Source organism: Streptomyces sp. NPDC001663 (assembly GCF_042893105.1).
In the GTDB taxonomy this organism is placed as follows: domain Bacteria; phylum Actinomycetota; class Actinomycetes; order Streptomycetales; family Streptomycetaceae; genus Streptomyces.
On the sequence record NZ_JBIAUR010000016.1, the window covers coordinates 112,826 to 223,570 of the forward strand.

Below are 110,745 nucleotides of genomic sequence, written 5' to 3' on the forward strand. Positions count from 1 at the left end.
CGTCTGGTACGGCGGCCCGAACGGCCCCGACCCGGCCCAGACGCCGACCGTCATCAACCAGGACACGGCGGGCGTCCCCGGCTCCGGCGAGACCGAGGACCGCTTCGGCTTCTCGCTGGCCGTCGGCGACATCAACGGCGACAAGTACGCCGACGTGGCGGTGGGCGCCTTCGACGAGGACAACGGCACGGCCAAGGACTCGGGTTCGGTGACGATCCTGTTCGGCTCCGCCACCGGCCTCACGGGATCGGGCGCCAAGTCGTACACGCAGAACACCACGGGCGTCCCCGGCAGCAGCGAGACGGACGACGAGTTCGGCACCTCGGTCCGCCTGGTCGACCTCGACAAGAACGGCAAGGCCGATCTCGTCGTCGGCACCGGCCGCGAGAACGGCTACGGCGCCGTCACCGTCCTGCGCGGCACCTCCACCGGCCTCACCACCACCGGCGCCAAGTCCTTCACCGCCCGCGACTTCTCCCTCAAGGGCGACGCCGGCTTCGGCTGGGTGATCGCCCAGTGACGTACCGCCGGCTGGCCGTCCTGCTCGCGGCCTCCCTCACCCCGCTCGCCCTGACCGCCCCCGCCGCGCACGCGGCGACGCCCGCGAAGCCGTACGACTTCAACGGCGACGGGCGGGCCGACCTCGCGATCGGCGCACCGGCCGCCACGGTCGGCGGCAAGGCGAAGGCGGGCGCCGTGTCCGTCGTCTACGGCACCGCGTCCGGCCTCAACAGCACGAAGCACACGCTGATCACGCAGAACTCGGCCGGCATCCCCGGCACCGCCGAGACCGACGACGCCTTCGGCTCCTCCCTCGCCTCCGCCGACCTGGACCGCGACGGCTACGCCGACCTGGTCGTCGGCGCCCCCGGCGAGGACGTCGACGGCGACACCAACGACGGCACGATCGTCATCGTCTGGGGCGCCAAGTCCGGCCTGAGCAGCGGCCGTACGCTCGTCAACCACAACGACCGCGACAACGACCGCTACGGCAAGGCGGTGGCCGCGGGCGACTTCACCGGCGACGGGATGCCCGAGGTCGCCACCGGCTCGACCGGCACCTTCGGCCTCAACTTCGTCTCCGGCCCCTTCACCAGGACCGGCGCCTTCAACGGCGGCAACGGCGGCTCCTTCTCGTACCTCTCCCGCCCGTACTCGGAGTCGTACGGCATCGAGTACCTCTCCACCGGTGACGTCACCGGCCGCGGCTTCGCCGGCCTGGTCGCGCACGGCCGCGAGCAGGGCACCGACGACGCGGTCACCACCCTCGTGGACGGCAGCATCGGCAACTTCACCGACTGGCTGGTGACCATGCCCAGCGGCTATGTCTCCTCGGTCGGCGACATCGACGGCGACGGCTACGCGGACGTGGCGGTCGGCAACCACCGCGAGACCTCCGCCGACCCGGCCGGTGCGAAGGGCGGCAGGGTCACCATCCGCTACGGCGGCCCGGACGGCGCGGACACCTCCCGCGCGCCGTTCACCGTCACCCAGGACACGACGGGCGTGCCCGGCACCGCCGAGACCGGCGACGCCTTCGGCTCCGGCGTCTCGCTCGCCGACGTCAACGGCGACGGCTACGCCGACCTCGCGATCGGCGCGCCCGGCGAGGACTCCGGCGCGGGCGCGGTCACCCTCCTGTACGGCTCGGCCTCCGGCCTGAAGACCAGCGGCGGCAAGACCTTCACGCAGAACACCGCGGGCGTGCCCGGCAGTTCGGAGAAGGGCGACCGGTTCGGCGCCCGCGTCCTGCTGACCAGGGCCACGGGCCTCACGATCGCGGCACCGGGCGAGAACTCCGGCGACGGCGCGGTCTGGTCCCTGCCGAGCGCCTCGACGACCGGCGCGATCAGCTTCGGCCCGTCGGCCACCGGCGTCCCGACGGCGAGCACCCCCGGCTACGGCTCGGTCCTCGCCGGCTGACCCCCTCCAGACAACCCGAAGGAACCCATGCGCAAGCGCACCCTCCTGCTGGCCGCGACGCTCACCACCGGCCTCCTCACCACCCTCCCCGCCACGCTCGCCTCCGCCGCCCCCTCGGGCCTCGCCGGCGACTTCAACGGCGACGGCTACCGCGACGTCGTCGTCTCCGCGTCCACCGCGAAGGTGTCCGGCAGGACGGGCGCCGGCTACATCGCCGTCGTCTACGGCACCAAGAGCGGCCTCGACACGGCCAAGCGCCAGATCATCAGCCAGGCCACCACCGGCATCCCGGGCACCCCGGAGTCCGGCGACTACTTCGGTGACCGCGTGACCACCGGCGACCTGGACGGCGACGGCTACAGCGACGTCGTGGTCGGCGTGCACAGCGACCAGATCGGCTCGACCGACTCCTCCGGCGCCCTGACCGTGCTGTGGGGCGGCGCGGACGGCATCAAGTCCGGTACGGACATCTCCGCGCCGCTGCCCGAGTACCGCAACGAGCTGGGCTGGTCCCTGGCCGCGGGCGACTTCGACGGCGACGGCCACACCGACCTGGCGGCCGGCAACAACTCCACGCCCGACCTGAACATCTTCCGGGGCCCCATCTCCCGTACCGGCAAGGCGAGTTCACTCGTCGGCATCGACACGATCGAGCAGACCACCATCTACGCCGACAAGCTCGTCGCAGGCGACGTCAACGGCGACGGCAAGGCGGACCTCCTGGTCATGGGCCAGGAGGAGATCAACGGCGGCGACGCGTACCGCACCCGCAGCGTCCTCTACACCGGCGACGCCACCTCGACGGTCAAGGTCGGCAAGAAGCTCGCGGGCGGCTACGACGGCGTCATCGCCGACGTGAACAAGGACGGCTACGGCGACATCGTCACCGGCAACTTCATGGAGAAGTCGACCACCGAGCCGAACGGCGGCCTCGGTGGCGCGGTGACGGTGACGTACGGCGCGTCCGGCGGCCTGTCCACTCGCACCCCGGTCCGCATCACGCAGGACACGGCGGGCGTGCCGGGCACGGGTGAGAAGAACGACTCCTTCGGCTGGAGCCTCTCGGCCGGCGACGTCAACGGCGACGGCTACCCGGACATCGCGGTCGGCGCCGCCGACGAGGCCCTCGGTTCGGCGAAGCGGGCGGGCACGGTGACGATCCTGCGCGGCTCGGCGAGCGGCCTGACCGGCACCGGCGCCAAGTCCTTCTCGCAGGACACGGCGGGCGTGCCCGGCTCCGCGGAGAGCTACGACAACTTCGGCTGGGCCGTCCTGCTCGCGGACGCGAATGGAGACGGCCGCTCCGAGCTGGTCGCCTCCGCACCGGCCGAGAACACCGGGGACGGCGCGGCCTGGCTGCTGAAGTCCACCACGTCCGGCATCACGGCGACCGGCTCGAAGTCGTTCAACGGCACCACGCTGGGCGGGCCCGCGGCCGACGCGTCCTTCGGCGACGTCCTCACGGGCTGACGGCCGGACGACGGTCGGCTGACGCTCCCTAAGGGGCCACCCCACCGTCCCCTTAGGGGATGTCACAGGTCGGCCGCAAAGCCGGGCCCGAACCGCCGGGCCCGGCACGTCACTCTCCGGGACCAGGTACGTTCGAAGGCGTGGCTGGATTCAGGATCGGACGGGGCGGCCGGAACAACGGCGCTCCGCAAACGCGACCGCAACACCCCCCGCACGGGCAGCAGGCGCCGCAGGGACAGTCGTACGGCTACCCGCAGGCGCCGCAGCAGCCGTACCCGTACCAGGGGCAGCAGCAGTACGGCGGCGGATACGGCGGCCAGGACGAGCCGGAGTACTTCGGCGACGGCGGCGGATACGCACCGCAGGGCAACCCGGACCCGTACGCGGCCAACAACCCGGGCCACACCCAGGCGTTCTCGGTCGGCGAGGACCCGTACAACCAGGGCGGCACCTACCGCGCGGGCTCGGCCGCGGCGGCCCCGGTCGGGCCGCGCCTCCACTGGAAGGACCTGCTGAGGGGCATCATTCTGTCCCCCACCCAGACCTTCCTCCAGATGCGCGACTACACGATGTGGGGCCCGGCCCTCATCGTGACCTTCCTCTACGGCCTCCTCGCGGTCTTCGGCTTCGACGGCGCCCGCTCGGACGCGATCAGCGCCACCCTCGCCAACGCCGTCCCGATCGTCCTGACGACCGCCGTGGCGATGGTGCTGTCCTCCTTCATCCTGGGCGTGGTCACCCACACCCTGGCCCGCCAGCTCGGCGGCGACGGCGCCTGGCAGCCCACGGTCGGCCTCTCCATGTTGATCATGTCCCTCACGGACGCCCCCCGCCTGGTCTTCGCCATGTTCTTCGGCGGCGACGCGACGTTCGTCCAGGCCCTGGGCTGGGCGACCTGGGTGGCGGCCGGCGCCCTGCTGACGATGATGGTCTCCCGCTCCCACGACCTCCCCTGGCCGAAGGCCCTGGGCGCCTCGGCGATCCAGCTGATCGCCCTGCTGTCGATCGTGAAACTGGGCACGTTCTAGCCGCTCGTGCGGCACGACGAGAAGGGCCCCCGGCACATGGCGCCGGGGGCCCTTACTCATGGCGCCACATGGCATCACGTGGCGCCGGGTGACACCATCCGGCGCCAATCGGCGCCATATGGCGCCATTAGGTGCCCTGAAAGGTTGCATGTGGCACCACGGCGATGCCATGATGGCGCTATGGACCTCACCCCGTATGTCGACACCCTCCGCCGCGAACTCGCGGTGGCCGCCGAAGCCGGCGGCGACGAAGCGCGCGAGCTGGCCGAACGGCTCACCGCTCCCCTGGAGTCGGCGACCCGGCTGATCATGCTCAACGTGCTCTCCGCCGCGATGGACGAGATCACACGCGAACTCGCCCCCGGCTCGGTCGACGTACGGCTGCGCGGGCTCGACCCCGACTTCGTGGTGACACCGCCGCCCGGCGGAGGCTTCGCGGAAGCGGACGACGCGCCCGTCGAACCGGTCAGCGCACCGGCACCCGCCGACGGCGACGAGGGAGGCACCGCCCGCGTCAACCTGCGTCTGCCGGCCCATCTCAAGGCGCGTGCCGAGGAGGCCGCGAGCCGCGAGGGCCTGTCGGTCAACGCATGGCTGGTGCGAGCCGTGTCGGCTGCGGTCGACGGCGGCGCACAGCAGCGCACTCCGCAGCGGACCCGCACCGTCGGACAGAGCTTCACGGGCTGGGTGCGCTAGCCGCACCCGTCCCCGAACAGCACTTCGCACTTCACCCACACCGCGCCCCACCTGCGGGGACGGCTCAAGGACTCATGAGGACGGGACAGCCATGCCTTCTTTCGACACTCCCGAACAGATTTCGGTCACCGCCCACGTGGGCGCCGGCTCCATCCGCTTCTCCGCGGCCGACCGTCTCGACACCGTCGTGGAGGCGCGGCCCCGCGACCCGAAGAGGGACAAGGACGTGCGGGCCGCCGAGCAGACCGAGATCGCCTACGCGAGCGGCGTGCTGACCGTCCGGACGAAGGAGCGACGCATGATCGGGCCCAGCGGAATCGTCGACGTGACGGTCGAACTGCCCACGGGATCGGACATCGACATGACCGGCCCCTGGGCCCAGGTGCTCGGTGAGGGCCGGCTCGGCGAGGTCCGGGTGAAGACCTCGGTCGGCGACGTCCGCCTCGACGCGACCGGGCCGCTGAAGCTGACCGTGTCGCACGGTTCGATCGTCGTGGACCGGGTCGACGGGGCGGCCGAGATCAGCACCAGCTCCGGCAACGTGCGCGTCGGCGTCGTCGACGGCCCCGCCGTCCTGAAGAACTCGAACGGCACTACGACCGTCGGCGCCGTGACCGGCGAGCTGCGGGTGAGCGGGACCAACGGCGGCATCGACATCACGCGCGCCGGGGCATCGGTCACCGGCACCTCGACCAACGGCTCCCTCCGGATCGCCGAAGTCGCGCGCGGCGAGATCCAGTTGGAGACCTCCAACGGCCCCATCGAGATCGGCATCCGCGAGGGCACCGCCGCCTGGCTCGACGTCAGCTCCAACCGCGGGCAGGTCCGCAACATGCTCGCCGCGTCCGAGGCCCCTGAGCAGACCGAGGACACCGTCAAGGTCCGCGCACGGACCAACTGGGGCAACATCGACATCCTCCGCGCCAAGGCCTGAGCGCCACCTCCTCAACCGGCCACCTCCTCAAGCGGCCACCTGCTCAACAGGCCTCATCCTTCACTCACTTCAGCCTTCGATCGGAGGGCTCCATGCCTTCTCCTGTCATGCCCACGTCCAGGCGAGCAGACGGTCACACGTCGCCGGCCGCCGTCTCCGCCGCCGGTCTGCGCAAGTCGTACGGCGACAAGACCGTGCTCGACGGCATCGATCTGCACATCCCGGCCGGATCCGTGTTCGCACTGCTCGGCCCGAACGGCGCCGGCAAGACCACCACCGTGCAGATCCTGTCCACGCTCATCACCGCCGACGGCGGGCAGGCCCAGGTCGCGGGCCACGACCTCGCCGCCGACCCGCAGGCGGTCCGTGCCGCGATCGGTGTCACCGGGCAGTTCTCCGCCGTCGACGGCCTGATCACCGGCGAGGAGAACATGCTCCTCATGGCCGACCTGCACCACCTCACCCGCGCGGAGGGACGGCGGATCACCACCGAACTGCTGGCCCGCTTCGACCTGCTGGACGCCGCACAGAAACCCGCCTCCACCTACTCCGGCGGCATGAAACGCCGCCTGGACATCGCCATGACCCTGGTCGGCCACCCGCGGATCATCTTCCTCGACGAACCCACCACCGGCCTCGACCCCCGCTCCCGCCACAACATGTGGCAGATCATCCGCGAGCTGGTCACCGGCGGCACCACCGTCTTCCTCACCACCCAGTACCTGGAGGAGGCCGACCAACTCGCCGACCGCATCGGAGTGTTGAACAACGGCAGGATCGCCGCCGAGGGCACCGCCGAGGAGCTCAAGCGGCTCATCCCCGGCGGACACATCCGGCTCCGCTTCACCGACCCCGCCGCCTACCGGTCCGCCGCCTCGGCACTGCGCGAGACCACCCGGGACGACGAGGCGCTGGCCCTGCACATCCCCAGCGACGGCAGCCAGCGCGAACTGCGCTCCCTCCTCGACTGGCTGGACGCCGCAGGCATCGAGGCCGACGAACTGACCGTGCACACCCCCGACCTCGACGACGTGTTCTTCGCCCTCACCGGGCCCGGCAACGTCCCCAACCAGCCCAAGGAGTCTGCCCGATGAGCGCCCTGTCCCTCGCCGTACGCGACTCGAAGACGATGCTGCGGCGCAACCTGCTGCACGCCCGCCGCTACCCCTCGCTCACCCTGAACCTGCTGCTCACCCCGGTCATGCTGTTGCTGCTGTTCGTCTACATCTTCGGCGACGCGATGAGCGCGGGCATCGGCGGCACCGACCGCTCCGACTACATCGCCTACCTCGTCCCGGGCATCCTGATGATGACCATCGGCGGCACCGTGATCGGGGCCGCGGTGTCCGTCGCCACCGACATGAACGAGGGCATCATCGCCCGCTTCCGCACCATGGCCATCCACCGCGGCTCCGTACTCATCGGACACGTCGTCGGCAGCGTGCTGCAGTGCGTGATGAGCGTGGTCCTCGTCGGCGCCGTCGCCGTGGCCATCGGCTTCCGCTCCACCGACGCCACCGCCCTGGAATGGCTGGCCGCGTTCGGGCTGCTCGCACTCTTCGCCCTGGCGCTCACCTGGATCGCCGTCGGCATGGGCCTGGCCAGCCCGAACGCCGAAGCAGCCGCCAACAGTGCCCAGCCGCTGATCCTCCTGCCGCTCATCTCCAGCGCCTTCATCCCGGCCGACGCGATGCCGGGCTGGTTCCGGCCGATCGCCGAGTACCAGCCGTTCACCCCGGCCATCGAGACCCTGCGCGGCCTGCTGCTCGGCACCGAGATCGGCCACAACGGCTGGCTCGCCATCGCCTGGTGCCTGGGCCTCGCGGTGCTCGGCTACTTCTGGTCGGCCGCGAAGTTCAACAGCGACCCGAAATAACGGCAGCGGTCAGACCGCTTCCTTGTTCTCCTTGGGTGCCTCTCCCGACCTGTGCACCGGAGGCAGGACACTCCACGGGAAGTTGATCCAGTCGTCGGTCCGCTTCCACACGTACTCGCATTTCACGAGTGACTGCGACTTCTCGTAGATGACGGCCGACCGCACCTCGGCGACGGTGTCGAGGCAGAAGTCCCGTACGAGCTTCAGCGTCTTGCCCGTGTCGGCGACGTCGTCGGTGATGAGGACCTTCTTCTCGGAGAAGTCGATGACGTTGGGAACGGGAGCGAGCATGACCGGCATCTCGAGCGTGGTGCCCACACCCGTGTAGAACTCCACATTCACGAGGTGGAGGTTCTTGCAGTCGAGGGCGTAGGCGAGCCCGCCGGCGACGAAGACGCCGCCGCGAGCGATGCTGAGCACGATGTCGGGCTCGTACCCGTCGTCGGCGATGGCTTGCGCGAGCTCGCGCACGGCGGTGCCGAAGCGCTCGTAGGTCAGGTTCTCCCGCACGTCACTCATGCTCATGCCACTGCCGCCCTCACACCTGCGTCCGATGGAAGTTGAGGTAGGAGCGGGAGGCGGTGGGCCCGCGCTGCCCCTGGTACCGGGAGCCGTACCGCTCACTGCCGTACGGGAACTCGGCCGGCGAGCTGAGGCGGAACATGCACAGCTGCCCGATCTTCATGCCGGGCCACAACTTGATGGGCAGGGTGGCGAGGTTGGACAGCTCGAGGGTCACGTGCCCGGAGAAACCGGGGTCGATGAACCCGGCGGTGGAGTGGGTCACCAGCCCGAGCCGCCCGAGGGAACTCTTGCCCTCGAGCCTCGACGCAAGATCATCGGGGAGCGTGATGACCTCGTACGTACTGGCCAGGACGAACTCCCCGGGGTGGAGGATGAACGGCTCGTCCCCCTCCGGCTCCACGAGCCGCGTCAGATCCGTCTGCTCGATGGAGGGGTCGATGTGCGGGTACCGGTGGTTCTCGAACACCCGGAAATACCGGTCCAGCCGTACGTCGACACTCGACGGCTGCACCATGGATGGGTCATAGGGATCGATCACCACCCGACCGGCGTCGATCTCGGCCCGGATGTCCTTGTCTGAGAGAAGCACGCCCCGAGGATACGCAAGGCGCGTGGGCCGACGACAACCACGTCGTCCCACGCGCCAGCGACCACTGCCTCTACTGCTGTACTGCCGTACCGCTTCTGCCGCCTCTACCGCTTCTCAAGGCTGACCGGCACCACACTGCGGAGCCGGGCACAGCGTGGACACCGAACGAGCCGGCCGGGGCCGAGGCGCTCGGCCTGCTGCATCGGGAACGAAGCGGTGCTGAACACGTGCCCATCGGCACAACGGACGACGGTGCGCTCCATCAAGTCCTAGAGTCCCTTCCCCAAGAGCCGCGTCTGGCTACTGCCCACCAGACGACAAATGCCACATTACGGGATCAAAGGAACGACTCTCCAGGGGGCACTCCGACCTCCCCCGGACCCTCACCCACCCCACCACGGTACGCCCCAACTCCCGCCCCCCGCAGCTCCGTCACCCCCCGCAAACGCACTCGGACCCCACGGCTTCAGCGCCTGGGGCCCGGCATGAGGTAAGGTGACCATGCGTTCCGACACCGGTTCCGACCGGCGTCTTACGCGGGTGTAGTTTAATGGTAGAACATCAGCTTCCCAAGCTGAGAGCGCGAGTTCGATTCTCGTCACCCGCTCCATGATTAAGGCCCAGGTCAGAGACCCGGGCCTTTTTGTTGTGTGGGGTGATCAGCGGTCGCGTTTCCAGTACATGCCGTACCCCTCGCACAGGATGCCCAGGGCGAGGGTGTCGGAGATGCCGGCGGTCACGGGTGGGGTCCAGGATGGTGGGCTTCTCGTTGGGCGGCCAGGTGGTCCGCAAGCGCATCGGACTGCCTTGCCGGGTCGGGATCTCGCTGCCGTCCCGCACCTTCCCCGACCAGCCATCAGGCGTTCGCCGCCGCCGGCGTCAGGCGTGCCGTGCTCCGCGGCGAACGGGAAGCGGTCAAGGCGAAAAAAACTGTGGATCTTCGCGGCAACCTTTTCGGCCTCTCGGACCACTAAGCGTTGTCCGGCCAAGTGGTCCGGTCAGATGCAACGGCTGAAAGAGAGCACAGGCATGTCCCTGGAACGAGAGCACAGACATGTCCCCGGCCCACCCACGTCATCGGTGGCGTCCCGCGTCAGCGGCCACCGTGCCGACGGCGGCGCGCGCGGTGATCGCCCGAAGCATCGGGGCCGTCGGTTGCTCGCGCGTCGGGGTCTGTGGGCGGGTCTCGCCGTGGTGGTCGTGGCCGGCTCGGCCGTTGTGGTCAACCAGGCTTCGGCGCAGCAAAAAAGCCTGGATCTGAAGAAGTGGTACGTGCTGGTCAACCGCAACAGCGGCAAGGTGCTGGACGACCGCGCCTCCGCCAAGAACGACGGCGCGGCGGTGGTGCAGTGGAGCCGTCATGGCGGCGCCAACCAGCAGTGGCGGTTCATCGACTCGGGTGACGGGTACTACCGGCTGCAGAACCGGAACTCCGGCAAGGTGCTGGACGACCTCGGCTGGTCGAAGACCGCCGGCTCCGCCATCGTGCAGTGGAAAGACCTGAACGGCACCAACCAGCAGTTCAAACTGGCCAAGTCGCCGGACGGCTACGTGCGTTTGGTCAATCGCTTCAGTGGCATGGCCGTCGATGTCCACAACGCCGCCAAAGCCAACGGGAGCGGTGTCGTCCAGAACCGCGACCGGGGCGGCGCCGACCAGCAGTGGAAACTCGTCCCCGCCGGGAGCGTCGGCAGCTCCGGTACGCCCACCCCGCCGAGCGGCAGCGTTCCCACCAGCCCGGCTCCGAGCAGCTCGCACCCGTCGTCGACGCCGTCTCCCGTGGCCGGTGGCGGCAGCTCGACGAAGCGTTTCATGGGCAGCAGCACGGTGCTCATCGGCGGCTCGATGTCCGACGCCTCGGCGGCCGCCGCGCCGTTCGACGTGCGGTACGCCTATGTGCACAGCCAGCCCGCGCCCTCGTCGGACTACTACACGGCAGCGAAGTGCCACGACGACTGGTCGGGTTGGTGGGGCTGCTGGAACGGCAGCACCACGGCGCCCGGCACGTACGTGACCTGGCGGGACGACGTGGTGTCCCAGGCGACGTACAAGGGCAGCTCGCGTCCGCAGAAGATGCTGTGGACCTGGTACTCGTTGCGCGACCTCGGCGATGCGGCGGGCGAGGGCGACGGTCCGGGTGAGGTCAAGGCCATCAACCGGACCGACCTGCTCACCCGCTACCTGAACGACTACCGCTTCTTCCTCCAGAAGATCGGCAAGACGCAGGCCGCGATCGACCTCGAGCCCGACTTCTGGGGCTACGTCCGCTCGCTCGGCGATCCGCACCAGGTTCCCGCACAGGTGAAGAGCGCCAATCCGACGGACTGCGGATCGCAGGAGAACAGCGCCACCGGGCTCGCCCAGTGCCTGATCTCGATGGCGCACAAGTACGCGCCGAACGCCGAGGCGGGGATGCACCTCTCCTGCTTCGACTGGCAGACCAACACGCAGGCCTGCGTCAAGTCCTACGAGAGCTTCGGGGCGAAGAACGCCGACTTCCTGGCCACCGATGTCTCGGACCGCGACGCGGGCTGGTACGCACAGCCGGCCCACGGCGGCAGTGACCACTTCTGGAACGACCAGAAGGCCGCCGCCGCGCTGCAGTTCTACAAGACGATGTCCGAGTCTGTGGGCAAGCCGGTCGTCCTGTGGCAGATCCCCGTGGGCAACATGGCGCAGAACAACACCCTCAACCATTACAAGGACGACAAGGTCGACTGGTTCTTCGCACACATGGACCAGGTGGCGAACGCCCATGTCGCCGGCCTGTTCTTCGGTCCAGGGCAGCAGGAACAGACCTCGGTCGAGACCGACGGCGGAAACCTGATCAACAAGACGATCGCGTACCACAACTCGGGCGGCACGCCGCTCAAGTAGGCGAAGCCGACGAATGCGCCCCCATCTCTTCGATGGGGGCGCATTTCGTCGTCTTCGCGGGGCTGCGGACTTCTCCGGCCGGCGCCCACGCCCACCCGCGCAGGACCAGGAGCCCACCCATCAGCCCGACAGGCCTCGCCGAGCCTCCGTCCGGTCCCCAAACGACGGGAACCCCAGCCGGCGTACGGCTGGGGTTCCTCGACGAGGCGGTGAGCAGCGGTCAGCGCTGCAGGGTGAGGACGCCCGGCCGCCACGGCAGTTGGTCGTAAGGGCCGGTCGCGGTGGGGGACTTGCCCTGGTAGAGGAACTGCAGGTGGCAGGGGTCGATGGTCATGGTCTGGTCGGGGTTGTTGCGGACCAGGTCGCCGTGGCTGATGTCGTTGGTCCAGGTGGCACCGCTGTTGGCCTTGCCCGCGAAGGGGTTGCTCTCGCCGGCGGCCTGCGGGGTCCAGGAACCACTCAGGCTGGAGGCGGTGAACGAGCGGAAGTAGCGCTGCTCGTTCGCACCCCGAGCCTCGACGATCATGAGGTACTGGTTCTGGCCCTGGACCTTGTAGACCTGCGGCGCCTCGAACAGGTTCTTCGTCGAATCGCTCATGACCGTCGTGTACGACGAGCCGAAGTTGCCCGGGAAGTTCCCGATCGGCATGCTCGCCCGGTAGATCTTGCCGTTGTCGCCGGCGAAGAACAGGTACATGTTCTGGCCGTCGGCGATCAGGGTCTGGTCGATCGGGCCGGTGGCGGATTCGGTGCGGGGGATGCTGCCGGTGAACAGCGGCTGCGGCGCGGACCAGCCGTTGGGGTTGGTGGGGTCGCTCGACGTGCGGTAGACGAAGGGCGACGCGCCCCACTGGGACGCCAGCACCCAGATGTTCTTGGGCGCGAAGTAGAACAGTGTGGGCGCCACCGCTTTCTGGCTCATGCCGGTCTGGCCGGCCGACACCATGTCCGCCCAGTTCGTGAAGGGCTTGAACATCATCGAGCCGTACGACGATCCCGACACGCTCGACGCGTAGACCAGGTGCTTGCCGTTGTACGTCACGGTGGTGAAGTCTTTCACCGCGTCCCACCCGTTCGCCGGCTGCGCCAGCGGATCGGTCGAGCTCCACCGGTACGTCGACGGAAGAGCACACGTGGCGCCCGTCCGCGTGGGCGTTGTCGGGGCCGACGTCGACGTCCTGAAGTTCCAGCGCTGGTTGGCGCCGCCGCCGTTGGAGTCCCAGATCTGGACGGGGGTGCCGTTGGCGGTCTTGCCGCCGGGGGTCTCCAGGGCTCGGCCGCTGGCGACGTTGGTCAGGGTGTAGGAGCCGTCGCTGTTCCGGGCGGCCTTCCAGTGCTGGTTGGCGCCGCCGTTGGAGTCCCAGACCTGCGTGTTCGTACCGTTGCCGGTCTGGTTGCCCGGCTCGTCCAGGACCCGGCCGCTGGCGATGTTGGTCAGCGTGTAGGAGCCGTCGCCGTTCTTGGTGGCCCGCCACTGCTGGTTGGCGGCACCGCTGGCGTCCCACACCTGGAGCGGGGTGCCGTTGCCGTTGTATCCCGCGGGCTCGTCGAGAACGCGTCCGGCGGCCGCGTTGGAGAGCGTGTAGACGGTGCCGGAGGTGATGTCCCCGGCCGTCGTACCGCCGCCCGCCGTGCCCCCGCCGCTGCTGCCGCCCAGGGTGGTGAGTACCGCGTCGTAGGCGGGCTTCTTGTTACCACTGTTGTCGAACAGCAGCGGGTTCTCACCGGTGCGCCAGGAGTCGCTGTCGCGGATGCCCCACACCGTGATGCCGGTGCAGCGAGCGACGTTGAGGCAGTCCTGCACGGTGTTGGCGTACGCGGTGGCGGACGCCTGGGCGATGTCGAGTTCGGTGATCTGTACGTCCACGCCGAGCGCGGCGAACTTGGACAGTGTGGTCTGGAACCCGGCCGGCGGGCCGCCGGCGCCGAAGTGGCTCTGGAAGCCGACGCAGTCGATGGGCACACCGCGGGACTTGAAGTCCTTGACCATCGCGTAGACGCCCTGCGTCTTGGCGTCGGTCCAGTTCTCGATGTTGTAGTCGTTGTAGCAGAGCTTGGCGGAGGGGTCGGCGTTCCGGGCCGTGCGGAAGGCTTCCTCGATGAAGCCGTTGCCCAGCACGTCCTGGAAGACCGAGCTGCGGTGCTGACCGCTGCCGCCGTCGGCGAACGCCTCGTTGACCACGTCCCAGGCGTAGATCTTGCCCTTGTAGTGGGTCATCTCGGTGGTGATGTGGTTGTCCATCACACTGCGCAGGGTGTTGGCGTCGGTGATGGACTTGACCCAGCCGGGCAGTTGGGAGTGCCAGACCAGGGTGTGGCCGCGCATGCGCTGGCCGTGCGCGGCGGCGTGGCCCACGATCGCGTCGGCCGGGCTGAAGTTGAAGTTCCCGCGGGAGGGTTCGACGGTGTCCCACTTCATCTCGTTCTCCGGGGTGATCATGTTGAACTCCCGGTCGAGAATGGTGGAGTACGTCGAGTCGCCGAGCCTGCCCGAGGACACTGCCGTGCCGAAGTAGCGGCCGCGGCCGGTCGCCGCGGCGGCCAGGGTCGGTGTGCGGGCCTCCGGCGTGCGTGCGGCCAGCGCGACCAGCGGTACGGCGGCACCCGCGGCAGCGAGGACCACGGCGGCGGCGAGCACGCGGCGGGTAGCCGGACGGCGGCGATGAGAGCGGTTCTGATCTGACAACGGCATGTCCTTCTGGCACAGCGGGCCTTGATCCGGACCCGGTTACCTGCCAGTTGCCGCCACGCACACAAAGGTTGCCGCGATCGGGGGAAGAGTCTTCACGGCAGCTGTCACCGTCCCCACCCAGTTCCACGGCGACCCGCCGGCCACCATGGAGGCCACCTACGCCGACGGGACCGACGTCGGCCCGGCCGACTGGACCCCGTACCAGCAGTGCGGGTACTTGTTCTCCCATCGAGCTGTGCGGCAAGGGGACTCGTCCCCTTGCCGCACAGCGGCGTTCACCGGGTCGGGACGAACCCTCCCCGGACCGACGCGGAGCCGCCCGAACCCTGCGCGTCGACGCGGTAGCCGTCGCCTGAGGCACGGCGCACGCCGGTGCCGTTGTTGAACTGGGCGGCAAACTCATAGCTCGCGGCCGGCACGGTCAGGCCCGGCTTGAGGACCCAGCGGTAGACCAGCGCGCCGCCGGCCTCCTGGACGGTGACGGTGAAGTCACCACTCGGCAGGGTCTGCCAGGTGCCGGTGTTCTTCACCCCGCCGGTCTGCGCGATCCGGATCTCGACCGTGAGCGAGGTGAGGGGCCGGGTCGTCTTGAGGGCGAGGTTGCTCTGCGTCCAGTAGACGGTGCTGCCCGGGTCCAACGAGCCGGCCGACCACAGCGGCCCGTTCTGGCTCTCGCCGGCGGTCGGCGATGGACTGGTGGCCGGCGGAGTAGGGCGCGCGCTGCCCGGGGTGGTGGCCGGGGCCGGCGCGACGGGGGTGGGGCGGCCCGATGTCGGGTGCGGGGAGCTGACGGTCGGGGACGGGGCGGCAGGCGTGGTCACGGTGGCCGACTGCGACGAGTGCGCGACGATGGCGGCGACGGCGAGGCCGCCGGTCGCCAGGATGCCGGTGGCGGCGAGCCCGGCGAGCGCGACCCTGGTCCCGGACCTCGCGAACGGCCGCGCGCGGTGACGGACGGCGGGGCCGGCCATGCCGCGTTGCACCCGGGCCAGCATCCGCGCGCGGTCGGGCCGGTGCGCCTCGGCGGCCTCGCGCAGCTGACGGGCGATCTCGTCGTTCACCGGTTCCTCCTCCCTGCCACCAGGTCCCCGGCCGCTCGTGCGCCCAGTATCCTTTCCAGCTCGGCCATTCCCTTCGAGGTCTGGCTCTTCACCGTGCCGACCGATATGCCCAGCGCTGCCGCCGTGTCCTTCTCCGACAGGTCGAAGGCGTGCCGCAGCACCACGCAGGCACGCTTGCGGAAAGGCAGCCGGGCGAGCGCCGCGCGGACGTCCAGTACGGCCGCCATGTCCGGCCCCTCCACCTTCTCGGGGCTGCGGGACCAGATCAGCGTGATCCGGCGTCGCTCGCGCACCGCGCTGCGGATCCGTCCGCGCGCCAGGTTGGCCACCACACCGCGGGCGTAGGCGAGCGGGTGGTCGGCCTGCCGCATCCGGTCCCAGCGCTGCCACAGGGCGACCAGGGCATCCGCCGCGAGGTCGTCCGCCGCGTCGGTCTCGCCGGTCAGGAGGTGTGCCAGACGGGCGAGTTCGGCATAGTGGCGTTCGAAGAATTCGTGGAACTCCGCGGACGCGTCGTCGAGAAGCATCCCTCCGTCGCCCTCTCCTGGCGATGATGTGCGCGTTAGTTGCATGTTTAACAACAGGGGGCGCAGCCTAACAGTGCCCGGCCCGTGATTCGAACGGCGGTCGTGCTCGGTTGCGGACCGGTGAAGGCTGTCCGGCGGGCTGGTCAATGCCGGGCGAACTGGACGCCCGTCGGCTGCGCGACGTCCGGCTGCACGGCGGTGCCGTCGACGGTCAGCCCCTCCCCGTAGATGTCGGTGATCCTGACACCGGTCCCGCTCCCGGGGGGGGACGGCACGCCAGCACCCGACGACCAGCAGCGCCAAGGGAATGCCCGTGACCAGTCCGCGCCTACGGTTGCGGCGCGGCGTGCTTCGTTGGCCCTCATGCCCGTCCATCCGGTAGTTCGACCCGGCCTTCCGGCTCCCAGTTGCCGGCCGCTTGCGCTTGTGCTCTCCCGCAGTTGGCGATCGCTGCGACATGGTGATCGGCCGTGCTGCTGCGACTGGCACCGTTTCGGCGTCACGAACGCGTTCGCCACGCTGCGTCTGTCGGCGATGAGCGACAGGGACAAGGACGTCGAGATCCTCGTCCTGCGCCATCAGATCACCGTCCTGGACCGCCGACTCGGCAAGAAGAGGGTGCGGTTCCACCCGGGTGATCGGGCATTCATGGCGGCGCCGCTGCACCAGCTCCCGAAGGACGTGCCGCCCAGGCTGCGGTTGCTGATGCGTCCGGACACGGTGCTGCGGTGGCACCGCGACCTGCTCGCGCGCCGCCACGCCGCCGCCTCCCAGCCGCCTCATGGGGCTTATCGGGTCGTGAGTGAGACTCGATGAGTGGCCGCCAGCAGGTGAGCACTCCTGATCAGTCCCGAACCCCCAGACGAACAATCTGGACAGCGTGTTGAGGGTTGCCCCTTGCCGCCGAGGCGTCCGCGACGGAGCGTCATGCGCGGGATTGAGTGCACGGCCCGCATGTTGCTGACCAGGGAAAACAACATCAGATAGCACCGACGAGCGCACCCGGCAAGGATTCGATCCCACTCCCAAAGCGGGTGTCGTCGCACGGCGGAAGTGTGACAGCACCGAGCTTGTCCCCGAGGGTGAAATCCTTGGCTTCCGCGCCCGAGTACGTGTGGTTTTGGTATTCGACCCGGTACGCGCAGGATGCCGCGGACCCGCCGCCACCACTGTCGCTGGACGAGGAGCAGGCGACGGACGTAGTGACCAGGACTGCCGCCGGCAGCGTCCACGCGGTTCCGGTCCTGCCGATCGGGGGTATGGCTTTCATCGGTACACCGCCACTCTGGGAGCGTCTGCTCCGGATCAGTGGATACCGCGCAGGCCGAGCACATCACCCTTGCCGAGCGTCCTGGCCCTCGTCGAGCACAAGATCGAGTTGCCGTACATGGTGAGGTTGTCGTGGGCTCCGTGGATGTCCTTCAGCCCGAAGACCTGTCCGGCCTCATGAGTACCGACGCTGCGGATGTCACATTTGTTCGAGCAGCTGGCGGTCGGCTTGTTCGTGAAGTCGAAGTCGTGAGTGTTGAACCGGACGTCAGCCTTGCGCGGTGCCGTGACCAAGAGCGGCACGATTTCGCTCGAAGTCTCGGGCAACGGCGAGTACTCGGCCTGGGCGATCCCCGCAAAGGCCAAGACCACGATCTCCCTCAAGGTCGCTGGCAGCGTGTCCGTCACCACTGGTCACACCCATAGCCAAGACATCCCCAGGATCAAGTACGGTCACATGCAGTACGGCTCCTGGGGCTACGAGGCGAGCTGGAAGAGGTACCGAACCAGCAGCGACGGCTGCGGTGAGGTCGAGATCGGCCACGGCACAACTACGCTGCCCACGAACGAAGTGGGCTGGAAGTATTGGGTGACCTCGTCATGACCTCCTTGAACCCGCGGGCCTGGCTCGGCGGGTGTGCGGTGGCGGCATCCGTGCTTCTGCTCACGTCCTGCACCTCTGGCAGCGGGAAGGACACGGCCGGAGACGCGACGCACTCACCTGCGCCAAGCAACTCGGCAGCGACAACCGGTCCGTCCGAGAAGAAGGTCATCGAGCAGGCCCAAGCAGCCCTTACGGCTGTGCAGAGCGGCAAGTTCTTCGCAGCCGGCGCGGAGCGTGTGACCGACGGCGTCCACACGGAGACCATCCTGAGTAAGGGCAAGAACTACAAGCTCAACCTGGTGTGTTTCGGGAGTGGCAGCGCGCAACTGTCGTTCACACCAGCGAGCACCGGCTCGAAGGCCACGGTCCCGTGCGATCAGTCGTTGACCCAGCAGCGGATCACAGGGGACAGGTCGGTCCGCATTGACGTTGACGCTGCCAAGGGAGCTACTGGCGTAGTCGCGTGGCAGATCGACGCCATCTGACCTGCGCGCACTTTGAGCGTCCTCCGGCATGGCCGCTGAGGGCGCTCACTGCGTGTACTGCCGCCCAGCGTCAGCTGGGACCAGACAATCCCCACGCGGCCGACTGAGTTACAACTTTCTCTACTGGTTCAAGGCGACTCGCTCCGCTCGCCGCGCGCAGCCCGATGAAGAGCGGTCGGACGGGCTAAAGGTCGCGCCCGGAGTTGTGAGGGGACTCAGCTCTGCGTAGTGCCGTCGATGAGCTCGCGGATGACGTCCGCGTGGCCGTTGTGTTGGGCGTATTCCCTGATCATGTGCATCATGATGCAACGCACGTCGAGATCCCCAAATCGGTGGTGCGTGCAAACATCATCCAGTGAAACCCCGGCGAAGATCTCACGGCTGCGCGCGCAGGCGGCCAGGTAGCGCGCGACGTCCTCAGTCAGAGTCGCGCCGTCGTCCAACAGGAAGTCACCGTCCCTGCGCTTCGGCCAACCGAAGGGCACGGGTTCGTCGCTCTGCTTGATGACGTTCATGAACCAGACAAACTCAACCTTGGTGAGGTGTCGCACCAATCCGTGCAAGGTGGTGAGGGACGGAACGACACGCCGGGCTGCCTGTTCCTCGGTCAACCCATCGAGCTTCCTCAGCAACTCGGCGCGATGGTAGTCGAGCCACCCGGCCAAGGCCTCACGTTCAGGCGCGATGGTGCGCAGGTCGACGGGTTTGAGCGGCGAAGCGAAGGCCCGCGGCCCAGAGGCGTCATTCATGGGTGCATTGTCGCAGGCGAGGTCAACGCCCGGTCCTGATAGGGACATCCCGCTGCACAGCAGAGAAGCACAGCAACCGACCATGACCCACAGCAACCCTCAGGAGCCGAACGACTGCCTGTATGACCTCCGTTGACCGACCTCTGTAGAGCTACGGATCAGCAGGTTGTGAGGGGGGTGGGTGCGGAGCCATTCGGCGTCCCGGGACCCAGTAGTCCGGGGACCCCTATCCGGCCACCCCCCTTGGCCGCCGTGTTCTTCGGCAAGAACCTCGAACCGGCTCATCTCCGTCACCGAAGCTAACAGCCCACACCGACAACGCCCTTGTCCTTGTAGTCGGCACCACCGGCAGACGCTGCGGAAGTCAGGCGCCGACACGGTACTGACGCAGGCGACGCCCTCCGATACGGTCCCGAGCCATGGCGGACAGCAGCGGTGTGCCGGAGAAGGTGGCGTGGATCCTGGTTCGGGACGACCGGGTATTGGTGACGCGTAGTCACGGCAGAGATCGCTTCTACTTCCCGGGCGGTCATCGTGAGCCGGGTGAGTCCGATGTCGAGACCCTGGTGCGGGAGATCGACGAGGAACTGCAGGCGGCGATCGACCCCGGTTCGTTGGTGCACTTCGGCACTTTTGAGATCGGCGACGACAATCCGGATCACGGCCCCTTCCGAATGATCTGTTACACCGCCGATCACCGCGGTGAGCTGACTCCGTCAAGGGAGATCGCCCAGAAGGCGTGGTTCCGTTACGCCGATAGGGACCGAGTCTCGGCCGTCGACGAGATGGCCTTCGACGCGCTTCACGAGGCCGGGCGGCTTCCTTGATTCCGTCACCGCGGCCTTTACGATCGCTGACGGTCTGGAGGCCCTGCTCCTCGTAGTAGCGCAGGGCGCGCGTGCTGACTCCGGCCACGCCACCGCGCGACGCCCGGACAGGACGTCACGTTGCTGATCAACAATGCCGGTATCGCGACCGGGGCCGGCCTCGTGACCGGCGACCTGGACATGATCCGGGAGGACCTGGAAACCCACCTATTCGGCACGCTCCGGGTCATCCGCGCCTTCGCCCCGGCTCTCGCCGCGAGCGGCGGAGGAGCGGTCGTGAACATCCTCTCCGTGCTGTCGTGGGTCGCCACCGAAGGGACAGGGTCCTACGCCGTGGCCAAGGCCGCGGAGTGGAACATGACCAACGGCGTACGCCTTGAGCTTGCCGGTCAGCGGACCCTCGTCCAGGGCGTGCACCTGGGCGCCGCGGACACCGACATGATGGCGGGACGCGACGCTCCCATGATCGACCCGGCCGACGTCGCACGGGCCGGCCTCGACGGCGTACAGGCCGAGGCCATCGAGGTACTGGTCGACGACCCCAGCCGCTTCGTCAAAGCGGCCCTCTCGGGCGACCCCGCGCAGCTCTACAGCCCTCCGTCCGGGAACTGACCCTTCGAGACCAAGGGGCAGCGGCCGGGGTCGCGGTCGGCGGTCGGACCAGATCTGCGCACCCGCTCCATTTGGGTGTCGGTACCCGGCGCGAACTTCACCCCAGCGCTGACTCCACCAGGGAGGCCGCGGCCTTCATGCCGGCCTCGTTCGGGTGGTACGTGGTCCGTCCCGAGGCCGGCTTGTACTTCTCCACCCAAGGGTCGGCCGCGCAGGCGTCGTGGCCGTGGCTGGCGGTGGCGAAGCGGACCAGGGTCGCGCCTGTGCGGTTCGCCGTGTCGATGTAGGCCTGCGCGAGGCGGGTGGCGACGGTGCGCTCGAAGATCCGCTGGTCGGCGGTGAGCGGTACGCCGGTGCAGCCGCCGGTGTCGGGCAGGAGGGTGGAGTAGCTCACCAGGAGGATGCGTGCCTGTGGGGCCCTGGCCTTGACGGCGTCCACGACATTCTCGATCTTCTGGCCCACCGTGCCGAGGGCCGTGTTGATCGCGCCCTGGTCCACGGTGCCGCAGTTCGTGCCGCCGCTGTTCTGGCAGGAGTACGTGACCATGCTGCCCAGGTAGTTGACGTCGTTGCCACCGATGGTGACCGTGACCAGGTCGGTCCCGCTGTTCACGGCGTTGATCTGCGGCGGCTGCGAACCCTGGTTGGTGGTGAGGATGTTCGCCGTCGTGGCGCCGCTGCAGGTGACGTCCGTCAGGTTCGCCCCGGTGTCACGGGCCACGATGCTCGCGTAGTTGTTGGCCGACCGGCTGCAAGCCGCCGCCCCGCTGCTCGACTGCAGCGACGGGATGCTCGGTCCGGCGGCGAACGAACTGCCCAACGCGACGTAATCGAGACCGGCCGCCGTGGTCGAGGCGGTCCCCGCCTGAGCGGTCTTCGTGGTGACCGAGTCGGCGGTCAGGGCCAGTTGGGCCTTCGACTGCCGGCTGGAGCCGTCCGCCGTGGCGCCGCCGCCGCAGGCCGTGAGGGTGAGGGCACCGATGACCAGGGCCGCACAGGCCATCAGGGCGTTTCGTCGGGGTGTGTCCGTTGCCACGAGGTGCTCCTGTCTTCATGGTTCATGAGGTGTGGTCCGCTCCGGTGCTGTCAGAGGAGAGCACGCAGTGCCGCATGTGGTTACTGGTGAGACCACGTGATGGCTGTCGCGTGACAGAACCAGGACATCCGGGGGGCTGGTGGTCGCCCGCTGTGTCACGCGCGCAACTCACCGTCGGCGATGGGGAGTTCAGACCGCGTGGCCGCGGCGGAGGACCCCCGCCTCCGCCGCCGCGTGGCCCGTGGTGCCCAGAACGATGACCTGGAAGGCCGCACCGAAGTAGGCGGTTACGAAGCGGGAGATCCTGCGGGTGCTGCTGCGCATGCTGGGTTGCCTGCCTTCCGGGTCGGTGAGGTGCTGTTCGTCGAACGGGCGCTCAGATGTCACCAGTTGGTGGCGTCGCTCATCGACTGCTGCCAGTACGTGACCTTGATCGAGTCGTCGATGTAGGCGCCCTTGGCGGGCAGCGGCGGGTGGGCGGCGGCGCCGACGTTCCCGCTCATGGAGCGGCCGTAGAAGTAGACGGTCAGGGACTTCGCGGTACGGCCGTTCGTGCTGCTGCCGTCGGTGGCGGACAGGCTGATGGCCGCGTAACCGGACTGGCCCGGCTCGAGCGTGACGACTGCCTGCGGCTGTGAGTCCTCGATGACCGGAGGCTCGGACTGGGCGTCGGTGAACTGGACGCTCGGGTAGCCGTAGAGGAAGCAGGCTTTGCTGCCGGTGTTGGTCACCGTGAGCAGCATGTGGTTCACGGGGCGGTTCAGCGGGGCCGCGACCGTCTTGGTGTTGGACCCCTCACAGGTGACCGGCTTGCCTGCCGAGCCGGGCGCCTTCGACGCGGACGCGCCGGCGGCGGGCTTCGAACCCGCGGTGGTGGACCCGGCGGTGGACTTGCCGCCGGTCGAGCCCGTCGAGCCCGTGGAGCCGGTCGAAGCCGTGGAGTTGGAGTCCGCGTCCGACGAGGCCGCACCGGACGAAGGGCTCGTGGAGGTGGTCGCCGCTGCGCCCTCGTCGTGGGCGCCCGTTCCGTCGTTGCAGGCGGTCAGGGAGAGCGCGGCGAGAACGGCGGTCACGGCGGCGGCTGCGAGACGGGTGCGGGAAGTACGGAGATCGGACATGTTGCTGTGCCCCTTCGGTGCTCTGGTGGCGGTGGTGATCGGATGACCGAAGCTTGGGAGGTGATCCGTCCCAACTGCCACGCCCAGCGGGGTATTGGGGACGCTGGAACGCCGAAATGCACTCTGACCAGGGAGAACACAGTCACCCTGGAACGAGGGAATGGGATGCGGGGACTGCGTGGAACGGGTGTCAGGGGCCGCGGGGAATGAGGAAACCAAGACGTTCGCACAGCTGTTGCGGGACTCCAGGGACCACTCGGGACTGACTACGGAGCCCTTGCCTCGACGAGCCCCGGCCGGCACGCGCCAGCGGGCCGCAGGGCGGGAAGCAACACCTTGATTCCCTGTCGGCCTGGGCCATCGGCGCGGTGAACACCCACTCCCCGATGCCGTCGAGGCCCACATCCGCAGCCGGTTGTGGACGCCTCGCCAGTTGCCGTACCTCTCCGGCAGTACGAAATGCCCAGGGAACGGGTCAGGGGTTCCAGTAGACGCTGGTGAACGCGCGGTCGAAGCGCCGCGCGGCCAGGTCCTCGCGCTGGATCACCCAGTGGACGGTGGCACTCTCCCAGCCTTGCACGTCCATGCCGGCCACCCAGTCGGCCAGGAGTACCCAGTCCGAGACGTCACCCGAAACCGGTCCGTCCCCCCAGCCTGCTTCCGCGGCTTTCACCGCGCTGTCCACGGCGTGGGCGACCGGGTCGTTGTCGATGGCCTCCTCATCGGCGTATCCCCCGATCTGCAGCGGCCCCTCGGGGGCGATGTCCGCACGGGTGCTCTCCCAGACCGCGACGAGTTCCTCGGAGCGGGGATGCCCGGGATGCGGCCCGCCCCACGGCATGCCGGGCTGTATGACCGACTTGTGGCAGGGCAGCGACACATTGGCCGTCGCCTGCAGCGGGCCCTGCGGGAACTCCTCGAACATCGCCTCGTCGTCATCCGAGTCGAAGGAATTCCAGGCGTGCTTGTCCCGTTCGGCCACGGCCGTGCCGACAGGGACGTACACCACGCTGCCCATGGTCTCGTCATCGCGTTCGGTCTCGGGGAAGGCGAAGAGCAGCAGCCGGCCGTCGGGAGGCAGAGGCAGGTCCGTCGCGTCGGCGGGCAGGGCCGCGAGGTCGATGGAGGCGACGAAGGGGTGGGCGGGGTCCGGGGTGTCTGCCGGAAGCAGGAGCGGACCGCCGAATCGGCCCACGACCGGCCCGTCCCCGCCCCGCGTCAGCGTCGCACAGGGGCGGGCGGTGGCCAGCCATCGCTCTACGTCTTCGGCCGGTATGCCCCGCGCAATCGCCTTGTCACGGAAGGGACTTAACCGGTCCCGCAGCTCAGGAGTCATGCGCACACCGTAAGGGGAGGCACCGACACAGCCACTTCGAAGCCGCGGCGGGCAGCCGAAGCCGCCTGATGCTCAACAACGGTGCGATCCTGCGCTCCCGGGCGCCATACCAGAGCACGTACGCCCAGGTCAGAACCCGCGATGCCTCCCTTGCTGTTGGCCGTCAAACGGCAGCCGACACTCTCAGGGATACGGACATATCGGGCTAACTTCATGTATCGGATGTACCGCTCCTCGAGAGAGCGCTTGCCTCCTTCGGACTCCGGACTGACGGCACGTCGGGCAGGCGCGACACCGCGCCGGGCCCTGTCCAGCAGTGTGCGCCGTGTCACGAATTGCAAAACCTCCCAAGTTGCCCAGGTCACAGCGCAAATGCCCATTTGGCGTCCATGCTCGAAACGGATTCAGAAGCCCGAAGTGGAGCGCACCGCCATCGACTTGGATGCGCCGTGCCGAAGTGGCCCATGCCACAGCGTTCGTGACGTTCTTCCTCTTTTCCCTGCAGAAAGGTGCCAATCATGGCCGCTTACCTGTGCCCGCCTGCCGTGATACACGGCGAGCACGCCGTGAAGACCAGCCAGATCGTGGACGAGGTGCGCGGCCGGCACCCGCACGCGGCGTGGGCGCCGCGGATCGACGGCATCGCGGCCAGTACCGGCATCGAAACCCGCGGGTGGATGCTGCCGCTGGAGACCGCCGTCGCGCCCGGCAACGGGAGCGCCCTGCCGGCTGCCGGCGTCGGGCCGGCCCGGGAGGCGCTGGCCGGCGACGGGTTCACCGAACAGGACGTGGATCGTGTGATCGCCGCCCTTGAGTCGATACCCGCGCCGCAGACCGTCCAGGAGCGGACCGCGCCGGCCTGGGAGGCCGTGCAGTCCTGTGGCGAGCGTGCGGCGCGCGGGGCCCTGCAGATCGCCGGGCTGGACGCCGCGGACGTCGACTGCCTGATCACCAGTAACTCCACCACCCCGGCGCTGCCGGGGCTGGACGTCGCCCTGGCCAACAAGCTCCCGCTCCGGGGCGACGTGCTGCTGCTGCCGGCCACGCAGTGGGCCTGCATCGCCGGAACCCGCTCCCTGGCGCTGGCGGCGGATCTCGTGGCCGCGGACCCCGACCGGGTGGTCCTGGTCGTGATCGCGGAGGCGCTGAGCACGACGTACCAGCCCGCGGACGACACTCTGGAGTCCCTGATCGTCCGGTTGCTGTTCGCGGACACCGCCGTCGCCACGGTGGTCACGGGCCGCCCGAGGCCCGAGTCGGTGCTGCGGCTGGACGCCTCCTGGAACCACACCCTGCCCGGCACGCAGGACCTGCACCGCCTGGAGACACGGGAGGACGGCACCCACTTCGTGATGGACCGGCGCGGGCCGCGCGCCGTGCAGGAGACGGTCACCGCGATGTGGGAGTGGCTACGCCTCCGCTACCAGGACGACCCCGACTCCTGGCACCCCGACGTCCTGCTCGCGCACCCCGGCGGGACGCGGGTGCTGGAGTACATGGAGCAGACGATGCCCGACGGGTGGCCGTCGGGGCTGCTGGACTACAGCCGGGACAGCTACACCAGCGGCAACCGCGGCGGCGCCGCCGTGTTCGACATCATGCGGAGGGCGTACGACGCCGGGCAGGAACCGGGCAGTCGTGCCGTCCTGTACGCGGCGGCCCCGGGCCTCACGGCCACCGCCCTGGAAGGCGAGTGGCTGTAGCCGCGTCACCTCTCGACCGCCGCCCAGACCACCTTGCCGGTGTCCGTCCAGCGCACCCCCCACCGGGTGGTGAGTCCATGCACGACGTGCAGGCCACGGCCACCGTCGTCGAGGAGCCCGCCCCGGCCCAGCCGCGGCCTGCCGTTGCCGGTGTCGCCCACCTCGCACAGCAGCCCGTGACCGGTCCTGATCAGCCGTACCGTGACGGGTCCTTCGGCGAAGCGGACCGCGTTGGCGACCAGTTCGTCGACCACCAGCAGCACTCTGTCCCGGGTGTCGTCTCTGATGCGCCATTGCCCCAGCAGCTCGGAGACCAGCATGCGGGCCCGGGCGGCCGCGTCGCCGCGGGCGGGCAGCCGCCAGGTCGCGGTGTCCCCCTTGCGGTAGCCGATCATGCGCGCGAGCAGCAGGGTCACGTCGTCGCGCCGGCGCACCGGCGCCAGCGTGGAGACCAGACGCCGCGCGGCCTGTTGCAGGGCATCCCAGGGGTGCACCGTGGACACGGCGTCCGCCAGCCTGTCGATGCCCTCGTCGATCGACAGGGCGGGATCCTCCACCAGGCCGTCGGTGTAGAGGGCGAGCAGCGAACCCGGGGGTGCGGCGAACGTGTACACGTCGTACGGCTCCCGCAGCGCGAACTCGGCGCCCAGCCCGGGGTGGGGGCGTACCGCGACCGGGCCGGCGTGTCCGTCCGGGAGCATCAGGACCGGGGGGAGGTGGCCGGCGCTGGCCAGCGCCACGTGGTGGCTGACCGGGTCGTAGACGGCGATGCAACAGGTCGACCCGAGCGCGCTGTAACCGGCCGCCAGCCCGGACTCCGCGTCGTCCAGCAGCGACACGGTCTCGTCCAGGTGCTCCAGCACCTCGTCGGGCGCCAGCCCCGCCGACAGCAGCGCGCGGGCCTCCATGCTCAGCTGTCCCATGGTCGCCGCGGCTCCCAGGCCGTGCCCGACGACGTCACCGACCACCAGCGCGGTACGGCCGTCCGGCAGCGGAAAACTGTTCACCCAGTCACCGCCGACGCCCGCGCTGTCCGGGGTGGCGGGCTGGTAGACGCTGGCCGTCTCGATGGTGTCGCCGCCGGACCGGGGCAGCAGCCGGCGCTGCAACGCCAGCACCTGCGTGTGCTCGCGATGGTGCTGACGGGCCAGGTCGACGTGATGGGAGGTCCTGGCCACCAGCTCCTGCAGGTCGAACAGCTCACTGTCCTCGAAGGGGCGGTCCGCCCGCCGCCAGACCTCCGCCACACCCAGCACGACGGGCGGCGCGCCGTCCAGGACCAGCGGTATGCACGCCACGCCCGCCGCCTGGTCACCGGGCACCAGTGCACGTACCAGCCGCGGACTGCCGAGTACCCGCTCGATCGCTTCCCGGTCGGGTATGACGATGGCCTGCGCGGCGTCGTCACGCCGTATCGCCTGCGACAGCAGGCGACTCGCGTCGCTGGGAAGATCGGCGCCCGGAGTCAGGTAGCCGTCGGGCCACGCCCGGTCCGGCACCAGGGCCGCCCGCCGCAGATGGATGCGCCCCTGTGGCTGCTCGGTGAGCACCTCGCCCGTCCACACGGCGAAGTCGAGGTCGATGGCGGTCACGTCTCCCCAGGCCAGCAGGGACTCCGCCAGCGACTGCGCGGTCTCGCCGATGTCCAACGAGGTGCCGATCGCGGTCTCGGCGGCGTACAGGTGCAGCCTCCTGGCCATGGCGATCAGAGAGACGGTCAGGCCCTCCTGAGGCGCCGCGGCGGCCAGGATGCTCATCGAGACCACCAGTTCCGACCCGTCGCTGCGCCGCAGGCGCTGGACCCGGGCGACGTGCGGCTCACCGGTCTCGAGGACCTGCCGCAACCGCCGGGTGACCGTCGGTACGTCCCAGGGAGGCAGAAGATCGACGAGCGGGCTCCCGGTCACGGCCTCCACCCCCGCGAAAACGGGGGCGTCCAGATTGCTGCGGGTGATTCTCAGATCACGGTCCAGGTTGACCGCGCCGAGGATCTGCTCCTGACGTCCGGGGGTCGGATCGGCGTGTACGCGTTGGTGGGCGGCGCTGTCGTCCGGCGGGTCGGCAGAACCTGCGGCCGCTGCCGCTCCGCCGCGTGGCATGTACTTCCCCAAAGCGCTGCTGACCATGTCGAACGGCGACGCAGACGAGGGGGAGGGGGTGGAGTCCATGCGGCTCTCTCAGCTCGCTCGCCAACCCCGACACAGCGCCGGGGCCGTACCAGAACCCGGGCGACAGGGCCCCGAAATTCCTGACCGCACACCTCATTCAATAACACCCGGAGCCGCTTCGCCTACACCAGCGGATCGCACAGTGAGCACGGAAAGTGATGGACGGCGAGGTTCCTGCCTCGGCGACACAGGTTCGGCGGTCCGGGTCGGTGCTTCGGTGTGCTGCCACCGGCCAGCGTTCCAGCGCCGCGTGCAGTTGTCCGGGGTGCGGGGTGTCGGCGGCCCAGGCGATGTGGCCGTCCGGGCGGATCAGGAGGGTGGTGCGCAGGGGGCCGGAGGGGGCGGCCACTCGCAGCCGGTCCGTCTCAGGTACCGGGTGACCTCTGGTGATCAGGACGAAACGGCCGTCGCGCAGCACCTCGTACAGCCGCTGCCCGCCCGCGATCCGCAGGTCGGGCGCCCGGCGGCCGGTGAGGCGGTGGCTGCCGGGCGGGGACGGGTAGGCGATGCCGATGCCGGAGAGGAGGCGCTCTCCCGCGCCGGTGAGCGAGTTCGCCAGGGAGAGCAGGGGCAGGGCGGTCTCCCGGAGATGTCGGACGAGGCCGCTGCGCGGGGTGTTCAGCACTCCTCGGGTGATCGCCCCGGAGACCCGCAGCGCCTGCTTCCCCACGGGGCGGCGCTCCCCCTCGTAGGAGTCGAGCAGTGGCTCTCCGGCCCGGCCCTGCACGACCGCGGCCAGCTTCCAGCCCAGGTTGGCGGCGTCCTGCAGCCCCGTGTTCATCCCCATGCCTCCGGCGGGCGAGTGCACGTGCGCGGCGTCGCCCGCCAGCAGCACCCGGCCCGCGCGGTAGCGCACGGCCTGCCGCTCGTCGCTGTGGAAGCGCGAGATCCAGCGCGGGTCGTGCATGCCGTGGTCGGAGCCGAGGACGCGGCGGAGCAGGCCGGACAGCTCCTCCGGGGCCACCGGTGCGTCGTCGGGGCGGTCGTCGCCGGCGATCCTGCCGATCGCCCGGTACCAGCCGTCGCCGAAGGGGACGAGAGAGGCGAAGCCGTACTCGTTGGAGTTGGTGGTGACCGCATCGACGGGCACATCCCTGAGCCGGACGTCGGCCAGCATCACCGACCGCACCACCGAGCGGCCGGGGAAGCCGATCCCGGTCAGCCGCCGCACGGCGCTGCGCACGCCGTCGCATCCGACCACGTACGAGGCGTCGAAGGTGCCCTTGGCCGCCGTCTCCACGGCGACGCCGTCGGCCCGCTGCCCCAGCGCCACGACCTCGGCGCCCCGCACGATCCGCGCTCCGGCGGCGAGCGCGCGCCGTTCCAGCAGTTCCTCGACGTGGTACTGCGGAGTGATCAGCACGAAGGGGAACCGGGTGCGCAGCCGGTGCAGACGCAGTTCGATCCTGCCGAACAGCCCCACCACGGGAGCCGTCCTGCCGAGGGCGACCAGTTCGTCGGCGAGGCCGCGCGCGTCCAGTACCTCCAGGGTGCGGGCGTGCACCGCGAAGGCACGGGTCATGCCGGGGTCGGCGGCACGCTCCCGCCGCTCCAGGAGGGTGACCCGCACCCCTGCCGCGGCCAGGTCCCCGGCCAGCAGCAGGCCGGTGGGCCCGGCCCCCACCACCAGGACGTCGGTGTCGTCGGTCGTCATGGCGTCGTCGCTTCGATCATGTGCTGGTACGAGTTGACCGGCCGTACGTCCCGGACGACGAGGCCCGCCCGCTCCACGAGCGCGAGCAGGCCCTCCCGGGTGTGCTTGCGCCCGCCGACGGTGAGCAGCATCCGCAGATCCATCGCGGTGCTGAACCGCTGCCCCGGGCCGTCGTCGACGAGGTTCTCCACGATGACCACCCGGGCTCCGGCGCGGGCCGTCCGCACTACGTTGCCGAGCACGACGGCGGCGTCCTCGTCGTTCATCCCCAGGATGTTTTTGAAGACGTACACGTCGACGTCGGCCGGGACCTCCACGCGGCAGTCGCCGGCCATCAGCCGTACCCGGTCGGCGAGTTCACCGCCCTCGCGCAGCCGGGCGTCGGCGCCCGCGACCACGTCGGGTCGGTCGAACAGGATCCCCCGTACGCCGGGGTGGCGCTCCAGCAGCGAGGCGAGCAGGAAGCCCTGTCCGCCGCCGATGTCGGCGACGGTCCGCGCACCGGACAGTGGCAGGACGCTCGCGACGGCCGCGGCGGACTGCCTGCTGGCCTGGGTCATCGCGCGGTCGAACACCGCCGCCGACTGAGGCCAGACCGTGTGCACGTGCTCGAAGAACTCTCCGCCGTACGTGTCGGCGAACACGTCCTTCCCGGTGCGCACCGACTCGTCGAGACGGCCCCACAGCTCCCAGGTCCACGGTTCGGTCAGCCACAGCACCAGCTGGTCGAGCCGGTCCGGGGCGTCCTCGCGCAGCAGTCGCGACAGCTCCGTGTGGACGAACCGGCCCTCGGAGGTCTCGGCGAAGACCCCGTGGCCGGTGAGCGAGCGCAGCAGTCGCCGCAGCGCGTCCGGGTCGGCGTCGACCGCCACGGCGAGGCTGTCCGCCTTGGCCGGGGTGTCGCCGAGGACATCGGCCAGGCCGAGTTTCACGGCCGCGCGCAGCGAGGCGGCACAGCCGGCGCTCAGCGAGCGTTCCAGCAGCCCCAGCACCTGCGGTTCGGTGGACGTTTCACTGGTCACGGTGGGAGACCTCTCTGCCGGGGCGGATTTCGACGGTGCCGGGAAAGTGCGCCTCCAGGGCCTGCCGGACCCCGTCGCGCCAGGACGTTCCGCAGGCGCCGGCGATGCCCCTGCGGCGGGTGCCGTCGAACGCGACGACGGCGCGGGTGACGTCGCTCGGCACGAAGTCGACCGGCACGCCAGTCAGTTCGGAGACGTACGTCATGAGGTCGCGCACGCCGACGACCTCGTCCCCTCCCCAGTTCACGACGGTCGCGGGGGTCCGAGCCGCGGCCCACAGCCGGGGCACGTGCCGCGCGATGTCGTCGGTGTGGATCGGGGAGCAGTAGTGCTGTTCCTCGTGGGGTACGGCGATGGGTTTCCCGGCGAGCATCTGCCGGTGCAGGATCACCGGGAGCCCGCCGTGCCCGTGGGGGCCGTAGGCGACGTTGAGCCGGGCGACGGTGGTGGGCAGGCCGAGCGTCACGGCGAGAGCACGCACGGCGCCCTCGGTGGCCAGCTTGCCGACCGGGTACGTCGGCAGCCATGCCGACACGGTGCCCAGCGGGTCGTCCTCGGTGTACAGGTGATCCGGTGCCTGTGGCGCGTAGACCGCGCTGGTGGAGACGAACAGGAAGGCTTCGGCGCTGCGGCAGTGGGTCATCAGACGGCCCGTGGCGACGGAGTTCACCGCCACGACTTCCTCGAAGTCACTGCCGCCGCGCTCGACCGCCGCGTGCAGCACATGCGTGAAGTCGTCGGGAAGACCGTCGAGTTCGTCCACGGCCATGTCCCAGCGCCATGTCCGTATGCCCCGGTCCTTCAGCCGCCGCTCCGCCTCCGGGTCCGAGAAGCGGCCGGGGCACCACACCTCGTTGTGCTCCGCGAGTCTCTCGGCCGCGGTGCGCGCCACCAGGCCGGTCGCCCCGGTGATCAGGATCTTCTTCCCGGCTAGCACTGGGGTGCACCGCCTGCTCCCAGCGCCCGGCCGAGCTCCGCCCTCAGAACGGACTGGAAGGCGGCCACATGCTTGGGTCCCATGAGGGTGTAGTGCTCGCCGGGCACCTCGAGGTACCGGGGTGTCTCGCGGGTGAAGTCCGCCCAGCGGCTGAGTTCGTCGTCCAGCCAGTCCTGCTTGCTGCCGCGCAGCGGGACGGCGTAGAAGACACTCATCCGGGCGACCGTGCCGGAGGGCCGGTAGGTCCGGCCGAGTCCCGTCAGACCGTCGGCGAGGTCCGCCCATGCGGTGAACCGGTCGAGATCCAGGTCGAGTTCGGCGAGCCGGTCCGGGGCGGCGAGGGCGATCAGACGGGCGAGCTGCTCCTGCTTGCTCAGCGGGCGCAGCTCGGCCGGCAGCGTCTTCGCCTGCTGCTCGGAGACCAGGTCGAGGAACATCGCCAGGTTGACCGCGGTCTCGACGAAGTCGAGTTCGTCCATGCGGTACTTGATGTGCGGGGGCAGGTTGAAGCTGCCGAGGAAGTCCACCCGCTCGCCCTCCGCCTCCAGCAGCCTGGCCACCTCGAAGGCCACCGCCGCGCCGAAGGAGTACCCGGCGATCGCGTAGGGACCGTGCGGCTGCCGGCAGCGGATCGCGTCCGCGTAGGTGCGCGCCATCTCCGCGAAGCTCTCGAACGGCTTCTCTCCCGGGTTGAACCCGCGCGCCCGAAGGGCGTAGAAGGGCCGCTCGTGCACGAAGTACTTGGCCAGGTTCACGAAGACGAGCACCTCGCCGACCCCGGGGTGGACACAGAAGAGCGGCGTCCCGTCCCCGCTGGTCTGCAGCGGAACGACCGGATCGTAGGGGGCGTTCTCGCCGCTTCGGCCCGCCTCGACGCGTGCGGCCAGTTCGCGGACGCTGGGTGAGGTGAGGATCGCGAGCACCGGCAGGTCGGCGCCGGGGAAGCGCTGGGCGACCAGGCTCTTGAGGCGCAGGATGTCCAGTGAGGTCCCGCCCAGGTCGAAGAAGCTCGCGGTGGCACTGATCGTGGACGGTTCGGCGTCGAAGAGCTCGCCGTACAGTTCCGCGAGCGTCTCCTCCATGGGGCCGACCGGCTCGACATGGCCCCCGAGTTGACGGCTGATCAGCTCCCGGACTGAGTTCACGTGCCCGGCGTAGTCACCGGCCTCCAGCCGGCGTCGCATCAGCGCTCGCGGGATCTTGCCCAGACTCGTCTTCGGGAAGGCGTCCTTGGGCAGCGGCAGCAGCAGCGCCGGGCGGAACCCCCAGTGCAGTACGACGCTGTTCCTGACCGCGACGATCAGGCGGTGGAGCGCCGCCTCGTCGCCGGCCACGTCGGGGGTGACGGCGAACACGACCGCGAGCTGCTCGGTGTCGCCGCCCCGCGGGCGCGTCGGGAACGCGGCGACGAAGGACTTCTCGATGCCGTCGAGTTCGCCGAGCACCGACTCGAGGTCGTGGCTGTGGTAGTTGACGCCGTTGACGATGATGCTGTCCTTGCTCCGCCCCACGAGGGTCAGCCGCTCCCCGTCGAGCCGGCCGAGGTCACCGGTGCGGAACCAGCCGTCCGCCGTGAACGCGGCCTGCGTCGCCTCCTCGTTGTTCCAGTACCCGCCCGTGATCATCGGCCCCGTGAGCTGCACCTCGCCGACCTCGCCGTCCTGAGCCGCGATCCTGATCCGCAGCCCGCGGACCGGCCGCCCGACCGAGGCGAACTCGGCGCCGTGGTCGGCGTCGGGGAACTCCCGGTTGTAGATGCTGCCGGCGCAGGTCTCGGTCATCCCGAACGCGGGCCACAGGGCCCCGCGGTGCAGTCCGTACCGGGCCAGCCGGTCGAGGAGACCGACGCCCGTGGCGACCGGATTCGCCTCACCGCCGGACACGATGTGCCGTACGCAGGACAGGTCCAGCGACAGGGGGTGCGACAGCTGGTCGAGGGCCTTGTTGATCAGCCCCAGCAGGAAGTTGGGGGTGAACGTCATCGTCACCCGGTGGGCGTCGATCAGCTCGAGGAAGCGCAGCGGGTCGGCCAGCACCCACTCCGGCGACACATGCAGTTGTACGGCTCCTACGGACAGCGGGAGCAGATGTGCCTCCAGCAGGGCGGCGACATGGTCGTAGGAGATCCAGTTGAGGGTGACGTCCGCCGGGGTGAGCGACTGTGTCTCCGCCTTCGCGGCCATGGACGCCAGCAGGTTTCCGTGGGTGAGCCGAACCGCCTTGGCGGTGCCGGTGGAACCGGAGGTGAGGACCAGTAGGGCGGTGTCGTCCGGAGCTGTGGGGGTCGGCTCGGCCGTGTCGGTCGCGGTCGCGGCCAGGTCTTCGATCGTGGTGACCGACAGCCCCGGGACCGCGGGCAGTTCCTCGTGTGTCCGGCCGTCGGTGACCAGGAGCGGGCCGTCGAACAGAGTGTGAGCATGGCTCAACTGCGCTGCCCAGCGCTGCGGGTCGTTGCGGACGGGGACCAGTGGGCAGACGGGGATGCCGCCGAGCAGGCAGGCCCAGAAGGCCGGGATGAATTCCTCGGGCCGCTCCAGCAGCAGTGCCACGACGCCGCCCGGGCGAACTCCCTTCCTGCGCAGGGAGCTCAGCAGGCGGAGCGACTCCTTCAACAGCTGTGGATAGGTGTGCTCCCCGGAGAGGTAGCGCACCCCGTGCTCGGGGAACTCCGCCGCCGCCCGCACCAGCAGAGCGCCCAGACCGCGTCCCTCGACCGCTTGGCCGACAGGTATCTCCTGGATCGTCGTCATGATCTCCTCCTTCGGCGTCGACGACAGGTCAGGCCGGGTGCGCGACGGGGGCCTTGAAGCGCTGGGACGGGACCTGTGGCAGGGCGCGCCGCGCCAGGCCGGCGAGGGTGGCGCCGGGACCGATGTCCAGGAACGCGGTGGCGTCCAGCTCCTCGTGCAGGACGCGCAGGGTGTCCGCCCAGCGGACCGGACTGACCAGCTGGCGGGCGCACAGGTCGCGCCAGTGGCCGCCGCCGTGGTGGGCGCGGGCGTCGACGTTGGCCACCACGGGGATCGCCCCGGTCGCGAAGCCCGTCAGTTCCAGGGCCCGGCGCAGGGCCGCGCCGGCGGGCTCCATGTAGGGGCTGTGGCAGGCGGCGGTGACCGGCAGGACGCTGTAGCGCAGGCCGGCCGCGGCCGCTCGGGCGGCGGTGGTCTCCACGGCCGTACGACTGCCGGCGACCACCGTCTGCTGGGGGCTGTTGTGGTTGGCCACCCACAGCTCGCCGCCGTCCCGGCGAGCCTCCTCCACCAGGGCCGTGACCTGCTCAGGGTCGCCGCCCATCACGGCGGCCATCGCTCCGGGCCGCCCGCGGGCCGCCTCGGCCATGGCCCGGCCCCGCTCGCCCACCAGCCAGGCGCCGTCGGTCACCGACAGCACCCCGGCGGCCACCAGCGCCGAGTACTCGCCGAGGCTGTGCCCGGCGGCGGCCACCACCTGCGCGGAGGGTTCGTGCCGGTGGAACTCCGACCAGGCCAGCAGGGACGCGGTGAACACCGAGATCTGGGCGTGGTCGGTGCGGGACAGGGTCTCCTGGTCCGCCGTCAGCAACAGCTCGGCGACGTCGAAGCCGGAGGCCCGGGAGACGGATTCGACCAACTCCCAGGACGGTGTGTCCCGCCAAGGCTCGCCCATACCGGGGCGCTGCACCCCCTGACCGGGGAACAGGACGGCGTACCGCGGCTCGGCGGTGGACCCGTGAACGTGCGCGACCATGATCTGCCCTCTCGAGATTCCGACGACGGTCGGGAACATCGTCCGAGGGAGCCGCTCAAGTTCCGGACTGCATTTCCCTCATACCGCGGCCTGCCTTTCACTCAAGGCCCGGAAAAGAATTCGGCGGCTTTTTCACGGCTTGAGTCAGGCATTGCCCAGGGCCCCGAACCCTTCTTCCGGGCGGCCTCGGTCCAGAGGGCGTCCGGATGGGAGGACAAGGCATGACCACCGTGGTCGAAAACCCCGTGGCACAAAGCCCGGTGCCACCTGCCGAGTCGGAGCCCGAGCGTCCCGACAGCATGCATGTGCGCGTGGAGGAGCTGCGGCGGCTGCGCGCCGAGGTGCACGCGGGTCCCGGACGGCGGGCCACCGAGGCACAGCACGCACGTGGCAAGCTCACCGCCCGCGAGCGCATCGAACTCCTGCTGGACGAGGGGTCGTTCACCGAGCTGGAGCCGCTGCGCCGGCACCGCGCGACCGGCTTCGGCCTGGAGCACAAGAGGCCGCACACCGACGGCGTCGTCACCGGCTGGGGCACCGTCGACGGCCGTCAGGTCTTCGTCTACGCGCACGACTTCCGCATCTTCGGCGGAGCGCTCGGCGAGTCCCACGCGGCGAAGATCCACAAGCTGATGGACCTCGCGGAGGCGTCCGGCGCCCCGCTGGTGAGCCTCTGCGACGGCGCCGGCGCCCGCATCCAGGAAGGGGTGACCGCGCTCGCCGGATACGGCGGCATCTTCAGCCGCAACGCGCGTGCCTCGGGCGTCATCCCGCAGATCAGCGTGATCCTCGGCCCGTGCGCGGGAGGCGCGGCCTACTCGCCGGCGCTGACCGACTTCACCTTCATGGTCCGGGGCGTGGCCCAGATGTTCATCACCGGCCCGGACGTCGTGCGGGCGGTCACCGGCGAGCAGGTGAGCATGGACGAGCTGGGCGGCGCCGACGTGCACGCGTCGGTGTCCGGGGTGGCCGCGTTCGCCTACGACGACGAGGCGACCTGTCTGGAGGACGTGCGCCACCTGCTGTCGTATCTGCCGTCGAACAACCGGCAGGCCCCGCCCGTGCTGCCCGGCGACGATCCGGCGGACCGCCGCACCGACCGGCTCGCCGACCTCGTCCCGGCCGACCCCTCGCGCGGCTACGACGTGCGGGAGGTCATCGAGGAGATCGTCGACCACGGCGAGTACTTCGAGACGCACCCCACCTGGGCGGTCAACGTCGTGTGCGCCCTGGCCCGGATCGACGGGCACGTGGTGGGCATCGTCGCCAACCAGCCCATCGCCAGCGCCGGAGTGCTGGACATCAAGGCCAGCGAGAAGGCCGCGCGGTTCGTCTCCCTGTGCGACGCCTTCAACATTCCGCTGGTCACCATGCTGGACGTGCCCGGCTTCCTGCCCGGCGTGGACCAGGAGCACAACGGGATCATCCGGCACGGCGCGAAGCTGCTGTACGCGTACTGCAACGCCACCGTCCCCCGCATCCAGCTGATCCTGCGCAAGGCGTACGGCGGCGCCTACATCGTCATGGACTCCCGCTCGGTCGGCGCGGACCTGTCCTTCGCCTGGCCCACCAACGAGGTGGCGGTGATGGGCGCCGAGGGGGCCGCCAACGTCGTCTTCCGCCGGCAGATCGCCGACGCCGACGACCCCGCGGCGATGCGCGCGCAGATGGTCCAGGAGTACAAGGCCGAGCTGATGCACCCGTACTACGCGGCCGAACGCGGCCTGGTCGACGACGTCGTCGAACCGGGTGAGACCCGCGCGGTGCTGGCCCGCTCGCTGGCCGTGCTGCGGACCAAGCACCGGGCGCTGCCGCAGCGCAAGCACGGGATCACCCCGCTGTGAACGCCGCCTTCCGTGTCGTACGCGGAAACCCGGATCCGGACGAACTGGCCGCTCTGGTAGCCGTGTTGACCGTACTTCACACACGCGCCGCCACCGCTGACGACGCCCCCGCGCCCACCGCCCCGCGTGCGACCTGGGACCGGGCCGGCAACGGCTACAGCAGTCCGCTCGCCTGGGTGGTCCAGCGAACAGCCCCTTGAGTTCGCTTTTAGTGAGCGCTTTGCCACCTCCCCCGACAATGAAATCACGCGAGAGAAAAGGGAATTGGATCCCATGACCTCCAACGAGAAGAAGACCTGCCTGCCTGGTGCCGCGAACCTCGAATTCATGCGCACCGTGGACCGTTCTCTGCTGCACCGCTGGGCGCTTTCCGAGGTGTTTCTCACCGACGCCCGCCAGACCGGCGAGGAGGAATATCTCGCCGCCGCCCAACTGCCCCCGCTGCACGCCTACTACACCGGGCACACCTCGCGGCTCGGCTGCCCGGACCCGATGCTGCTGCTGGAGTGCTGCCGGCAGGCCGAGACCTACGGCGGCCACGAGTACGCCGGGGTCTCGCGCAAGAGCAAGTTCCTGCTGCGGTCCTGGTCGATGGAGCTGCCGGGACTGCTCACCCTCCCGCAGCAGGAGCAGCCCGGCGAGCTGCGGATCTCGGTGCGCACCAGCAACCGCCGCGGCACTCCCGGCGATGTGCGCCGGCTGTCCTTCGGCATCGACATGAAGCTCGCCCAGCGCTGCCTCGGCTTCGTGCGCATGGACGTCGGCTACATCCCCGCCGAGGTCTACGACACGGTCCGCCTGCAGGGCCGCGGCCGGCCGCTGGTGCCGTTCAAGGACCTGCCCCGCCAGACCGCGTACGTCGACCCGCACCTGGTCGGCCGCAGCGACCCGGCGAACGTCGTCCTCAGCTCCGCCACCGTGGGCAGCGACAACGCCACCGCGACCGTACGGGTCCCGCTGGAGAACCGCAGCATGTTCGACCACGGCCAGGACCACGTGCCCGGCATGGTGCTCATGGAGGCCGCCCGCCAGCTGTGCCTGCTCGGCGTGTCCGACCTGTGGGGCGCCTCGGTCAGCCGCAGCACGGTGGCCGGCTTCGAGTTCTCCTTCACCCGCTACGCCGAGCTGGACGCCCCCACGACGGTGCACATCCGCAAGACCGAGCCGTATGCGCACGAGGACAACCTCAGCCTGATGCTTCCGGACCTCAGGACCTTCCACATCGACTTCGAGCAGGACGGCGACATCATCGCCTCCGGCCGGATGCACACCACCACGGCGTCGACGGGCGTCCCGCTGCTCGACGGCGAGGAGTGCGTATGACCTCCGACGGCATATGGCTCGCACCCGCCGAGTGGCTGCCGCCCACCACCGAGAAGAGGGCGGACGCGCTGGCCGCCGGCCGGGTGACCACCGACGAGGCGGACGCGATGGGCTACGGGCAGCTGCCCGTCTCCCTCGACCTGTCCGCCCCCGAGATGGCGGTGCGTGCCGCCCGGCACGCCCTGTCCCGGGCCGGTGTCCCCGCCGGTGACCTCGCCGCCGTCCTGCACGCCTGGACGTACCACCAGGGCCACGACTTCTGGTCGCCCGCGCACTACGTGGCCGCCCGGACCGGCGCCCTGGACGCGATCCCGACCGGCGTCCAGCAGATGTGCAACGGCGCGGCGGCGGCCCTGCGCACCGCGGTGCACCAGCTCGCCGCGCGGCCCGGTGACGGCCCGGTCCTGGTGACCACCGCCGACCGTTTCGCACCGCCGGGTTTCGACCGGTGGGGCGGTGACTACGGCGTCTGGTACGGCGACGGTGCCACCGCGGCCGTCGTCGGCACCGGGCCCCTCCCCGAGGGCGCGCTCGCCCTGCACGCCCTGCACACCCGGGCGGCGCCGGAGCTGGAGAGCGCCCACCGTGACACTGGCGCCTTCCACCCGGCACCGCACACCCGCAGCGCGGCCGTGGACGTCCGCCGGACCAAGAAGGCGTTCCTCGCCGAGCACGGCAGGCCGCGCTTCCTCGATCGGCTGCGCCAAGAGACCACGGCCGTGCTGGCCGCCGCGCTGACCGAGGCGGGCATCGGCACCGGCGGGCGGCGGCTGAGCGCCGTACTGCTGCCGCGGCTCGGCCGGGCCACCGCACGGGAGGTGTACGGCCCCGCCGTCGCCGAGGTCACCGACGCGCCCCTGGCCGACCTGGGCGAGAACACCGGCCATCTCGGTGCCGGTGACCTGCTGTCCAACCTGGCCGCCCTGGCCGCGGACACCGGCCCGTACCGCCTCGCACGCGGCGGGTACGCCGCGGTGCTGAGCGCGGGCGCCGGGTTCACGTGGAGCGCGGTCGTGGTGCGACGGACCTGAACCGCCCGGGATTTCCCGCCCTGTTCCGACTTCTCCGAAAGGCACTGTCATGACGTTCCCTCAGCGCGAGGGCCCCGGTGAGCGGCGTCCCGTCCTCGTCGTGGGCGCCGGCCCCGTGGGACTCGTACTCGCCACCGAACTGCTCGCGCAGGGTGTTCCGGTCCGGCTGATCGACCACTCGGCGGCCGGCCCCGTCCAGCACTCCCGGGCCAGCGTCGTCTGGCCGCGCAGCCTGGAGCTCCTCGGCCGTATCGGCGCCTCCGAGCCGCTGATCGAGCTGGGCAACCGGCTGGACTCGGTGCAGTACTACTCCGACAAGCGGCACCTCGGCGCCATCGAGATGAGCCGGCTCGCCGACACCCCGTACCCCTTCGGCGTGGTCGTCCCGCAGGACACCACCGAGGAGGTGATCCGCACCCGGCTGGCCGCCTGCGGCGGCGAGATCGAGTTCGGCTCCCTCACCGGGCTCGACACCTCGGGACCCCGGCCGGTCGCTCAGGTGCAGCGGGCCGACGGGAGCACCGAGGAGATCGAGGCGGACTGGGTGATCGGCGCGGACGGCGCGCACAGCGCGGTGCGCCGGCTCGCCGGGATCGAGCTGCTGGGCACCGGCAACGACGTGCTGTTCGCGATCGGTGACGGTCCGGTGGCCGGCGACCTGGACCAGCACGCGCTGGTGTACTGCTACTCCCGCTCCGGTGCCCTGGGAATCGCCCCCTTCGGCGGCGGGGTGTACCGGCTCGCCATCAGCGTGCCGGACTGGCGCGAGGAGCAGGGGCCGCCGCCGGAGCTGTTCCAGCGGTTCGTCGACGAGCGTTCCCCGCGGCCCGGCATCGTCGGAGAGCTCGACTGGTCCACCATCTTCCGGGCGCGGCGCCGGGTGGCCGAGACCATGCGCGCGGGCCGGGTCTTCCTCGCGGGCGACGCCGCCCATGTGTTCAGCGCGGCCGGCGCGCAGGGCATGAACACCGGCATCCAGGACGCCGTCAACCTCGCCTGGAAGCTGGCCGGTGTGGTCAGGGGCGCCTTCGAACCGGGCATCCTCGACACCTACGACAGCGACCGCCGCCTGGCCGCGGAGCGCATCGTGCTGACCACCGCCAAGCAGACCAGCTGGGGGCTGTTCAAGCGGCGCCACGAGCTCGCCCTGCGCGATGCCACCGTACGGCTGGCCCATCGGACCGGGGTGCTGCAGCGGTTCGGCGCCCCGCTGATGGCGCAGCACGACGTCAGCTACCGGCCGGCCGAGTCCCTGCGCGACACGCTGCCGGGGCTGACCCGCAGGATCCGCGTCGGCGATCGGCTGCCGGTGTTCGCCGCGCATGCCGACCCCCAGCCGGGCGCCGAACGCTGGCCCTCGATCGACCCCGCGCGGCTGACGCTGCTGCTCTGGGCCGGCGAACGTCAGGACGCCACCTGGCTGGCCACCTGCGAGTCCGTGTCGACGGCCGCCCCCGACGGTGTACCGGTACGGGACATCTCCGCCTGGCCGGGCTTCACCCCGCTGCTCGGCACCACCCCGAGGGCCCTCGTGGTCCGCCCCGACGGCCACGTGGCGGCGATCGTCGCCCCTGAGCCGGCGGCCGTCCGTACGGCACTGCGCAGGGCGGGAAGCAGCTTCCTGGCGGGCGGCACCGTGCAGGCCCCGGAGGTACCGGACACCCCGGCCGCCCGGCTGACGGCCCTGGCGGTGCCCTCGGCCCGTACGGCCGACGAGGCCGAGGAGCTGGCCTCATGAGCCGCGCTGCTGTCCTGTGCGGTCTGGGCGGTGCGCTGCCGGAGAGGGCCGTGTCCAATGAGGAGTTGGCGGAGCAGCTGGACACCTCCGACCGGTGGATCCGTACCCGGACCGGGATCGGCCGGCGTCATGTCGTCGCCCCGGGCGAGGCCACCTCCGACCTCGCGGTGGCGGCCGGACGGGATGCGCTGGCCTCGGCCCGCTGCAGCGACGTGGACCTGGTGGTGCTGGCCACCAGTACGCCGGACCGGCCGTGCCCGGCCACCGCACCGGACGTCGCCCACCGGCTCGGGCTCGGGACGGTGCCCGCCTTCGACGTGTCCGCCGTGTGCACAGGGTTCGTGTACGCGCTGGCCGCCGCGTCCTCCATGATCACCGCGGGGGTCGCCGAACGGGCCCTGGTGATCGGCGCGGACACCTTCTCCACCATCCTCGACCCGGCCGACCGCACCACCCGGGCCATCTTCGGCGACGGAGCCGGAGCCGTGGTCCTGCGGGCGGGCGAGGCGGACGAGCCGGGCGCGCTGCTCGGCTTCGACCTGGGCAGCGACGGCTCGGGCGGCGACCTGATCACGGTGCGCGCCGGAGGCTCCCGGCAGCGCTCCGCGCCCGAACCCCCGGGCGCCGGGGACCACTTCTTCACCATGGACGGCCGTCCCGTATTCACCCAGGCCGTGCTGAACATGAGCCGTTCCTCGGGGACCCTCCTCGACCGGATCGGCTGGACTCCCGCCGAGGTGGACAAGGTCGTGGCGCACCAGGCCAACATCCGCATCCTCAATGCCGTCGGCGAGCAACTCGGCCTGGAGGAGAAGCAGATCGTGGCCAACCTGGACCGGGTCGGCAACACCGTCGCCGCCTCGATCCCGCTCGCCCTGCGCGACGCCGCCGCCGACGGCGACCTGCAGCCCGGCCACCGCGTGCTCCTCACCGGCTTCGGCGGCGGCCTCACCTGGGGCTCGGCCGCGCTGGTCTGGCCGGCCCTGGAACCGACCGACCTCACCGAGAACACCGAGAACGAACAACGAGAGGAAACCACCATGAGCACTCCCGTCATCCAGACCCAGGAATCCCTCAAGCACCGCGTCTCCGCCCTGATCAGCGAGAAGTTCGGCCTCGACGAGGCGGAACTGCTCTCCGGCGCCACCTTCGACGAGCTGGAGATCGACTCCCTGATCCTCGTGGAGCTGAGCCTGATCCTGCGCAAGGAGATGGACATCGTCCTCCAGGAGGGCGAGCTCAAGTCCGCCTTCACCCTGGACGAGGCCGTCGCCGTGATCCGTGCGAAGGCGGATCGGGCGTGAGCGGCGTGGCCCGGGGCCGCGGAGTCGCGGTCACCGGCATGGGCCTCGTCACCCCGGCCGGCATCGGGGTGGAGGAGAACTGGCGGCGCGTGCTGTCCGGTGTCTCCGCCGGGGCCACCGACCCCGAGCTGAAGGGCGAGAAGGTCGACATCTCCTGCCGGGTTCCCGGCTTCGACCCCACGGCCGAGCTGGGCCGGCGCACCGCCTGGAAGCTGGACCGCTTCACCCAGCTCGCCGTGGTCGGCGCCCGGCAGGCGGTCGCCGACTCCGGCCTGGACACCGGGTCCTGGGACTGCACCCGGGTGGGTGTGGTCATCGGCAACTCGCTGGGCGGCGCGGCCACCCTGGAGAAGCAGCTGCGCACCTACTCCGAGGGCACCCCGGAGGACGTGTCGGCGCTGATGATCCCCATGAGCATGGTCAACATGGTCGCCGGATACGTCGCCATGGACCTGCGGATCCACGGCCCCAGCCTGGTCACGGCGACCGCGTGCGCGTCGGGGGCGTCCGCGATCGGCACGGCCCGCGAATGGCTGCTGTCGGGGCTGTGCGACGTGGTCCTGGCCGGCGGGACCGAATCGGCGATCAGCCCCGGCACGCTCAACGGGCTGTCCCGGATGGGTGCGCTGTCGGGCCGTACGGATCAACCCGCCGCGGCGTCCCGCCCGTTCGCGGCGGACCGGGACGGCTTCGTGGCCGGCGAGGGCTCGGCGATCCTCGTGCTGGAACGGTGCGAGGACGCCACCGCCCGGGGCGCCCGGCGCTATGCGGACATCGCCGGCTTCAGCGCCACGTCCGACGCGCACCACGCCACCGCCCCGCACCCGCAGGGCGAGGGCCTGGCGCGGGCGCTGCGGGCCGCCCTGGACGACGCCGGAGTGCTTCCCGACGAAGTGGAGCACGTCAACGCGCACGGCACCTCCACCCCGATGAACGACCTCACGGAGGCCCGTGCCCTGCACTCGGTGCTCGGCGACCGCGCGGCGGTCACCTCCACCAAGGGCGTCACCGGCCACACCCTCGCCGCGGCGGGTGCCGTCGAGGCCGCGTACACCGCGCTGGCGCTGTACCACGGCGCCGTGCCGCCCACCGCCAACGTCGAGTCGCTGGACCCGGCGATCGACGTCGACATCGACGTGGTCACCGGCTCGGCGCGGCACCGGCGGCTGAGTGTCGCCGCGAGCACGTCCCTGGGCTTCGGTGGGCACAACGCCGCCCTGGTCCTCACCGCCGCGGCCTGACGGGGCCGGGGTGTCCGCACCCCGGCCCCTCCAACTCCCCCTGACAGGAAGGAAGTTCACGTGACCACGCGTGGCCTCGGCCCGACCGGACTCGACGTCCACCCCGTCGGCCTCGGGTGCATGGGAATGAGCTGGGGCTATGCCGAGTCCCAGCGCGACGACACGGTCTCGGTCGCGGTGATCCGGCAGGCCCTGGACGCCGGGCCGGTCCTGCTGGACACGGCCGACGCCTACGGCGCGGGTCACAACGAGACCCTCGTCGGCCGCGCCCTCGCCGGACGCCGCGGCGACGCCGTGGTCGCGACCAAGACCGGCATCGTCGTGGACGACCTCGCCACCCGCACCCTGAGCCGCGACGGTTCCCCCGAGCACATCCGGCGCTCGGCCGACGCCTCCCTGAGGCGGCTCGGCGTCGACGTCATCGACCTGTACTACCTGCACCGCGTCGACCCCGCCGTACCGCTGGAGGAGTCCTGGGGCGCGCTGTCCGAGCTGGTCCGCGCGGGCAAGGTGCGCCACCTCGGGCTGTCGGAGGTGACCCGGGAGCAGGCCGACGCCGCTCACCGGGTGCATCCGGTGGCGGCGGTGCAGTCCGAACTGTCCCTGTGGACAAGGGAACCGCTCGACCCCGACAGCGGGATCTCCGGCTGGTGCGCCGAACACGGCGCCGCCTTCGTGCCGTTCGCGCCGCTGGGCCGGGGCTTCCTCACCGGCCGCTACACCCGGCCCGAGGACTTCGAGGCCGGCGACTTCCGGGCCACCAACCCCCGTTTCACGGGTACGGCGTTCACCGCCAACCTGCGCATCACGCACGCGGTGGAGAAGGTCGCCGCCCGGCACGGCGCCACCGCCGCCCAGGTCGCCCTGGCCTGGACCCTCGCCCAGGGCGACCACGTCGTCCCGATCCCCGGCACCAAGCAGGCCCGCTATCTGGCGGACAACCTGGCGGCGGCCGAACTGCTGCTCACCGCACAGGACTTGAAGGAACTGGACGCGGCACCGGACCCCACCGGCAGTCGCTACTGACCGCACGCCCCTCCACCGACAGGAGCACACCATGCCCGATCAGCCGGACGGCGCCCCCGCGCCGTCCCCGTACACCGTGGCCGTCGTCGGTCTGGGCGGCACCGGACTGACCCTGGTGCGCCGACTGGCCGGCGCGGGGCTCACCGTCGTCGGCATCGACGACGACCCGGCGGCCCTGGTCCGCGCCCAGGAACTGAGCCCCTCCGAGCGTCCCCGCACGGTGACCCGCTTCCCGGCGGGGGTCACCGCGGCCGACCTGGTCATCGAGGCGGTACCGGAACCGGCGGCGCTGAAGCGGCTGGTGCTGGCCAAGGTGCGACAGCGCATCAGGCCCGGTACCCCGGTGCTCACCACCGCGCTGACCACGCCGCTCGCCGACCTCGCCGAGGCCGCGGGCCCGGACCTGTTCGCGCTGCGCTTCCTGCGCGCGGACGACCTGGACGCCGTGGAGGTCGCCCGCGCTCCCGGCGCCGGGGACGCCGCGGCCGAGCGGGTGGAACAGATCCTGACGGCGGCCGGAATCACGGCACACCAGGTCGTCGACCGGCCGGGCTCGCTCGCCCCCGGCCTGCTGCTCGGCCTGCTGAACCGGGCCGCGTGGATGGTCCACGACGGGTACGCCACCGCCGAGGACATCGACACCGCGCTGCGGCTCGGCTGCGGCTGGCACGAGGGTCCGCTGGCCGTGCTGGACGCGATCGGCCTGGACACGGCACGCGACCTGCTCTCCCGCCTCGCCGAGACGGCCGACGGGCACCCGGCGCCGGCCCCGGTCCTCGACGAACTGATCGCCCGGGGCGCGCTCGGCCGCAAGACGGGCCACGGCTTCCACCGCCACGACCGGGGCGAGGGGCCGCGCCGCCCGGCCGAGCCGACCGCCCCGCCCGGCCGCCGGGTGGTGGTCGTGGGCTCCGGGACCATGGCCACCGGCATCGCGGAGTCCTTCGTGCGCGGCGGCTTCGACACCACACTGCTGGCCCGGACCGAGGAGAAGGCACAAGGGGCCGCGGAGCGCGTGGAGTTCGCGCTGCGGCGCACGGGCACGGACGAGCAGGGCGGGCAGGGCGGCTTCACCGCGACCGCGAACCGCTCGGTGCTGGGCGCGGTGGACATCGTCGTCGAGGCCGTGGTGGAGGACCTGGAGGTCAAGCGGCGGCTCTTCGCCGAGCTGGGCGCGGTCTGCGCGCCGCGCACCCTGCTGGCCACGTCCACCTCCAGCCTGCCGGTCGCCGCCTGCACCGAGCCCGCGGACCGTCCCGCGGACGTGCTGGGCCTGCACTTCTTCAACCCGGCTCCGGTGATGCGCCTGGTGGAGCTGGTCCCGGCGAAGGGCACCAGCAAGCACAGTCTGGCCCGTGCCCGCGCGGTGGCCGAACGGCTCGGCAAGCAGACCGTGCAGTGCGGCGACCGGGCCGGTTTCATCGTCAACGCGCTGCTCTTCCCGTATCTGAACCAGGCTCTCGAGCTGCTGGACGCGGACGAGACGACGACCGCGGCGCTGGACGCGACCGCACGGGCCGTGGGCGGCCAGCCGCTCGGTCCGGTACGGCTGCTCGACACGGTGGGCGCCGATGTGGCCCTGGAGGTGCAGCGCCGGCTCCGGGCCGACCCGCGCTGCCGGGCGCCGGAGACGGCCCCACTGCTGAAGCAGCTGGTGGCCGCGGGGCACCTGGGCCGCAAGACGCCCGGCAAGGGCACCCGCACCTACCTGGCCTCCCGTACCACGGCGCCGGTCCCCGCGTCCGTCTGATCCCGCCGGGCGGCGGCTCTTCCCCCTCCCCCCAGGTGGGGCCGCCGCCCGGCTTCCCCCTCCCACCCGCACGGAAGGCCGTACCCCATGTCCGCTGTCCCCGGCGCACCGAACGCCCCCGTCGAGATCGCCTTCTTCGACGTCGACGAGACGCTGATCACCGTCAAGAGCATGTTCCGCTTCCTGGAGTTCCACTACCGCGAGCGCGGTCTGCCGCCGTCCGCCTACGAGGACGCGGCGGGCACGCTGCGGCGCAGGTCGGCGGCGGGTGTCTCACGGCTGGTCACCAACCGCGAGTACTACCGGCTGTACGCGGACCGCCCGCGCGAGGAGCTGTTCGCGCACGGCCGCGCCTGGTTCGACGCGGAGCTCGCCGCCGGCGCGCTGCTGCATCAGCCGGTGGTGTCCGCCCTGCGCCGGCACCGGGAACAGGGCGCGCTGACCGTGCTGGTGTCGGGCTCGTTCCGGCCGTGTCTGGAGCCGGTCGCGAAGCTGCTCGGCGCCGACGAGATCCTGTGCAGCGAGCCGGAGTACGTCGGCGGGTACTGCACGGGTCTGGTGGAACGCCCGGTCATCGGCGTCGAGAAGGGCCGGCTGGCGCGCACGCTGATGCGGCGGCGCGCGGTGTCCCCGTCGCGCGCCGCCGCCTATGCCGATCACGCCTCCGACCTCGACCTCCTGCGCTCCGTGGGCCATCCCGTCGCCGTCGGCGACGACATGGTGCTCGGCGCCCATGTCGCCCGGGTGGGCGGAGGCACGCTGCCGGGGGTCGGCCGGGTCGCGGACGTCAGCCGGTCTGCTCCTTCGCGACCGACACCAGCGCGGTGAAGCACAGCATGTCCTCCTGATGCATCGTCACCAGGAACCGGGCACGGCCGAGTTGGTCGTCGGGCAGCAGCTGTGCGTCCACCCAGCAGGGGGAGTCGAGTTCGACGTAGCGGTGGAAGACGGTCTCCATCGCCTCGGCGACACCGACCCGGGGGTGCCGCAGGGTGCGCACGGCCTGCTTGGCGGCCTCGAGCAGGAGGATGCCCGGGGCGTGGTCGCTGGGGTGGTCGAAGTACATCGGGTGGTGGGTGTCGATCCGCAGCTGCCAGCGGTCCGTCGCGTCGGTGGGTGAGAGCACCACGTCCCTGAACTCCTCGCCGGCGCCGGAGACCGGGGGCGGCAGCGGGCGGCTGCGGGCCAGCTCCAGCATGCGGTGGGCGTCGTGGTAGGAGCCGCGCAGCCGCTCGTAGATGGCGGGCGGCTGGATGGTGAACCGGGTGTGGGCGGTGGCCAGTTGCTCGCCGTCGCGCAGCACGGTGATGTTCAGGGACAGGGCCGAGACCCGGCCGCGCCGGCGGACCACGTCGTAGCAGCGGATGTGCAGATCGGGCCGGCCGCCGATGCCCTCCTCGCGCAGTGTCCTGAGGTTCAGCGCGTAGCGGTACTCGCTCCAGAGCAGACGGTGGCCGAACGGGACGTCGTAACCGGCGTGCGACAGCAGCGGAAAGGCCTGCCGAATCGTTTCCGTGAGCAGTACGGCGCTGTCCTCGCGGCGGTCCCCGGCGGCCAGGAGATCGCCGGTGTCCGTCCAGTCGGCCGCGACCAGGAACTCGTCCTGAGCCAGGCGCTTCAGGCCCGAGAGCAGTACCTGGCCGGCGTCGTGCTTGTGGACGAGGTCCTTCGCCACCCGGGCCGGTCTCGAAACAGCAGCCGTCACCATCTCGTTCATGTGGAATCCCCCTGTTTTCCCGCATCGACATGCGCTGCCCCCGCGAACTGGCGGAGGCGCGCCACAGCCAGTAACATAGAGGACGTTCTTTTTCTTGTCGAGACCGGGATGCAGCCATGGCACGAGCGAACACGAATCGCGCACCCAAGCAGGAGCGCGCGATTCAGACCCGAGAGCAGCTCTTGAAGGCGGCCGCGGAGGTCTTCGACGAGTACGGCTACGCCGGCGCCGGGATCAACAAGATCCTGCAGCGTGCGGGCGTGACGGCGGGGGCTCTGTACTTCCACTTCAAGGACAAGCAGAGCCTCGCGATGGAGGTGATGAACGCCCAGCGCAGCACGATCGAGCCGCATGTGCCCACGACCGGCCTGCAGCGCCTGGTGGACATCACCCTCATCTGGTCGCACTCGCTCCAGGCCGACCCGCTGCTGCGGGCCGGCGTCCGGCTCACCGGCGAGCAGGCCGCCTTCGGCCTGCAGGACGCCACGCCGTACACGGTCTGGGCCCGCAGCTTCGAGGACTGCCTCGAAGTGGCGCGCGCCCAGGGCGAGTTGCGGGAGCACGTGCGGATCGAGGAGCTGGCCGAGTTCGTCGTCGGCGCGTGCACCGGCATGCAGGAGTACGCACAGGTCGTCTCCGGGCGTGCCGACCTGCCCCGCCGCACGGTGAACATGTGGCGCCTGTTGCTGCCCAGCATCGCCACCGACCCGGCTCTCGGCGGGATGGAGAACAGCGAGGAGCGCGCTCTGTCCCTGTGGACGTCCGTGAGTGCGCCCGGCCAAGGGGAGGGAACCCGATCATGACCGACCGACTCCACAAGTTGAGACTGGCGGCCGTCAACATCGACGGCGTCCTGCTGAACGACACCTTCAGCCCGCTCATCCACCGGTTCGTCACCCGCCGCGGCGGCGTCTACTCGGCCGATGTGGAGCGCCGCGTCTTCTCGCAGCGGCAGGCCGACGCCGGCCGTGCCATGGCGGCCGCGGTGCCGCAGGAGCTGACCGGCGAGGAGGCCCTGGCCGCCTACTTCGAGGAGCGCGCCGCCTACCTCGCCGACCACCCCGTGGAGGTCACCGAGGGAGCCGGGGCACTGCTGCGGCGGCTGCGCGCCGCCGGGCTCGACGTGGTCTGCTACGGCGGCCTGGCCAAGTCCCACTTCGACGAGCATCTCGGGGCGTACGCCGGGCTGTTCACCCCTCCCCACTACATCTGCACCAACGACGTGCGCCCCGGACTGCGGGAGATCACCGCGCACTTCGGGCTGGTCCACGGCCAGGTGCTCTTCATCGACGACGTGGCCCGGGTCGCCGAGGCGGCCAGGGCCCTCGGGGCACCGTTCATCGGCCGGCCCAGCCGGTTCGAGCACAGCCACCAGGCCGAGCTGATGCGACAGGCCGGGGCACGCCATCTGGTGGACGGACTGGACGAGATCGACGACGCGCTGCTGCGCACGGTGGACGAGGAGGCGACGGCCGGCACGGCGTGGCCGACCCGGGCCGACGAACCGGTGCCGACGGCCGGTTAGAGCCTTCTCGCCCCCTGGGCCGTCCGGACACCCCTGATGGAAGAGGGGTCGCGGACGGCCCATCGGCCGCCCGGACAGTCGTACGGCATCTCAGACGGCCAGCGTGCCGCCGTCGACCGGGACGGTCGCACCGGTCACGAAGGACGAGGCACCGCTGCACAGCCACAGCGCCGCCTGCGCCACCTCGACCGGGGCGGCGAACCGCTTCTGGACGGCACGCGCGAAGAACGCCTGCTCCATGCCCGGCATCTGCTCGACGACCGACTCCATCATCTCGGTGAGCGTGCTGCCCACGGCCAGGGCGTTGACCCGGATACCCCGGTCCCCGTACGAGGCCGCCGCTGCCTTGGTGAGGCCGATCACCGCGTGTTTCGCGGCCACGTAGGGCGCGCCCACACCGGTGGCGATGAGGCCGGCCACGCTCGCGGTGTTGACGATCGTGCCGCCGCCGGTGCCGAGCATGGCGCGGATCTGGTGGCGCATGCAGTTCCACACGCCCCGGACGTTGACGTCCATGACGGTGTCGTAGTCGTCGTCCGACATCTCGTGCAGATCGACGCCGAGCGTGGCGTGGCCGGCGTTGTTGAAGGCGGCGTCCAGGCGGCCGAAGCGCTCCACCGCGGTGTCCACGACCCGTTCGACGTCCTCGCCACGGCGTATGTCCCCGGTGACATACGCCGCCCGGCCGCCCTTGGCCTCGATCTCCTCGGCCACCGAGGCGAGTTGCTCCTGGCGGCGGGCCGTGAGCACGACGGCCGCGCCGTGCTCGGCGAAGAGCCGTGCCGCCGCCGCGCCGATGCCCGACGAAGCCCCGGTGATCATGACTACCCGATCGCTCATTACGCACGCTTGTTCGATCATGACGGCCAGTCAAACAGGCACCCGGCAGACCGTCAGCCGGATTGGGCAGTCGTTACCGGCCAACCTGCCAAGAACGTTCCGAGCTGCTCGTTTTCCGGATCTCTTGGGAATTTCTTGACCTATGGTGGTGCCGTCGCGGGCCGGCCGCGGCACACGGGGGCGGGAGGAGGTGCGAGCACATATGGCGCGACAGGAGAGGGCCGAGCAGACCCGGCAGCGGATCGTCAGGGCCGCGGCCGCCGAATTCGCCGAGCACGGCTACGACGGCACCTCCCTGCACCGGATCGTCAGATCGGCCGGTGTCACCATGGGCGCGCTGACCTTCCACTTCCCCAGCAAGTCGGCCCTGGCGGACGCCGTCCAGGAAGCGGGCACGACCGCCACCCGCGAGGTGATGCTCATCGCCGCCCCCACGCCGGGGCTGCAGGGCGTGCTCGACGAGGTGCTGACACTGGCCGACGCCCTGCGCACCACGCAGAGCATCCGTGCGGCCGCCCGGCTCACCCGCGAGGGGCACGCCGCCGACCACGGCTGGTACGACTCCTGGGCCCCCGGCCTGCGCGAGGCGCTGGAGCGGGCCTGGCGCGAGGAGCACCTGGACGGCGGGCTGACCCCACTGGCGGCCGCCTCCCTGCTCTCCCACGTCCTGCTCGGCGTCGAGGCCGCCGCCACGGCCCCGGACGCAGTGCGCACGATCACCGGCGACGGTCCCGAGGAGAACCTGACCCAGGCCCTGAAGGCGTTGGGCGCCCTCCTCACGCCCAACACCCCTCACTGAATGCGTAGTTCCGCACACCTGCCGTAGCGCTGAAGCGACACGCTCAACGCGCGGTACGGAATTTTCCGCGCCCGGCCCACTGCCCGGCACGCCACTCCCGCCGCAGCTCAGAACCCCTGAGCGCATCGCCGCGCGATCCTCCTCGTCGTCGCCTTCCCGGCGCTCGCGCTAGAAACATAGAGAATGTTCTGTATATTTGCGGCTGACCGGGAGAGAGGAGTCCGTCCATGCATCCGGCCACAGAGCACGTCCCGCCGGCCCAGCGGCTCTTCGCCCATCTGCCGCGGGCCGACCAACGGCGGTGGGCCGGCGTCTACTTGAAGGGACTTCTGGCCACCCAGGGCAAGAAGTCGCTGCGGCGCATAGCGGCCTCGGTGACCCCGTCCCCGACGGCACCCCAGTCGCTGCAGCAGTTCGTCAACGACAGCGCCTGGCGCTGGCGCCCGGTCCGCGCCGAACTCGCCCGCTGGGTCGCCGAGCACACCGCCGCGCACGCCTGGACGCTCTCCCCCGTGGTCATCCCCAAGCGGGGCGAGCTGTCCGCCGGCGTCCACCGGCGCTTCGTGCCCGCCTTCGGACGTACCGTCAACTGCCAGCTCGCCGTGGGCGCATTCCTCTCCGGCGACCTCGGCGACCTCTCCGTGGACTGGCGGCTGTACCTGCCGCGGCGCTGGACCGAGGACGCCACGCTGCGGCACCAGGCCCGCATCCCCGAGCCGACCGGTCATGCCACCGCGGCCGACCTGTGCCTCGCCCTCGCCGACCAACTGTCGCGGATCACCCACGAGATGCCGCCGGTGGTCGTCCACACCGACGGTCACATCGACGCCATGGCCGTGATCGAGGGCCTCGGTGCCCGCGGCCTGGACTGGATCGTGGACGTCCCCGACAGCCTGCCCCTGTCACTCGCCCCGGCCGCCGCCCCCCACCCGGCCGACACGACGGCACTGCACGCGGCCCCGGAGCCGGCGGGCGACCTGCTGCGGCGGCACGCCCGGCCGCCCGTCACCACCCCCCTCGCCCCCGGGCGGCCCCGGCTCGGCACCGTACGGGTGCTGCTGCCGGACCAGAACCGGCCGGCCCTGCTGGTCGGCGTCTGGACCGCCGCATGCCCACGGCCCGACCGGATCTGGCTGACCAACCTGCCCCCGGAGGGGCGCGCCCGGGCCCTGGGGCCCGTTGCGAAGGTCCCGCCCCCAGAGGGGGTGCCCCCAGCCCCGCGACGCCCGGCACACGCCCCCACCCTCGAACCGGCCTCGCCCGGCTCGGGCGGAGGGACCCCCTTCGCCGCACCGGGCACAAGCCCAAGTACGTCCGGTCCATCGACGGGGCCTTGCACCCGGCAGGCCGAGAGCACGCACCGGACGCCGCAGGGCCCGCCCCACGGGCGGACGACGGGGCTTTCGCAACAGGCCCTGGCGGTCATCGGCTCCGCCACGGCCGCACGGGTCGGGGTCGCGGAGGCCGAGCTGGGCCTGCACGACTTCGCGGGCCGGTCCTATCCCGGCTGGCACCGCCACGCCACGCTGGTCTCCATCGCCTCGGCGCACCGCAGGCTCGGCCACGAGGTGTGCCTGGCCCCGGGCGGCGGCTGACCGCCGTATGCCGGTCGGCGACCGCCGACCGACGGCCCTTCCCCCCACACAGCACCACGGGAACCCCGCAGCGACGCAGGGCTCCTGCCGATCCGTTCGCCCGTACACCGCTCGCCATGCGGTGACACCCAACCTTGAGGAGGGGCTGTGGAGTTCCGTGTCCTTGGACCGATCGACATCCGCGAGCAGGGGCGTGACATCACCCCTCGCGCGCCCAAGCAGCGGCAGGTGCTCGCCCTGCTCATGGCGAAGGCCAACCACCGTGTGTCCGTGCCGGCGCTGCTGAGCGAGGTGTGGGACGGCGAGCCGCCCCGCACCGCCACCACCGCCCTGCAGACGTACATCGGGGCGATACGCAAGGCGCTGGCCGCCGGCACCGGCACCAGCGCCCGTGAGATCGCCGACCACCGGCTGGTCACCGACGGCAACGGTTATGTGCTGCGCCTCGGGCCCGACGAATGGGACCGGCCCCGCTTCGAGCGGCTGGTCCTTCAGGCTCGTGGCCTGCTGGAGAAGCGCGACGCGCACGCCGCCGCGGAGGTGCTCGGCGAGGCGCTGGCCGTGTGGCGCGGGGCGCCCTTCGGGAACGTCCGGCACGGCAGCCGGCTCACCGTGCAGGCCCGGGTGCTGAACGAGGCGCACCTCGCGGCCTGCGAGGCGCGGATCGACGCGCTGCTGCTGTGCCGGCGCTTCCAGGAGGCGGTCGGGGAGGCCGTCGCCCTGGTCGACGAGCACCCGTACCACGAGAACCTGCACACCCAGCTGATGCGGGCGCTCTACGCCTCGGGCCGCCGTGCCACGGCGCTGGAGGTCTACCAGTCCCTGCACCGCCGTATGACCGACGACCTCGGCATCCCGCCGTCGCCCTCCACCACGACCCTCCACCACGTGATGCTCCAGGACAGCCCCGACCAGCGCTATCTCGCGGCCGCGGGCGCGGGGGCCCTGCAGTGACGCCCCACCGCCCCTAATTGCCGGTGCCCTCGTTCGGCCACAGGCTCTCCACGGCCCGCGAAGGGCCGCCCACCGTGCGTACCCGCTCCATGGCCACCTGGACGAAGGCCCGTAGTCGGGCCGTCTCGTGGCCGGTGGGCCAGACGAAGGCGTAGTCGATGCCCGGGGCGTCCGTGAACGGCTTGAAGACCAGGCCGGGACGGCTGTAGTAGTGCGCGCCGGCGGCCGCCACCGGTGTCACGCCCTTGCCCGCGAGAACCAGGGAGAGCGCGTCCTCCCAGTGCGTCATGGCCTGCCCGTGCGGGATGGGCCGCCCCGACGGCGTCTGCCGCGGGAAGTGGTGGTCCAGCCACTGCGTCGGCACACTCCCGGCGACCGTCAGCAGCGTCGCCTCCGCCAGGTCCTCCACGCTCACCGACTCACGCCGCGCGAACGGGTGCGCGGACGACATCAGCAGCACCCTCGGCTGCGACACCAGCACCGGACCCAGCGTCAGATCCGGCTCGGCCAGCGGAGGTTCGGTGACCTGGAGCTCGACGTCCCCCGCGCGCAGCGGACCGTAGGGGTCCGAGATCTGCACCTGCCGTATCTGCACGTCCACACCCGGGTATCGGCGTCCGAACACCTCGGCGATGCTGTGCAGCAGATGGCCCGTGAACGCGCCGGAGAAACCGATCCGCAGCGAGCCGGTGATCCCCCGCCCGGCCGCCATGGCCCTGGCGACGGCCTCCTCGACCCCCCGCCACGCGGGCGCGAGATCGTCCCTGAGCTGTTCCCCGATGGGCGTGAGGGTCACCTGACGGCTGGTCCGGTCGAACAACTTGGCCCCGATACGGCGCTCCAGCCGGGCGACGGTCTGGCTGACCCGGCTCTGCGACACACCCACGCGCTCGGCACTCCGTCCGAAGTGCAGTTCTTCCGCGAGGGTCAGGAAAATCTCGATCTCCTGGCGTTCCATGACCGGTTCTCCCGCGCCCCCTCACTTCCACGACCTCGAACGATGAGCCCAGCGAATCGATCGTTGCACAGATCGTCCTTGTTGCGCAGGTCCCCCGATTCGAAGCTGGAACAGCCAGCGAGATCATCAGGAAGGACCCTCATGGCCGTCACCGAATCCTCACCCCCCACCCATCCCACGCACGAGGCCGCCGCACCACCCGAGCCCGCCGCCGGCGGCGTCTTCGGGGCACGCGAGTGGCTGGTGCTGATCACCCTGTGCTGCGCCACCTTCATGTGCGGCCTGGACTTCTCCATCGTCACCGTCGCCCTGCCCGACATCGGCACCGCGCTCGGCTTCTCCTCGGCCGGCACCCTGCAGTGGGTGGCCACCGCCAGCCTGCTGCCGTCGGCGAGCCTGCTGCCCCTGTTCGCCCGGGTCGCCGACCTGATCGGCCGCAAGCGGCTGTTCACCCTCGGCGTCGCCGTCTTCACCCTCTTCTCGCTCGGCGCCGCCCTCGCGAACAGCCCCGGCGTGCTGATCGCCACCCGCATCGGCCAGGGCACCGCCGCCGCGATGATCGCCCCGTCCGCCATCGCCCTGATGACCGGCTACTTCCAGGAGGGCCCCAAGCGTGCCCGCGCCCTGGGCCTCAACGGCGCCGTCATGTCGCTGGGCTTCGTGCTCGGCGCGCTCGGCGGCGGTGTCATCACCAACGGCTTCAGCTGGCGCTGGACCATGGTCGCGCTGTGCGTGATGGGTGCGCTGGCGCTGGCCGGTGCGCTGGCCCTGCCGGCGATCCACGAGTCCGGTGCCGCCCGCCGGATGGACATCCCGGGCGCGATCCTGGCCACGCTCGGCCTGTTCGGCCTGGTCTACGGCATCTCCACCGGCGGTGACGAGGGCTGGACCCGTCCCGCCGCGCTCGGCCCGATCGTCGGTGGCCTGGTGCTGCTGGCCGCGTTCCTGCTGGTCGAGCGGAGCCACCCGGAGCCGCTGGTGCCGCTGTCCGTGCTGAACCGGCCGTCCGTGAAGTGGTCGGGGCTGTTCGGTGTCATCACCTTCGGCATGTGCGCCGGTACGACCGTGCTGCTGAGCCTGTACATGCAGGACGTACTGGGCTTCACCGCCCTTCAGGCCGGCCTGAGCTACCTCGGCGAGGGCGCGGCCGCGACCCTCGGCGGCATGTACGTCGCGAAGCTGCTCGGCAGGTTCGGCGGGGTGAAGGTGCTGGCCGCGGGCCTGCTCATCCAGGGTGTCGGCACGGTCGCGATGTTCGCCCTGCCGCAGGACGTGAACCTGGCCGCCCTGCTCGTCACCTCGTCCGTCATGGGACTCGGCCACGTCTTCAGCGTCGTCTCCTTCATCACCGTGATGACCACGGGCGTCACCGAGGAGGACCAGGGCGTCGTCGGCGGTCTGTCGCAGCTGCCGCAGTACGTGGCCGCGATCGGTGTCTCGGGTCTGAGCGCGATCGCCGCGGCCCGCACGGGCGCCCTCTCGTCGGGCGCCACGCCGAGCCGCGCCGACATCCTGGGCGGGCTGCACGCGGGCATGGTCACGGCCGGTGTCGTCGCCCTCGCCGGTGCCCTGCTCGTCGGCGCCGTACTGCGCAAGCGGACCCCGGCCTAGGCCGTCCCGTGTCCGGCATACGGCACCGCCCGCCGGAACCGTCCGCGCACCCGGCGCGGCCGTCCGCCGCCACTCGGCGGACGGCCGCGCCGTCCCCGTATCCGAGCCGCGCCGGGCGCCTTCGCCGCCTGCGAGGAGACCATCCGTGAACGACAGCCGACTGCGCAGGCCCTCCGCCGTCCGCACCCTGCGCGTGGGTGAGATGAAGGTCAGCTACGTGCCCGACGGGGCGATGCTGCTGAAGCCGGCCGGCAGTCTGCCCGCGGCCGTCGACCGCCACTGGAGCAGGTACGGCGCCTATCTCAACGACACCCGCCGCCTCGTCGCCAACACCGGCGGCCTGCTCGTCGAGCACGGCACCCGGGCGCTGCTGATCGACGCCGGGTTCGGCCCGCGCGCGGTGCCGGAGGACCCCGACCACCCCGACCGGGGCGCGGTGCACGGCGGCTCGCTGCCCGGCAATCTGGCCCTGCTCGGGCGGTCGCCCAACGACATCGAGACGGTGGCCTTCACCCACCTCCACCCCGACCACATCGGCTGGGCCTGCGTCGACCCGCCCCTGTTCACCCGGGCCACCTTCGTGATCCCCAAGGCCGAATGGGACCACCGCGACCCCGCGGTGGCGGCCCTCGAACCCCGGACCCGGCTGGTACTCGCAGGCGACGAGGTCTTCCCCGGCGTCCACGCCATGGCCCTGCCCGGCCACACCGCCGGCCACACCGGCTTCGTCATCGCCTCCCACGGCACCCGCCTGCTCGCCTTCGGCGACGCCATGCTCTCCTCGCTCCAGATACGGCACCCCGAGTGGTCCGCGATCTCCGACGCCGACCCCGCCCGGTCGGAGTTCCACCGCCGCTGCCTGATCGCCGAACTCCTGCGCCCGGACACCCTCGGCTTCGGCATCCACTTCGCGGACGTGGTTTTCGGCAGGGTGCGGTCGCAAGGGCAGCGGGCGGCCTGGCATCCGCTGTGACTCAGGCGATGCCGGCGCACCTCACGGACGGCGAGTTCGCCCTCGCGCCAGGGGGCGGCGCCGGCCGTGGGCCTTTCGCGGAGCCGGCGGAGCCGGTCCCGCTACAGGTATTCCGGAATGGCCGTAGTGGAAGGCGGCGATGTGGTCGCTGTGCTGCGAGTTGAGGAGGTGGATGAGGACCACCCCGAGGGCGATCATCGCGAGGATCACGCCCACGGTCACGAACGTCTCCACGGCCCTCACCTTCCCATCGGCTGAAGCGGCAGCGCGGCGGTCACGGCCGGAATCCGCGGACGGGCGGCCGGATCGCCGGCCGCATGCCCTCCTTCGGAGTCCCAGACCGCCTCGACACCGCGGTCGGCCTCGGACACCGTCCGCAGGCGCGCCGCCTCCTCCATCAACCGGCTCGCGGTCGACGTGCCGAGCGGGTCGCTCGCGGCGGCCATCAACCAGGCGGCCGAGTCAGGAGCCGTCCGCGGCGGGACCACGAGGAGGTTCCAGCGGCCCATGCGGTACGAGAGCAGCAGCAGCTCGTGCGGGTCCTGTTCGGCCAGGAACCAGCCCACCTTCACCACATGCCCGGCGACGGGCACCTTGCGTGGAACGACCGGCCAGTGGGTGGGATTCACCGTGACCCGGGTGATCCGCCCCCACAGCGGATCCAGCACGGCGGTCAGAGTGGGGAGTTCGGCCACCAGATCGCGGGAGCGGGGCCACCAGGCACCGTCCAGCAGAGCCGGTGCGGGACCGACGGGAGCCAGCGACAGACGCAGAGAGGACGAGGAGGACCGGTCTTCGGCTTCGGCTGTCGGCGGGAGGGAAATGGTCGCAGTCATGACGCGAACCCTGCCCCGGGCCGGCCGCAACCGGCCCGGCATATTCAATCGCCGAAAACGACACGAGCTTGGCAGCCGGTGCGCGAAATATCCTCGGTGATTCCAGGGTACTCCGCGGACAGGCCCGACGGACCGTACGGCCGACGGAGAAACGGCCCCGTGCGTACCCGCGCCCTCGGACGTCGTGCCGCCCGTGGAAGCACCCGATGACGGCGGGGTGTTTCGGCCATACGATGACAAGTGGGTCGACCGGGGCCGTTGTGCCACCGGCGGACCGCGCAGACAAGGAGCAGGGAATGATCCGTGCAGCCGACGTCCGCGAGTGGCGCAACCATGAAGTGGTCGACCCGAAACAGCGCAGGATCGGCATGCTCGAAGCGGTCTACGTGGACACGGCCACCGACGAACCGGCCATGGCCACCGTCCGGACCGGGCTGCCCACCCGCCACCGCCTGGTCTTCGTCCCCCTCGACGACGCGGTCCTCGGACCGGGCTACGTCAAGGTCCCCTACGACAGGGGACAGGTACGGAAGGCCCCCTCGATCGGGACGGACGACGTACTGCCGGCCGAGCAGGAGGAAGAGATCTTCCGGCACTACGGCATGAAGTACCAGCCGGGAGCGGGCGGCGAACGTCAGCTCGCACGCCGCTGACCGTACGCATACGGCACGGGAGAGGTGATCCGCGGTGATGGCGTTGTTCCTTCTGCTCGTCCTGGTGGCCGTGGTCCTGGGAATCATCGGGGCGGCAGCGGACGGCCTGGGATATCTCCTGGCCATCGGCATCGTGCTCTTCCTCGCCGACCTGGCCTTCTTCACGGTGCGGCTGTCCCGTCGCGCCAGGCGGCGTCCCGTCCGCTGACGCGGTCTTCGGTGGGAGGCCGCCATGACTGGAAGGCGGCGTGATGGAGGGTGCGGGAGGTGAGGGGTGGTCGTGGCCGGCGGCCGAGCCGGGTTTCTGGCGGCAGGTCGTCGAGCAGCTGGGCACAGCCCTGATGGTGGTGGATCCGGCCGGACGGATCCTCGCCGTCAACCCGGCCGCCGAACGGCTGCTGGGCCGCGCCGCCCGCGCGATGCGCGGAATGGACGCGCACGAGCTGCTGCACCGGGACGCGGACGGCAGCACGCTCCTGCGGAAGCAGTGCCCGCTGCTCCAGTCGCTGGCCGAGGGGGCCGCCGCCCGCGGGGAGGGCGACAGCTATCTGCGCGGCGACGGTCGCCTGGTCACGATCTCCTGGTCCGCTTCTCCCCTGGTGGCCGACGGCTCCGTCAAGGGCATGGCCGTGCTCTTCACCGATGTCACGGGCGACCACGGCGCGCGCCGTGAACGTGCGGCCTACACGAGTGCTCTCGAGGACCTCAACGAGCGGCTGACCCTGGTCGCGGAGATCACCGACGTACTGGGCCAGACCCTGGAGACCGACGAGGCCCTCGCCCGGCTGGGCCGGCTGCTGGTTCCGCGCCTCGCCGACTGGGCGGCGGTGGACCTCCGGTCCGGTTCCGGGCAGGTCCACCGGGTGACGGTGACCGGTCCCGCGGGCCGCGACGTGGGACTGGAGGGCGGGCGCGAGCACCTTCCCGAGGCCGGGGAGGGAGACCACTCGCCTCTTGTCCAGGTGCTGAACGGCGGTTCCCCTGTTCTGCAGCACGGGCAGCACGACAGGCAGACGGCGGCAGCCCCGCCCGGCTCTCCCCTGTCCGCCCTCCACAGCGACTTCCTGCGGACGGTGCTCGCGACGTCCGTCATCACGGTGCCGCTGGGCTCCAGACGGCAGATCACCGGCGCACTGACGCTGGTGCGCACCGACCCGGCGCACCCCTTCGACACCGCCGACCTGGACGTGGTGAGCGACATCGGCCGCCGGGTCGGCCTGGTCATCGACAACGCCCGCCGGTACGGCCGCCAGCGCGCCGTAGCCGAGGCCATGCAGCGCAACCTGCTCGCCCCGCTGCCCCAGCCCGGCCGCCTGCAACTGGCCGCCCGCTACCAGCCGGCTCCGGCCGGCTCCCAGGTCGGCGGCGACTGGTACGACGCGTTCGAGCTGAAGGACGGCACGCTCGCGCTGGTCATCGGCGACGTCGTGGGCCACGACCTGACCGCGGCGGCCGGAATGGCCCAACTGCACGGCATCCTGCGGTCCCTGGCCTGGGACCGCACCGAACCGCCCGGCGCCGTCGTCGACCGTCTCGACGACGCCATGCCCGCCATCACCACCGTCACCATGGCCACCCTCGTCCTCGCCCGGGTCGAAGGCCACCCGCGGACCGGTCCATGGACACTGCGGTGGACCAGCGCCGGACATCCGCCGCCTCTCCTCCTGTCCCCGGGCGGATACGCGCAGTACCTCGAAGCCGGGCAGGGACTCGTCCTCGGCGCTCCCCAGGCCGCCGGCGCGAGCAGGCCGAACGCCACGCTGCCCCTGCCGCCGGCCGCCACCCTCCTCCTCTACACCGACGGCCTGATCGAGATCCCCGGCAGCGACCTCGACACCGGCCTGGGCCTGCTGCGCCGCCACGCACTCGCGCTCGCCGACGCACCACTGGACACGCTGTGCGACCAACTGCTCGCCCGGATGCCGCCCGGCAGCACCGACGACGTGGCCCTCCTGGCCCTGCGTCTGCCGACGCCGTGACTTCCGTACCCATTGCTCTCATCACACCGGCGTGCGTGTGCGCAGCAGTACGCTGGCCGCACGGCCGCCCATGACCCTGGCCCTCTCCGTGCAGTCCCGTTCCGCGCAACAGAGGCTCTGCGCAAGGCGAAAGCCACTCCACCGACAGAGGAGATGGGCGCGCATGAGCCCGTATCCCGACCTGTTCGACGAATGCCGTGTGGTCCGGGCCGGTGGTGAGCTGGACGTGACGACCGCGGCGGCCTTCGCGCGGGACCTTCAGGACGCCCGGGACAGCAGCGGGCCGCCGTTCCTCATCGTCGATCTGCGCGGCGTGACCTTCATGGACGGCAGCGTCCTGGACCCGCTGTGCGCGGCGTGGCACGACTGCCGTCGGCGGGACGGATGGGTGCGCGTCGTGCACACCCGGCCGGGCACGACTCTTCTGTTCCGGGCCGGCGGCCTGCTGGAGCGGTTCCCCCGGTACGCCAGCGTCCGGCAGGCCTGGCAGGGCATACCCGCCGGCCGCACTCCGCCGGACGGAACCGTATGACGGCCGGCCGCGGCCGGGCGACGCCTCGCGCCCCACAGCCCCGGACGTGGCGGAAACGAGCACGGTGATCAGCGACGGCATGGCCGAGGTCCTGCGCCTGCTGCGCCTGGACGGGCCCGGTGATCCGGCGCCGTCCTGGGCGCGGGCGCTCGGCGCCGAGGGCGTTGCGCTGACCCTGCTCGTGGGAGCCGGGCGGACGCCCGAGCCGCTGTGGTGCCACCCCGAGCTGAGTGCGCGGTTCGAGGAACTCCAGTTCACGCTGGGCGAGGGCCCGGGGCCGGAGGCGATCCGCACCGGCTCGCCCGTCCTGGAGCCCGACCTGGCGCGCGTACGTTCCGAGCGATGGCCCGCGCTGCTGCCCACCGCGTGGGAGTTGGGCGTGTACGGCGTCTGCTGCTTCCCGCTCGGCATCGGCGCCATCCGCGTCGGCGTACTGACCGTGCTGTGCGACGGGGACCGGCGGATGAGCGAGCAGCAGTACGCGGACGCCACCGCCCTGGCTGCCGCGCTGACCGGCGCGTTGCTGAACGGGGACCGGCCCCGCAACCGGAGCGGGGACGGAGGCGGCGGTGCGCTCGGCGCCCCGGGGTCGCCGTCCGGGCTGCACCGCGCGGCCGTGCACCAGGCCACCGGAATGATCAGCGTCCAGCTCGGTGTGTCCATGGAGGAGGCCCTCCTGCGCCTGCGGGCCCATGCCTACGGCCACGAACGCCCCCTCGGGCAGGTGGCCAAGGACGTGGTCGCCCGCCGACTCCGATTCAAAAAGGCCCTCGACGACGACCCCGACGGCGACCCCGACGGCGACCTCAACGACGATGGAAGCGGGCCGCATTCGCCCGACGGTGGAAGGGGATGATCGGCATGGCCCGCGAACGACGTCTGGCCCAGATCTTCGTGGAGGTCGCGGACTCTCTTGTCGAGGACTTCGACGTCATCGACCTGCTGCAGCGGCTGTCCGCACGCTGCGTCGAGCTGCTCGACGTGTCGGCGGCCGGGATCCTGCTCGTGGACGCGCACGGTGAACTGCAGATCATCGCCGCCTCGGACGAACACACCCGCCTGCTGGAGCTGTTCGCGCTCCAGCACGACCAGGGCCCGTGCGTGGAGTGCTACCGCACCGGGGCCGTCCGCACCAACATCGACCTGACGCGCCCGGAGGCGACCGTGGACTGGCCGAGCTTCGCCGCCCGCGCCCGCGAGACGGGGTACGTGAGCACGCACGCCATCCCGCTGCGCCTGCGCAGCCGCGTGGTCGGCGCCCTCAACCTCTTCCAGGCCACACCGCAGCGCCTCGGCGACGACGACATCGCGCTCGCCCAGGCCCTCGCCGACGTGGCCACCATCGCGATCCTGCAGCAGCGCACGCTGGAACGGTCGCACGTCGAGAACAGCCAGCTGGAGACCGCGCTCACCAGCCGCATCCTCATCGAACAGGTCAAGGGCGTCCTGGCCGAGCGCTGGAACACCTCCGTCGACGACGCCTTCGCCGCGTTCCGGTCGTACGCCCGCGCCCGTCACCTGCGCCTGTCGGACTTCGCCACGCTGATCATCTCGGGCGACTTCGACACCTCGGCCATTCCGCCACCGGACCGGGCCGGGGACCACAACGGCTGACCGCCGTCACGTCGTGCTGCCGGTGCCGGTGTCGATGAGGATCTGTGCGGCCCGGGTGACGTTGTCGGCGCGCACCGCCTCGGCCATCGCGGCGCGTGCCGCCTCGGGCGTCGCGTGCGGCGGGATCACGAGGAGGGAGAAGTGGTCCTGATCGCCCCGGGTGACGAGGACGGTGTCGTCGCCGACCGGGAAGGAGTCGATGCGGACGACTCGGTCGTCGACGACCAGCCGCGTCGGCAGCGCGTCCCAGGCGGTGGCGTCCAGGCCGACGCGCGTGATGGGCCCGAGGTACTCGGTGAGCGCGGCGATCAGGACGGGCAGCTCGGCGGCGATGTCCCGGGAACGCGGCCACCACGCCCCGTCGAGAACGCCACGGCGCTCGTGCGTCGTCTGCAGCCGTACGACGGCAGTCCCGGGCTTGACCGCCCGGTGGACGGCGTCCGGCAGGAGTCGGGTCACCCGCGGGGAGCCGGAGTCGGACATGACACTCGCCCGTCTGCGAGAGATATGGAGTGACTTCCTCGTTTCACGGTACTCCGCGGCACTCGGCGGCCGGAAAGCTCGCTGGTCACACGCGGGGAGCACGGATCACGCCGGAGTAGAGTGAAAGATCCGGTCCGCGGATCCGTGGCCAAGGGGAACAACGAGGTCGTCATGCAGCCCAACGAAACACCCTCGGACGGACACGCCGACGTGCGTATCGTCGCCGCCTCCCCCGAGGTCGCCCGCCGAGTCGCGGAGGTGCTCCGCCGCTGCTTCGACGCCACCGAGCAGCGCAGCTATCCCGCGGACACCGAGGGAGGCACCCGCCTCCAGCTCAGCGTGGACACCACCCGCGCGGCAGAACCGGCGCGGTCCTGGCTGGAGTCCAGCCGCTCGCTCGGGGAGGACCGCCGGCAGAAGTGAGGCGATGGCCGGGAGCCGCCCGTCGGGGCTGTTCGGGGAGTAGCGTGAAGTCATCGGGAGCATTTCGCGCACCGGCCTCGATACCGGTGTCGTTCCTGGTGAGCAACGACACCGGGCAACTGCCGACGCGCAGGGCTCCGGAGACGGGTTCGCACGATGTCCGCGACCACCGACCATCCTCCATTGGGCACCGTGCCCTTCAGGGCCCCGACCGCACGCCTCGCCCTCAAACCCGTGAGCTCTTCACCGGGACACGTCGAACTGGACGGTGCCTGGTGGCCCCTCTCGCGTGACCTGACCCAGGAACTCCCCGCACTGGCCGACGTACTGGACCCGCTGTGGGGTCGGATCACCCGTATCGCCGTCAACCCCCGCTACTGGCCGATCCTCCCGCCGCGGATCCACGTCAACGGCCATGTGGTGAAGGTCGGTTGGTTCACCACGGAGCTGGATCCGCACAAGATCCTGCTGCTGTCCGGCACCTCCGGCCGCTGGGACCTCCTGGTGGTCCCCCCGGAGACCACCGCGCTCCCGGCCGCCCGACTGATGGCCGCCGCGAGCGCGGACACCGGCCCGCCGTCGACCGCGACCGCTCTCATGGCGGCGGAGCAGGCCGAGGACGCCTCCTCGTCGTACGAGGCCGACACCCGTCCGGCGGACCGAATGGCTGTGCGGATGTGACGGGTCAGTTCTGAACACCCGCGGCGGCCGCCATGAGCGGTTCCGCCGCCTGCTCGGTCGTGTCCGGCGGCACGACCAGCAGGTCCCAGCGGCCCCGGCCGGTGGCGAGCAGGACGACGGTGTGCGGGGCGGAGGCCACCAGCGTCCTGTGCAGTCGTACGACCTGGTTGGAGACGAGCATCCGGCCGGGCACGGCGGACCACGTCGCCCCGTTGACGGTGACGCTGGTGATGTGGCCCCAGGCGCGCGGCAACCCGGCGAGCAGTCGCGGCAGTTCGGCGAGCAGGTCGTACGAACGCGGCCACCATGCACCGTCGATGGCCCGGGGCAGGTTCCCGTGGGGTGCCAGGCGCAGGCGCAGGACGGGGTGGGAGGGGAGCGGGGGCTGCAGTGCGGTGGTCATGATGGCTCCTGCCAACTGCCTTGCACGAGTGAGTGGTTGACGTCAGGCGCGCCGGGCCGCGACCCGGTCCGCCGTCGGCCAGCGCACGTCGTGCACCCAGCCGAGGCGTTCGAGGAGGCGGATGACGGCGGCCGACGGGTCGATCTGACCGCGGTCGACGCCGTGCCGGGCGCAGGTGGGGTCGGCGTGGTGGAGGTTGTGCCAGCTCTCGCCGAAGGAGAGCAGGGCCAGCGGCCACAGGTTGGTGGCCCGGTCGTGGCGCCGGGTACGGAAGGGTCGCTCACCGATCATGTGGCACAGGGAGTTGACGCTCCAGGTGACGTGGTGGAGCAGTGCGATGCGGACAAGTCCCGCCCACAGCAGGGCGGTCACGCCGTACACCCAGCTGCCGCCGATCGCCCAGCCCGCCGCGAACGGCAGGGCGAGGGTGAGCAGGCACAGCAGCGGGAAGGCGCGGGCGACCGCGCGGATGTCGCGGTCGGCGAGCAGGTCGGGGGCGTAACGTTCGGCGGACGTGGGGTCGTTGCGGAACAGCCAGCCGACATGGGCGTGGACCAGTCCGCGCAACTGGCCGCGCAGGTGCGTGCCGTAGCGGTACGGGGAGTGCGGGTCGCCGGGCCGGTCGGTGAAGGCGTGATGACGGCGGTGGGTGGCGACCCAGTCGATGACGTCGCCCTGGAAGCTCAGCGAGCCGGCCACCGCGAGCGCGATGCGCACGGGACGGGTCGCGCGGTAGCTGCCGTGGGTGAGACCCCGGTGGAAGCCGACCGTGACGCCGAGGCCCGTGATCGTGTAGAAGGCGGCGGCGAGCAGGATGTCGGCGGGGTGGATGAACCGGCCCCACAGCAGCCAGCCGATCAGGCCGAGGGCCACGAACGGCAGGACGACGATGACCGCCGTCACGGCCACGTACAGCCGATCCCCACCGTCGCGCGCGGGCAACGGGCCGTCGGGTGGGAAGGGGGAGGTGCCGTCGTAGTCCTGGGGCGGCGAGGCGGTGTCCGGCGGGGCCGCCGTGGCGGGCGTGGTGGGGCTGAGTGTCATGGAAGGGGCTCCTTGACCTGGGTGAAGGCCGCTGGGTGAGGTGCGGCCGGGGTCACGGGCTGCCCCTGAAGGACGGGCGGTGTGCTGAAGACGACCTGTCAGGTAGGCACGACACACCCTCGTTCTCCCCACCGTACTCCCGCGCGGACGGAAGCGAAGGGTGTCCCTGGTCAGAGCCTCGGACAGGGTGAGCTCAGGTCGGCACCGCGTTGACACCGAACGTCGCCGGACGTTGACTGGCAGCACGGCGCGGGGCAGGACGCAGGCCGTGAAGGGCAGGGCCGACCGGGTTCGAGGAAGCCTGCAGCAGACCGTCGAGAGCGCCGAGGGCGCCTTCGGGCCGTGCCCCCCATCGCAACGAAACGGTGCATAAGACGATGTACGACCAGACACGCGCCCGGCAGCCCGCGGACCAGCCCCCGGGCCTGACGGGACGCCGCACCCAGGGTCCGGAACCACTGCTCCCGTCCGACGAACGGGACAAGATCGTCCGGCACCTCGGACATGCCGTCAACACCTTCGCGGACACCCCGGGCGAGGCCCTCGAGGAGGCCGAGAGCGCCTTCGACGAGGCCACCGACGCGCTGGTGAAAGCCCTCACGGAACGACGGCGCGCCCTGCGCGCAAGCTGGCAGGACCAGGACCCCGAGACGCAGTCCGCCGAACTCCGGTTCGCGCTGCGGGAGTACCGGGAGATCACCCAACGGCTGCTGCGCGCATAGGCGCTCACGGGTCCGACGGCGGGGGGCCTTCCGACGGCCGCCGCCGGGCATCCGATCCCCGACGACGGCCGTCCGAGGCTCCCCGCGCGGCCGATTCCCCCCGGCCTCGGCGCGCGTTCGGGAGCCGTGTGCCCCATATCGGACCGTGCCACGGCGAGCGGGAGGTCACCGCGCCGGTCTCACGACTAGGGGAAGCAGGAAGAAGCGAGCACAGGAGCCGACCTCAACGGGCAACGAGAGCCGACTGCTCTGCAGGGGCTGCGAATCGATCCTTGCCCGGGTGCTCGGGGCCCAGGCAGCCCACGGGCTGCCGAACGGTGTGCATTCCGACTGAAGGTCTGTGCACGGCGGAATGCCGCCAGCCTAGGCGGACTCCCCCCGGGTGAGAACCCATGGGGACCCCCGAGAATCATTCGGACGGCCCACCTGTCGGCGCACCGGGGCGGAGTAGCGTGGAGCGGACCGGGAGTTGTCCGAACGCCGGCTCCCCGTCGGCGACGTTCTCGGCGCACCACGACACCGGTCCGTCGCACGGCGGCCCGGGGACAGGGACCGCGACATGAACGCGCCCACCGGTCAACGCGCCTCGCCCGACCGGAAACACCCCTCCTCGCCCCGCCCCGCCCGGCTCACCCTGCGCCCGCCGACCTTCCCGCCCGGTCCCGTGAGCGGCGCCTGGTGGCCCCGTTCCGACGACCTGCCGGCCGAACTGCCCGCTCTCATCGAGGCGTTCGACACCTCGTGGGGACGTGTGACGCGCATGGCCGCGCACCGCGACGCCTGGCCCGAGGCGCCGTGCGACCTGCCCGTGGCCGGCCACACGGTGAGGGCCGCGTGGTACACGTCCGGGTTCGACCCGCACGCCATCCGGCTCTTCTCCTACGGCGTCGGGCGCCGGGACCTGCTGGTCGTCCCGCCCGGGATCGAGGCCGCCACGGCAGAGCGCCTGATGACGGCCGCGGCCGATCCCGCGCGCCACCTCACCGCGAGCGCGCTCCTGGAGGACGCGGGAGAAGGCCCCTCGGCAGGAGACGCCTGACCACCCTGCCTCGGCGGCGTGCCGCGGGGCACCGACGATGCGTGGCTCGCCCGCTTCCGGTTGGCGATCATGTGCACGGGGCATCAGGACTGGGCAGGCCCGGCCGGGGAGGACATGCCGCGGCCCGGTGAGCGGCCAGGGCCAGGGTGGCCTTGTGGCCCAGGAGGGGGAGTGATCCGCCATGCGTACGCATCGGCGTACCCATCGGCGTTCCGTACGAGTCGAGTACCTGCTGCCCGACGAGGCCGAATCGGCGGGCAGGGCACGAAAGTTGACCTCGCAGTTCCTCGCCCGGCCCGACCGCAGGACGGCGGGGCTCGACGCCGAGCACATCGGCGACGCGACACTCATCGTCTCCGAGCTGGTCACCAACGCCACGCGGCACGGCGGCACCTGCCGCCTGCGCCTGCACGTGTCGGACACACGGCTGACCGTCGAGGTCTACGACGACAGCCCCGGGCGGCCCCGCGTGCGACCGCTGACGACCTGGGGCGAGAGCGGGCGGGGCCTGGCCATGGTGCGGTACCTGGCTCAGCGCCTCGACATCGATCCGGTCAGCGGGGGCGGCAACAAGGTGCGAGCGGTCCTTGCCCTGTGACGGCCCGGGTGTCGTTCCCCGGCCCGCCGCTCCTCGACCAGGCGTAGCCTGGACGTACCGAGGGCTTTCGGGCAGCGCGACCGGCGATGCCGTTCCCGGCGAGGGACGAAACGGGCAGCCGACACCGGCTCCCGGGACGGGATCGCACGATGGAACCCCGCACGACGCCCGCCGAAGGCGCGTCCCCGGACGACGGTCACACGTACCGCATGCCCCTGCCCCGCCTGGCCCTCACCCCGGGCCTCAGCCACGGCCCGCTGGACGGAGTCTGGTGGCCGCGCTGCGACGCGCTGGAACTGGAACTGCCCTCACTCGTCGCCTCGTTGGAGCCGGGCCGGGGCGCAACCGTACGAGTCACCGTGGACGCCGCCCAATGGCCCGACGCACCGCACACGGTCATGGCACCCGGCCGAGTGATCACCGTGGAGCCGGCCGGAGGCGGGGACGCGTCCGACGTCATCACCCTGGACTGCGACACGGTGGGACGCTGGGTGCTCCTGGTCGTCCCGCCCGGGGAGCCCGCCGGGCCCACACCGGAGCAGGGCCGCTTCGCGAGCTGAGCACACGGCGGCCGACCTGCCGATGTGTCCTTCATCTCGGCACGGCGGTGTCGAGGCGCTCACCGACGTCCCGTCGAGTGCCGACCGCGCAGCCCTCCACGGCCTGTTCAGGCAGGTCACGGCGGTGCGGCCGGGCACATATCGGCAGGCTCGAAGGGAGAAATCCGCACGGGGTATGGGGAATATTCCCCCAACCGTCGGCGAAGCGGAATTGGTCGCCGCACATGGTCGAGTACGCCGTGCTACTGTCGAGCCAGGTTGCAGTTGTGGTTGCCAAAAGGTTCATTTTCCGACGGGCTGATCATCACGGCGACACGGAGTCCGCACAAGGCGAACTCCGAGCACCGTTTCCGAAGGAGAAATGACATGGCTACCGGCACTGTGAAGTGGTTCAACGCCGAAAAGGGCTTCGGCTTCATCGCGCAGGACGGCGGCGGCGCCGACGTCTTCGCCCACTACTCGAACATCGCCACCCAGGGCTTCCGTGAGCTGCAGGAAGGCCAGAAGGTGTCGTTCGACATCGCGCAGGGCCAGAAGGGCCCGACCGCCGAGAACATCGTTCCGGCCTGACAACAGCGCTGACGCATACTTTGCAGCTGGGGCCCGCACCTTGGGGTGCGGGCCCCAGTTCGCTGCATTTTCAGGGTGATTCTCCCCTACCGTATTCGGCTCGTTCTCGCGATTCTCTGCGCCGTTCTTCGTGCTGCGGGAATTCCTTGATACGCGCCCGCATCGAGGAAGGTTCCGCATGAACCGAGCACGCACTTCCCGCACCTCCCGCACTTACGACCGCTCCGGCGTCCGGCACCGCCCCAAGGGCCACGGCGACCGGCCGGCCGCACCCCACGGCGAGTTCGCGGCGCCGAAGACGATCGAGCCGGCACTGCCCGCCGTGGAGTCGTTCGCCGAACTCGCCCTGCCGGCACCGCTGCTGGCCGCGCTCGGCCACGAAGGTGTGACCGTGCCGTTCCCGATCCAGGCAGCGACCCTGCCGAACTCCCTGGCCGGGCGTGACGTACTCGGTCGCGGCCGCACGGGTTCCGGCAAGACCCTCGCCTTCGGCCTCCCGGTGCTGGCCCGTACGGCGGGCCGCCGAGCCGAGCCGCGGCAGCCGCTGGCCCTCGTCCTGGTGCCCACCCGCGAGCTCGCCCAGCAGGTCACCGACGCGCTCACCCCGTACGCCCGCGCCGTACGGCTGCGGCTGGCCACCGTGGTCGGCGGGATGTCGATCGGCCGGCAGGCGAACGCGCTGCGGGCCGGGGCGGAGGTCGTCGTCGCGACACCGGGGCGGCTCAAGGACCTCATCGACCGGGGCGACTGCCGGCTGGGCCAGGTCGCCATCACCGTCCTGGACGAGGCGGACCAGATGACCGACATGGGGTTCATGCCCCAGGTCACCGCGCTGCTCGACCAGGTGCGTCCCGAGGGCCAGCGGATGCTCTTCTCGGCGACGCTGGACCGCAACGTCGACCGGCTGGTCCGCCGCTATCTGACCGACCCGGTGGTCCACTCCGTCGACCCGTCGGCGGGTGCCGTCACCACGATGGAGCACCACGTCCTTCATGTGCACGAGGCGGACAAGCACCGCACGACCACCGAAATAGCGGCGCGGGACGGCCGGGTGATCATGTTCCTGGACACCAAGCACGCGGTGGACCGGCTGACCAAGCACCTCCTCGGCAGCGGTGTCCGCGCCGCCGCCCTGCACGGCGGCAGGTCCCAGCCGCAGCGCACCCGCACCCTCGCGCAGTTCAAGAGCGGACAGGTGACGGTGCTGGTGGCGACCAATGTCGCGGCGCGCGGCATCCATGTCGACGACCTCGACCTGGTCGTCAACGTGGATCCGCCCGGCGACCACAAGGACTACCTGCACCGTGGCGGCCGTACGGCGCGCGCCGGCGCGTCCGGCAGCGTCGTCACCCTGGTGACCCCCGCCCAGCGCCGTGACATGAGCCGGCTGATGGCCTCGGCCGGCATCAACCCGACGATCACCGCGGTGCGTTCGGGCGAGGCGGAGCTGAGCCGTATCACCGGCGCCAAGGCCCCGTCCGGTGTCCCGGTCGTCATCACCGCGCCGACCCCGGAGCCCACCCGCCGAACCACGGCAAGTGCGCCGGGCTCGGCCCGGGGCCGTCGGGGGCGTACCCCTCGGGGCCGGTCCGCGGGGAAGCGCCGCGCCGCGTGATGTGCCGCCGGTCCCTCGTCGGCCCGGCGGCCGGTACGTAGCCATCGCGACCAGAACGTCCGCCCGTACCGCAGGAGGCAGCCGTGACACCGGTCCAGACGCATCGAAGCCCGACCGCTCCCGACCTCACGACCGGGGAAGGCCACCAGGACCCGACCGGGCTGCGGGTCGGTGACGACATGACCGTCGAGGTGGCCCTGTCCGTCATGGCCGGTGCCGGGGTGGAGTTCCTGCTCCTGTGCGACGGGGACGACGAGCGCACCGGCTCGGTCACCCGCGCCGAACTCGTCGTGCACCGCGACAGCTCCGCCTACACGGACCGCGTCCGTCTGCGGGACGTCCTCCGCGCACCGTGCCCGGTCGCCGGCCCCTCCTCCCTCCCCCTGTGAGGCATCATGCGCTGTGTCATCGCCCGGTACCCGTTCGAACTGACCAGGGACGGAGTGCTGGCCTCGATGGCGGGCGTCAAGCCCGAGATCGTCACCGGTGATTCCGTGACCGTCGGCCGCCGCCGCTATCCCGTGATGCAGGTCGGTGAGGTCATCACCCGGCAGGACCGCCGCGATTTCACCGGCGGCGAGGTCACCCGGGCCATGGCCCGCCTCGGCTTCACCTGCCACGGCCGCCCCGAGGCCGTGGCGCCCACGGCAGTGCGTGGCGCAGCACTCGCCCCCACGTCGACGCGTACTGCCGTCGGAGAGGCCCTGTGACGTACGGCGGTCCGTGACAAGGCAGTCGCTGCGGTCATGGGGCCTCCTCGGGAGGTCCTAGACGTCGAGGACTAGCGGACCCGCGGCTCCGTTGACGCAGGTCTGGATCAACTCGCCCGGTTCACCATGCAGTTCGCCGGTGCGCAGGTCACGGATCCGGCCGTCGAGGAGCGGTACGAGGCAGCCGTGGCAGACGCCCCTCCGGCAGCCGTACGGCATCGTCACGCCCGACTTCTCACCGGTCACCAGCAGCGGGGCGGACGCGGGCGCGTCGGTCTCGACGCCGCTGCGGTCGAACCGCACCCGGCCGCCGGTGGCGTCGGCGGCCTGCGGCAGTACGGGCGTCGGCCGGAAGCGCTCCGTGCGCAGCCGCCCCAGCAGGCCGGCGGCGCTCCAGTGGTGCTCGGCCGCGTCGAGCAGTCCCGCCGGACCGCACACCCAGGTGTCCCGCCGCTGCCAGTCGGGGCAGAGCGCGGTGATCCGCTCCGGGGTGAGCCGTCCGTCCGCGCGTGTGTACGTCAGTCCCAGCCGGAGCCATGGCGACCGGGCCGCCAGCGCGGTCAACTCGGCCCGGAAGAGGCACTGTTCGGGGCCGGGTGCGCTGTGCAGGAGCACTACGGCGTCCGGGGAGCCGGGCGGTCGGCGGCCGGCGAGGGTGCGCAGGATGCCCATCACCGGGGTGATGCCGCTGCCCGCCGTCACGAAGAGCATCCGCGCCGGCCGGGGCTCGGGCAGCACGAACTCCCCCTGGGCCGGGCCGAGTCGCAGCACCGTGCCGGGTGGGGTCCGGTGCACGAGGTGCGGGGAGACACGGCCGCGCGGGTCCGCCTTCACGGTGATGGTGAGCGCCTGGTCGCCGGGTCGTGCGGTGATCGAGTACGTGCGCCAGTGCCGTACGCCGTCGATCTCCACCCCGACCGGCAGATACTGCCCGGCGCGGTGGCCCCTCCAGCCGCGCCCCGGCCGGATCGTCAGCGTGGCCGCGGCGGGGCCCTCGGCACGCACCGCGACGACCCGGCCCGCGGGCTGCCGGGCGGACAGCAACGGGTCGAGCAGGGCGAGGTAGTCGTCGGGGGCGGACGGCGTGGTCAGTGGGCCGGCCAGCCAGGACGCGGCCGACAGCAATCGCCGCCCGGCCCACCAACCGGTGAGCCGGTCCGCGACCGGCGACGGCAGCGGGGGCCTCGGCACGGGCATGCGTGTGCCCCTTCTCCTGGGCGTGTTCCTGCATCTGCGTGCGGCGGCCGTGGGACCCGTCGGTCGCGTGCGCCCACGACGTGCCGGTGCTTCGGGCCGGTTACCCCACTGCGAGCGAAGCACACCGGACGGCCGGGGGTCGGGCGGACCGCGGCGGGCGTACGAGAATGTCAGCCGAGCGATCGGTCGACGGAACCGTACGACAGGTCGGCGGCGGGCGCGGGCTGCAGTGGCGCGGTCTGGCAGGTGAAGCCGAGACGGACCAGCGCCCGGACCATCTCCGCGGCGGTGAAGTCACGCGGGTCCTGGCCGGTGATCACGGCTCCCACCTGCTTGACGGGGAACACCCGGTCCCCGATGACGACACAGGCCCCCGTGGCCGGCTCGGGCCGGACCTTCTCCATCGACATCTCCACCTCGGCCTTGGACAGGTCGAAGGGGTAACGGGCGATCACACAGCGCATGGTGCCTCACCAGGGTCGGGCGGTTCCGGGGCGGGTGGAACGGAAAACGGACAGGGGCCCGCACCCAAGGTGCGGGCCCCTGTTTCGCCGTATGCGCGTAAAGAGCTATGTGCTGGAACGCGGATCCGGGAGGGTCAGGCGGGAACGATGTTCTCCGCCTGCGGGCCCTTCTGGCCCTGCGTGACGTCGAACGTCACCTTCTGGCCCTCCTGGAGCTCACGAAAGCCCTGGGTGGCGATGTTCGAGTAGTGGGCGAAGACGTCCGGGCCGCCACCCTCCTGCTCGATGAAGCCGAAGCCCTTTTCCGCGTTGAACCACTTCACAGTGCCGGTGGCCATGTGTTTTCTCCTGTAAGCAGTGCTGGAGCCCGCACCTCGCGGGCCCCCACATCGCTGTGATGATCACCTGCCCCGGAAACCCGGTAAGAATGGCAACCACAACTGCAACTGAGATTCAGACTAGCACGGAACAAATCGACGACAAGAAAAGCAGAGAAGGCGTCGAGGGAAACAACAGCCTGTTCACCGGGAAATGCTTTTCGGAACCGGTTGAATTTCTGTTCCGGCGCCGTCAGATTTTCACTCGCTGCGGCGCAGTTCCTCGTTGGCGCGCAGGGCGTCCGCCAGTTGGTTCTCGAGGCCGATGATCCGGCAGGCCGCCTCGATCGGAGTGCCCTGGTCGACCATGTCGCGGGCCCGCGCGGCCAGCCGCAATTGATGGCGCGAGTAGCGGCGGTGGCCGCCCTCGGACCGCATCGGCGTGATCAGCCCCGCCTCGCCGAGGGCCCGGAGGAAGCCGGGGGTGGCACCGATCACCTCCGCGGCGCGGCCCATGGTGTACGCGGGGTGGTGGTCGTCGTCGAGCCGGTCGGCGGCGTGCGACCGGTCTTCCGAGGACATGTGTGCCTTCCCGCGGACCGCCGACGGCACGGCCCGCAACAGGGAGCTGGTTCCCGTACCGGAACTCTAGTCGGCCGCACGGAAATCCTGCTGCGGCGAGCGCAGAATGCCCACCGCCGGTCGGCGCAGCACCAGGAGTCGGCGGCGAGCCAGGCCGGGCGCCCCGCGGGCCTCGGCCGACGGGCAGCGCCAGCCCCAGGACACCAGTGCCTCGAGTGTGTCCGCGTTGTCGCGGTCGACCAGCGTGACGCCGAGCGCGGCGGTGTGGTCGCTGAGCAGTCGCATCTGCAGGCGTCGGGCGAGGTTCCACTCGCGGCTCTGGTCCTGGGTGCGCACCCGTCGCTCGACGAGGATGTCGGCGATCGCGAAGAGCCCTCCTGAGGCGGCGAGGCGCAGGAGGTTCTTCGAGAGGTACCCGTCGAGACCCTGCCACCAGGGTCCGTCGCCGCACACGGGGAAGCCGTAGGCACATCCCGTGAGCACCGTCGCGCCCGCGGGACCGGCGGTCTCCGCCACCAGCAGTTCGAACCCCGGACGCTGCATGTGGCCCGCGAGCCGCCGCCGGAAGGCGGCGGACCGGGCCTGGTCGGAGGCCCGCGACTCGATCGACGAGGTGTGCGAGTACAACTCGCCGAGTTCCCCCATACGGTCGTCGATCTGGCGCCGGCTGAGCGGACGGACGAGCTCGCCCTTCTCGGGTGACGGTCCCTGCCGGCGCCGCACAGGCTGCGGCGCCCCGGAAGGCGTTCGGTGCCGGCCCGGTGCCGTGGGGTGGGCGGTCGCCGGGCTGTCCGGCGTGGTCGCGGTCATGGGGCGAACCCTGCCCCGGGCCCAGACGGGTCCGGCCCGGCGTCGTCGTTCGCCGAGAACGGCACCGGCGTGTCAGCCGGCGCACGAGGAGCCCTCGGTGCCTTCGAGCCTACGCCCGCCGCCGTGACAGGCCGGAGCTCACCAGTTGACGGCGTCGTCCATCGACTGCTGCCAGTACGTGACCTTGAGCGAGTCGTCGACGTAGACGCCCTGCGCGGGCAGCGACGGCTCGGCGCCCTTGCCGACGCTCTCGTTGCCGGAGCGGCCGTGGAAGTAGACGGTCAGGGACTTCTCGGTGTGCCCGTTCGAGCTGCCGCCGTCGGTGGCGGACAGGCTCACGGCGGCGTAGCCGGACTCGCCGGGCTGAAGCGTGACGACCGCCTGCGGCTGCGAGTCCTCGATGACCGGAGGCACGGCCTGGGCCTGGCCGAAGCGGACGGCCGGGTAGCCGTAGAGGAAGCAGGTCTTCGAGCCGGTGTTGGTCACCGTCAGCAGCAGGTGGTTCACGGGGCGGGTGAGCGGGGCCGCGACCGTCTTGGTGTTGGACCCCTCGCAGGTGACCGGCTTGCCGGTTGAGGTGGGTGCCTTCGAGGCGGAGGGGTGTGCGGCGGGCGTCGTGGTGGCGGTCACGGGCTTGCCGTCCGCGGACGAAGGCGTGGAGGCGGACCCGGCGCCGGAGGAAGAGGCGCTCGCGGTGGGCTGCGCGGTCGTGGTGGAGCCCGCCGAGGCGCCCTCGTCGTTGACGCCCGTCCCGTCGTTGCACGCGGTCAGGGAGAGCGCGGCGAGGACGACGGTCGCGGCGGCGCCTACGAGACGGGTGCGGGAGGTGCGGAGGTTGTACATGTGGACGTGCCCCTTCGGTGTTCGGCCTGGTGTGGTGATTGGATGACCGAAGCTTGTGAGGTGATCCGTCCCAACCGCCATGTTCGGCGGGCAGTTGGGGACACTGGAACGCCGGAACACGCTCTGACCAGGGAGAAAGCAGTGGCCCTGGAACGCTCGACTGGAACATGGGGGATGGGGAGAACGGGTGTCAGGGGCAACAGAGGCCGATGAGACAGAGGCGTTCGCGCGGCTGTTGAGGGAGCTCAAGGACCGCTCGGGACTGAGCTACGGCACGCTCGCCAGGCGGCTGCACATGAGCACGTCGACGCTGCACCGCTACTGCAACGGCACCGCGGTGCCGGTCGAGTACGCGCCGGTGGAGCGCCTCGCACGGGTCTGCAAGGCAACGCCGCAGGAGCTGGTGGAACTGCACCGGCACTGGATCCTGGCGGACGCGGCACGAGGGCGCAGGGCCGAACAGGTCGCGGGGCCGGGGGGTTCGGACGGTGCGGACGGAGCGGTCCTTGGGGCTGATGCGCCGGCGGCCAACACCGAGCCGTCCGTCGATGAGCCCGTCGTCGACGAGCCCGTCGTCGTCGACGTCTCGCCCTCGCTCGCGCCGCGTCGGCCCCGTCGCCGTGCCGTGCTGGTCGCCGTGGCGGCGGTCGCCGTGCTCGGGGCCGTGGTGCTCGCCGTGCGTCTGCCGTTCGGCGGGGACGGCTCGGGGGACCAGCTGACGGCCGGCGGTACCGCCCCCGCCACCGGCACGGGGGCCGCCGGGAATCCGTCCGCCTCCTCGTCCCCGGACGCGAAGGGACGCAAGCCGTCCGCATCGGCCTCCGCCTCCGTCACCCCGTCCGAGGGGGCCGGGTCCGGCGCTTCTCGGGACGGCGGCGAGCAGGGGGCGGACCGGGCCGCCGGCGGGAGCTCCTCCGGCGCCATTCCGCTCACGGTCGGCACCCGTCCCTATGTCTACGACAGCCCCTGCAGCCAGCACTTCCTCGTGAACAGCGAGCCCGAGCAGGTCGGGCCGCCGGCGAGCGAGCCGGACGCGCCGCGCTGGGCCGCCGCGTACGGGGCGGTGTCCTCGGACGAACAGGAGGTCGCCCTCACCGTCCAGGGCACCGGCGAGGAGACCGTCGTACTGGAGGCGCTGCATGTGCGCGTCCTGACCACGGGTGCGCCGCTCGCCTGGAACGACTACGCGATGGGGGTCGGCTGCGGCGGTGGCGTCGGCACCAAGTCCTTCGACATCGACCTCGACAACGGCAGTCCCACGGTCACCGCCAAGAACGGCCAGCGGGACTTCCCGTACAAGGTCAGCGAGTCCGACCCGGAGGTCTTCTACGTCTTCGCCCGCACCAAGGCGCACGACGTCCGCTGGGACCTCACCCTGGACTGGTCCAGCGGCAGCCGCCACGGCACCGTCCACATCGACAACGCCGGCACGCCGTTCCGCACCAGCGCCGACGTGGACCGCCCGGGCTACGACTACCCGCTGGGCGGCAGCGAGTGGATCAAGCGGGAGAGCTGACCGGATCCGGGCGGACAACCCCCGTAGTTCTCGTGCGCCGTCAACTCCCGTAATTCTCATGCACGTTCGTGCGGCGCCTCATACGATCCCCTCGCCGCCCGTACACCAGTGCGCATCGGAGCGCCGTGTGCGGGCATTCAAACGGGAGGGACCACTTGACCATGCCCTTCGGTACGCGATCGCGTGCCGTCCTCGCCGCCCTGGGCACCCTCGGCCTGGCACTGGCCGCCGCCGCGACACCCGCGAGCGCGGCCGACGCGACGCCCACCACGCCCACCCAGCTGTTCAACGGCTACCGGAACTGCTCGACCGACGCGGACCGGCCCACGTACCTCTGGGCCGGCAACGGCCTTGTCGTCGAGGGCATCCCGGGGACCACCGACCCCACCGACAACTCCCCGGTCACCGTGCAGTACCAGGCCTGGCCGGTCGCCGATCCGACGCAGATCACGACGGTCACCCGCAACTACGCCACCCCCGGGTTCGAGGCCACCGCCAACCTGCCCGCCGACGCGCTCGCCGACGGTCAGACGTATGCGTGGCGGGCGCAGACGGTGGACGGGGCCGCGGCCTCGGACTGGTCGGCCCCCTGCTACGTCACCGTCGACAACACCCGCCCGGCGAACGCACCCACCCTCACCTCGCCCAACTACCCGCCGGACGTGTGGAACCAGGGCGGCGAGCCGGTCGAGTTCACGCTGAGTGCGAACGGCGTCGACGATGTCACCGGGTTCGAGTTCTCCTGGCAGCAGGACCTGCCGGTCATCGGCACGAGCATCGGTGACCACGGCATTCCGCAGCCCGTCGACCCGTACTCGGACACGAGGTACTTCAAGCGCGCCGACGCCCCCGGCGGTTCGGCCACGCTCAGCCTGGTCCCGCCGAGCGGCTCCGGTGTGTTCACCCTCTGGGTGCGCAGCCTGGACCGGGCCTACACCGGATCGGCCGTCACCAGCTACACGTTCCGTGTCAGCTCGACGGCGCCCACCGTCACACCGGCCGTCCCGTCGCCCGAGTTCGGCAGGCCGACCACGTTCACGCTCAGCCCCGACTCCGCGCTCCAGTCGAAGAGTCCGGTCGTCGGCTACTCCGTGCAGACCATCGGCGGTCAGAGCGACAAGACGGTCGAGGTCCCGGCGGCGGCCGACGGCACGGCGGAGGTGAAGCTCACGCTGGACGGCATCTACGGCGAGCGTCTCCTGGTGACCAGCAAGAGCGCGAACGGCTGGGTCAGCGACGCGGGTTCGTGGGGCATCAGCTACGACACCACTCCCACCGTCGCCTCGGACGTCTACCCCGAGAACGGTTCGGGCGGCGGGGCGGGCGTCCCGGGCACCTTCACGTTCGCGCCGAAGGTGAAGGGCGTCGTCAGCTACACGTACTCCTTCAACGGGGACCCGGAGGTCACGGTCGCCGCGGGTGCCCACCACGCCGCGCGCATCGACTGGACCCCGCCCTCGGACGGCTTCTACGACCTCACGGTCCACGCGACGACCCGCTCCGGCATCCAACTGGCGTCCTACGACTACTTCTTCGACGTGAACTGATCCGTCGGCGTCGTGGTGGTCGTCAGCGAGATGGCGTCGCCGATGCGGATCCCGGCGTAGAGCCGCTTCGCGTCCTCGGCGCCCAGGCCGATCCAGTCGCTGGTGGCAACGAGGTCGCCCAGGGCCAGCGGCTTGGTGTAGGTGCCGATGTAGAGCGGCTGGTCCTTGGTGTCGCGCAGTTCGACCACGTAGGGGACGCTCACCTTGACCGGGCCCTTGGAGGGCAGGTCGACGGCCAGGTCCTTCGACTCGTGCCTGGCGACCACCGTCAGCAGGCCCGTGTAGCCGACCTTGCTCTCGAACGCGGAGAGGACCGGCAGCACCCGGCCGCCGAACGTGAGCCTGCGGTCGGGCAGTCGGAGCGTGCCGGAGACCGGCACCGCGGCGCTCGGGGACGGCGGGACGGACTGGGCGGGGACGCTCGTCGGCACCTCCGCGGCCGGGATCCGGGCTCCGCCCTGCCGGTCCGGGTGCCCGTCGAGGTCGAGCGTCAGGGCCAGGCCCACCAGCGCGAGGGCGGTGGCTCCCGCGCCGAGGGCCACGGCGGTCCGGCGGCGGCGCCTGCGGCGTAGCGCCCGACCGCGTGTCTCGGCGCCGCCGACGACCGGCGGGGTCTCGTGGGCGGTGGCCAACTCGCGCAGGGCGGAAGAGAGTTCATCGGACACGGCCGCTCTCCTTCCCGAGGACCGGCTCGTCGGCCTCGTCCCCCGCGAGACGCTGCGCCAGCGCCGCCCGGCCCCGCGACAGCCTCGCCTTGACCGTCCCCACGGGTGCACCGGTCTCGGAGGCTACCTGCTCCACACTCAGGTCGCACAAATGGTGCAGGACGATCGCCATCCGCTGAGCCTGGGGCAGTTCACGCAGCGCGGCCACGAGCGCGGTGTGCTCGGGGCCCGGCCCCGGGGTGGAGTCGGGCGGCGGAGTGCGCCGCACCAGTTCGAGCCAGCGCCTCGCCCGCCGCCAGCGGCTCACCGCCAGCCGCATGGCCACCGTGCGGATCCATGCCTCGGGCGCACTGTCCGCCAGGAACCGCTGCCGCCGGTCCCAGGCCCGTACGAATGCTTCCTGTACGACGTCCTGGGCCTCGCCGTGGTCTCCGGTGAAGGCGTAGAGCTGTCCGGTCAGCCGGGGGAACGCGGTCGCGTAGAACGCGTCGAACTCGTCCTCGGTCATGCCCCCACCGGAATCCGTGCCCTTTCCTTGCAACCCGGCCCCCTCCGCCGTGCGTACAGGTCCCGTCCGGGTAGACGGCGCACCGGGGCTCCAGGCTCCCCTCTCTTCAACGGAGTTGGCTTCTTGGCTGCTCAACCTACCCGTACGACCTCCCGTGTTCCCAAGTCGAAGGACCCCCCACGTGCCAGAGAGCCACGCCGCACTCCCCGCAGACCACGACTTCGCCACGTACGCCCGGACGCGCTGGTCCGGCCTGCTGGCGACCGCGCGGCTGCTCACCGAAGACCCCGGTGAGGCGGAGGAGTTGGTGCGGAGAACGCTGGTGCGGATGTGCGCGCGGTGGCGGCGCGTCCCGCGCAACGACGTGGACTTCCATGTACGGCGCTGTCTGGTGCGGGGGCATCTGCGCCGGCTGCGTGGACGGCGGGCCGCGCGGCGGCGGGCCGTTCTGGTGCTGCGGATCTGGGACGGGCTGGCGGACGCGGAGATCGCGCAGCTGCTGGGGTGTTCGGTGGGCGCGGTACGGGCCCGTGCCCGGCACGGGCTGAAAGCGGCGGGCAACGATCCCGGGCGGCTGCGCGAGGCGTACGCCCGTGCCGTCGAGGATCTCGTCGCGTCCGAGGTGCCGCTGGCCGAGGTGCAGGCACGGGGGCGGGTCCGGCGGCGGCGCCGGCTCGCCGTGGTCACGACCGGCTGCGCGGCGCTGCTCACGCCCGTCGGCCTCCTCGCCGCCGACCATGTCGGGGGCGGCACGCAGGACAGGGCGTCCGGAGCGGAGAACGGCAGTCGTACGGCGACGAGTCCGGTCCGGGTCGTGGCGCCGGGCGAGCGGGTGACCGCAGGGCCGGGGGTGCGGGTGTGGCTGACGGCCGACCATGGGCACTGGTCGGTGCCCGTCCGCCTCAAGGGGCTAGAGGACAGCGAGCCCGCGGCCGGCGAACCGCGCGTCTCCGTGCGGGTGGACAACGTGAAGGACGGGTTCTTCCTGTCGGGCCTCTTCCGCGGCCTGCACGGCGAGCCGGGCCGCGTCGAGGTGCGGACCGGCGACGGCGAGGTCACCGCGAAGGTCCTCGTCCTGGCGGGCAGTCCGGGCTGGGGCATCTGGTACGCGAGTGCGCCACTGCCCAAGGAGAACATCAAGATGCTCCTCTCCACCGGCAGGGACGAGCCAGTCGTCACGGTGTACGACGCCTCGGGCAAGGTCGCCGCACGGTCGGAGCGCGAGTGGTGACGGACATGAAGAGGCCCCGGCACCGTGAGCGCGTGCCGCTGCGGATCCGGTTCCGGCGCACCCGGGGCCGGCGGCTGCGCCGACTGTTGTACGCCTTTCTGACGCTGGTCGCGATGTTGTGCGCGGCGGCCGTGGTGGCGTACCAGTTGACGACCGTTCCGAAGCCGCACCCCGAGACCGTCACCCAGAGCACCGTGTTCCTCGACTCGGACGGCGCCTATCTGGGCCGGCGCGGGCCGGTCGACCGGCAGGACGTGCCGCTGTCCGCGGTGCCCCGGCATGTGCAGGACGCGGTGATCGCCGCGGAGAACCGCTCCTTCCGTACGGACAGCGGGGTCTCGCCGAAGGCCATCGCGCGGGCCACGCTGGCGACGCTGACCGGCGGCGAGCCGCAGGGCGGCTCCACCATCACCCAGCAGTACGTGAAGAACGCGCTGCTGAGCCCGGAGCACTCGCTGTCCCGCAAGGCGCGCGAGGCGCTCGTGGCGATCAAGCTGGACCGCACCCGGTCGAAGGACGAGATCCTCGAGGGCTATCTCAACACCGTGTACTTCGGGCGGGGTTCGGCCGGGATCCAGTCCGCCGCGCGCAACTACTTCGGCGTGGACGCGAAGAACCTGACGGTCGCGCAGGGTGCCGCGCTCGCGGCCATCGTCAACATCCCCTCGTACTACGAGAAGGCGGGCTCCGATCCGAAGGTGACCGCGAAGCTGCGCGGCCGCTGGGAGTGGGTGCTCGACGCGATGGCGGCGGGCGGGAGCATCACGGCGAAGCAGCGGGCGGCGGCGCGGTTCCCGGCGTTCCGGTTCTATCCGCCCGGCGAGACCGAGGGGCAGCGGCAGTATCTGATCGACGTCGCCGCGAAGGAGGCCGCCGACCGGCTCGGCATCACCGAGGACCAGCTCGCGAGCGGCGGTTACAGCGTGACGACCACCTTCGACCTGGCGTTGCAGGACAGCGCCACACAGCTGGTCCAGGACCCTCCGGGGGCCAATGGCGTCCGGGTGCACACCGCCGTCGTGGGGATCGTGCCCGGCGACGGGGCGGTACGGGTGCTGTACGGGGGCTCGGACTACGGGCGGCAGCCGTTCAACGACGCGGTGAGCGGGGCGGTGGAGGCGGGGACGGCCCTCGATCCGTTCCGCGAGGTGGGGCGGCCGGGCGAGCCACTGGGCAAGCTGCTGAAGACGGCGGCGCCGACCCCGCTGAGCCTGGCGTCGGCGTACGCGACGGTGGCGGCGGGGGGCAAGTACGCGGCCCCGTACACCGTCGCGCGCATCACGAAGGAGGGCCGCACGATCTACAAGGCGCATCCCGATGTACGGCAGGCGCTGGACGAGAAGGCGGCAATGCTGGCGGGTGCACGCTCGGGCGCCGGACCGACGCCCGTCGCCGTCGCCGCCGGATCGGCGCAGACGGGGGCGCAGGCGGGGACGAAGGTCTTCGCCACCGAGGGAGCGGGCGGCGGGATCACCCGACGAACCGTGTGGACCACCGGCTACGACGACCGACTCGCCCTCACGGTCGCCCTGTTCGCCGACCGGGCGGGCAGCAAGAAAGGCACGACGGTACCCGCGCAACTGCCGAACGAACCGCCGCCCACCGAGTTCGCGCAGACAGTGGCGGCGGGGGTCTGGGGCGCTGCCACGAAGGGGGACTCCTCCATACGCCGACCGCACGCCGGTAACGGGTGATCACACGGACGGGGTGCGACAGGGGGCTTCCTGGTGCTCAAGCCTCCGTGTCGCGGGTGGCGTGGATCAGCTTCGCTGGAAGAACTCGACCTCCGCCAGGGCCAGTTGACGGCCCGAGGTCAGGCCCACGGGTGAGCGCAGGACCAGTCGTACCGTCGTCACGTCGCTGATGCCGGTGGTGAACGTCTGCGGGCCCGGCTTGTCGCTGAGGGTGAGCTGCTTGTGCTGCTGCTCGCCGTTCTGCGTCGTCACCTCCAGGTCGATCTGGAGTGCGCGGGCCTGGCCGTGGTACTCCTCCGGGTCCTTGGACGGGCCGTTGGTGATGATCAGGTCGACCATGCGGAACGGTTTGCGGAAGGTGTACGTCACCGAGGCGCCCGGCGCGGGTGCGCCCCAGTAGCTGTTGGTGATGCCGTCGGTGGTGTTCTTCGCCGGGTGCCGGGGGGACTGGGCGCTCGCCTTGGTGTCCACCGGCGTGATGGGCTTGGCCTTGCCCAGTTTGTCCCGGGTGTCCTCGAAGAGGGCGCGTCCGGCGGGGAGCAGCAGCAGAGCGCCGGCGCACAGCGCCACCACCACGGCCAGGATCACCAGCAGCCGCACCGCCCTGCCCGAACTGGCCCGCACCCTGCGGCGGAACGGCCACACGGTCCGCCACCACGGCAACGGTTCGGGCTTCGCCGAGGGGTTCAGCGCGGTCGCGCAGCGCCGGCAGAACCGGCGGTCGGGCGGATTGGGCGTACCGCAGGAGGGACAGGGCGCGCCTGCCACTTCGTCCGGGGCCTCTACGGGGCGTACGACGGGACGGGGGGCCACCGGCTTTGCGGGGCGTACGGGCTGGATGGGGGCAGGGTGGGTGACGGGGGCCGCGGGGGCGGCTTCTCCGGGGTGGCGGGCGGGAGCGGAGGGCTCGGCGCCGGCATCGTCGGGGTCGGTCCGGGGTGCGGCGGGGCTTGTCGTCCCGTCCTGGCCGGAGGCGGTGTCGGGGCCTTGGCTACCGCCGTCGGTGGAGGGTGAGCCCGCGGCGGGTGCCGCGCCCGCCTCCCGCTCGCCGCGGACCCGGCCCGTCAGCCTCGTACGCAACGACGAGCTGCCGCCGGGCGCGGCCGCCGCCGGCTCCTCGGCCGGGGTCGGCGAGGCTGCGGCCGTCACGGCGGGCGGCTCCGCCGGTGTGTCCGGCGTCGACGACTCGGCCGGGGCGCTCGCTGCCGGCGGTTCCGGTGCCGCCGGCCGGGGGGCACTCGGGGCCGACGGTGCCGAGGACGTGCCGGCGGCCGGAGCCTCCGCGGACGTGCTCGTCGCCGGCGGTTCCGACGCCGTGCCCGAGGTCGCCGTACTCGAAGACGCCGTACCCGAAGCCGGCGAACCCGGCGTCGCCGAGCTGTCCGACCAGCCCAAATACGCCCCACAGTTGCCGCAGAAGTCGTCCGTGGGGTCGTTGGACGCCCCGCACGCGGGACAGGCGCGCATGGCGTCACCTCCCTTCGTCGGTGGGTGGGCCGGGGAGGAGTTCCACCCGGCAGACGGTGTGCACCGGGCGCATGGCCCTGACGACCTCGTGGACCCTGTCCGGGTCGACCCAGGTCCCGGGGTCCGGCCACACCCGGACCAGCACCTCGGCGGGCGGCTCCGGCGGCAGGTCCGCGCCGGGGGTGTTCGACCACACCGCACCGCCGTCCCCGGTGACCTCGGCGTGCACGCCGAGCGCGAGCCGCAGGGCCTCGACCAGGCCGCGCCCGGTGCCGCGCCACCGGTGCAGTTCCACCGCGCGGACGACCGCCTCGCGACGCCGCTCCACCGGCCACTGCGGGTCGTCCGAGGCGCCCACCCAGGACGCCAGCCAGGAAAGGAAGTCGGCCGGGGTCACCCGGGGGTCGAGGTAGGCGGGCAGGTTGTCGAGGGTCGCGAACACCGGGGCGAGCACGGTGTCGAGCCCGCCGGTGAAGCGCTGCGCGAAGTCGTCGTCGGCGTAGAGGGCGGGCAGCTGCTCGCCGATCGGATACCGGCTCGGCAGACCGGGTACGGCGGCACGGCTCATCCCCGCACCTCTCCCCGCGCCCCCGGCTCCATCGCCGTGACCACCACCTGGTGCTGGTACGAGAACACCAACGCCCCCGCCGCCACATCGATGCGGTCCGTCGGCGCCCCGCGCCGCCCTGTGATCGGGTCCGCGGGGAACAGCAGGATCTCCTCCACCAGCGCGTTGCCGGTGGCGCGTTGGAGGACGCCGAAGACGTCGCCGTACTGGACCGGGCGTCCGAACGGCCAGCCCGTGCCGTCGGGGCCGCCGGCCAGCGGGTTGAGGTGGCGGAACAGGGCGGCCAGGGCCGCGTCGCGGACGCGGTCGGTGTCGGACGGGGCCGCCGCCAGCCGGGCGACCACCGTGACGCCCTGGTAGACCGGCGGCTCGACGACCAGGCGGGTGCCGATCAGACGGCGTTCGTCGAGGCTCGTGGTGATCGCGCCCAGCACCTGGTCCGAGGGGATCAGCTGCTCGAAGCGGAGGCGGTCGTCGCCCTCGTCGGCCACCGCGTCCGGGACCACCAACACCCGTACCGCGCCCGCGCCTTCGGCCGCCGGCAGACAGCGGACCCGGCGGACCGAGGGGGCCGCCTGGCGGGCGATGATCTCGTAGTCCTCGGCGGTGACCGCACGCTCCTGCATGCGCAGGGCGTCCGGCGCCCGCAGCTTGGCGTTGGCGATGGTCTCGCCGGCGACACCGCCGCTCGCCGCCTCACGGTTGACGACCCGGGCGATGTACGGGACGGAGCTGCGGAGGACCGAGATCGCCCCTCGGGCGACGTTCCCCGCCGGGCCGCCTCCGGTGCGGTAGCGCGCCACCCGGATCTGGGCGCCCTTGGGCGGTACGGCGCCGCACTGCCGCAGTGTGCCGTCCGGTTCGCGCACGGCCGGCGGGAAGGTGAACTCGCCGGTGGTGGCGTCGACCTGGACGTGGCGGTCGGCGGGGCCGGAGCGGCCGAAGTGCTCCACCAGGTCCCAGCGCTGCCAGCCTTCGGCGGACGACACCTCCACCACGGGGGGCTCGCGGTCGAGGAGGATCGGGGGGCGGCCGAGGCGGAAGGTCTGGCCGGCGACGCCCTCGGAGGTGCCGAGCGGTACGTCGGTCTCGGTCTCGGCGTGCTCGACGGTCATGGTGCCGCCCACGGTGAACACCGATGCCTCGCGCACCGTCGGCGACTCGGAGTAGAACGGCTGGCCCGGCTCCGCCTCGGTGACCCGGCAGCGCAGCCAGCCGGCGCGGGTGCCGCCGATCACCGACGCCGTGTGGCCTGCGGGGACATGGACGATGACCTCTCCGGGCCGGTTCAGGCCGCCGGTGGAGTCCTCGCCGGTCTCGCACTCCTGCCAGCCGCCGCCGTCCCACGCCTCCCACACCAGCGGGGGCTGGCGCGGGTCCACGCCGATGCCCTCGACGCGGCTGTCCAGGTTCACCGCGACGACGCAGCGCGGCACGGCATGCGGCAGGCCGAACAGCAGCGCGTCGCCGGGCTCGGGGGCCGCCTGGAAGGCGCGCACGTCACGGCCCTCGGCGAGCTCGCCGGTGCGGTCGGTCTGCTCGCCACTGCGGGGTGCGGTGACCAGCCGCATCAACTCGCTGGGCACGATGCGCAGTTCGTCGGTGGTCGTGAACACCACGGCCTCGTCGGCCTCGCCGCCCGCGGTGGTCACCTCGGTGCCCGTGTGCAGCGTGACCGTGTCGGGCTGCGGCGCCGACAGCCAGAAGTCGACCTCGGCCACGGCGGCGGCCGGCGGGAACAGGCGGATGCCCAACAGGTCGAGAAAGGCTGTGTAGTTCTTGTCCGGGACCCGGTTCAGCCGGTACAGCAGCTGGTCCACGAGGTAGGCGAACGTCTCGATCAGGGTGACGCCCGGGTCGGAGACGTTGTGGTCGGTCCACTCCGGGGCGCGCTGCTGCACGTACCGCTTCGCCTCGTCGACGAGTTGCTGGAAGCGCCGGTCGTCCAGGTTGGGGGAGGGCAGGGCCATCAGTCGGCGACCAATTCCTCGGCCCCCTCCTCGGAGGGGATCGTGTAGAAGGGAAAGACCAGGTTGCGCCGGTCGTTGGTGGAACGCAGGGTGTAGTGCACGTCGATGTAGAGGGTGCCGTCCTCGATCGCGTCGAAGGCCACCACCACGTCGTCGACCGCGATGCGCGGCTCCCACCGCTCCAGGGCCTCGCGCACCTGCTGGGCGATACGTCCGGCGGTGGCGCCGTCGCCGGGTGCGAAGACGTAGTCGTGGATGCCGCAGCCGAACTCGGGGCGCATGGGGCGCTCGCCGGGCGCGGTGCCGAGGACCAGGCGGATCGCCTCCTCGATCTCCCGCTCCCGCTCGACCATGCCGATGCCGCCGGTCGGCCCGACCCGCATCGGGAACGCCCAGCCGCGGCCGATGAACCGCTCGCTCATCACACACCCCCGATCAGGACGGTCATGTCGCCGCCCGAGATCATCGCGCCGCAGGTGGTCTGGTCGCGCATCCGCGCGGCCGGCAGCCCGCCGATGAACACCTCGCCCGAGGCGAGCGCGGCCGGGTTGGGCATGACCACGTTGCCCGGCCCCAGGGCCAGGTGCTGCGGTATCGCGCAGGCGCACACGCTGCCCACGACGGCGGCGGGACGGCCGCCGATCAGCACCCGCGCGACATTCGCGGCGGCGCCGGGCGGCGGGGTGGTGATCGCACCGCCGTGGTTGGTGAGGTCACCGGTACGGGCTGCGGCCGGCATGAGGTGCTCCTTGGTGAATGTCGGGAGGGACAGGGGTCAGTTGATCCGGATGAGCTTGGCCTTGAGGACGCCCAGCAGACCGCCGTCGACGGTGACGCCCGTACGGCCCGTGACGTTCACCGAGGCGCCGTCGATACGGACCCCGGCCGTGCCCTCGATGTCCACCTGCCTGCCCTTCACGCTCACCTTGCCCGTCCCCGCGTCCAGCGTGATGCCGGTCTTCTCGAGCACGACGGAGGTGAGCGGGCGGCCCCGCCCGGCGTTCACCGTCAGCTCGATCCGGTCCCGCCGGTCGTCGAGGCGCACTTCGAGGCGCTCGTCACCGGTCACCAGCCTGAGCCCGGACGGGCCGGGCGCCCGGGCGTCCAGCAGCTCCACCCGGTGCCCCGAACGCGACACGATGGAACGGCGGTTGACCTTCCCGCTGGTCTTGTCGATGAGCGGGACGTCGTGCGGCGAGGGCTTGTCCACGCCGTTGTAGAGGCCGCCGAGGACGTACGGGCTGTCCAGCAGGCCCTGTTCGAAGCCGACCAGGACCTCGTCGTTGACCTCGGGGCTGACCACACCCCCGCCGCCCTTGCCGCCCCACTGCACGGTGCGCACCCAGTCGGTGACGTAGGTGTCGTCCAGCCAGGGGAACTTCAGCTTCACGGCGCCGCTCTGGGCGCCGCCCGGTTCACGCACGTCGGTTACGACACCGATCGCCAGACCGGGCATGCGCGGTCCGCGGCTCGGTGCGTTCGCCCCGGTCACCAGGCCGGTCAGGGAGCGGTCGGGGCTGGCGCTGACCCACACCGTCGTCCGGTATCCGCCGTGCGGTTCGAGGACGTGCTGCACCGCGGTCGCCGTGTACTTGCCGGAGAAGGCCTGCCCGACGTTGCCGAGCGCCACGGGCTTGCCCGCCCGCAGCTTGGGGTTGCCCTCGACCAGGGCCTCCAACTCCCCGAAGCCCGAGCTGACTTGGGCGGCCATGGCGTCGGCGACCGCCTTCGTCTCGGCCTGGGTGCGGTACGGGGTGTCGGTGACGGTCAGCTTCGTCGACTTGCCGAACTTGGATGCGCCCGCCGTCGCGCTCAGCCCCGGCACCACCGTGCCGCTGGTCACCGACGCCTTGCGGGCCACCAGCGGCCGCTTGGTGGTGACGTCCCAGCCGCGCACCTCGACCTGCTGCGCGCCGTCCGCGGCCGACAGCGAGGCCCGCAGTGCCAGCAGGTTGCGCCCGTACTCCAGCACCATGGGGCTGCGGGTGGCCGGGGTCGACGGCGCGGGCGCGCCGGACGCCTTCACCGGCTTCGTGAACTGCAGCAGCCCCTTGTCGTCGACGTGCACCTGCGCGCCGCTCTCCCCCGCCAGGAACTGCAGGAAGTCCCAGTCGGACACGTTCGCCTGCGACAGCTGCTTGTAGGTGACCGCCGCGGCCTCGACCTTGCCGACGGCCAGCCCGGCCCCGGCGGCCACCTTGCGGACGATCGCCGCCGCCGTCATGTTCCGGTACGCCACCACCTTGCGGCCCCGCTGCAGACGGTGCGCCTTGGAGTAGGCGCGCACCACGGTGAACGAACCGGTGCGGTCCCGGTCCAGCTCCAGGGCGGTCACCTCGCCGTTGAACAGCCGCTCGCGCGCCTGCCCGGAGACGGTCACCACGGACACCTTCAGCGGGGTGCCGATGGTGATGCCGGTCTTCTGCAGGAACTCGTGGTCGGGGTCGCGGAAGGTGAGCACGGCCGCGTCCGGCAGCCCCACGTTCTCGTCGACCACACAACTGACCAGCTGGGCGGCCCAGATCGGCGGAAGTTCGCCGGGCGCCTCGATGACGGGATCGGCCGCGAACGACCGGCCGCCGCGCGCCTCGGGTGTGGTCACTGCTCCTCCTCAGCGCCCGCGTCGCGCAGCCCCGGCACCACCAGTTCGGTGCCGGGCACGAGCGCCATGGGGTCGTCGATGTCGTTGGCCTCCGCGATGACCCGCCAGGCCGTCGCGTCGCCGTACTCCCGCCAGGCCAGCAGCGCCAGGCTGTCGCCCGCCACCACGGTGTGCGTGCTGCGGGCGGTGCGCGCGCCGGAGGTGGGGTTCTGGCCCGGCGGGTCGACGCTCGCCTCCTCGATGGACAGCGCGCAGGTGGCCCGCAGCGGCTTTCCGTCCACGTCGAAGAGCGTGTACGACACCGACAGGCTGGAGAGCACCCCGTCGAACGAGGTCGTCCGCGCCGTGCCCCACTCGAACCGCACCCACGGGCTCGCCGGCTTCTTGCGGCCCAGGCTGGCCGGGGTCGGCACGCACGCCTTCATCAGCTTCTCCACCGCCAGCTCCACGGAGTTGTCGTGGGTGGCGGTGGCGTCCAGGAACACTTCGAGGCTCAGCGTGCGCGGACCGCTGCCGACGAACTCGGGCAGCGCGGACTGCCCCGCCATCCGGGACGGGGTGCGCCGCCACTCGGTGGTCTTGCGCAGCTCCAGGGTGGAGGGGTTGAACTGCAGGTTCAGCCGCGCGATCGTCCCGCCGGGCTTGGCGCCGACGGAGGCCGGGGGCTCCTTCAGGGTGAGCTGGGCCCTGGTCCGGCTGGAGCGGGCTGGGGACACGGCGGGACCTCCTTTCCGGGGACGGCTGTCGAGGGCGGTTTTCGTGCGGGCGGGTTCTCTCGAGGACGGCTCAGGACGGGCGCAGCCCCTGGTGGGCGATCTCCAATGTCTCCACCGCCGCCTGGGAGTTGGCGGGGTCGAAGGACGGGCCCTGCCAGCGCACCGGGACGATCCCGAACACCTGCCAGCTGATGATCCGCGTCAGGTCCGGCTTCAGCGCCACGATCTCGCCGTCCTTGGGCTCCACCCGCTTCAGCGTCTCGTCCAGCCAGCGGGCGATCTTCGCCGTGTCGGCGGTGACCGGCCGGGTGAGCGTGATGTTCGACCACGTGACACGGCCGGGCAGCTGCCAGGTGAAGCCGTTGTTGCCGCCCTCGGCGTACGTCTCCATCTCGACCTCGGCGCCCATGCCGGAGCAGGTGTGGAAGGCGCCCAGGTCGTTGCCGCCGATCGCGAGCCGGAAGTAGACGCTCGTCGCGAAGATGCTGTCGGTCATCGGTCCGTCATTCGTTCGTGGTTCATGGGGTGCCTCAGCGGCGTCCGTCGTAGGGGCGGCCGGTGCGTTCGCGACCGCGGCGGAGTTCGGTGCGCAGCAGACGCGACACGGGATCGAGCAGGCGGCGCGCCAGTTCGTCGAGGTCCAGGCCGGGGTCGTCCTGGGCGGTCTCGGGGCGGCGGGTCGCCGTCTTGCCCGAAGCGGAGGCGGTGGACGCGGACGATCCCGATGCCGCGGAGGACGACTGCGAACGGCCGCGCGCCGGAACCTCCTTGACCTGTACGCCCTTGAGCAGATCGGTACCGGCCGAGTCGGTGACGTCGCGCTGAACGGGGGTGGCCGACCCCGTCGGCGGGACGGTCCGCGGCCGGACCACGGGGACGGGCCCCACCGGTGCCGGGGCGGCGGCCGACGGGCGGTCCGCGAGCGGGGGTGCCTGCGGGGCGGTCACGGGCAGGGGTCTCGCCGGTACGGCGGCGGTGGCGCCGGCGGTCACCGGGCGGGGCGGGGCGGGACGGACCACCGGGACGCGCTGAACCGGGGCCGGGGAGGCGGTGGTCGGGACGCCGGTGTTCTTGGCGTGCGTGCCCTGCGTGCCCTGCGGTCCGGGGTGCGCGGTCGCGGCCCGCTGGACGTGCGGGGTCGCCGTGGCGGGGGCGGACGCGCGAGGTGCCGGGTGGGCGGGAGCCCCGGCGGTCGGTGCGGTGGTCTGCGCGGAGGTCCCGTTGGCCGGTGCGGGGCCGCCCTGTGCGGCAGCCGGGGTGCCGGGCCAGCGGGCCGCCACCACGGGACGGCTGCCGGTGCGGGCGGCGGCGGGCGGCGGCGCGCCTTCCGGGGTCCGGGTGCTCAGGGTGAGCGGGCGGGCGGCAAGGAGCGAGAGGGTGCGAGGTGCGGCCGTGGCGGAGTGGGCTGCGGGGCTGGTCACGGTGAGAGGGCGCGCGCCTGCCGAGCCGGAGGGCTGGGTGCCTGCGCGGCCTGCGGTGCCTCCGGTGCCTGGGGCCACGGCTCTGGCTACGACCAACGGGGCCGGGGCGGCCGGGGGTTGGGGACCTTTCCTGCCGGAACCCGAGGTGTGCGGGTGGGATCCGCCGGAGGTCGAGCCATCAGCGCGCGATCCGCCCGAGCCCGGCCCGCCGGTGCGCGATCCGTCGGCGCCCGGTCCGCCGGACGCCGTGCCGGGGCGTCGCGCGTTTCCTGGTACGCCTTCTGCGGCTACGGCGCCTGCGGGTGCGGGGCGGTCGGCCACGGCGGCCGCGGGCGGCGTGACCAGCGGCGTGGCGGGTCCGTTCGTGTGGGCCGCCGGTGCGGCCTTGGTGGCGTCCCCGGTGGTGGAGTTGTCCGCGAGGCTGCGCTGGACGTCGACCGTCCCCAGCAGCGGGGCGTCCGCCACCGGCGCGGAAGGCGAGGGCTCGGCGGGCGGCACCGGAGCGGTTGCGGTGCCCTGGTCCTGCCGTGCCGGAGCGCGCTGGACGTCCGGCCCGGGCGCCGTACGAGAAGCACGGGACGCGGTGGAGCCGGGCAACTCGGCGCTCGGGGGCATCGCGGGCAGCGGTGCGCCGAGGCCGCCGCGTGCGCGTGCGCCGGAGCTGCCGGGGGCGGGGGTCCGGCGCGGGGCGTCGGCCTCGGCGCCGGGTGCCGTTTCCTTCGGACCACTCGAACCGCTGTCGTACGGCGCCGGGGTGTCGGCCTGGCGCTGGACGACGGGCAGCGTCGGGGCGGACGCGGGTCCGGCGCCGGGCGCGGGGGCGTCCTGCGCCAACGGGGTTGCTGTGGACGGCAGTTCGGTCAGCGGGGCGCCGAGGGGAGCGCGGCTTCGGGAGGGCGTCGCGGCGCGCTGTACGGGGGCGGTGGAGCCCGGGCTCGCACTGGCCGGTGCTGTTGTGGTGGAGGTGGGGCCGGGTTCCGGAGTGATGGCGGGCCGCACGGCGGCGACCCGGCGCACGGGTCCGGCCGGGCGCCGGGCGACGGTCAGGCGGGGCCTCAACGGGCTGATCCGGACGGCGGGTTGGGACCCGTCGGCCCCGGAAGCACGGGACGTCGTCTCCTTCGCGGCACGCTGGACGGTCGGGCCCGCGGACGTACGACCCGCAGAACCGGACGAAATCCCCGACGCGCGCCCGGTGTTCGGCGCGGAGGCGGGCCGGTTCGCGGCACCCTCGGTGACCGTGGGCGGGACCACCGCCACACGTCGTACGAGCGGAGTCGTGGGAACGGCCCGTCGGCCGCCGGCGTCGGCAGGGGCCACGACGGGACCCGTGCCCGGCTCGACGGCCCGTTGGACAGCGTCGGACGACGAGGAGAGGACGGCGGGGGAATCCGTGGACGTGAGGCCACGGGACCGAGGAGCATCCTCACCCGAACGGCCCGCCCCCGCAGCGCTGTTGCCGCCGGAACTGCCACGGGAAGACCGCACGGCGGACGAGCCCGAACCGGAGGCGCCCGAACCCGACACCGCCGAGCCCGAATTCTGCTCCCCCGGCTCCGCCCCCTCCGGCCGCAACGCCCTCAGCAGCAGCGGTCCCCCGGCGGTGTGGGTGGGCTGCGGGGCGGCGGGGCGGGTGACCCCACCCACCAGACCGGTCGGGGCGGTGGGCAGCAGCGCGTGCCCGAGGCCGCTGTCGAACGACGGGTTCTGCCAGGCGGCCAGCCCCGCCCGGAAGGCGAGGCCGTCGCTGACGCCCAGCGGGGCGCGGGACACGGTGAGTTCCGGCACGGCGGTGCGGCGCCAGCCCCCGTCCCAGTCGCCGGGCACGGAGGGACCCTGAGCGTCGGGCAGGGAGGGACCCGGAGTGCCGGGCGCCCCACGGTCCGGGTCCGCGGCAGCCGGCGCCGCGGCCCGGCGGCGCAGCCTGTCCCGCCATGCCATGTGCTCAACCGCCTTCGTTCACGCGGGTGTTGATACGAGCGATCTCGGCCACCCACTGCCGGCGTTCGTCGTGGGTCAGGTCGAGGATCTCCTCGCGCTGCCAGTGGAAGTGGTAGGCGATGTACGCGATCTCCTCCCGGAGCCGGGGAAGGGCGTACGTCACGATTCCCCCAGGCGCCCACCCGAGAGGTCGACCTCGAAGCCGCCCTCGCAGTGCGGGCAGGTCACCGCGGCGCGGGTGTGGCCCTCGCTGTTGACGCGGCGGTAGAAGTCCTGGAGGAAGGCGACGTCGGTGGCGTACATCCGCTCCACGACCCCGGCGTGCACATCGGTGACGGTGCCGATCCGGGTGATCACCTGGCTCAGCAGCACCACGCTCAGGTACGCCGGGTTCTCCTTGACCCTGAGGTCGATCTGCGGGCGCAGTTCGTCACGGGCGGTGGCCAGGCGCATCGCGCCGTGCCGGTGCACCGTGCCCGCCTCGTCCACGTAGCCGCGCGGCAGCTCGAACTCGAACTCGGTGCGCAGCCCGTGGTCCTCCCGGGGCGGCGCCGGAGCGGCGGGTGCGGGGGGTGCCGCCGCCTGCTCCGGCGCCGTGGCGGGCGCCGTGACCTGGAGGATCTCCTCCAGGTTGCCCGCCGTGACCGTACGGCGCCTCATTCGACGATGATCTCCTCGAACACGATGGTCACGGACTCGGTGGCCGCGGCCGACTCGCCCGCCTTCAGGGAGGGGCCCTCCCACTTGGAGGCCCAGCCCTGCATCAGCTGGATACGGCGGACCGTGTTGCCCTCGGTGTCCTTGATCTCGATGGTGAGGTTCTGCCGCGCGGAGTTCACGGCGCCGTTGTTGAGGGTCTCCTTGATCCAGCTGGTGAACTCGCTGCTCTGGTCGAGTCCCCGGGTGATCGTGATCTCGCCGGCCTGCCGGGCGCCCGGCTGCTTGCGGATGATCTGCTTGCCCTCCGCGCTGACCTGGCGTACCTCGACGACCTCCTCCTCGACGGTCAGTCCGCTGATCTCCTGGATCGACTCGACCAGGTAGCCGCCGAGCTGCACGCCGAAGACGTGGGTGGAAAGAGCATCGCCCGTTGCCATGACTGTCTGTCACCTTTCCTTGCGGAGCCGCTTTTCCACGGCTCCGTTCTTCTGCGGACCCGGGGTCACTCGTCGACGAGGCTGGTGCTGTCGGAGAACTGGGCCAGCCGGAACACCACGAACTCGGCGGGCTTGACCGGCGAGACGCCGATCTCGCAGATGACGCGGCCCTGGTCGATGGACTCCGGCGGGTTGTTGTCGCGGTCGCACTTCACGTAGAACGCCTCCTCGGCCGTACGGCCGAACAGCGCGCCCCGGCGCCATTCCTCGGTGAGGAACGCGGTGACGTTGCGCCGGATGCTGGACCACAGCCGGTCGTCGTTCGGCTCGAAGACCACCCACTGGGTGCCCAGCAGGATGGACTCCTCGAGGTAGTTGAAGAGGCGGCGCACGTTCAGGTAGCGCCAGGCCGGGTCGGAGGAGAGGGTGCGGGCGCCCCAGATGCGGATGCCGCGGCCGGGGAAGGCCCGTACGCAGTTCACGCCGATCGGGTTGAGCAGGTCCTGCTCGCCCTTGCTGAGCCGGAGTTCGAGGTCCACCGCGCCGCGGATGACCTCGTTGGCGGGCGCCTTGTGCACACCGCGCTCGGCGTCGCTGCGCGCCCACACGCCGGCGATGTGGCCGCTCGGCGGGACGGTGGTGTTGCGTCCGGAGGCCGGGTCGAAGACGCGCACCCAGGGGTAGTAGAGGGTGGCGTAGCGGGAGTCGTAGCCCGCCTCGTCGTTGCGCCAGGTGCGCACCTGCTGGGCGTTGAGCCCGGGCGGGGTGTCCAGGACGGCGACGCGGTCGCCCATCTGCTCGCAGTGCGAGATCACGGCGAGCTGCACGGTGCGCACGCCCTCGGCGTCGATGTCGCCGCGCTGGTAGGCGCTCATCAGGTCCGGCACCGCGACCATGGTGATCTCGTCGATGGTCTCCAGGCCGCCGAAGCCGGTGCGGGCGCCGGCGTCGCCGACGTACTCCGCCGCGTCGAGGCGGGCGACCGCGCCGGAGCCGTTCGCGGCGGGCGCGGCCGGGGCGTCGGGCACGGCCAGGGTCCCGGCGGCGGGCCTGCTCTGGGCGGCGCCCTGCTGCTCGGTGACCTGGATCAGCTTGGAGGCGCGGGCCTGGTTGACCAGGTAGCCCTTGACGTTCTTGCGGGTGGAGGCCTCGTACGTCTCCGCGACCTGGTCGCCCTGGCGGACCAGGACCTTGAAGCGGTCCTCCGGCGGGTTCTCGCCGTCCGCGTCGGCGACCTCGACCGACACCCCGCTGACGCCCGGCTTGGCGGCGACGAGGAAGCCGCCGAGCTGCACCGGCTCCGCGGCCTTGTTCGCGCGCCGGCCGCCGTTCACCGAGGGGGCGGAGGCGTCCTCGGCCTGGCCGCCGATGCGCACGATGTACGCGGCGCCGCCGCCGTTGGCGAAGTAGCCGTAGACCGAGAGCGGCAGGTAGGCGCCCTCGGTGAAGCCGCCGAAGGTCTGGGTGTACTGGTCCCAGCTGGTGACCAGCGTCGGCGTGTGGAACGGGCCGTTCTCGGCGAACCCGACGAACGCGGCGACGGCGGTGCCGACCCCTTCGATCGGTCGGGCACCGGACTGCACCTCCTCCACGTACACGCCCGGGGTGAGGTACGTCGGCATGCTCGCTCCTTCGCGTCCTACGGGTCGTTCCTGTGTCCAGGCCGAGTCTGCGCGGGGCCGCGCGGGGACGACAGGGACGCGGGGACCGGGCCAAGGGCAAGATCACTGCCTGTACCTGCATGCGCCAACGGTCCGGCCGTCACCCGGACTTGCCCCCGTTGTGCCCATGAAGACCTGGACGCCCCGCTCGCCCGGGCGGTCCACTGGGGGCCGCAGCAGGGGTGCGCCGAACAGGAGGCAGTGAATTGCGGAAGTCCGGGGCGCACACCGAGCAGACCGAGGCCCGGCAGGCCGCGCGCGGCCCGGCCGCCGCCCGCCGGGAGGCCTCCGCCGGCCCCGCCGTACCGCCGCCGCTCACCGCCGACGCCCTCCGGGCGGCCCAGCGCGGCGCGGGCAACGCCGCGGTGACGGCCATGATCGCCCGCCGCGCCCGTACGGCACCTGCCGTCGAGCAGCCCGATCCGGGAGTGCACCAGGTCCTGCGCTCGGCGGGCAAGCCCCTTGCGGCACCGGTCCGCCAGGACATGGAGGCCCGCTTCCAGACCGACTTCTCCGACGTACGACTGCACACCGGCGCGGCGGCCGCCCGCTCGGCCCGCGCCATCGGCGCCCGCGCGTACACCTCCGGCAGCCATGTCGTCATCGGCCCGGGCGGCGGCGACCGGCACACCCTGGCCCACGAGCTCACGCATGTCGTGCAGCAGCGCCGGGGGCCGGTGCCGGGCACCTCCACCGACCACGGGTTCGCGGTGTCGGATCCGGGCGACCGCTTCGAGCGAGCCGCCGAGGCCAACGCGCGCAAGATGATGTCCGGGCCGGCGCCCATGGACCACGCCACCGACGGGCACGACGGAGCACGGCACACAGGCGGTCCGGACGCGGTGCAGCGCTCGGTGCGCCCCGTCACCGAGGACGCGTGCGCCGTCCCCGTCCAGCGCTATCGCACCCCCACGGCCCAGGGAGCCGACGGCGCGGACATCACCGAGGCGAGCGACGTCACGGTCGACCGGATCTCGGACAACGGGCTGATCGCGGTGGCGGGTCGGCAGGAGGCGTACGCCGACGCCGAGTTGATCGACCGCGCCAACCGGGAACTGGCCGGGCAGAGGCGGATACGCGTCCGCCTCGAACGAGGCGAGCAGGTAATGATCAGCGGCCGTGTGCTGCACCGGGTGCTCCCCGTCCTCTCCTCCCGCGAGGCGGCCGACTGGCCGGGGGCCGACCAGCGCCACGAGCCCGTCCTCGGCGACAGCGCGCAAACACGGGACGACAAACTCGCGGCGTACAAGGAGAGTCTGAGCGCACTGCCGGCCGAGCACGGAGAGCTCCTCGCCACGGCCCTCCGCATGGCGACGGGCAGGAAGGCCACCCAAGAGATCGACGCGCTGCACCAGAAGTTGCTCAGCCTCTCCAACAGTGAGATGGGCGCGCAATGGGCGGCCGATCACGTCCCGTTGAACCCCAGGTCCGAGTCGAACTTCCCGCAGAGAGCGGCGGAGTGCCTCACCCAGCTCGCCATCGACCGCGACGCCACCCGCGAACCGGAGCAGGTTCTGACGGCTCTGCTGATCACACTGCCCAATGACTGCCAGGCCGCCGCCGAAAGGCTGATCGGCACGCCTGCGAACGGCCTCGCGCACCCGCGGGCCAACCCCACGGTCGGCGAGAACCACTATGTGAATCTGCGGGATGTCGAGGGAGGCCGCTGGCAGAACCACTTCGCGGCGGTGATCATGCGCGACGGGGACGACTCGCTGACGTACGAGACGGCCGCGGACAGCGCCAACGCCCTGAGCGAGGGAAAGTCCCTCGGCTACTTCGCGCTCTACGGGGCGGAGGGCACGCAGCAGTCCTTCGCCTCCGAGATCAACCAGCAGAACACGGCTCCGAGGAACTGAGGCCGCCCGCGCGGTTCTCAGGCCTCCGTGGCCGCCGCCAGATACGGCCCGAACTCGCTCTCCAGGACCAGCCGTCCGAGCTTGCGGTACTCCTGGGCGACCGCCGTCACCAGTTGCCGCATGGTGAGCGGGGTGCCGGACTCCGCCGCGAGGTAGGCCGCGGTGACCGCGCAGGCGCGGATGGAGCCGCCGGCGAGTTCGAAGCGGTCGGCGCAGAAGGCGAGGTCGAGGTCGGCGGCGCGGGGCAGCCGGTCGCCGAGGCAGCGGTCCCACAGGGCGAGGCGATGGCCGGAGTCGGGCACCGGGAAGTCGGCGACCACGTCGAGGCGTCGGGTGAACGCCTCGTCGAGGTTGGCCCGCAGGTTGGTGGTCAGCACCGCGATCCCGTCGAAGGACTCCATACGCTGCAGCAGGTACGCCGACTCGATGTTGGCGTGCCGGTCGTGCGCGTCCTTCACCTCCGAGCGCTTGCCGAAGATCGCGTCGGCCTCGTCGAAGAGGAGCACGGCATTGACCGCGGAGGCCTCGGTGAAGATCCGTTCCAGGTTCTTCTCGGTCTCCCCGATGTACTTGTCCACAACTGTGGACAGGTCCACCACATACAGGTCCATGCCCAGGTCCGCGGCGACGACCTCGGCGGACATGGTCTTGCCGGTGCCCGACTCCCCGGCGAACAGCGCGATCACGCCGCGTCCCCGGCCGCCGCCGGGCCGCATCCCCCACTGCCCGAGCACCTGCTCGCGGTGGCGTGCGCGCAGCGCGAGTTCGCGCAGCCGCCGGTGGGTGGCGGGCGGCAGCACCAGGTCGTCCCAGCCGACGCCCGGCTCCACCCGGCGGGCGAGCCGGTCGAGCCCGGCGCCGTTCTGGGCGCGTACGGCGGTGCGCAGATCGTCGGGGCGGACGGGCCGGCCCGCGAGGGCAGCTGTCCGCACCGCGACATCGGCGGCGCGACGCAACTGCCCGGAGTCCAGCCGGTGCGCGGCGACCGCGTCGGCGAGCGCCTCCACGTCGCCGGTCGCAAGGTCGCCGGCCACGGCACCGGCGGACCGTTCGAGGGCGTACCGCCAGCGTGCCGCCTGCCGTTCGGGCGAGGGCGCCGGCACGGTCAGGGCGACGGGGGTGTCGGCCGCCCACTCCGGGGCCCAGCCGACGGTGCCGTGCGTGAGCAGCGGGATGCCCCGCAGCGCCGCGCACAACGCCCCGAGCGTGCGGGCCCGTTCGGCGGGTTCGCCGGGGAGCGACTCGAGCGGGCCGAGGACGACTCCGGCGCCGGTGAGACGGGCTTCGAGGGCGGCGATCCGGGCGAGTTCCGGTACGTCGGCAGGGCGCCGGGCGAGTGCCACGGCGTCCAGGACGAGCGGGCGCAGCCCGGCCGCGCGCAGGGCGGCGACGGCCAGCCCCGCCGCGTCGCCGCCCCGACTGCGCAGATGAACGAGGCCTGCGCCGGTGCCGGCCGCGGCCGCCGTCCGCTGGACCTCCGCCGTCTCGGCGGTCGGGTCCTCGCGGGCCTCGCCGAGCACCCCGGCCAGCCGGGCGTCGGGGCGATCGCTGCCCAGCAGATGCCCGGCGACCCGGTCCGGAACCGCCAACACCCGTGACAGTGGCGGCCGTTCGGGCTCGGTGACCTCCACCAGACCGCCCGCGATCAGCGGCGCTCCGGGGGCGAGCCGGAACCGGCCGGACGCCGCCCCGGCGAGCCCGCACAGTTCCAGGGCGAGCCCGACCGTGGGGCGACGGCGGGTCAGGTCGTCGTTGAGGTAGCCGTAGAGCCGCTCGAACCGTGCGTCGAGGTCGGGTGCCAGCGCGACCAGGAGCAGGTCCAGGTCCAGCGGGGACAGCCCGAACCGCCGGGCGAGCCCGTCGAGGACGGAACCGGCGGGCGGCGGCCACGGCTCGTGCGCGGGTACGCCGAGGCCACCCGGCTCGTCCAGGATGCGGGCTACGGCGTCCGGGGTGAGGTACTGGCCGCGGTACGGATCGTCGGGATCGGGGTCGGCGGCGCGACGGACGGCCACGGCGTGCCGTACCCGCTCCTCGACCAACTGGAGCCGCGCCCACAGGTGTTCTGCGTCGGTCGATACGGGATCGGCGATGACGACGGGCTCGGCGGTGTGCGTCACGGCTGGCGGTCCCCTCGGCGGCGGCGACGGGCGGGGGCGGAGCCCCGTTCGCGCGGGCCGGCGAAGCCGCCGTCCGGGCCCGGGTCGGTCGTCTCCGTGTAGCGCAGGCGGCGGCCCGGTGTCGCCTCCTCGCCCTCGGTGCGGCTGGCCGAGCGCACGACGAGGCCTTCGGTGACCGGCGGTGCGGTCTCCTTGGCCGCCCCGGCGAGCGGTGCCCGTACCCGGACCTGGAGGGAGGCCTTGAGCTCGCCGCCGAGCGCCGACCACACGTCGGAGGCGGCCGGCGCGTCGAGCCCGACCCCGCCGGCGTCCAGGGCCACCGTCAGGCCGAGGTCGGCGAGGGTGCCGGTGAGCAGGCGGGCGGGCAGGGTCTCGGTGGACACCAGGGTCGCGAGCACCTGGGAGAGCAGGCGGTGTTCGTCCTGCGGGCGGCTCGCCCACGCCGTGACCAGGTACGTCAGCTCGAACCAGCGCGGCGGGGTGCGCCGCGCCACCAGATGGCCGTCCTCGTCGTAGACCTCCCCGGCGCCGCTGCCGCGCCGGGTGGCGTCCTCCCGGATGTCGTAGAGGAAGACGCAGACGGTGGGGGCGCTGCGGCGCGCCGCCCAGTCGCGGGTGGGGGCGTCGAAGACGACCTCGACGCCCGACGCCTCCAGGCCGGACCCGCCGAGCAGGCGCCGCAGTCCCTCGTCGACCTCGTGGATCACCGGCGGGTCACCTCGTCGGGCGGCTGGATGCTGCCGTTGACCACCAGGAAGTCGGTCGTCACCGGCGAGAAGCCGCGGCCCTTGGCGGTGATGATGCGCGGCCCGGTCTGGTCCTTGGCGAGGATGAGCAGCTGGCCGATGAACTTGCCGTCGGGGCCGGGGACGGTCGGCGCCGCCGCCGCGGTGATCCCCGGCTTCCAGGTGAACCGCACCGGCACTCCCGGCGGGAAGTCCTTGCCGCGCACCGAGGTGACGAAGCCGGGCTTGCCGATGTTCGGCACCGCGACGATGCGCGGCTGGAGGATGCGCAGCCGCTGCTCGGCGGTGTTGTCCTTCTTGTCGGCGTCCGTACCGGTGGTGGTCAGCACGCCGGTGACCTGGGCGGTCAGCGCCTTGTTCGGGCTGAGGACGACGCGGACGACGGTGCTCGCGCGCGGCTTCAGGTCCGGCAGCGCGCACACCCAGGACCTGTCGCAGCCCTCCGGCGTCCCGTTGTTGGGGATGCTCTTGGGCAGGCCGATGTGCAGCCGCAGACCGGTCGCGAGTGCGTTGCGGCCGTTGCGGACCGTGTACGTGACCACGACGCGTCCGCCCACGTAGCCCGGGTTGGGCTGGGCGGTGACCTTCACGCCGGGTCCGGCGTCGGGCGCGGGCGGCTCGGAGGGCACGGTCGGGGGCGGGGTCGGTGTCGTCGGGGGAGTCGCCTCGCGCACCGGGACGACGGTCCGGCCGGCGTTGTCGCTGGGCTCCGGGTCGATGACCGTGCCGGTGACCGACCAGTCGACGGGCTGGTCGCCCGCGGTGAGGCCGGTGAGGGTGACGCTCACGGTGACGGTGGTGCCGGGCTGTACGACGCCGACGTCGCACTGGAGGGAGGCGGCGTCACAAGTCCCCCCGGGCCAGGTGACCTTGGTGACCTGCACGCCGGTCGGCGGGGCGATGGTCAGGGTGGTGCCGGGGGAGGCTGCGGGCCCGTTGTTCACCAGGCCGACCTTGACCGTGGTGGTCTTGCCGACCGTGACCTCGGGCGTGGTGCCGGGCGCGTTGACCGCGAGGTTCACGGACTGCTGGACGCTCGGCTCCTTCTGGCGGCCCGGGAGCGTGCTGGTGAGCGGGGTGAGGTCGCCGGAGTCGACGTCCAACAGGCTGAGTTTCTCAGGGCTGTTGACGGCCACGGCGGCACGCGAGCTGATCACCAGGCCCTTGCCGTCGGCCGTCCACGCGGCGTCGCGCGGCTGGAACGGGCCGGTCGCCGAGGTGTCCGGCAGCTGCCGGCCGCAGGCGCCGGGCAGGTCGCGGGCCGAGGCGGGCGTCAGCACCTGGCAGTCGTCGCCCGTGAGGGACGTGAGAAGGATGCCGTCGCGCTCGTCGACCTGGCCGCCGCCGCTCTTGCGGTTGAAGGCGATGGAGGTGCCGTCCGGCGAGAAGGCCGGGCTGTCGTCGATGACCTCGCAGTCGCCCGGGCAGATCGTGGCGCTCAGATCCTTCTGCTGGTCCAGGTGGTCGACGGGCACGGTCCAGATGTGCTTGTTGCCGCCGTTGTCGTTGATGACCTCGTTGCGGGTGAAGGCCAGGGTCCTGCCGTCGGAGGACCAGGTGGGCTGGGCGTCACCGCCCGTCTGCTGACCGGCCGGCGGGGTGATCTGCCCGGTGATCGCCCCGGTGGCCGCGTCCGCGACGAGGATGCGGCTCGGACCGCCGACGCCGCCGGGCGAAGTCCGGGTGAAGGCAAGGTATTTGCCGTCCGGGGAGAAGGTCGGGTCGGTGTCCCAGTCCGTCGCGCCGCGTCCCGCGAGCGGCATGGGCTGCGCGTTCGATCCGTCGGCGTCCGCGATCCAGATCCGCTCGATCCGGCCCTGGGCACCGTCCTCGAAGCGGGTCAGCACGATCCGGCGGCCGTCGGGCGTGTAGTTCTGCCGCTCGGTCCACGGGTCGTAGCCCGCCGCGGGCTGGAACAGCGGGTCCTTGGCGGCATCGGTGTTGGTGTCGGCCGCCGGGTCCTCCTTGAGGATCGTCAGCCCCAGGTCGCGCGGGTCGGAGCCGTCCGCCCGGGCGTCCTGCAGCGTCACCACGTGCGGGCCGGCCGCCGTGGTGCGCTCGACGATCGCGCCGCCGCCGTCGACCGTGCCGAGCCAGGTGACCGAGGAGACCTCGCGGTCCTCGTTCAGTACGAGGGAGGGGACCTGGTCGGAGTGGGCGGTCGTCCGGAACACGTGGTCCCAGTCGCCCTCGCACTGACACGTGATCTCCGGGCTCAGGAACACCACACCGTCCCCGTCGGGCAGCCATGCTGCCCCGTGGGCACGCCACTGTGCCTGGTTGCCCCCGAGGAGCGGTTCGTCGCCGGTCCCGTCCGCGCTCGTCACCCGCAGCCGGGGCACGCTCTGCCCGTTCTCGGTGGTCGTGGCGGTGTACGCGATCCAGTTCCGGTTCGCGTCGTCGTTCACCGGGTTCCACACCGGTTCACTGGCCGTGCCGTTCGCGGCGTCGGTGACCCGGGTGGCGGTGCCGCCGTTCAGGTCCCGTACGTAGATCTGCTCTCCGACCAGCGGGTTGCTGTCGCTGGAGTACGCGATGCGCTGCCCGTCGGGGGAGACCGTCGGGCACTCCTCGTTCGCGGCGGTGTCGGTCAGCCGCGTCAGACCGGTGCCGTCGGTGTGCACCAGCCACAGGTCGCGCTGTGTGCCGCCGCCCAGGGCGCCGGACTCGGCCGCGTCGAACACGACGGAGTTGCCGTCCGGGGTCAGCCGGGGGTGTGCCGCGTCCATGCCGCTGGTCAGACGCCGTACGGAACCGTCGGCGGAGCGCAGATAGATCTGCGGCGTCTTCTCGTCGCGCAGGCTCGCGAAGACCATCTGGTCGCCGAGGGCGGCCGGCTGGACGTCGTGGTGGGCCGGGCCCGCACCGAACAGCGGGGTGCTGGAGGTCGTGGTGGCGACCTGGCCGAGGCTGCGGTGCCGGGTACCGGCGTAGGCGATCCGGGTGTCCGCGGTGCCGGCGGCCGCCGCGGCCCGCGGCGCGGACTCGGCGCTGCCCTGCCCGGAGGCCGCGGTCACCCCGAGCAGCGGGATCAGCAGCAGCAACGACATGCCGAGTCTCCCCGGGCGGTACCGCCCGCCGGGGCCAGCGGTTGCCAATTTGAGGTCCCCCTCATGGTCTGGTGCGGCACGTGGATGTGCCCCTGCCACCCTGCGCCGGGCGCGCGCGGGACGGCAGGGCGGCGGGGCCGTACCCGGGGGAAACGTGGGGTGTGCGTTCGGGCACCATCAGCGTTCCCGGCGGACACCCTTGGCCGCCGTCGCATCGGAACGTTCCCGAACTCCCTTGTCAGATGAGCCCGTTGCGCAACGCGTAGCCCACTGCATGGGCCCGGTTGCGGAGTTGGAGGCGGGTGATGATCTCGTGCAGGACGTTCTTGACGGTCCGTTCGGAGTACGCGGTCTTGCGGGCTATCTCCGCGGTGTCCAGGCCCTCCGACACCAGGCGCAGCATGTCCGCCTCCCGGGTGGTCAGCGTGGACAGGGACAGGCCGTGCGGATCGAGCGCCGAGCGCTGCAGGCTGCCGACGTGGGAGAGCAGCTTGCCCAGCAGGTCGCCGGGGAGCACCCCTTCGCCGTTGGCCGTCGCGAGGACCAGGTGGACGAGCCGGTCCTGGTCGGCCTCGGCGCGGCGCAGCACCGCCGGGACGCCGCACTCGATGACGCGCTGCAGCGCGCCGGAGCCGAGGGTGCCGACCACGAGGCCCACGCGGGTGGCGGAGTTGAGCCGCAGCCGGTGCAGCAGGGCGGCCACGTCGTCGTCGACGTTGTCCACGACCACCAGCGACACCTGCGCCCCGTCGGCGTCGGCGTCGGCGTCGGCGAAGAGGTCGACCTCGGGGCGCTGGCGGAGTTGCTGGACGACGCCGACGCGCAGGATCGGATCGGCGGCGTAGACGGCCACGGTCACCCGCTCCGGCCGGCTCGGACGCGAGGCCCGGAGCCCGGAGCCGACGGCGGCGGACACATGTGACATGGAGGCGGACATGGCAGGGGTGTTCTCCTCTGCGCAGTACATGGGGGGTTACCTGTTCGTGAGTTCGTGGGGGAGGATCGCTGTGGCGCGCGAATGCCCGAAGGCGGCGCGCGGGAACGGCCGGGTGACATTAACGACCCACCGTTACGGGCGAGTTGACAGTGACTACGCGGGCACCACGGCTGCCCGAATGTTGCCCTCGCGCTCCTCGGCACGCACCGGCGGGCGTTTCTAGCGTGGAGGCGTGACGCCTTCTGCAGCCTCTTCCGGTCCCGGTGCGCCCGGACTCGACATCCCGGTCGTGACGGTGGCCCCGGGCGGCACCGCCACGACCAGTCTGACCGTCCGCAACGACAGCGACATCGTCGAGGCCTACAGCCTGGAGGTCGTCGGGGACTGCGCCGCCTGGACCACCGTGGAGCCCGCGCGGGTCTCCCTCTACCCGGGCACCTCCGAGACGGTGACGATCCGGCTGGAGCCGCCGCGCTCCCCGGAGATCCGGGCGGGCGAGCTGCCCCTCGCGGTGCGGATCCTGCCGACCGAGCACCCCGACGCGGTGCGGGTGCCCGAAACCACCGTGCACATCGAGGAGTTCCACGAGCTGCGCACCGAGCTGCAGCCGCGCCGGCGGCGTGGCTGGCTGCGCGGCCGCTACCGGCTCGCGGTGCGCAACGAGGGCAACACCCCGGTGCAGGTGGGCTTCACCCCCGGCCAGGCGGGCGAGGAGCTGGCGTTCGCGTTCAACCCGGCCGAGCCGAAGCTGGAGCCCGGCGAGTCGACCGAGGTCGGGCTGCGGGTCCGTACGGGCAAGCCCGTGTGGTTCGGCAACCCGGTGGTGTGGCCGTTCACCGTGCACACCGCCGAGACCGGTGACCGGGACGAGGCACAGCCGGACGAGAGCGTCCACCGGCCGCCGCTGGACGCGGAGTTCGTCCAGATCCCCATCTTCCCGAAGTGGCTGCTCGCCCTGCTCGCGGCGCTGCTCGCCCTGCTGCTGGCCTGGTTCGCGCTGGTCCGCCCTGCGGTGCGCAGCGCCGCGAAGGAGGCGGCCAAGCAGGCGGTCCAGCCGCGCCCCACACCCGCGGGCGAACAAGGCGGCGGGCAGACACCCGGCAACGGTTCCGGCGGTGGCGCGAGCGCCTCGCCCGGCGCCCAGGGGTCGGGCAAGGGCCAGGGCTCCGGGGCGGGCGGCGACGGCGGCTCGAGCGGCGACGGCGCGACGCTCAACGGGCAGCAGAGCTCGGCGACCATCGACCTGAAGACGTCCGGCGGCGAGACCAGGACCGGCACCTACAAGGTTCCGGAGAAGAGCATCTTCGGGGTGACGGACATCGTCGTCGCCAACTTCCAGGGCGACGAAGGAGTGATCACGATCACCTTCGGAGACCGCAAGATCACCACGATCGCCCTGGAGACCTTCCGCAACCAGGACTACCACTGGGTCACCCCCATCAAGATCCCCGCGAACGACACCGTGACCATCGAAGTGACCTGTGCGAAGCCGGGCACTCCGGCCACCGGCCGCCGGGCGCAGGGTTGTCACGAGGTGCTGAACGTGAGCGGTGTGCTCAGCCGCACCGAGCAGTGAAACCAAGCAATGAATCGGACCCCCCGCTTCCGATCATTCTTGATCAGTGCTGACTACATCTGTAAAGGCTGGCAACTGACTGCGTCTGGAAATCGATAACCGCGGTCTGAAAACCGGCACTTGGGGCCGTGACGGATCACACACCACGAATGGAACCGCCCGGGACGGATCGCCTCCGTCCCGGGCGGCCGTCGTATCAGCCCCAGGTCGCCTCGAGCTTGGCGGCGTAACCCTTCGTGTAGCCCGCCGCGTTGGGGTGGAAGACCGCGGAGGCGTTGGTCAGGTCGTTGATCCACGGGTCGGAGCCGCAGGCCCCGTGGTCCTTGAACGTGGAGCGCATGTCGAGGAAGTAGACCGACGCCTTGGTCGCCGCGGCCCTGGTGCCCTCGGCCAGTGCGTCCGCGAGGCCGTTCATGGCGGTGCGCTTGGTGGCGTCGAGGTCGATGACGGGGCAGGTCCCGGTCGAGGAGAGCGTCTGCGGGTAGCCGAGGACGAGGATCAGGGCCTTCGGCGAGCGGGCCTTGATGTCCTTGTAGAGGCCGGCGAGCTCGTCCACCAGCTGGTTCCTGGCGTAGTACGACATCCAGTCCGTGGCCGTCTTGCAGTAGCTGTCGCTCTGGGTGAGGCACGCCTGGACGACGGAGGAGAACTGGGCGTCGTTGCCGCCGACCGTGATGGTGACGAAGTTGGTCGTGGAACTCAGCGCGGACAGCTGGTTGTTGCGTATGTCCGCGATGGTCGCGCCGCTACAGGTGACGTCCTTCAGCGAGTACTCGGGGTTGGCGGCCGCCCACTGGTGCGGGTAGTTCAGCGGGCTGCGCTTGCAGTCGCCGCCGGCGGAGTCGTACGTACCCGCGCCGACCCCGGAAGCGTACGAATCTCCCAGAGCCACGTATTCCGCCTGGGTGGACGCCTGGGCGGGAGCACTCGCCGTACCCGCAATTCCGGCGAATGCCAGCACTGCACCGACGGCGACGGTCTTCAGTTTTCGCATGGGTCCTTCAGGTTCTTGATCACGGAATCCCGAAGGTAACCGCGGGTTGTTGCTCGGGAATTGTCGGTCTGTTGTCGGCAATTGACTGCCTTTCAGGAATGGTTTTGCGGGGTGATGTCGTAGCCTGTTCGCCATGTTGCGCCGCATACAGGCTTTGCCGTGGATACATACGGCGTACGACATCGCGCTCGCGATGCTGGTGGTCGTCATCACCACGCGCTACGTCGAGGAGTACGACTGGATCGTCGGCTGGGGCATGGCCCTGGCGCTGCTCTTCCGCCGGCGTCGGCCGCTGACGGTGATGGCGGTGGTCTCGGGGCTCGCGCTGGTCCAGTACGTGCTGTCGGAGTACCCGACCTTCAGCCTGACGACGGACCCGGCCGCGTACGACGTGGCGCTCCTCATCGCGATGGTCTCGGTGGTCACCCATGCCCGGCCGATGTGGCACAGCCACGCGGCGGGCGCGGTCGTCCTGGCGGGCATCGCGGTGGAGTCCGGGCTCGGCCTGCCCGGTTCGCGGGGTTCCGTGGAGGTGGACCTCGTCACCCTGGTCTCCTACAGCGGTCTCGGCGCGGCCCTGTGGCTCACCGCCATGGTGCTGCGGACCCGGCGGCTGTACGTGGCGAGCCTGGAGGAGCGGGCCGCGACGGCCGAACGGGAGCGGGAGCACCTGGTGCAGATCGCGGCCGCCGAGGAACGCGCGGAGATCGCGCGGGAGTTGCACGACGTGGTGGCGCACAGCCTGGCGGTGATGATTCTGCAGGCGGACGGCGCCGGGTACGTCCTCAAGTCGGATCCGGACAAGGCGGGTTCGGCGCTGAAGGCGATCGGCGACACCGGGCGGGACGCGCTGGAGGACATGCACCGGATCGTGCGGGTGCTGCGCACCGGACGGGGCTCCGGGCAGGAGGAGGCGCCGGAGGTCGACCGCAGGCGAGTGTCGCTGGACGACCTCGAGACGGTGGCCGAGCGGGCACGTGCCGCCGGGCTGGACGTGAAGCTGGACGTGGAGGGTGACCGCGTCGGGCTGTCCACAGCGGACGAACTGACCGTGCTGCGGGTCGTCCAGGAGAGCCTGACCAATGTGCTGCGGCATGCCGGTCCCGGCGCGCAGGTCGCGATCACGCTGCGGTTCGACGGGGACGTCGTGGTGATTCGCGTACTCGACGACGGTGCAGGGAAGTTGGCCGGCGCTCGGGCGGCGGCGGACCGGGGCAGCGGTGGGAACGGGCTCGTGGGCATGCGCGAGCGTGTGGAGGTGTCCGGCGGCAAGTTCACCGCCGGGCCGCGCCTTGGCGCGGGATGGCAGGTCGATGCGGAACTTCCGGTGAGGACAGTGGCATGACGGAGACGAACAGCCCCATACGTGTCGTGGTGGTCGACGACCAGCCGCTGATCCGGGCGGGGTTCGCGATGGTGCTGGCCGCGCAGGGCGACATCGAGGTCGTGGGCGAGGCCGAGAACGGCGCGGACGCACTGAGGCTGCTGGCCCGCACCGAGGCCGACGTCGTCATCATGGACATCCGTATGCCGGTCATGGACGGTGTCGAGGCGACTGGGCGCCTGAGTCGACTGCCGGACGGGCCACGGGTGTTGGTGCTCACCACCTTCGACACCGACGAGGACGCCTTCGCCGCCCTGCAGGCCGGGGCGAGCGGCTTCCTGCTGAAGAACACCCCACCCGAGGAGGTCGTGACGGCGATCCGCGTGGTGGCGGGCGGCGAGTCCGTCGTCGCCCCGCGCGTCACCCGCCGCCTCCTGGACCGTTTCGCGGGGAAGCTCACGCCCTCGGCCCAGCACGACGAGCGGCTGGACCTGCTGACCCTGCGCGAACGGGAGGTGCTCGAGCAGGTGGCCGAGGGGCTGTCCAACAGCGAGATCGCCGCCCGTCTGTTCATCGCGGAGGGGACCGTGAAGACCCACTTCGGCAAGATCCTCACCAAGCTGGACCTGCGCGACCGCGTCCAGGCCGTCATCTTCGCCTACGACTCCGGGCTCGTCAGACCACGGTCGTAGTCCCGCCCTCCAACTCCGGTTAGAGGGCGGCGGCCCGGAGATCGGTTTCCGAACCGATGTGCCGCGACGCCCCGCCTCCGAGAATTTACCCGTACCGAACGACGAAAAGCGTCGGACGGAATTCCCCGGGGGTCACCATGACTGCTCTCGCACGCCCGCAGAACCGCACGGCAATTCTTTTCGGCACCGTCGCCCTGCTGATTTTCACGGCCGTCGCGGTCGCGGGCGGCTACTGGTGGAACGAGCGGAACGAGCCGAGCCAGGCGTCCAGGACCGACTGCAAGCTGGCGCAACTGCTCGTCGACTCCACGCAGAAGATGCCCGGCGACCAGGCCGGTATCGAGAAGTGGGAGAAGAACGCACAGCAGCGCAGGTATCAGCTCGACGACGGATACCTCGGCGCCAGCATCTCGAATTACGAGGGGTGGGCGGCGACGACGGCGAAGGGGGAGGGCACGCCCCCGAAGAACGAGGTTCAGCGGCTGGAGGACGAGG

At 71.6% G+C, this 110,745-nt stretch carries 110 protein-coding genes, 1 tRNA gene and 1 pseudogene (2 of these 112 only partly in view); 59 read left to right on the forward strand and 53 right to left on the reverse strand.

Annotated features, from left to right (window positions below; translation table 11 throughout):
• The 8 genes from ACFY1L_RS40915 to ACFY1L_RS40950 all read left to right on the forward strand — a co-directional run.
• Positions 1-520 carry the 3' portion of an FG-GAP-like repeat-containing protein gene (locus ACFY1L_RS40915; RefSeq protein ID WP_388836615.1) on the forward strand. The gene continues 917 nt to the left of window position 1, outside the view, so 520 of the gene's 1,437 nt are visible here — the last part of the coding sequence; its start codon lies off the left edge, out of view; its stop codon occupies positions 518-520.
• On the forward strand, positions 517-1,923 hold the full coding sequence (locus ACFY1L_RS40920) for a hypothetical protein (RefSeq protein ID WP_388836618.1): 1,407 nt from the start codon (positions 517-519) through the stop codon (positions 1,921-1,923). Before ACFY1L_RS40915 ends, ACFY1L_RS40920 begins: the two co-directional genes overlap by 4 nt.
• 27 nt (positions 1,924-1,950) lie before the next feature.
• Positions 1,951-3,393, forward strand: a complete 1,443-nt coding sequence (locus ACFY1L_RS40925; protein WP_388836621.1) for an FG-GAP-like repeat-containing protein — start codon at positions 1,951-1,953, stop codon at positions 3,391-3,393.
• 59 nt (positions 3,394-3,452) lie between these two features.
• On the forward strand, positions 3,453-4,421 hold the full coding sequence (locus ACFY1L_RS40930) for a Yip1 family protein (protein WP_388836624.1): 969 nt from the start codon (positions 3,453-3,455) through the stop codon (positions 4,419-4,421).
• Between the two features lie 180 nt (positions 4,422-4,601).
• The gene (locus ACFY1L_RS40935) at positions 4,602-5,117 is read left to right on the forward strand and encodes a hypothetical protein (RefSeq protein ID WP_388836626.1); all 516 of its coding nucleotides are present in this window, start codon (positions 4,602-4,604) and stop codon (positions 5,115-5,117) included.
• A 91-nt stretch (positions 5,118-5,208) separates the two neighbouring features.
• Entirely contained in the window at positions 5,209-6,051 is an 843-nt protein-coding gene (locus ACFY1L_RS40940; RefSeq protein ID WP_388836629.1) for a DUF4097 domain-containing protein, read from the forward strand.
• 92 nt (positions 6,052-6,143) lie between these two features.
• Positions 6,144-7,145: an ATP-binding cassette domain-containing protein gene (locus tag ACFY1L_RS40945; RefSeq protein ID WP_388836632.1), complete on the forward strand. Its 1,002-nt coding sequence runs from the start codon at positions 6,144-6,146 to the stop codon at positions 7,143-7,145.
• Positions 7,142-7,927, forward strand: coding sequence for an ABC transporter permease (locus ACFY1L_RS40950; RefSeq protein ID WP_388836635.1), 786 nt, complete (start codon positions 7,142-7,144; stop codon positions 7,925-7,927). Before ACFY1L_RS40945 ends, ACFY1L_RS40950 begins: the two co-directional genes overlap by 4 nt.
• Before the next feature lie 9 nt (positions 7,928-7,936).
• On the opposite strand, the gene ACFY1L_RS40955 is transcribed toward ACFY1L_RS40950, so the two are convergent.
• Together ACFY1L_RS40955 and dcd are read right to left on the reverse strand one after the other, a co-directional pair.
• On the reverse strand, positions 7,937-8,452 hold the full coding sequence (locus tag ACFY1L_RS40955) for a phosphoribosyltransferase (protein WP_388836638.1): 516 nt from the start codon (positions 8,450-8,452) through the stop codon (positions 7,937-7,939).
• A 13-nt stretch (positions 8,453-8,465) separates the two neighbouring features.
• Entirely contained in the window at positions 8,466-9,041 is a 576-nt protein-coding gene (gene dcd / locus ACFY1L_RS40960; protein WP_388836642.1) for a dCTP deaminase, read from the reverse strand.
• 536 nt (positions 9,042-9,577) lie between these two features.
• On the opposite strand from dcd, the gene ACFY1L_RS40965 reads away from it, so the two are divergent.
• Positions 9,578-9,651, forward strand: a tRNA-Gly gene (locus ACFY1L_RS40965).
• A 419-nt stretch (positions 9,652-10,070) separates the two neighbouring features.
• Complete coding sequence (locus ACFY1L_RS40970) at positions 10,071-11,918, forward strand: RICIN domain-containing protein (protein WP_388836645.1); 1,848 nt, start codon at positions 10,071-10,073, stop codon at positions 11,916-11,918.
• Between the two features lie 220 nt (positions 11,919-12,138).
• Here ACFY1L_RS40970 and ACFY1L_RS40975 read toward each other — a convergent pair whose 3' ends face one another.
• The gene (locus ACFY1L_RS40975; RefSeq protein WP_388836648.1) at positions 12,139-14,610 is read right to left on the reverse strand and encodes a non-reducing end alpha-L-arabinofuranosidase family hydrolase; all 2,472 of its coding nucleotides are present in this window, start codon (positions 14,608-14,610) and stop codon (positions 12,139-12,141) included.
• Between the two features lie 76 nt (positions 14,611-14,686).
• Between ACFY1L_RS40975 and ACFY1L_RS40980 the strand changes: the two genes are divergently transcribed.
• Entirely contained in the window at positions 14,687-14,995 is a 309-nt protein-coding gene (locus ACFY1L_RS40980; protein ID WP_388837038.1) for a hypothetical protein, read from the forward strand.
• On the opposite strand, the gene ACFY1L_RS40985 is transcribed toward ACFY1L_RS40980, so the two are convergent.
• The 3 genes from ACFY1L_RS40985 to ACFY1L_RS40995 all read right to left on the reverse strand — a co-directional run bounded on the left by ACFY1L_RS40985 (position 14,886) and on the right by ACFY1L_RS40995 (position 16,473).
• Positions 14,886-15,671: a hypothetical protein gene (locus ACFY1L_RS40985; RefSeq protein WP_388836651.1), complete on the reverse strand. Its 786-nt coding sequence runs from the start codon at positions 15,669-15,671 to the stop codon at positions 14,886-14,888. The two genes, ACFY1L_RS40980 and ACFY1L_RS40985, sit on opposite strands and share 110 nt — an antisense overlap.
• Positions 15,668-16,198 carry a SigE family RNA polymerase sigma factor gene (locus tag ACFY1L_RS40990; RefSeq protein WP_388836654.1) on the reverse strand — a complete coding sequence of 177 codons (531 nt, stop codon included), beginning with the start codon at positions 16,196-16,198 and terminating at the stop codon, positions 15,668-15,670. The genes ACFY1L_RS40985 and ACFY1L_RS40990 overlap by 4 nt, the downstream gene beginning before the upstream one ends.
• A 143-nt stretch (positions 16,199-16,341) precedes the next feature.
• A complete protein-coding gene (locus ACFY1L_RS40995) occupies positions 16,342-16,473 on the reverse strand; it encodes a hypothetical protein (protein ID WP_388836658.1) in 132 nt (43 codons plus the stop codon).
• A gap of 259 nt (positions 16,474-16,732) precedes the next feature.
• On the opposite strand from ACFY1L_RS40995, the gene ACFY1L_RS41000 reads away from it, so the two are divergent.
• Positions 16,733-17,014, forward strand: a complete 282-nt coding sequence (locus ACFY1L_RS41000) for a hypothetical protein (protein WP_388836661.1) — start codon at positions 16,733-16,735, stop codon at positions 17,012-17,014.
• Between the two features lie 163 nt (positions 17,015-17,177).
• Here the strand turns inward: ACFY1L_RS41000 and ACFY1L_RS41005 are convergent, their stop codons facing one another.
• Positions 17,178-17,468, reverse strand: coding sequence for a DUF6281 family protein (locus ACFY1L_RS41005; RefSeq protein WP_388836664.1), 291 nt, complete (start codon positions 17,466-17,468; stop codon positions 17,178-17,180).
• 35 nt (positions 17,469-17,503) lie between these two features.
• Positions 17,504-17,875 carry a hypothetical protein gene (locus tag ACFY1L_RS41010; RefSeq protein WP_388836667.1) on the reverse strand — a complete coding sequence of 124 codons (372 nt, stop codon included), beginning with the start codon at positions 17,873-17,875 and terminating at the stop codon, positions 17,504-17,506.
• Between the two features lie 192 nt (positions 17,876-18,067).
• Between ACFY1L_RS41010 and ACFY1L_RS41015 the strand changes: the two genes are divergently transcribed.
• A complete protein-coding gene (locus tag ACFY1L_RS41015) occupies positions 18,068-18,556 on the forward strand; it encodes a hypothetical protein (protein WP_388836670.1) in 489 nt (162 codons plus the stop codon).
• A gap of 215 nt (positions 18,557-18,771) precedes the next feature.
• Here ACFY1L_RS41015 and ACFY1L_RS41020 read toward each other — a convergent pair whose 3' ends face one another.
• A complete protein-coding gene (locus ACFY1L_RS41020) occupies positions 18,772-19,305 on the reverse strand; it encodes a DinB family protein (protein WP_388836672.1) in 534 nt (177 codons plus the stop codon).
• Positions 19,306-19,724: 419 nt separating this feature from the next.
• Here ACFY1L_RS41020 and ACFY1L_RS41025 point away from each other — a divergent pair, with 419 nt between their 5' ends.
• Positions 19,725-20,132 carry an NUDIX domain-containing protein gene (locus ACFY1L_RS41025; protein ID WP_388836675.1) on the forward strand — a complete coding sequence of 136 codons (408 nt, stop codon included), beginning with the start codon at positions 19,725-19,727 and terminating at the stop codon, positions 20,130-20,132.
• Positions 20,133-20,252: 120 nt separating this feature from the next.
• Positions 20,253-20,744, forward strand: a complete 492-nt coding sequence (locus tag ACFY1L_RS41030) for an SDR family NAD(P)-dependent oxidoreductase (protein WP_388836678.1) — start codon at positions 20,253-20,255, stop codon at positions 20,742-20,744.
• Between the two features lie 97 nt (positions 20,745-20,841).
• Here ACFY1L_RS41030 and ACFY1L_RS41035 read toward each other — a convergent pair whose 3' ends face one another.
• The 4 genes from ACFY1L_RS41035 to ACFY1L_RS41050 all read right to left on the reverse strand — a co-directional run bounded on the left by ACFY1L_RS41035 (position 20,842) and on the right by ACFY1L_RS41050 (position 24,234).
• Positions 20,842-21,780, reverse strand: coding sequence for an SGNH/GDSL hydrolase family protein (locus tag ACFY1L_RS41035; RefSeq protein ID WP_388836681.1), 939 nt, complete (start codon positions 21,778-21,780; stop codon positions 20,842-20,844).
• 189 nt (positions 21,781-21,969) lie between these two features.
• Positions 21,970-22,104: a hypothetical protein gene (locus ACFY1L_RS41040; protein WP_388836683.1), complete on the reverse strand. Its 135-nt coding sequence runs from the start codon at positions 22,102-22,104 to the stop codon at positions 21,970-21,972.
• 59 nt (positions 22,105-22,163) lie between these two features.
• Complete coding sequence (locus ACFY1L_RS41045; RefSeq protein ID WP_388836686.1) at positions 22,164-22,898, reverse strand: DUF4232 domain-containing protein; 735 nt, start codon at positions 22,896-22,898, stop codon at positions 22,164-22,166.
• Between the two features lie 475 nt (positions 22,899-23,373).
• The gene (locus ACFY1L_RS41050) at positions 23,374-24,234 is read right to left on the reverse strand and encodes a DUF1963 domain-containing protein (RefSeq protein WP_388836689.1); all 861 of its coding nucleotides are present in this window, start codon (positions 24,232-24,234) and stop codon (positions 23,374-23,376) included.
• A gap of 518 nt (positions 24,235-24,752) precedes the next feature.
• On the opposite strand from ACFY1L_RS41050, the gene ACFY1L_RS41055 reads away from it, so the two are divergent.
• Positions 24,753-25,937 (forward strand): type III polyketide synthase, encoded by a 1,185-nt coding sequence (locus ACFY1L_RS41055; RefSeq protein WP_388836692.1) that lies wholly within the window; start codon positions 24,753-24,755, stop codon positions 25,935-25,937.
• Between the two features lie 5 nt (positions 25,938-25,942).
• On the opposite strand, the gene ACFY1L_RS41060 is transcribed toward ACFY1L_RS41055, so the two are convergent.
• The 6 genes from ACFY1L_RS41060 to ACFY1L_RS41085 all read right to left on the reverse strand — a co-directional run bounded on the left by ACFY1L_RS41060 (position 25,943) and on the right by ACFY1L_RS41085 (position 35,444).
• Positions 25,943-28,105 carry a SpoIIE family protein phosphatase gene (locus tag ACFY1L_RS41060; RefSeq protein WP_388836695.1) on the reverse strand — a complete coding sequence of 721 codons (2,163 nt, stop codon included), beginning with the start codon at positions 28,103-28,105 and terminating at the stop codon, positions 25,943-25,945.
• A gap of 97 nt (positions 28,106-28,202) precedes the next feature.
• Positions 28,203-29,759 carry an FAD-dependent monooxygenase gene (locus ACFY1L_RS41065; protein ID WP_388836698.1) on the reverse strand — a complete coding sequence of 519 codons (1,557 nt, stop codon included), beginning with the start codon at positions 29,757-29,759 and terminating at the stop codon, positions 28,203-28,205.
• Positions 29,756-30,781 (reverse strand): methyltransferase, encoded by a 1,026-nt coding sequence (locus ACFY1L_RS41070; protein ID WP_388836702.1) that lies wholly within the window; start codon positions 30,779-30,781, stop codon positions 29,756-29,758. Before ACFY1L_RS41070 ends, ACFY1L_RS41065 begins: the two co-directional genes overlap by 4 nt.
• Positions 30,771-31,718 carry an NAD-dependent epimerase/dehydratase family protein gene (locus tag ACFY1L_RS41075; protein WP_388836705.1) on the reverse strand — a complete coding sequence of 316 codons (948 nt, stop codon included), beginning with the start codon at positions 31,716-31,718 and terminating at the stop codon, positions 30,771-30,773. The genes ACFY1L_RS41070 and ACFY1L_RS41075 overlap by 11 nt, the downstream gene beginning before the upstream one ends.
• On the reverse strand, positions 31,712-34,468 hold the full coding sequence (locus ACFY1L_RS41080; protein ID WP_388836708.1) for an AMP-binding protein: 2,757 nt from the start codon (positions 34,466-34,468) through the stop codon (positions 31,712-31,714). The genes ACFY1L_RS41075 and ACFY1L_RS41080 overlap by 7 nt, the downstream gene beginning before the upstream one ends.
• A 28-nt stretch (positions 34,469-34,496) precedes the next feature.
• The gene (locus tag ACFY1L_RS41085; protein WP_388836711.1) at positions 34,497-35,444 is read right to left on the reverse strand and encodes an ACP S-malonyltransferase; all 948 of its coding nucleotides are present in this window, start codon (positions 35,442-35,444) and stop codon (positions 34,497-34,499) included.
• A 299-nt stretch (positions 35,445-35,743) separates the two neighbouring features.
• On the opposite strand from ACFY1L_RS41085, the gene ACFY1L_RS41090 reads away from it, so the two are divergent.
• From ACFY1L_RS41090 to ACFY1L_RS41140, 11 genes and pseudogenes are all read left to right on the forward strand, one after another.
• Positions 35,744-37,288, forward strand: a complete 1,545-nt coding sequence (locus ACFY1L_RS41090) for an acyl-CoA carboxylase subunit beta (RefSeq protein WP_388837041.1) — start codon at positions 35,744-35,746, stop codon at positions 37,286-37,288.
• Positions 37,285-37,488 (forward strand): acyl-CoA carboxylase subunit epsilon, encoded by a 204-nt coding sequence (locus ACFY1L_RS41095; RefSeq protein ID WP_388836714.1) that lies wholly within the window; start codon positions 37,285-37,287, stop codon positions 37,486-37,488. Before ACFY1L_RS41090 ends, ACFY1L_RS41095 begins: the two co-directional genes overlap by 4 nt.
• Positions 37,489-37,561: 73 nt before the next feature.
• The gene (locus ACFY1L_RS41100; protein ID WP_388836717.1) at positions 37,562-38,611 is read left to right on the forward strand and encodes an AfsA-related hotdog domain-containing protein; all 1,050 of its coding nucleotides are present in this window, start codon (positions 37,562-37,564) and stop codon (positions 38,609-38,611) included.
• Positions 38,608-39,642 carry a 3-oxoacyl-ACP synthase gene (locus ACFY1L_RS41105; RefSeq protein ID WP_388836720.1) on the forward strand — a complete coding sequence of 345 codons (1,035 nt, stop codon included), beginning with the start codon at positions 38,608-38,610 and terminating at the stop codon, positions 39,640-39,642. The genes ACFY1L_RS41100 and ACFY1L_RS41105 overlap by 4 nt, the downstream gene beginning before the upstream one ends.
• Positions 39,643-39,691: 49 nt before the next feature.
• Positions 39,692-41,380 carry an FAD-dependent monooxygenase gene (locus ACFY1L_RS41110; protein WP_388836724.1) on the forward strand — a complete coding sequence of 563 codons (1,689 nt, stop codon included), beginning with the start codon at positions 39,692-39,694 and terminating at the stop codon, positions 41,378-41,380.
• A pseudogene (locus ACFY1L_RS41115) lies at positions 41,377-42,372 on the forward strand (beta-ketoacyl-ACP synthase III); the annotation flags it as partial. The gene ACFY1L_RS41110 and the pseudogene ACFY1L_RS41115, both read left to right, overlap by 4 nt.
• A gap of 48 nt (positions 42,373-42,420) precedes the next feature.
• Positions 42,421-42,684 carry an acyl carrier protein gene (locus ACFY1L_RS41120; RefSeq protein WP_388837044.1) on the forward strand — a complete coding sequence of 88 codons (264 nt, stop codon included), beginning with the start codon at positions 42,421-42,423 and terminating at the stop codon, positions 42,682-42,684.
• 5 nt (positions 42,685-42,689) lie between these two features.
• Positions 42,690-43,925: a beta-ketoacyl-[acyl-carrier-protein] synthase family protein gene (locus ACFY1L_RS41125; protein WP_388837047.1), complete on the forward strand. Its 1,236-nt coding sequence runs from the start codon at positions 42,690-42,692 to the stop codon at positions 43,923-43,925.
• 60 nt (positions 43,926-43,985) lie between these two features.
• Entirely contained in the window at positions 43,986-44,951 is a 966-nt protein-coding gene (locus tag ACFY1L_RS41130; RefSeq protein WP_388836727.1) for an aldo/keto reductase, read from the forward strand.
• Between the two features lie 31 nt (positions 44,952-44,982).
• On the forward strand, positions 44,983-46,701 hold the full coding sequence (locus ACFY1L_RS41135; protein WP_388836730.1) for a 3-hydroxyacyl-CoA dehydrogenase family protein: 1,719 nt from the start codon (positions 44,983-44,985) through the stop codon (positions 46,699-46,701).
• 87 nt (positions 46,702-46,788) lie between these two features.
• The gene (locus tag ACFY1L_RS41140; RefSeq protein ID WP_388836733.1) at positions 46,789-47,529 is read left to right on the forward strand and encodes an HAD family hydrolase; all 741 of its coding nucleotides are present in this window, start codon (positions 46,789-46,791) and stop codon (positions 47,527-47,529) included.
• Here the strand turns inward: ACFY1L_RS41140 and ACFY1L_RS41145 are convergent.
• Complete coding sequence (locus ACFY1L_RS41145) at positions 47,489-48,418, reverse strand: ScbA/BarX family gamma-butyrolactone biosynthesis protein (RefSeq protein ID WP_388836736.1); 930 nt, start codon at positions 48,416-48,418, stop codon at positions 47,489-47,491. The two genes, ACFY1L_RS41140 and ACFY1L_RS41145, sit on opposite strands and share 41 nt — an antisense overlap.
• Before the next feature lie 116 nt (positions 48,419-48,534).
• On the opposite strand from ACFY1L_RS41145, the gene ACFY1L_RS41150 reads away from it, so the two are divergent.
• Together ACFY1L_RS41150 and ACFY1L_RS41155 are read left to right on the forward strand one after the other, a co-directional pair.
• The gene (locus ACFY1L_RS41150) at positions 48,535-49,221 is read left to right on the forward strand and encodes a ScbR family autoregulator-binding transcription factor (protein WP_388836739.1); all 687 of its coding nucleotides are present in this window, start codon (positions 48,535-48,537) and stop codon (positions 49,219-49,221) included.
• Positions 49,218-49,943, forward strand: coding sequence for an HAD family phosphatase (locus tag ACFY1L_RS41155; RefSeq protein ID WP_388836742.1), 726 nt, complete (start codon positions 49,218-49,220; stop codon positions 49,941-49,943). Before ACFY1L_RS41150 ends, ACFY1L_RS41155 begins: the two co-directional genes overlap by 4 nt.
• Before the next feature lie 90 nt (positions 49,944-50,033).
• Here the strand turns inward: ACFY1L_RS41155 and ACFY1L_RS41160 are convergent, their stop codons facing one another.
• A complete protein-coding gene (locus ACFY1L_RS41160) occupies positions 50,034-50,783 on the reverse strand; it encodes an SDR family NAD(P)-dependent oxidoreductase (protein ID WP_388836745.1) in 750 nt (249 codons plus the stop codon).
• A gap of 202 nt (positions 50,784-50,985) precedes the next feature.
• Here ACFY1L_RS41160 and ACFY1L_RS41165 point away from each other — a divergent pair, with 202 nt between their 5' ends.
• The 3 genes from ACFY1L_RS41165 (at position 50,986) to ACFY1L_RS41175 (ending at position 54,131) form a co-directional block, all read left to right on the forward strand.
• Positions 50,986-51,582: a TetR family transcriptional regulator gene (locus ACFY1L_RS41165; protein WP_388836748.1), complete on the forward strand. Its 597-nt coding sequence runs from the start codon at positions 50,986-50,988 to the stop codon at positions 51,580-51,582.
• Positions 51,583-51,809: 227 nt separating this feature from the next.
• A complete protein-coding gene (locus tag ACFY1L_RS41170) occupies positions 51,810-53,177 on the forward strand; it encodes an IS701 family transposase (RefSeq protein WP_388836751.1) in 1,368 nt (455 codons plus the stop codon).
• A 147-nt stretch (positions 53,178-53,324) separates the two neighbouring features.
• Positions 53,325-54,131: a BTAD domain-containing putative transcriptional regulator gene (locus ACFY1L_RS41175; protein ID WP_388836754.1), complete on the forward strand. Its 807-nt coding sequence runs from the start codon at positions 53,325-53,327 to the stop codon at positions 54,129-54,131.
• A 13-nt stretch (positions 54,132-54,144) separates the two neighbouring features.
• Here ACFY1L_RS41175 and ACFY1L_RS41180 read toward each other — a convergent pair whose 3' ends face one another.
• Positions 54,145-55,089, reverse strand: a complete 945-nt coding sequence (locus tag ACFY1L_RS41180; RefSeq protein ID WP_388836756.1) for a LysR family transcriptional regulator — start codon at positions 55,087-55,089, stop codon at positions 54,145-54,147.
• A 141-nt stretch (positions 55,090-55,230) separates the two neighbouring features.
• Here ACFY1L_RS41180 and ACFY1L_RS41185 point away from each other — a divergent pair, with 141 nt between their 5' ends.
• Positions 55,231-56,700, forward strand: a complete 1,470-nt coding sequence (locus ACFY1L_RS41185) for an MFS transporter (RefSeq protein WP_388836758.1) — start codon at positions 55,231-55,233, stop codon at positions 56,698-56,700.
• Between the two features lie 145 nt (positions 56,701-56,845).
• Positions 56,846-57,673 carry an MBL fold metallo-hydrolase gene (locus ACFY1L_RS41190; RefSeq protein WP_388836760.1) on the forward strand — a complete coding sequence of 276 codons (828 nt, stop codon included), beginning with the start codon at positions 56,846-56,848 and terminating at the stop codon, positions 57,671-57,673.
• Positions 57,674-57,694: 21 nt separating this feature from the next.
• Here the strand turns inward: ACFY1L_RS41190 and ACFY1L_RS41195 are convergent, their stop codons facing one another.
• Both ACFY1L_RS41195 and ACFY1L_RS41200 read right to left on the reverse strand, forming a co-directional pair.
• A complete protein-coding gene (locus tag ACFY1L_RS41195) occupies positions 57,695-57,907 on the reverse strand; it encodes a hypothetical protein (RefSeq protein ID WP_388836763.1) in 213 nt (70 codons plus the stop codon).
• Between the two features lie 5 nt (positions 57,908-57,912).
• Positions 57,913-58,509, reverse strand: a complete 597-nt coding sequence (locus tag ACFY1L_RS41200; RefSeq protein WP_388836766.1) for a DUF5994 family protein — start codon at positions 58,507-58,509, stop codon at positions 57,913-57,915.
• Between the two features lie 296 nt (positions 58,510-58,805).
• Here ACFY1L_RS41200 and ACFY1L_RS41205 point away from each other — a divergent pair, with 296 nt between their 5' ends.
• From ACFY1L_RS41205 to ACFY1L_RS41230, 6 genes are all read left to right on the forward strand, one after another.
• On the forward strand, positions 58,806-59,162 hold the full coding sequence (locus ACFY1L_RS41205; protein WP_388836769.1) for a PRC-barrel domain-containing protein: 357 nt from the start codon (positions 58,806-58,808) through the stop codon (positions 59,160-59,162).
• 37 nt (positions 59,163-59,199) lie between these two features.
• Positions 59,200-59,370, forward strand: a complete 171-nt coding sequence (locus ACFY1L_RS41210) for a hypothetical protein (protein ID WP_388836772.1) — start codon at positions 59,200-59,202, stop codon at positions 59,368-59,370.
• Positions 59,371-59,413: 43 nt separating this feature from the next.
• Complete coding sequence (locus ACFY1L_RS41215; protein WP_388836775.1) at positions 59,414-61,141, forward strand: SpoIIE family protein phosphatase; 1,728 nt, start codon at positions 59,414-59,416, stop codon at positions 61,139-61,141.
• 163 nt (positions 61,142-61,304) lie between these two features.
• Positions 61,305-61,673 (forward strand): STAS domain-containing protein, encoded by a 369-nt coding sequence (locus tag ACFY1L_RS41220; RefSeq protein ID WP_388836778.1) that lies wholly within the window; start codon positions 61,305-61,307, stop codon positions 61,671-61,673.
• Positions 61,674-61,719: 46 nt separating this feature from the next.
• Complete coding sequence (locus tag ACFY1L_RS41225; protein ID WP_388836780.1) at positions 61,720-62,529, forward strand: ANTAR domain-containing protein; 810 nt, start codon at positions 61,720-61,722, stop codon at positions 62,527-62,529.
• Positions 62,526-63,287 carry a GAF domain-containing protein gene (locus tag ACFY1L_RS41230; protein ID WP_388836784.1) on the forward strand — a complete coding sequence of 254 codons (762 nt, stop codon included), beginning with the start codon at positions 62,526-62,528 and terminating at the stop codon, positions 63,285-63,287. The genes ACFY1L_RS41225 and ACFY1L_RS41230 overlap by 4 nt, the downstream gene beginning before the upstream one ends.
• Before the next feature lie 6 nt (positions 63,288-63,293).
• Here the strand turns inward: ACFY1L_RS41230 and ACFY1L_RS41235 are convergent, their stop codons facing one another.
• On the reverse strand, positions 63,294-63,770 hold the full coding sequence (locus ACFY1L_RS41235) for a DUF5994 family protein (RefSeq protein ID WP_388836787.1): 477 nt from the start codon (positions 63,768-63,770) through the stop codon (positions 63,294-63,296).
• Between the two features lie 171 nt (positions 63,771-63,941).
• On the opposite strand from ACFY1L_RS41235, the gene ACFY1L_RS41240 reads away from it, so the two are divergent.
• Together ACFY1L_RS41240 and ACFY1L_RS41245 are read left to right on the forward strand one after the other, a co-directional pair.
• Positions 63,942-64,193 (forward strand): hypothetical protein, encoded by a 252-nt coding sequence (locus tag ACFY1L_RS41240; protein WP_388836790.1) that lies wholly within the window; start codon positions 63,942-63,944, stop codon positions 64,191-64,193.
• 234 nt (positions 64,194-64,427) lie between these two features.
• Positions 64,428-64,874, forward strand: coding sequence for a DUF5994 family protein (locus ACFY1L_RS41245; RefSeq protein ID WP_388836793.1), 447 nt, complete (start codon positions 64,428-64,430; stop codon positions 64,872-64,874).
• Positions 64,875-64,878: 4 nt separating this feature from the next.
• Here ACFY1L_RS41245 and ACFY1L_RS41250 read toward each other — a convergent pair whose 3' ends face one another.
• A complete protein-coding gene (locus ACFY1L_RS41250) occupies positions 64,879-65,277 on the reverse strand; it encodes a DUF5994 family protein (protein WP_388836795.1) in 399 nt (132 codons plus the stop codon).
• A gap of 42 nt (positions 65,278-65,319) precedes the next feature.
• Entirely contained in the window at positions 65,320-66,321 is a 1,002-nt protein-coding gene (locus ACFY1L_RS41255; protein ID WP_388836798.1) for an acyl-CoA desaturase, read from the reverse strand.
• Between the two features lie 377 nt (positions 66,322-66,698).
• Here ACFY1L_RS41255 and ACFY1L_RS41260 point away from each other — a divergent pair, with 377 nt between their 5' ends.
• The 8 genes from ACFY1L_RS41260 (at position 66,699) to ACFY1L_RS41295 (ending at position 72,135) form a co-directional block, all read left to right on the forward strand.
• Positions 66,699-67,043 (forward strand): hypothetical protein, encoded by a 345-nt coding sequence (locus ACFY1L_RS41260; RefSeq protein ID WP_388836801.1) that lies wholly within the window; start codon positions 66,699-66,701, stop codon positions 67,041-67,043.
• Between the two features lie 559 nt (positions 67,044-67,602).
• The gene (locus ACFY1L_RS41265) at positions 67,603-68,082 is read left to right on the forward strand and encodes a DUF5994 family protein (protein ID WP_388836804.1); all 480 of its coding nucleotides are present in this window, start codon (positions 67,603-67,605) and stop codon (positions 68,080-68,082) included.
• 181 nt (positions 68,083-68,263) lie between these two features.
• Positions 68,264-68,680 (forward strand): ATP-binding protein, encoded by a 417-nt coding sequence (locus ACFY1L_RS41270; protein ID WP_388836807.1) that lies wholly within the window; start codon positions 68,264-68,266, stop codon positions 68,678-68,680.
• A gap of 149 nt (positions 68,681-68,829) precedes the next feature.
• A complete protein-coding gene (locus ACFY1L_RS41275) occupies positions 68,830-69,240 on the forward strand; it encodes a DUF5994 family protein (RefSeq protein WP_388836810.1) in 411 nt (136 codons plus the stop codon).
• A gap of 366 nt (positions 69,241-69,606) precedes the next feature.
• The gene (locus tag ACFY1L_RS41280) at positions 69,607-69,810 is read left to right on the forward strand and encodes a cold-shock protein (protein ID WP_030952702.1); all 204 of its coding nucleotides are present in this window, start codon (positions 69,607-69,609) and stop codon (positions 69,808-69,810) included.
• A gap of 178 nt (positions 69,811-69,988) precedes the next feature.
• Positions 69,989-71,425, forward strand: a complete 1,437-nt coding sequence (locus ACFY1L_RS41285) for a DEAD/DEAH box helicase (RefSeq protein ID WP_388836815.1) — start codon at positions 69,989-69,991, stop codon at positions 71,423-71,425.
• A gap of 83 nt (positions 71,426-71,508) precedes the next feature.
• A complete protein-coding gene (locus ACFY1L_RS41290; RefSeq protein WP_388836818.1) occupies positions 71,509-71,814 on the forward strand; it encodes a CBS domain-containing protein in 306 nt (101 codons plus the stop codon).
• 6 nt (positions 71,815-71,820) lie between these two features.
• Positions 71,821-72,135, forward strand: coding sequence for an SCO5918 family protein (locus tag ACFY1L_RS41295; RefSeq protein ID WP_388836821.1), 315 nt, complete (start codon positions 71,821-71,823; stop codon positions 72,133-72,135).
• Between the two features lie 57 nt (positions 72,136-72,192).
• Here ACFY1L_RS41295 and ACFY1L_RS41300 read toward each other — a convergent pair whose 3' ends face one another.
• The 6 genes from ACFY1L_RS41300 to ACFY1L_RS41325 form a co-directional block, all read right to left on the reverse strand.
• A complete protein-coding gene (locus ACFY1L_RS41300; protein ID WP_388836824.1) occupies positions 72,193-73,332 on the reverse strand; it encodes a ferredoxin reductase in 1,140 nt (379 codons plus the stop codon).
• A 170-nt stretch (positions 73,333-73,502) separates the two neighbouring features.
• Entirely contained in the window at positions 73,503-73,796 is a 294-nt protein-coding gene (locus ACFY1L_RS41305) for an SCO5918 family protein (RefSeq protein ID WP_388836827.1), read from the reverse strand.
• 134 nt (positions 73,797-73,930) lie between these two features.
• Positions 73,931-74,134 (reverse strand): cold-shock protein, encoded by a 204-nt coding sequence (locus tag ACFY1L_RS41310; protein WP_046247661.1) that lies wholly within the window; start codon positions 74,132-74,134, stop codon positions 73,931-73,933.
• Positions 74,135-74,374: 240 nt separating this feature from the next.
• On the reverse strand, positions 74,375-74,695 hold the full coding sequence (locus ACFY1L_RS41315) for a MerR family transcriptional regulator (RefSeq protein WP_388836830.1): 321 nt from the start codon (positions 74,693-74,695) through the stop codon (positions 74,375-74,377).
• Between the two features lie 66 nt (positions 74,696-74,761).
• Positions 74,762-75,505, reverse strand: coding sequence for a hypothetical protein (locus ACFY1L_RS41320; RefSeq protein ID WP_388836833.1), 744 nt, complete (start codon positions 75,503-75,505; stop codon positions 74,762-74,764).
• 138 nt (positions 75,506-75,643) lie between these two features.
• Positions 75,644-76,348, reverse strand: a complete 705-nt coding sequence (locus ACFY1L_RS41325; protein WP_388836836.1) for a DUF4232 domain-containing protein — start codon at positions 76,346-76,348, stop codon at positions 75,644-75,646.
• A gap of 187 nt (positions 76,349-76,535) precedes the next feature.
• Here ACFY1L_RS41325 and ACFY1L_RS41330 point away from each other — a divergent pair, with 187 nt between their 5' ends.
• Both ACFY1L_RS41330 and ACFY1L_RS41335 read left to right on the forward strand, forming a co-directional pair.
• Positions 76,536-77,864, forward strand: a complete 1,329-nt coding sequence (locus ACFY1L_RS41330; protein WP_388836839.1) for a helix-turn-helix domain-containing protein — start codon at positions 76,536-76,538, stop codon at positions 77,862-77,864.
• Between the two features lie 161 nt (positions 77,865-78,025).
• On the forward strand, positions 78,026-79,411 hold the full coding sequence (locus ACFY1L_RS41335; RefSeq protein ID WP_388837050.1) for a hypothetical protein: 1,386 nt from the start codon (positions 78,026-78,028) through the stop codon (positions 79,409-79,411).
• Here ACFY1L_RS41335 and ACFY1L_RS41340 read toward each other — a convergent pair.
• A complete protein-coding gene (locus ACFY1L_RS41340) occupies positions 79,390-80,076 on the reverse strand; it encodes a hypothetical protein (protein WP_388836842.1) in 687 nt (228 codons plus the stop codon). The genes ACFY1L_RS41335 and ACFY1L_RS41340 overlap by 22 nt on opposite strands.
• The gene (locus ACFY1L_RS41345; RefSeq protein ID WP_388836845.1) at positions 80,066-80,584 is read right to left on the reverse strand and encodes a SigE family RNA polymerase sigma factor; all 519 of its coding nucleotides are present in this window, start codon (positions 80,582-80,584) and stop codon (positions 80,066-80,068) included. The genes ACFY1L_RS41340 and ACFY1L_RS41345 overlap by 11 nt, the downstream gene beginning before the upstream one ends.
• 181 nt (positions 80,585-80,765) lie before the next feature.
• Here ACFY1L_RS41345 and ACFY1L_RS41350 point away from each other — a divergent pair, with 181 nt between their 5' ends.
• Both ACFY1L_RS41350 and ACFY1L_RS41355 read left to right on the forward strand, forming a co-directional pair.
• A complete protein-coding gene (locus tag ACFY1L_RS41350) occupies positions 80,766-81,815 on the forward strand; it encodes a sigma factor-like helix-turn-helix DNA-binding protein (RefSeq protein WP_388836848.1) in 1,050 nt (349 codons plus the stop codon).
• A 5-nt stretch (positions 81,816-81,820) separates the two neighbouring features.
• Entirely contained in the window at positions 81,821-83,509 is a 1,689-nt protein-coding gene (locus tag ACFY1L_RS41355) for a transglycosylase domain-containing protein (protein WP_388836851.1), read from the forward strand.
• 66 nt (positions 83,510-83,575) lie between these two features.
• Here ACFY1L_RS41355 and ACFY1L_RS41360 read toward each other — a convergent pair whose 3' ends face one another.
• The 13 genes from ACFY1L_RS41360 to ACFY1L_RS41420 all read right to left on the reverse strand — a co-directional run bounded on the left by ACFY1L_RS41360 (position 83,576) and on the right by ACFY1L_RS41420 (position 96,913).
• Positions 83,576-84,658 carry an NADase-type glycan-binding domain-containing protein gene (locus ACFY1L_RS41360; protein ID WP_388836854.1) on the reverse strand — a complete coding sequence of 361 codons (1,083 nt, stop codon included), beginning with the start codon at positions 84,656-84,658 and terminating at the stop codon, positions 83,576-83,578.
• Positions 84,659-84,980: 322 nt separating this feature from the next.
• On the reverse strand, positions 84,981-85,544 hold the full coding sequence (locus tag ACFY1L_RS41365) for a phage tail protein (protein WP_388836857.1): 564 nt from the start codon (positions 85,542-85,544) through the stop codon (positions 84,981-84,983).
• Positions 85,541-87,514 (reverse strand): putative baseplate assembly protein, encoded by a 1,974-nt coding sequence (locus ACFY1L_RS41370; RefSeq protein ID WP_388836860.1) that lies wholly within the window; start codon positions 87,512-87,514, stop codon positions 85,541-85,543. Before ACFY1L_RS41370 ends, ACFY1L_RS41365 begins: the two co-directional genes overlap by 4 nt.
• Positions 87,514-87,936, reverse strand: a complete 423-nt coding sequence (locus tag ACFY1L_RS41375) for a GPW/gp25 family protein (protein ID WP_388836863.1) — start codon at positions 87,934-87,936, stop codon at positions 87,514-87,516. The genes ACFY1L_RS41370 and ACFY1L_RS41375 overlap by 1 nt, the downstream gene beginning before the upstream one ends.
• On the reverse strand, positions 87,936-88,253 hold the full coding sequence (locus ACFY1L_RS41380; protein ID WP_388836865.1) for a PAAR domain-containing protein: 318 nt from the start codon (positions 88,251-88,253) through the stop codon (positions 87,936-87,938). Before ACFY1L_RS41380 ends, ACFY1L_RS41375 begins: the two co-directional genes overlap by 1 nt.
• A 36-nt stretch (positions 88,254-88,289) precedes the next feature.
• Positions 88,290-90,116, reverse strand: coding sequence for a VgrG-related protein (locus ACFY1L_RS41385; protein ID WP_388836868.1), 1,827 nt, complete (start codon positions 90,114-90,116; stop codon positions 88,290-88,292).
• Complete coding sequence (locus tag ACFY1L_RS41390; RefSeq protein WP_388836871.1) at positions 90,113-90,832, reverse strand: LysM peptidoglycan-binding domain-containing protein; 720 nt, start codon at positions 90,830-90,832, stop codon at positions 90,113-90,115. Before ACFY1L_RS41390 ends, ACFY1L_RS41385 begins: the two co-directional genes overlap by 4 nt.
• A 70-nt stretch (positions 90,833-90,902) precedes the next feature.
• The gene (locus tag ACFY1L_RS41395) at positions 90,903-91,328 is read right to left on the reverse strand and encodes a phage tail protein (protein ID WP_388836874.1); all 426 of its coding nucleotides are present in this window, start codon (positions 91,326-91,328) and stop codon (positions 90,903-90,905) included.
• Between the two features lie 34 nt (positions 91,329-91,362).
• Complete coding sequence (locus ACFY1L_RS41400) at positions 91,363-94,194, reverse strand: hypothetical protein (RefSeq protein WP_388836877.1); 2,832 nt, start codon at positions 94,192-94,194, stop codon at positions 91,363-91,365.
• Between the two features lie 4 nt (positions 94,195-94,198).
• Complete coding sequence (locus ACFY1L_RS41405) at positions 94,199-94,357, reverse strand: DUF6760 family protein (RefSeq protein WP_020938517.1); 159 nt, start codon at positions 94,355-94,357, stop codon at positions 94,199-94,201.
• Positions 94,354-94,854, reverse strand: coding sequence for a hypothetical protein (locus ACFY1L_RS41410; protein WP_388836881.1), 501 nt, complete (start codon positions 94,852-94,854; stop codon positions 94,354-94,356). The genes ACFY1L_RS41405 and ACFY1L_RS41410 overlap by 4 nt, the downstream gene beginning before the upstream one ends.
• A complete protein-coding gene (locus ACFY1L_RS41415; protein WP_010353296.1) occupies positions 94,851-95,291 on the reverse strand; it encodes a phage tail protein in 441 nt (146 codons plus the stop codon). The genes ACFY1L_RS41410 and ACFY1L_RS41415 overlap by 4 nt, the downstream gene beginning before the upstream one ends.
• 65 nt (positions 95,292-95,356) lie before the next feature.
• Positions 95,357-96,913 (reverse strand): phage tail sheath family protein, encoded by a 1,557-nt coding sequence (locus ACFY1L_RS41420; protein ID WP_388836884.1) that lies wholly within the window; start codon positions 96,911-96,913, stop codon positions 95,357-95,359.
• 245 nt (positions 96,914-97,158) lie between these two features.
• Here ACFY1L_RS41420 and ACFY1L_RS41425 point away from each other — a divergent pair, with 245 nt between their 5' ends.
• On the forward strand, positions 97,159-98,811 hold the full coding sequence (locus ACFY1L_RS41425) for a DUF4157 domain-containing protein (RefSeq protein WP_388836887.1): 1,653 nt from the start codon (positions 97,159-97,161) through the stop codon (positions 98,809-98,811).
• Between the two features lie 17 nt (positions 98,812-98,828).
• Here the strand turns inward: ACFY1L_RS41425 and ACFY1L_RS41430 are convergent, their stop codons facing one another.
• From ACFY1L_RS41430 to ACFY1L_RS41445, 4 genes are all read right to left on the reverse strand, one after another.
• Complete coding sequence (locus tag ACFY1L_RS41430) at positions 98,829-100,931, reverse strand: ATP-binding protein (protein WP_388836890.1); 2,103 nt, start codon at positions 100,929-100,931, stop codon at positions 98,829-98,831.
• A complete protein-coding gene (locus ACFY1L_RS41435; RefSeq protein WP_388836893.1) occupies positions 100,928-101,638 on the reverse strand; it encodes a DUF4255 domain-containing protein in 711 nt (236 codons plus the stop codon). Before ACFY1L_RS41435 ends, ACFY1L_RS41430 begins: the two co-directional genes overlap by 4 nt.
• Positions 101,635-104,727: a hypothetical protein gene (locus ACFY1L_RS41440; protein WP_388836896.1), complete on the reverse strand. Its 3,093-nt coding sequence runs from the start codon at positions 104,725-104,727 to the stop codon at positions 101,635-101,637. Before ACFY1L_RS41440 ends, ACFY1L_RS41435 begins: the two co-directional genes overlap by 4 nt.
• 238 nt (positions 104,728-104,965) lie before the next feature.
• The gene (locus ACFY1L_RS41445; RefSeq protein ID WP_388836899.1) at positions 104,966-105,664 is read right to left on the reverse strand and encodes a LuxR C-terminal-related transcriptional regulator; all 699 of its coding nucleotides are present in this window, start codon (positions 105,662-105,664) and stop codon (positions 104,966-104,968) included.
• 232 nt (positions 105,665-105,896) lie between these two features.
• Between ACFY1L_RS41445 and ACFY1L_RS41450 the strand changes: the two genes are divergently transcribed.
• Complete coding sequence (locus ACFY1L_RS41450; protein ID WP_388836902.1) at positions 105,897-107,240, forward strand: hydrolytic protein; 1,344 nt, start codon at positions 105,897-105,899, stop codon at positions 107,238-107,240.
• A gap of 196 nt (positions 107,241-107,436) precedes the next feature.
• Here ACFY1L_RS41450 and ACFY1L_RS41455 read toward each other — a convergent pair whose 3' ends face one another.
• On the reverse strand, positions 107,437-108,234 hold the full coding sequence (locus ACFY1L_RS41455) for an SGNH/GDSL hydrolase family protein (RefSeq protein ID WP_388836905.1): 798 nt from the start codon (positions 108,232-108,234) through the stop codon (positions 107,437-107,439).
• A gap of 133 nt (positions 108,235-108,367) precedes the next feature.
• Between ACFY1L_RS41455 and ACFY1L_RS41460 the strand changes: the two genes are divergently transcribed.
• The 3 genes from ACFY1L_RS41460 to ACFY1L_RS41470 all read left to right on the forward strand — a co-directional run.
• Positions 108,368-109,579 carry a sensor histidine kinase gene (locus ACFY1L_RS41460; RefSeq protein ID WP_388836908.1) on the forward strand — a complete coding sequence of 404 codons (1,212 nt, stop codon included), beginning with the start codon at positions 108,368-108,370 and terminating at the stop codon, positions 109,577-109,579.
• Positions 109,576-110,250 (forward strand): response regulator, encoded by a 675-nt coding sequence (locus ACFY1L_RS41465; protein ID WP_388836911.1) that lies wholly within the window; start codon positions 109,576-109,578, stop codon positions 110,248-110,250. The genes ACFY1L_RS41460 and ACFY1L_RS41465 overlap by 4 nt, the downstream gene beginning before the upstream one ends.
• Before the next feature lie 137 nt (positions 110,251-110,387).
• On the forward strand, positions 110,388-110,745 hold the 5' portion of the coding sequence (locus ACFY1L_RS41470; protein WP_388836914.1) for a hypothetical protein. It continues 59 nt past the right edge of the window; the window shows 358 of its 417 coding nt (coding positions 1-358); the start codon lies at positions 110,388-110,390; its stop codon lies beyond the right edge, outside the window.

What these genes read in the sequence shown, in the direction of transcription:
- ACFY1L_RS41355 (WP_388836851.1), top strand. Translation starts at nt 81,821, where the DNA reads ATGAAGAGGCCCCGGCACCGTGAGCGCGTGCCGCTGCGGATCCGGTTC.
- ACFY1L_RS41155 (WP_388836742.1), top strand. Translation starts at nt 49,218, where the DNA reads ATGACCGACCGACTCCACAAGTTGAGACTGGCGGCCGTCAACATCGAC.
- ACFY1L_RS41145 (WP_388836736.1), bottom strand. Translation starts at nt 48,418, where the DNA reads ATGAACGAGATGGTGACGGCTGCTGTTTCGAGACCGGCCCGGGTGGCG.
- ACFY1L_RS41375 (WP_388836863.1), bottom strand. Translation starts at nt 87,936, where the DNA reads ATGAGCGAGCGGTTCATCGGCCGCGGCTGGGCGTTCCCGATGCGGGTC.
- ACFY1L_RS41235 (WP_388836787.1), bottom strand. Translation starts at nt 63,770, where the DNA reads ATGTCCGACTCCGGCTCCCCGCGGGTGACCCGACTCCTGCCGGACGCC.
- ACFY1L_RS41380 (WP_388836865.1), bottom strand. Translation starts at nt 88,253, where the DNA reads ATGCCGGCCGCAGCCCGTACCGGTGACCTCACCAACCACGGCGGTGCG.
- ACFY1L_RS41000 (WP_388836661.1), top strand. Translation starts at nt 16,733, where the DNA reads ATGAGCGACAGGGACAAGGACGTCGAGATCCTCGTCCTGCGCCATCAG.
- ACFY1L_RS40975 (WP_388836648.1), bottom strand. Translation starts at nt 14,610, where the DNA reads ATGCCGTTGTCAGATCAGAACCGCTCTCATCGCCGCCGTCCGGCTACC.
- ACFY1L_RS40935 (WP_388836626.1), top strand. Translation starts at nt 4,602, where the DNA reads ATGGACCTCACCCCGTATGTCGACACCCTCCGCCGCGAACTCGCGGTG.
- ACFY1L_RS41275 (WP_388836810.1), top strand. Translation starts at nt 68,830, where the DNA reads ATGGAACCCCGCACGACGCCCGCCGAAGGCGCGTCCCCGGACGACGGT.
- ACFY1L_RS41110 (WP_388836724.1), top strand. Translation starts at nt 39,692, where the DNA reads ATGACGTTCCCTCAGCGCGAGGGCCCCGGTGAGCGGCGTCCCGTCCTC.
- ACFY1L_RS41285 (WP_388836815.1), top strand. Translation starts at nt 69,989, where the DNA reads ATGAACCGAGCACGCACTTCCCGCACCTCCCGCACTTACGACCGCTCC.
- ACFY1L_RS41205 (WP_388836769.1), top strand. Translation starts at nt 58,806, where the DNA reads ATGATCCGTGCAGCCGACGTCCGCGAGTGGCGCAACCATGAAGTGGTC.
- ACFY1L_RS41105 (WP_388836720.1), top strand. Translation starts at nt 38,608, where the DNA reads ATGACCTCCGACGGCATATGGCTCGCACCCGCCGAGTGGCTGCCGCCC.
- ACFY1L_RS41445 (WP_388836899.1), bottom strand. Translation starts at nt 105,664, where the DNA reads ATGTCCGCCTCCATGTCACATGTGTCCGCCGCCGTCGGCTCCGGGCTC.
- ACFY1L_RS41005 (WP_388836664.1), bottom strand. Translation starts at nt 17,468, where the DNA reads ATGAAAGCCATACCCCCGATCGGCAGGACCGGAACCGCGTGGACGCTG.
- ACFY1L_RS41065 (WP_388836698.1), bottom strand. Translation starts at nt 29,759, where the DNA reads ATGACGACCGACGACACCGACGTCCTGGTGGTGGGGGCCGGGCCCACC.
- ACFY1L_RS41165 (WP_388836748.1), top strand. Translation starts at nt 50,986, where the DNA reads ATGGCGCGACAGGAGAGGGCCGAGCAGACCCGGCAGCGGATCGTCAGG.
- ACFY1L_RS41200 (WP_388836766.1), bottom strand. Translation starts at nt 58,509, where the DNA reads ATGACTGCGACCATTTCCCTCCCGCCGACAGCCGAAGCCGAAGACCGG.
- ACFY1L_RS41090 (WP_388837041.1), top strand. Translation starts at nt 35,744, where the DNA reads ATGCATGTGCGCGTGGAGGAGCTGCGGCGGCTGCGCGCCGAGGTGCAC.
- ACFY1L_RS41040 (WP_388836683.1), bottom strand. Translation starts at nt 22,104, where the DNA reads ATGCGCAGCAGCACCCGCAGGATCTCCCGCTTCGTAACCGCCTACTTC.
- ACFY1L_RS41085 (WP_388836711.1), bottom strand. Translation starts at nt 35,444, where the DNA reads ATGGTCGCGCACGTTCACGGGTCCACCGCCGAGCCGCGGTACGCCGTC.
- ACFY1L_RS41015 (WP_388836670.1), top strand. Translation starts at nt 18,068, where the DNA reads ATGACCTCCTTGAACCCGCGGGCCTGGCTCGGCGGGTGTGCGGTGGCG.
- ACFY1L_RS41140 (WP_388836733.1), top strand. Translation starts at nt 46,789, where the DNA reads ATGTCCGCTGTCCCCGGCGCACCGAACGCCCCCGTCGAGATCGCCTTC.
- ACFY1L_RS41465 (WP_388836911.1), top strand. Translation starts at nt 109,576, where the DNA reads ATGACGGAGACGAACAGCCCCATACGTGTCGTGGTGGTCGACGACCAG.
- ACFY1L_RS41315 (WP_388836830.1), bottom strand. Translation starts at nt 74,695, where the DNA reads ATGTCCTCGGAAGACCGGTCGCACGCCGCCGACCGGCTCGACGACGAC.
- ACFY1L_RS40925 (WP_388836621.1), top strand. Translation starts at nt 1,951, where the DNA reads ATGCGCAAGCGCACCCTCCTGCTGGCCGCGACGCTCACCACCGGCCTC.
- ACFY1L_RS40930 (WP_388836624.1), top strand. Translation starts at nt 3,453, where the DNA reads ATGTCACAGGTCGGCCGCAAAGCCGGGCCCGAACCGCCGGGCCCGGCA.
- ACFY1L_RS41400 (WP_388836877.1), bottom strand. Translation starts at nt 94,194, where the DNA reads ATGGCATGGCGGGACAGGCTGCGCCGCCGGGCCGCGGCGCCGGCTGCC.
- ACFY1L_RS41135 (WP_388836730.1), top strand. Translation starts at nt 44,983, where the DNA reads ATGCCCGATCAGCCGGACGGCGCCCCCGCGCCGTCCCCGTACACCGTG.
- ACFY1L_RS40955 (WP_388836638.1), bottom strand. Translation starts at nt 8,452, where the DNA reads ATGAGCATGAGTGACGTGCGGGAGAACCTGACCTACGAGCGCTTCGGC.
- ACFY1L_RS41455 (WP_388836905.1), bottom strand. Translation starts at nt 108,234, where the DNA reads ATGCGAAAACTGAAGACCGTCGCCGTCGGTGCAGTGCTGGCATTCGCC.
- ACFY1L_RS41020 (WP_388836672.1), bottom strand. Translation starts at nt 19,305, where the DNA reads ATGAATGACGCCTCTGGGCCGCGGGCCTTCGCTTCGCCGCTCAAACCC.
- ACFY1L_RS41255 (WP_388836798.1), bottom strand. Translation starts at nt 66,321, where the DNA reads ATGACACTCAGCCCCACCACGCCCGCCACGGCGGCCCCGCCGGACACC.
- ACFY1L_RS41080 (WP_388836708.1), bottom strand. Translation starts at nt 34,468, where the DNA reads ATGACGACGATCCAGGAGATACCTGTCGGCCAAGCGGTCGAGGGACGC.
- ACFY1L_RS41100 (WP_388836717.1), top strand. Translation starts at nt 37,562, where the DNA reads ATGACCTCCAACGAGAAGAAGACCTGCCTGCCTGGTGCCGCGAACCTC.
- ACFY1L_RS41460 (WP_388836908.1), top strand. Translation starts at nt 108,368, where the DNA reads ATGTTGCGCCGCATACAGGCTTTGCCGTGGATACATACGGCGTACGAC.
- ACFY1L_RS41025 (WP_388836675.1), top strand. Translation starts at nt 19,725, where the DNA reads ATGGCGGACAGCAGCGGTGTGCCGGAGAAGGTGGCGTGGATCCTGGTT.
- ACFY1L_RS41280 (WP_030952702.1), top strand. Translation starts at nt 69,607, where the DNA reads ATGGCTACCGGCACTGTGAAGTGGTTCAACGCCGAAAAGGGCTTCGGC.
- ACFY1L_RS41365 (WP_388836857.1), bottom strand. Translation starts at nt 85,544, where the DNA reads ATGAGCCGTGCCGCCGTACCCGGTCTGCCGAGCCGGTATCCGATCGGC.
- ACFY1L_RS41215 (WP_388836775.1), top strand. Translation starts at nt 59,414, where the DNA reads ATGGAGGGTGCGGGAGGTGAGGGGTGGTCGTGGCCGGCGGCCGAGCCG.
- ACFY1L_RS41220 (WP_388836778.1), top strand. Translation starts at nt 61,305, where the DNA reads ATGAGCCCGTATCCCGACCTGTTCGACGAATGCCGTGTGGTCCGGGCC.
- ACFY1L_RS41150 (WP_388836739.1), top strand. Translation starts at nt 48,535, where the DNA reads ATGGCACGAGCGAACACGAATCGCGCACCCAAGCAGGAGCGCGCGATT.
- ACFY1L_RS41410 (WP_388836881.1), bottom strand. Translation starts at nt 94,854, where the DNA reads ATGAGGCGCCGTACGGTCACGGCGGGCAACCTGGAGGAGATCCTCCAG.
- ACFY1L_RS41260 (WP_388836801.1), top strand. Translation starts at nt 66,699, where the DNA reads ATGTACGACCAGACACGCGCCCGGCAGCCCGCGGACCAGCCCCCGGGC.
- ACFY1L_RS41295 (WP_388836821.1), top strand. Translation starts at nt 71,821, where the DNA reads ATGCGCTGTGTCATCGCCCGGTACCCGTTCGAACTGACCAGGGACGGA.
- ACFY1L_RS40945 (WP_388836632.1), top strand. Translation starts at nt 6,144, where the DNA reads ATGCCTTCTCCTGTCATGCCCACGTCCAGGCGAGCAGACGGTCACACG.
- ACFY1L_RS41160 (WP_388836745.1), bottom strand. Translation starts at nt 50,783, where the DNA reads ATGAGCGATCGGGTAGTCATGATCACCGGGGCTTCGTCGGGCATCGGC.
- ACFY1L_RS40970 (WP_388836645.1), top strand. Translation starts at nt 10,071, where the DNA reads ATGTCCCTGGAACGAGAGCACAGACATGTCCCCGGCCCACCCACGTCA.
- ACFY1L_RS41250 (WP_388836795.1), bottom strand. Translation starts at nt 65,277, where the DNA reads ATGACCACCGCACTGCAGCCCCCGCTCCCCTCCCACCCCGTCCTGCGC.
- ACFY1L_RS41370 (WP_388836860.1), bottom strand. Translation starts at nt 87,514, where the DNA reads ATGGCCCTGCCCTCCCCCAACCTGGACGACCGGCGCTTCCAGCAACTC.
- ACFY1L_RS41265 (WP_388836804.1), top strand. Translation starts at nt 67,603, where the DNA reads ATGAACGCGCCCACCGGTCAACGCGCCTCGCCCGACCGGAAACACCCC.
- ACFY1L_RS40950 (WP_388836635.1), top strand. Translation starts at nt 7,142, where the DNA reads ATGAGCGCCCTGTCCCTCGCCGTACGCGACTCGAAGACGATGCTGCGG.
- ACFY1L_RS41185 (WP_388836758.1), top strand. Translation starts at nt 55,231, where the DNA reads ATGGCCGTCACCGAATCCTCACCCCCCACCCATCCCACGCACGAGGCC.
- ACFY1L_RS41345 (WP_388836845.1), bottom strand. Translation starts at nt 80,584, where the DNA reads ATGACCGAGGACGAGTTCGACGCGTTCTACGCGACCGCGTTCCCCCGG.
- ACFY1L_RS41180 (WP_388836756.1), bottom strand. Translation starts at nt 55,089, where the DNA reads ATGGAACGCCAGGAGATCGAGATTTTCCTGACCCTCGCGGAAGAACTG.
- ACFY1L_RS41055 (WP_388836692.1), top strand. Translation starts at nt 24,753, where the DNA reads ATGGCCGCTTACCTGTGCCCGCCTGCCGTGATACACGGCGAGCACGCC.
- ACFY1L_RS41310 (WP_046247661.1), bottom strand. Translation starts at nt 74,134, where the DNA reads ATGGCCACCGGCACTGTGAAGTGGTTCAACGCGGAAAAGGGCTTCGGC.
- ACFY1L_RS41270 (WP_388836807.1), top strand. Translation starts at nt 68,264, where the DNA reads ATGCGTACGCATCGGCGTACCCATCGGCGTTCCGTACGAGTCGAGTAC.
- ACFY1L_RS41305 (WP_388836827.1), bottom strand. Translation starts at nt 73,796, where the DNA reads ATGCGCTGTGTGATCGCCCGTTACCCCTTCGACCTGTCCAAGGCCGAG.
- ACFY1L_RS41320 (WP_388836833.1), bottom strand. Translation starts at nt 75,505, where the DNA reads ATGACCGCGACCACGCCGGACAGCCCGGCGACCGCCCACCCCACGGCA.
- ACFY1L_RS41300 (WP_388836824.1), bottom strand. Translation starts at nt 73,332, where the DNA reads ATGCCCGTGCCGAGGCCCCCGCTGCCGTCGCCGGTCGCGGACCGGCTC.
- ACFY1L_RS41335 (WP_388837050.1), top strand. Translation starts at nt 78,026, where the DNA reads ATGCCCTTCGGTACGCGATCGCGTGCCGTCCTCGCCGCCCTGGGCACC.
- ACFY1L_RS41060 (WP_388836695.1), bottom strand. Translation starts at nt 28,105, where the DNA reads ATGGACTCCACCCCCTCCCCCTCGTCTGCGTCGCCGTTCGACATGGTC.
- ACFY1L_RS41240 (WP_388836790.1), top strand. Translation starts at nt 63,942, where the DNA reads ATGCAGCCCAACGAAACACCCTCGGACGGACACGCCGACGTGCGTATC.
- ACFY1L_RS41395 (WP_388836874.1), bottom strand. Translation starts at nt 91,328, where the DNA reads ATGACCGACAGCATCTTCGCGACGAGCGTCTACTTCCGGCTCGCGATC.
- ACFY1L_RS41420 (WP_388836884.1), bottom strand. Translation starts at nt 96,913, where the DNA reads ATGCCGACGTACCTCACCCCGGGCGTGTACGTGGAGGAGGTGCAGTCC.
- ACFY1L_RS40990 (WP_388836654.1), bottom strand. Translation starts at nt 16,198, where the DNA reads ATGCTTCTCGACGACGCGTCCGCGGAGTTCCACGAATTCTTCGAACGC.
- ACFY1L_RS41325 (WP_388836836.1), bottom strand. Translation starts at nt 76,348, where the DNA reads ATGTACAACCTCCGCACCTCCCGCACCCGTCTCGTAGGCGCCGCCGCG.
- ACFY1L_RS41050 (WP_388836689.1), bottom strand. Translation starts at nt 24,234, where the DNA reads ATGACTCCTGAGCTGCGGGACCGGTTAAGTCCCTTCCGTGACAAGGCG.
- ACFY1L_RS41210 (WP_388836772.1), top strand. Translation starts at nt 59,200, where the DNA reads ATGGCGTTGTTCCTTCTGCTCGTCCTGGTGGCCGTGGTCCTGGGAATC.
- ACFY1L_RS40940 (WP_388836629.1), top strand. Translation starts at nt 5,209, where the DNA reads ATGCCTTCTTTCGACACTCCCGAACAGATTTCGGTCACCGCCCACGTG.
- ACFY1L_RS41415 (WP_010353296.1), bottom strand. Translation starts at nt 95,291, where the DNA reads ATGGCAACGGGCGATGCTCTTTCCACCCACGTCTTCGGCGTGCAGCTC.
- ACFY1L_RS41440 (WP_388836896.1), bottom strand. Translation starts at nt 104,727, where the DNA reads ATGTCGTTGCTGCTGCTGATCCCGCTGCTCGGGGTGACCGCGGCCTCC.
- ACFY1L_RS41230 (WP_388836784.1), top strand. Translation starts at nt 62,526, where the DNA reads ATGATCGGCATGGCCCGCGAACGACGTCTGGCCCAGATCTTCGTGGAG.
- ACFY1L_RS41045 (WP_388836686.1), bottom strand. Translation starts at nt 22,898, where the DNA reads ATGTCCGATCTCCGTACTTCCCGCACCCGTCTCGCAGCCGCCGCCGTG.
- ACFY1L_RS41170 (WP_388836751.1), top strand. Translation starts at nt 51,810, where the DNA reads ATGCATCCGGCCACAGAGCACGTCCCGCCGGCCCAGCGGCTCTTCGCC.
- ACFY1L_RS41120 (WP_388837044.1), top strand. Translation starts at nt 42,421, where the DNA reads ATGAGCACTCCCGTCATCCAGACCCAGGAATCCCTCAAGCACCGCGTC.